We start from the raw sequence: 89,745 nt of genomic DNA on the forward strand, positions 1-89,745 counted from the left end.
TACTTACCGGATGCTTACTCCCCCTCGTTCCCTTTGAGCGATACGCTGATGATGTGGTTTGTCATTGTCAGTCCGAGCATGAAGGGGCGGTGTTACTTGAAGCCCTGCAAACACGGATGAAGGAGTGTCGACTGGAGCTACATCCGGAAAAGACCAAGCTCGTGTATTGCAAGGACAACAGGCGCAGGGAAGATCATCCATGCACCAGGTTTGATTTCTTACATACCTAAACCCAGAAATGCACATCCGTACCCTGAGGACCGCTTCGCGTCACATACCCGAGGCAGGAGCCGTATGCGGTAGTTCCGCACGTACGGATCTGTGCGGGGGGCGGCAGGTAACTACCGTCCCTACCGCGACCTAACACCTCTCGAATTTTACGCATAGATAAACGCTCCACGACGGCCTCTCTGCTTCGAAAAAGAAGTCGATGGTAGTGAATAATGAATCCTGCGTAGCTGCCTGCCTGGAAAGTGTCCGGATGGCCGTGGAATCGGTGTCCGAATGCGCGTGGAATGAGTGTCCGGATCAGCGTGGAATAGGTGTCCGAGTCAGCGTGGAATCCGCACCCTTCCACGGCACCACCCGATCCATCTCGATCAGGAACAACTCCTTGCGGGTCTGCTTGCGCTTACCGGCGTACTCAGCATCGGCAAAGGTCATCTGCTTCATCGGAAATCTCGGCGGGTGGAATCCGGGTATTTTGCCAAAATCAGGAAGCCTTTTTCAGAGTTTCCCTAGGCCAGCAATGGCCTGGGGGCTACCCGACTAATGTAACTTAAATACCTCTAACTCCCCCTCCAAATTACCAGCCAACTTAACTAAATATTTATTTAACTCGGAAATCCTCTCACTACCCAACTCAACTCCTGCCGCGATTTCTCTAATAACATTCGCATTATTTAGCATATCTTCAACAGCTGCGCTCTGCTCTTCTGAAGCAGTTGCAACTTGTGTAATCTGCAACATGACTTGGGATACTGAATTTACAATATCCTCAATTGATCTACTAGCTTCGCCAGCTGCAATAACGCTATTTTTTGACACAAAGACACAGTCGCCCATGACATCAAGAGCAACACATATACTTTTATTTAAAGAAGCAATCATCGCCTGAATTTCATACGTAGAATTATTTGTACGTTGAGCTAAGCTTCGAACTTCATCAGCAACAACAGCAAATCCTTTCCCGGCCTCGCCTGCATGCGCGGCCTCAATTGCGGCATTCAAAGCCAGCAGATTTGTTTGATCGGTGATTTGATCAATAATTTCAATAATTGTACCTATTTTTGAAATATCAGTTTCAATGCATTTAATAGCCACGTATGAATCATTAACCCGTTGTGACAAAGCATTTATAGATGATACGGCTGTGTCAATAGCTTTTTGACCATGAACCGCCAACTGCCGCCCCTCAGATGATATTACTTCAGACTTACTTGCCGCATTTGAAGTTTCAGTTATAGCGAAAGAAATCTGTGATAGCGCACTGACAAATTCATCAATTTTACCTGCCTGATCACATATATCACTTGACGTGCTTTGTGAAATACTTAAAGCCTCGACTGCTGAGTTAAGCAGATCACCTTGTACGTGTTTTGTCGATTCAATCAAGGCACACACCCCAGCAGCCATCGCCATGATTGATGACTGCATTTTACCCACTTCATCATTACTCGGTATAGTGCGGTATGTAAGATCACCTTTTGACATACCATCCATCACATTAACTATCTCATCTATTGAATCGCGAGTCTTTTTCATAAGAAGAAAAATAATAACAAAGAAGAGACAATTAATTGCCACAATAAAAAAATACACATAACCTTTAACACGCTTGGAAATATCAGCAAGCTCCACCCCAAAGCGATCAGAGTTAGTGTGCGACCAACTGACAAGCCGCTTCATTTCCTCAACATGCTCAGAATTTAATCCATCTTTCGAAATGCTATTTGCATACCTCACGAGCTGCCCAAGCTTTATTTCTGAAGCATCAGATAGCTCAAGAATCAATCCCTTCCCCAATAATCTTAAAAGAGCTTTATCGCCATCCCACAAACTGTTTACAGACGTAGTTTGTCTACGCGCCCTCTGCACCTGCTCTACTATAAAATTTACATTTATATTTATTTCTTTTTTCTGCAGTTCATAGTGTACATTGCTCAAGGCAACAACATGCTCCCTTTCATAATAAGAAAACTCTGTCAACTTATGCATTAAGCGCATCCCGAACAGCGCAACAAAAAAAGAAAATCCTGCCATAATAAGAATCAAAAAAAATCGACAGCGCAGCGAACAGTTGATATTCATACCACCCCTTAGCACCATGAATGGAATATTATATCTCAACCAATATTGAAATATATTTATTCTTAGGCAAGATATAAAACAGCACTCTTTCTACAATCTAGAAGAGCGCTGTTAAACGAGCGAAATTATAATACCTCAGAACTTATATGATGCTCCAAGACTCAGAATGAAAGGATCAATCTCAATCTTGGTAGAAACAGGTGCAGCCCCAAGTGTACCAGAAATATCTGTTTTGAAAGGAATATAGCGCACATCTGAATTTAACATCCATGAGTTACCAAAATCATATCTAAGGCCGACCTGAGCAGCAGGCGCCCATTTATCTTTGATATCAAATGAAGTCAAGGCACCATCAGTTTTGTCGAAGAAAAACACTCGACCGACACCTAGTCCGACATATGGATAAAGTCGCTCAAAATTATCAAAATGATACTGAAGTGACAAAATTGCAGGGCCATAATCAACTTCACTGACTCTTCCCAGCGCAGAGATGGATTTTTCACCTTGAAACTTAGCTTTAGCTGGAATCCCGACGAAAAAATCCAGAGCTACATTGTTACTAATAAAATAGGAAATATCAAAAGTAACTGTTGTATCATTACCGATGCTTACAGCAGCATTGGGTACAGTAGCCCCACCTACATTTAGGGAGCCTAGCGTCTCGTCTACATAAACTTTAGACATATTAAAGCTAGCAACCCAGTCGCCCTGATTGTAGCCAGCAGTTTCAGTCGAATAGATTTCACCTGACCACGCACTGGCCCCACCCAACACAAAACTAGTTGCTAATATCGACATAGCGAGTTTTTTTACAATAGTCGGATTCATTATACTTCCATTTTTTGTTATATAAGTGAATTCATAAACAAGTTACTACCTTTCACAGAGGCTGATTTTCGAAAAAAATTAGCCAAAGTCCGTACCAAAAGCGTTACTCAAGTGCCGAAGAATCATTACACGAAAGAATATCAGCATATTTCTCACGCAAACGATTCTTCAGAATCTTACCAGCCCCATTGCGCGGCAGTTCATCAATAAATATAGCGGCGTCTGGAATTTGCCACTTAGCCACCTTACCTTCGAAATAACTAAGCAATTCATCATCCGTTAGCACTGAATTAGGGGCTCTGACTGCAACAAGAAGAGGCCGCTCATCCCATTTTTTGTGCTTTACAGCTATGACTGCAGCATCAACTATCGCGGGATGCGCAATCGCAACACCTTCTAGCTCTACCGTACTAATCCATTCACCACCAGACTTTATAATATCCTTTGCGCGATCACAAATTGTCATAAAGCCATCCTGATCAATAGTGGCCACATCCCCAGTTGAAAACCATCCATTCGAGAGTGTTGTACCAATATTGCTACGAAAATAATCTTTAATAACCCAATGCCCTCGAACCATAAGATTGCCTTTGGTAACACCATCTTCAGATAGTGTGACACCCTCATCATCAACTATCTTTAGTTCGACACCATAAGGTGGACGTCCCTGGCTTTGGCGCAGTGCAAGTTTTTCATCCCATGGCAAATTCACTTGATGCCCGAGTGGCGTGTTTGCCGTACCAAATGGCGAAAGCTCAGTCATACCCCAAGCATGAATAACTTCGACACCATATAGATCGTTAAATTCTTTAATAATAGAAGGAGGGCAGGCCGAGCCTCCTACAACAGTTCGCGTAAGGCTTTCTGCTTTCGAACCACTTTCCGCTAGAGAGGCTAACAACCCCTGCCAAATAACCGGCACTCCAAGAGCAATACTGACACATTCCTGATCAATTAGCTTCGCTAAGCTAGCGCCATCAAGTGCCGGGCCAGGAAGAACTAATTTTGCACCAACCATTGCAGCGGAGTATGGAATCCCCCACGCATTTACATGAAACATCGGAACAACTGGCAAAATTGTATCTCGCGCAGACAAATTGAGCGTATCAGGCATTGCAGTCGTCATTGAATGTAAAACTGTCGAGCGGTGTGAATAAAGTACGCCCTTAGGATTACCCGTAGTACCCGAAGTATAGCAGAGACTAGAAGCCTCTTTTTCATCTACATCGGGCCACACATAGTCATCATCACCTTGTCCAATCAAATCTTCGTAGACAAGTAATCCTGGAATCTTGGCGGATGCCTTTAAATTTGCACATCCCATCAAGACAAAGGCTTTGGCTGTTGTTAATAGCCCATCTAGCCCAGCAATTATCGGCAAGAATGTCTCGTCAAAAAATACTACCTTATCCTCCGCATGATTTATCACATAGGCAATCTGCTCTATGAAAAGCCTAGGATTTATCGTATGACATACCATCCCTGCACCTGAGACACCGAAGTAAATCTCAAGATGGCGGACATTATTCCACGCAATGGTTGCACAATGATCACTTTGCGTGAGCCCCATCTTGCCTAGCGCAGAAGCAAGCTTACGGGCACGCAGCGCCACTCCTGACCAATAAGTTCTTGTTACTTCACCAGAGGTTTCAACAGAAACCACCTCTGTATTACCATGGTATCGTGCAGCATGATCAATAAGTGAACTTATGATCAACGGCTGACGCATCATCTGACCAATCATAGCGCTGCTCCATATCGACAACTAAATTCAATTGAATCAGTAAATTTAGTCAAAAATTAGTTTTCTATTACGTGCAAACTAATTCTACAGTAGCTCTGGCTCTAAATTTTGGCGAGCAAAACCAATACTTGCATCTAATGATGTCATATCAACTTTTCGCATAATTATTTCCGCGGCATTTTCAGCAATCATAATAGTCGGAGCGTTTGTATTCCCTGCGACTAAATTCGGCATAATTGATGCATCAACGACTCTAATGTTTCTTAAACCGCGCACCTGCAAGCATGGATCAACGACTGACGCTGGATCTTTACCCATTCTACAAGTACCTACCGGATGATAAATCGTCTCAGCTCGACTACGAATATCTGCAACTATTTCATCATCGCTAGTAACAGCAGGGCCAGGAACTATTTCCCGTTTAAAATGCTTAGCCATGGATGGGGCATCAAAGATAGCGCGACCGATCTTTATACCAGCAATCATAGTCTTAATATCTTCAGGATCACTAAGGTAGTTGGGGTCAATCAGTGGATCATCCATAGGATTAGCACTTTTAAGTCCAATCCTACCTCGGCTTTTAGGTAAAAGATCACATATGTGTAGCGTATATCCATAACCAACGGCTATTTTACGACCATGATCTTTTAAATAGGTTGGCAAAAAATGGAACTGCAAATTAGGCCGATCACGCTCAGGGGAGCTTTTCACAAAACCACCTGACTCAGCCACATTGCTCGTCAGAAAACCCTTGCGCTTAAAAATATAGGAAAACAAACCCACAAGACCACGAGGGATGAAAGAAAATGCCACACCTATCGGCGCTCTAGAATTTGCGGCGCACATTAAAGTAATATCTAAATGGTCTTGAAGATTTTTTCCAACTTCAGGAAGGTCGTGCACTAGAGCAATTCCATGCTCCTTAAGCTCGGCTGCCGCCCCAACTCCAGAAAGCATTAGAAGTTGAGGTGTGTTAACCGCACCAAGAGAAAGAATCACTTCACCACTATCTGTAGTCTTAACTTGCTGATGCATATTTTTTTGAATATAAGACACCCCTACTGCCTTACGATCTTCGAAAAGTACTTTTGTAGCATGCGCTTCAGTAATTATATCTAGATTAGGTCGATCAATCACATCATGTAAGAATGCACGAGCTGAGCTCCAGCGCTGTCCATGCTTTTGTGTTACTTGATAAAATCCTACTCCCTCTTGGTGCGCACCGTTAAAATCACCGTTGAAGCTAATTTTAGCCTCCATACCGGCCTGAACGAATGATTTGCTAAGCGGGTTGAGATCCTTTAAATCACTAACGGCCAGTTCTCCGTCCGTCCCATGATAGTTTGACTTATCAAAGCGCTGGTTGTGCTCAAGTTTTTTGAATAACGCGAAAGCACGCTTCCATCCCCAATATTCCCCCCCCGCTTGCTCCCAAGCCTGGTAATCCTCCTCATGCCCCCGGATATACACCATCGCATTGATCGAACTTGATCCACCTAGCGTCTTCCCTCGGGGCCAAAATAGACTACGTTCATTGAGGTGTTGTTGTGGTGCAGTTTGAAATGCCCAGTTGAGTTTTTTACTATTTGAAAGTAAAGCAATACCTAGCGGCATATGAATTAGCGGATTTGTATCTCGCGGCCCGGCCTCAAGTAAGCAAACTCGTTTCGACGGGTCGGCTGAAAGGCGATTAGCAAGAACACACCCAGCGGATCCAGCACCAACAATTATATAATCATACATTTTTTGTTATCCTAAAAGATAAATATTGCAATAACACTTCAGCTCAAATACCTTACCGTCATGCTAATTAATCGCTTCACCTTTCCAGTGTAAGGGGGGAACAACAAATGTGTAATTGAGAACCTATCCAGCAGAATGGGCTTCTCGTGAGAAAACGCCTGGAAACCGTAAAACCCATGAGCACTACCAATACCGCTATTATTAACTCCGCCAAATGGAAGATTGGGATGCAAAAATTGGACAACGCTTAAATTTATCCCAACTGACCCAGAACTTGTGCGACCCACAATATCCTGAGCAAACTCTTTGTCTTCAGAGAAAATATAAAGCGCTAGAGGCTTGGCGTTATCGTTTATCTGCTTAATCACATGATCTATATCATCGTATTCAATAATCGGCAGTAATGGGCCAAATATTTCTTCACGCGAAATGTCCATCTCAGGCGTGACTTTGGATATTATAGTTGGCGCTACAAATCTATCCAATGCATCAATCTCGCCCCCTTGTAAAATTTTCGCGCCTTTTGATTTTGCGTCACCTATGAGCTCATAAAGTCTATTAAGGTGCTGATCATTTACAATTCTGCAATAGTCCGGCGATTTCTTCTGCGCCTCAAAATCCTTCCCATAAACCCGCGTCACTTCTTCCATTATGATTTTATGAAAATCATGGGCTATGCTTCTATGCACAAATACATGGTCAGGTGCAATGCACGTCTGTCCATTATTCGAAAATTTGCCCCATACGATGTTACGCGCAGCTTTTTTTAAATTTGCTGTCGGACCAATAATGGTTGGGGATTTTCCGCCTAGCTCCAACGTAACCGAAGCGAGTGTTTTCGCCGCTGCTTCCATTACTAATTTTCCAACTCGTGGACTCCCTGTGAAGAAGATATGGTCAAATGGTAGAGTCAACAGCTCTTGGGAAACAGCGGCGTCGCCCTCCACCACAGTGACTAGATCAACGGAAAAAGCCTCCCGAATGATAGAGCCGATCAATGAAGCAGTGTGCGGTGTCAACTCAGATGGCTTTATAATAACGCTATTACCTGCCGCCAGCGCAGAAACAAGTGGGCCAAAACTAAGGTTGAAGGGATAGTTCCAAGGCGCAATGATTAAACAAACCCCCTTTGGCTCGAAACTAAGCCTTGCTTTGGTGCCAAGTACACTGAGTGCTGCCTTCACTCTTCGTGGCATCATCCAGGTTTTTAGGTTCCGTTTTGCGTGACTGATTTCTTGCAATACCGGAAATATTTCTGTCAGCTTTACCTCACTCGCCGGTTTACGGAAGTCTGCCGCAAGTGCAGCGATAATTTCTGACTCACGACGCTGAATTATTTCTTTCAGTATATTAAGGGCCGCAATACGCTCTGCTAAACTAAATTTTCCACGGCGAGCGCTACTTGCTTTTTTTTGCGCATTAAAGATGTCAATGACTGAATGGCTTTCAGTGCTTGAGTTGGACTCAGCTAGCCTAGTGTGCATAGTCATTTTTATTATTTTCCTGTATTATTCTGAATGACTTAATATTTTTAGCCTAACTTTTCCTGATAGAGTACATAGTCTTCTTTAGTGGCCCCACAATCCGGACAGCACCAGTCATTAGGGATATCCTCAAAGCGAGTACCTGGAGCAAAGCCCTCGACCTCGTCACCCAACGCCTCGTCATATATATGGCCGCAAGTAATACAAATCCATTTAAGGAATGCTGCTCCGCTCTGCGGATTAGTTACCCGCGGCTTATGCCCGTTCAGATGCTGTCCTTCAGTTGCAACGTCAAGCGCTATCTCTGCACTCATCGTCGTATTTGATATTTCAGTGTTTACATCCGAGCTGCTCACTTTTGCCGAAATTGAAAGAGTGTTGTTTGAACTGATATTTTTCTCACCTGTACTTCCCTCAATCAATACGAAATCTAGCTTGTCTCGAACGGCACAGTCGGGACAACACCAATCCTCAGGAATGACGATCCAAGGAGTATTTGGGGCAAACCCTTCATGTTCTTCCCCCTTACTTTCATCATAAACATATTGACAATCTGGACACTGATACCTAGCCATATTCATTACCGTGTTAATGAGTTGCGTACTCTACAGTACGTTAACGCTCGTTATTTTTTTATCTTCTTTACGGAAGACCTACGCACAGCTTGTGATTGACTTCGTCGCTCAACTTTATTACCAGGCGTATTTTCACGCTCATCAGTTATACTGATTTTTTCCGCTGTAAACTCTAGCCCTGCACTCAATATTGAAGGCTCGGATAACGTGTCTTCGATAATATTATTATCTTGCTTAATGACGGGATCGTTTTGCTTTAATTGTGTGATTTCGCACCGTGGATCCGCGAGCATCTTAAAGTCAATTTTGTCTCGAACAGCGCAGTCAGGGCAGGCCCACTCTTCAGGGATTTCACCCCAATTAGTATTAGGCTGAAAACCTTCGTGCGGCTCCCCCTTGCATTCATCATAGATATACTGACAATCTGGACACTGGTACTTCGCCATTACCCCTTCTCCTTTTAGACCGGTGCTCGCAGCCCTTGAGGCTACCGCTTATTTACTGAGCAAGTCTAACTATGAAATTTATTATTATGGACGTCTGCCGATAGATCCATAGAAATGAATCTATCGGAAGAGCTCAATTATATAAATAACTTGCAGAATGCAACAGTTAATCAATCGTCAGACTTCTAGTGCATAAGACTCATTACAACTTAACTTGTTTACGCACGACGAACTCAAACAGATATATTAAAAATCCACCGTTATTTCTGCATGCTCACACCACTATGGTGCTACCGCGGTTGCGCCCCGTTTATCATCCGCACCAACATTATGAGCAAACTTTTTTATGTATTCTGCACGCATTGAATCTTCAATTTGAATCTTGCTCAGGTCGCCATTAGCCCAATTTACCACCTTAGGGTCCATCACCGATCTAAACCATTGAGGAATCATTGCCATCAAAAATGCACCGGGGTAGCCAGTCGGAAGTGCGGGAAGGCCGGGGAAATCACGTAATGACTGGTAAGAGCGAGTTGGGTGCGCGTGGTGATCAGAGTGCCGTTGAAGGTGAAACAGAACCAGATTTGACACGATGTGGTTACTGTTCCACGAGTGATGTGGCTTTTGATGTTCATATCGTCCATCGGCCATTTTTTCACGCAGCAAACCGTAGTGTTCAATGTAGTTCGCGCTTGTTAACTGCCACCACCCGAAAGCCATCTGAATTGGAAGGAATACCAGCATCTTCGGACCAAAGAAGGCAAGCAGGAGGGTGTAGAGAACAACTGTGATGACCATTGGCTGGAGGATCTCATTATCGAAACTCCAAACGCTTTGCCCGCGGCGCGAAAGGCGTTGTTCCTCAAGCCCCCAAGCACGACGAAACGCTCCAGGAATCTCACGGGTTGAGAATTTATATATATTTTCTCCCATACGTGAGGTCGCAGGGTCCATCGGTGTAGCAACATCACGGTGATGGCCTTTATTATGCTCAATAAAGAAGTGGCCGTACCCGACAACCGCCAGCACAATTTTCGCCATCCAACGATCAAAGGCTTCTTTTTTGTGACCCAGTTCGTGACCTGTATTAAGCGCTAGGCCATTCACGATGCCCAGTGACAAGGCAAGTGCGCCGATTTCGAACCAAGACATTGACTGAGTCCCTACCCACCATGCAGACACGATTAGTGCTGCGTAATGCATTGGAACTGTTAGATACGTTAAAACTCGGTAGTAACGTTCTTTCTCCAGTTTCTCCACTACTTCCTCAGGCGGATTATTAAAGTCCTCACCAAACATCGCGTCAAGCAATGGAAGAACCCCGTACCACACAGCTAGAACTAAACCATAAAAGATACCCCAGCCAGTCTCATTGGCCAGCCAGATTCCGATCATCGGAGTAGCCGGCCAAAAAGTTGAAAGTATCCAAAAATATTTCTTTTTATCCACGTATTCTGGAGCAGAATCCAGAACGCTGTTTTTGCCATTCATTTTGTTGTTCTCCTATTGTCCAATAAGTCTCTGCGAGCACCACACAACCTAATTCCTGTCCCAACAGGGAAAATCAGGCCATCTACTCTCACATCTGACATGGTAAAACTGCACTCACCTTAGACCTGCTTCAACTACTCCTTGGTGTAGTTATCTGAATAACATTAGCCATCTCGGCGACGAGATCCGCAGTCAATGTCATCCCTCCAGGCCAAGGCGAGCCAGTGTCCTGGCCTTGAATTAGGCTATGTACCCATTAACTGTTGCAAGGCCTAGACTGAAGACGTGTGCTCATCAAGGAGTGCCGTTATGGATGCCCAATCCTTTCAACATTTACTGGCTCGGCTTGATCGCCTGACGGTCAAACAGAAGTCCATCGTTCAGCATGCTCTCCAAATCAGCGTGCCGAGAGATGACCTTGTAGAGGCCATTCCTGACCTGAAATCCTGCCCTCACTGTGCCGCAGATGCCACGCAGTTGGCCTCATGGGGTCGCAGTGGTGGCTTGCAGCGCTATCGCTGCAAGGCCTGTCGCCGCACGTGCAACGCATTGACCTGTACACCCCTGGCGCGTTTGTGAAAAAAGGACTGCTGGCTGGATTATGCCCAGGCACTTATTGCTGGGTTGACCGTGAGGGCGGCGGCCAAGCACTGCAGCGTCAGCAAGAACACCGCCTTTCGCTGGCGTCATCGCTTTTTGCGCGATTATGGGCTGACGGACATCGTTGCCGAACGCTTTGATGCCGGCGTCCGCCTTGGTGAGGATGTCGATAAGGACATGATCGCGCTACGCATTTCGCCAGACATTCCGATGGCCATCGTCGGCTCATCGTCCTATTTCGATAAGGCTATGTCTGAGTTAACTGTTGCACGCCCGTATACCCCAGCGACTCTCCCAAGAAAATCAATGGGTTGAGCTGCGCTTTGTAGCGTTCAAGTAGGCGCCGCCAGCCCAGATAGTTCGTTAGGTACTTGGTGGCCACACCATGAAAAGGAATCATCCAGCTCTTGAGCCAGCTGGTTATGCATGGGAACTCTGCCGCAAAACCTTGGGCAACGTGCCCGAATTCTGTTGCTGCTGGCCAGCGGTCTCACGCCCAAGCAGGTGAGTGATCGGTTGGAAGTTTCGTCGCCACTCGTATTCAAATGGCGCAAGCGTTATCAGGAAGCTGGCCTCGATGGGCTGAGCGATCTCCCGCGTAGCGGACATCCACGCACGCTCGACGAGGCGAAGATTAAGGAAATCCTCACCCTGACGACCCAGCGTGTACCGCGTGAGGCGACTCACTGGAGCCTGCGCCTGATGGCCAAATACGTGGGCGTTACCGTCTGGCAAGTCGCCCAGGTGTGGGCCGCTGCCGATCTCAAGCCCCACCGGCTGAAGACCTTCAAGATCAGCAACGACCCACACTTTGCTGACAAAGTGGTCGATGTGGTTGGGCTGTACCTGAGCTCGACTGATCCGCTCGGGTGGACAGCTTGGCAGAGGCTCCCCCGATGCGGCTTCCGCAAGTGGAGCGGTGTCTGGTCAATATCCGGTCAATGCAGCCTCGGGGGGGGGGGGCACAGCCAGCCTGAGTCTGGCGACAAAGCAAGCGTCAGTAGGTCACTGATGCCCGGAACTCCGGTCTGCAAGCTCCTGCCTTTCGTCAGTACCGGAAGGACCGGCTGGGCGACAAGCCAAAGCGGCGCCAGCCCCCATGCGAGAGGCCGGCGCGAGCTCCATGCGGCAGTACTGCCGCATGGTCACATCATCACTTCTTGGCCGCCTCTGCGATCGACTCGCGAATCGAGGAATAGGTTTGAGCGAAATTCTGCTGTGCTTCGGCATAGCTCTGCTTTGCGTTTTCCCAGGCCTGTGTGGAAGCGTCCCGCAGTCGTGCGGCGCGGGCTTTCTCCTCTTCGACTCTGACCTTGAGTGCCTCGATGCGCACCTCGATAGCGACGCGCTGCTCGGCAGAGAGCCGAGCAGCATCGGCACTGAGTCCATCGATGGCTTCCTGCCATACCTTCTGGCGCGCATCGAATTCGGCCTGCAGGACTGCCCTGCGGGTGGCAACGTCGGCCTGCACGGTATCGAGATAACGGTCTTTGGTGCCCTGCAACGCCGTCCAGGAATCGTCAAGCGACTGCCTGGCCTGCGCCAGCTCCTGCTCACTGCGGATCTTGGCCTGGGCGGCAGCCGCCTCGGCCTCGGCCCGGTAGACGTCGCGCTTGCCCTTCAGCTCCTGCAGTGCAACCTCAACCTCGGCCCGAGTATTGCCCTTGCGCTTGGCGAGATTCTGCTCAAACACGGCGATGGCGGCGTCCAGTTCGGTCAGGCGTGTCTGTGACCATTCGATGGATTGCCTGGCGAGCGATGGTTCGCTGGCTTGGGCTGCCTGGGTAGATTCTGATGACTGCTGTGCCTGCGCAAGCGCAAGGCCTGCCTGCAACAGCACGGCCAATGCCACGGTGGATAGACGGGGTTTCATGCTCAAGCTCCTTACCAAATCAAATTAGATTCATGCGAAGAGGAAGCTCTCCCTCGCTCAGAGCGACTTAGAGAGCGCGTCGCGGATCTTCTGGATCGTGCGGGAATGCACCTGCTTGGCTTCCTCAAGCCCGCTCTTGACGGCTTCCCAGGACGCGTCGCCGGCATCCTTGACTTCACCAATCCTGGTCTGGAACTTCTCGGCTTCGTCCGACACGCGCTTAATGGCGGCATCGAGTTCGGCGCGGGCCTTTTCCACGGCATCCGCAGTCTGGCCACGCAGTTCCTGAAGCGAGGCCTCCCACGCACTGCGCTGGGCCTTAACACGGGCGAGTACGATACCCCGCGCCGTCTGGGCATGTTCACCAACGGTGGACGTGAACGAATGGAACGCGGCTTCCACCTCGACCCATTCTGCTTCCAGTGCGTCCTGAACAGCCTTGACGCCCTGCTTGGTGGCACCGGTCTCGGCGCGGAGCTTGTCGTAATGAGCCTGGAGCTTGCCTCGTGCCTCACGAAGGCGAGCCAGTGCGTCGTCGGCTTCCCGGCGGATGTCGCCATTCACTTCGCCCAGGGACTTCTCGGCCGCAGCGATACCCGCGTCCAGTTCGTCCAGGCGCTGCTTGGCCCATGCAATGGTTTCGTGGATATGGGTTTGAGTGTTCATAACGTCAATACCTTTCTTGGGTGGGTAAAAAGCCGGAGCGCCAGCGCCATCTTGTGAACACAGTGTCATGTGGCGGGCCTGACGGGGAGAAAGCTGCTGCGGCAGAGGTCGCTGATCATCTTTTCGAGCTGAGCGGTGCCATCGTCCTGCAGGTTCTCCCAGTCCATGCCGCGGACCATGACGCCGCGCAGGAACCTGAAACTGAAAATGGCCGTCACGACCGCATTGATCCGCAGCCGGGCCGCAGCGATGCCGAGATCGCCAGACGAGATGGCCGTCACAGCCTCTACGAGACGCTGCAGCATGGGCTCGATCGCCTGCTTGTGGATCAGGGAGAACGCCTCGTCGTTCTCGTAGGCACAGCGCGCGACGAATGACGTCCATGAGTGCGGTTCTGCGTTGCTCAGAATGATGTGCAGAAGATGAAGGAGTGCCTTCTCGAATGCCTGGGATTCGCTTCCGGAAGCCGGTGCATCGAGAATGTGGATGACCTCCCCGAAACGCTCGCGGGCGTACTCGGCAATCATCTGGGCGGCTGCCATGTAGAGCTCGCTCTTGCCCCCGAAGTGGTAAGGGATGGCTGAAAGCGGCGTCTTCGCCACCTGCGTGATGGCCCGAGTGCTAGCCCCTTCGTAGCCCACCGCGCCGATCACATCGATGGCAGCCTCGATGAGCTGCGCTCGCGTCTTGGCGCTACGGACTTCATGCCCGCTTGGTGCTGTCATGCACGTCTTCCTCGTTTAACGTATTTAAATTATAGTTCGTTCGAACGAATAATCAAATAAAGGCTTTCGGATCGAAGCCCTCCTTGGGAACCATGCGATATGACTCCACTCGTCCCAATGCTGCTCCATAAACTGGCGGTACTCATTACAGCGCTCACGCTCGCCGCCTGTGGCGGTGCAGAGCACGTCGCACAGGTGGAGCCACCGTCGGTGGCGCTGCCCGTGGTCACCGCCAGCAAAGCCGAGGTGGCCCTCGGTGACCTGGCCAGCGGCACGGTCGTGGCCGACGAGCGGGTACAGCTAGCTGTGTAAACCCAGCACGTTGTTCAGTGGAAGCACAGCACGACTGATCGGCGGTTTGTAGTCGAGGCTGGCATGCGGCCTGTGCCAGTTGTAGTGATGCAGCCAGCCTGGTAGATGCGCGGCTCTCTGCTCGGAGCTGTCATAACTCCGGGCGTAGGCCCACTCACGCAGGGTCGTCTGGATGAAGCGCTCGGCCTTGCCGTTGGTCCGCGGTGTATAGGGCCTGGTGCGGATGTGCCGCAATCCAAGTCGGGTGCATAAGCGCTGGAACGCCCGGGAACGGTAGCAGGCTCCGTTGTCCGTCATGACCCGCCGGAAGCCGATGCTCAGGCCGCGGTAGTAGCGCAGGGCCTGCAACAAGGCCTGGCAGGCGCTGCTGCCGCGCTCGTCCGGGTGCAGGCTGATGAAGGCCAGCCGGGACGCATCGTCGATGGCCACATGTACGAACTCCCAGCCGGCACCGTCGGAGCACTGCTGACGGTCGCCGGTAACCCGGTGTCCGGGCTTCCAGAAGCGGCCAAGCTTCTTGATGTCCAGGTGCAAGAGATCGCCGGGATTGGCGTATTCGTAGCGCACCACCACAGGAGCCGGTTCCAGCTCGGCCAAGCGGTGCAAACCAGCCTGCTTGAGACGGCGGGCGACGGTGCTGACGGCGAGGCTGAGCATCTGGGCAATCTGCCGGTAGGTCTTGCGCGAGCGGCGTAGCTCGATTAGTTGTTCGATCATGACGGTTGCCGTGGCATGCGGACATGAGAACGGGCGCGAGGAGCGATCCATCAAGCCGGCTTCGCCCTCTTCACGAAAGCGCCTGAGCCACTTGTAGGCGGTGCGGACACTGACTCCGGCGGCTTGCGCCGCGTCCTCGACCCGCAGGCCGTTGAGCATGCGCTGGACCAGAAAGGCTCGACCGCGAGGGGTAAGACGGGCATGTTTATGCAGGTTCATCCGGGGCTCCTGGAATGCTTGGTGGGTCGCACTTCCAGTTTTCCGGGTAAGCCCCGGATGAACAACCTACTGAGAGATCACAGCTAGCTGCCCGCACGGCCGGCACAGTACGGGCCCCCGGGCTGCATGAAGGCCAGCCAGTAAGGGCCGGCCAGGTTCTGGTGACGATCGATGCGCAACAGGCCGAGGGCGCCGTGCAGCAGGCGCGCGCGGCGTTGCATGCTGCACAGGCACAACAGCGCCAGGCCGATACCGATGTCGCTCGCAACGAACCGCTGGCGCGTGCCGGCGGGGTTTCCCGAACGGATCTTGAGCAGGATCAGTTGCGCGCCCAGGTCGCGGCGGCTGCTGTCGAGCAGGCACGCGCTGCGATGGCGATCGCCGAAGCCAACCGGCGCGACCAGCGCGTGACCAGCCCGATCGATGGTGCCATCATCACGCGCCACGTGCGCGACGGCGACATCGTGCAGCCGGGCGTATTGCTGCTGACCGTGGAGGGGCGCGACCAGTTGCTGTTCCGCTTCTCTGCGCCACAGGCCAGCCTGCATGCCTTCGCTTCCGGCGCCACAGTGCCGGTGCTGATCGACGAGCGTGAGGATCAGCCTGTCACGGGCACGGTGCGCGCCATCGTGCCGTCGGCCGATCCGGCAACCCGGCGCTACACGGTCGAGATCAGCCTGCCTCCGGACAGCGCGCTGCTGGCCGGCATGTTCGGTCGCGTGCGCCTGCCTGCCAATAGCGCGCACAGCGCAACGGCGGTGACGATCCCCGCCGCGGCGCTCACCGAACAAGGCGGGCTGACCGGCGTATTCGTGGTCGGCAAAGACGAACGGCTGGCGTTTCGCTGGCTGCGCCTGACCGAGCGGTTCGGAGACCAGGTGCTGGTCACCAGCGGACTGGCCGCGGGCGAACAAGTGCTGGCTCGGATCGATCCATCGGTCCGCGACGGCGCCCACCTGGTGCCAGTGGTGCCCGCTCAATGAGCGGGTCATCCCTGAACCTCGCCGGCCGGCTCGCGCGCAGCTTCATCACGTCCAAGCTGACCATCGTGTTCGTGCTCGGCGCACTGGCCCTCGGCGCTCTGGCCGTGCTCTTGAATCCTCGCGAGGAGAACCCGCAGATCGTCGTACCCGGTGCCGTGGTGGTCGTCGCACTGCCGGGTGCCACCGCTGAGGAAGTGGATCGGCTGGTGGTTTCGCCACTGCAAGGCATCCTCAGCGAGATGACCGGCGTCGACCACAGCTACGGCAACGCTAGTCCGGGCCTGGGCACTGTGCAGGTGCAGTTCAAAGTCGGCGAGCCGCCGGAGGATTCGCTGGTCAAGCTTTACAACCGGGTGATTACCAGCCGCGCTCGCCTGCCGATGGATGCGGGCGTTCCGCTGATCCAGGCCGTGGATGCCGATGATGTGCCCATCGTCACCGTCACATTGGCATCCGACGCCTACGACGACCACGGCCTCAAGCGCCTGGCTGACGCGGTGGCCGAGCGCTTGCGTAGCACGCCCGGCGCAGCCGGGGTTACGGTGTACGGCGGTCGCGACCGCGAGATCGGCGTGGCGTTCGATCCAGTGCGGATGCAGGCCTTCGCGATTTCGCTGGCGACCGCACAGGCGGCGCTTACGGCGGCCAATTCCGCACTGACGCTGAACGGACCGGTCTCCGGCAGCGAGACACACGAACTGCGCTTTGCCGGTGACCTGGACTCGGCCAGGGCAATCCGCAACTTGGTCGTCAGTGTGCACGACGGGCAGCCGATCAAGCTCGGCGACGTCGCCACCGTCACCGACGGCTCAAATGAGGAGATCACGCAACTCAGCCGGTTTGCCTTCGGCCCAGGCGATGCGCGCGCCGAAGAAGCCATCGGCGAAATGCCGGCGGTGACCATCGCCGTGGCCAAGAAGAAAGGCGAAAGCGCCGTCGCAGTCGCGCGCGCAGTGAAAGACCGGGTGCAGCGCATGCAGGCCAGCTTCATTCCGCAGGCGGTGCACGTAGTGGTGACGCGCGACGACGGTCAGAAGGCCGAGGATGCCGTCAATGGCCTGATGGAACACATCATAATCGCACTGGTCACGGTCAGCTTTGTGATGCTGCTGTTCCTTGGCTGGCGCGAGGCGCTGATCGTCTCGGTGACGGTGCCGGTCATCTTCTCGATCACGCTGGCCGTCGACCTGCTTGGCGGCGTGACCATCAACCGCATCACGCTGTTTGCTCTGATCCTGGCGCTTGGTCTGCTGGTCGATGCCGCGATCGTGGTGATCGAGAACATCCACCGCCACTACCACCACGCCCGAACGCCCGGCTCGAAGGAAGAAGTTACCGTCCTTGCGACCAACGAGATTGGCAGCGCCACCAACCTGGCCACCTTCGCCATCATGCTGGTGTTCCTCTCATTGTTGCTCATATCCGGCATGGCCGGAGACTATTTTTATCCGCTGGCCTTCAACGTGCCGGTGGCGATGCTGGCGTCGATCATGGTGGCCTACATCATCACGCCGTGGGCAGCCAACCGCTGGCTCAAGCGGCCCCAACCTGCCGGCACGGCCGTGGCTGGCAATGAGCAAGGTGATGACCACCACGAGTCCAGGCCGGACTGGCTACAACGTACCTATCTGAAGTATTTCATCCCGCTGCAAGAGCGCCCGCGAGTGCGCCGCTGGCTGGCGATCGGCATTGCGGTAGCGATGGGGCTGTCGCTGGCCCAGGGCGGCTGGCAGTTCGTGCGACCGGCCGGCATTGGCGGGCCGGTGCCCTATCTGGGCGTGGCACTGGGCTTTCTGCCCAAGGATAACCAGAACACCTTCAGCATCGTGCTTCAGGCCGCGCAGGCCAGCCCGGTGGAGGAAACCGACCGACTGGCGCGAGAAATCGGCCGGGTACTGGCCCGGCTTCCCCAGGTGACGAACTACCAGAGCTGGGTCGGCCGAACCGGGGTAACAGACTTTAACGGCCTGATTCAGGGCACCTCCTTGCTGACCGGTGAGGACATTGCCGAGATCCGCGTCAACCTGACCGACAAGCACAACCGCTCCGAGAGCTCCACTGACATCGTCCACGCATTGCGCCCAGACATCGAGGCGATCCGCGCCCGTCATCCCGGCGCGCGCATTCGCCTGGTCGAGGACCCTCCCGGTCCGCCGGTGCGCGCCACGGTGCTGGCGGAGCTCTACGGCACCGATCTGGAGGTGTTGCGGCAACTCTCGCGTCAGGTCGAGGCTGAATTTGTCCAGACCTATGACATGGTGGACATCAGCAACAGCGAGTCGACCGATATGCCGCAGTGGCGGCTGGTGCCCGACCGCGAGAAGGCCGCGCTGTCGGGCGTCTCGACCGCGCAGATCGCCGAGGTGCTGGACATTGCCTACGGCGGCCGAGTGGTCGGCCGCGCGCACCTGGACGGCGAACGCAATCCGGTGTCCATCCGCGCCTACGTACCACGCGCCGCACAGCCCGATCCGGCACGGCTTGAAGGGCTGTACGTGCCTAATGCCGAAGGCCGGCAGATTCCACTGGCTGAAATAGTGCGGCGCGTGCCCGCCGAGGCCGATCGGCCGATCCTGCGAAAGGACAACGAACCGGTCATCTTCATCGGCGGTCAATTGGCGCGCAGCGTGCCCACCTATGCCGTGCTCGATCTGACGCAGCGACTGTCAGGGATGCGCGCACCTGACGGGCAGCCGCTCGCGATCGGCAATCTCGGTCTGCGCGAGACTGTGCCCGACACCATCGACGGCTACCAGTTGCTGTGGGACGGCGAGATGCGGCTGACGCTGAACATCTACCGCGACATGCTCGCCGCCCTCGGCTCGGCGCTGGCGGCGATCTACGTGCTGCTGGTGGCCTACTACCGTTCCTTCCTGATCCCACTGATCGCGATGGCCGCGGTGCCGCTTGGAGCGATCGGCATCCTGCCCGGGCACTGGCTGCTGGGCACGGATTTTTCAGCCACCTCAATAGTCGGTCTCATCGCGCTTTCGGGCGTGGCGGTGCGCAACTCGCTGCTGATCATCGACTTCATCCAAGACAACATCAAGCAGGGCATGGCGCTGGCAGAAGCCGTGCGTCAGGCCGGTGCGGTGCGGCTGCGGCCCATCCTGCTGACCATGCTGGCCATCATTCTCGGCTCAGCCATCATGGTGCCCGACCCTATGTTCGGCGGGCTGGCGATCTCGCTGATCTTCGGCACGCTGGCCTCCACGGTGCTTACCGTCTTCGTTGTGCCCACCCTCTATTACCTCGACGCGTTACGCCGTGAAGGGCTTACGCCGCAAGCAGGCTTGGCCGTCGATAAGGAGAATACCCAATGAATCATGCAGTTTTCCGTCGGACTGCCTGGCTGGGGGCAACGCTGTGCGCTGACGCGCTGTTGGCGACCGAAGCCATGGCGTCGGAATGCCAGTCGGTGCTGGATCAGATCAGCCGGCCGACTGTGAGTCTGCGCGTGGACAACGACCTGTTCGGCGGCAGATCCCAGGATCAGGGTTATACCAACGGCCTGCTGGTGACGCTGGTGTCGCCCAACCTGCTCGATTACCTGGACGACCCCTTCCTGCCAACAGCCGCCAGGTGGATCAACCGTGGCCTGACATGGCTGCAGGTCGACGACTTCGACCAGATCAACATGATTGCCAGCTTCGGGCAAGGCCTGTTCACCCCGGAAGGTCACGGACCTTCGGAGCTGACTCCAGACGATCGCCCGTACGCTGCGGTGTTGTTGTTCAGTGTGGGCTACAACGCCCGCAAGGGCGATCACCTGACAACCAACCAGTTGCGGCTGGGCATGGTGGGACCCTCCGCACGCGGCAATGAGGTACAGAGCAGCGTGCACAAGGTGATCGGCAGCCCTCACTTCAATGGCTGGGATCACCAGTTGCGTGATGAGCCCGTGTTCCAGCTCCTGCATGAGCGCATGCGCCGCCACGATCTGCCGCCGGTGCCTTTCGCACGTGGTAGCGGTCTGTCGCAGGACATGATCATTCACTGGGGCGGCGCGCTGGGCAACTTCGGCACCCATGCCAACTTCGGCGCCGAGTGGCGTATCGGTTGGCGGCTGCCCGACGACTTCGGCAGTTCGCCACTGCGCCCGGCAGGAGAGAACACCGCACCGCCGGTCTCCGGCAACACGTACCGCGGCTGGGCCGGACATTTCTTCGTCGCCGCCGACGTCCGTTGGGTGCTCTACGACCTCACGCTCGAGGCAACACCTGGAAGAACAGCCATAGCGTCGACAAGCGCTCCTCCGTGGCCGACGTCGGCCAGGGCATCGCGGTGACCCGTGGCGACTGGAAGTTTGCGTTCGCGCACCACCTACGCACGCGGGAGTTCCGCGAGCAGAAGGAGTTGCCCGTCTACGGCAGTTTCACCATCAACCGCAGGCTTTGATCTGCATGGGCTGCGCAGATCGTTATTGGTTGGTCATTCATAGCGTAAGGAATCTCTCATGCGGAGTACGGTAATTGGATCGGGCAGGCTCGGAGGGCCGGCCTTTGCCGCAAAGCACAGGGCTGAAGTTTTCCCCCTCCTGAAGCGTGCCGTGTGGCATCTGGGATGCGTGATGGCGGCAATGGCCGTCGCGGGCTGCGCGCCCACCCTGAACATCCGCGCAGTGCCCGAGGAGTTGCCGGTGGCCACCCACTGGCCTGCCAATGCCCTGCCTGCCGAGAGACAAGGCATCCGCCCTGTGGAGTCGCCATGGCGCGACTACGTAGTCGACGAGCAACTGCTCGCGCTGATCGAGAAGGCGCTCGCGAACAACCGCGACCTACGCCTGGCGCTGCTGCGTGTCGAGGAAGCGCGTGCCGCCCACGGTATCCAGCGGTCCGAGCAGTTCCCGATGATCGGTCTGACCGGCGTGGGGGCTCGCGCACGCGTGCCGGACGATCTGATTCTGACCGGAGAACCTGCCATCCATGAGGTGGCTGGCCTAGCGGTCGGCCTGACCAGTTGGGAACTCGACCTGTGGGGCCGGGTGCGTAGCCTCAATGAAGCCGCACTGCAGAACTACCTGGCGACCGACCATGCACAACGCGCCGTAAGGGCCAGCGTGATCACAGCCGTCGCGCAAGCCTACCTGAGCCAGCGCGACTACGATGAGCGCATCGCGCTGGCGAATCAGACCATTGCCAGCCGCGAGGAGTCCTACCGCATTTTCCGCCGCCGCAACGAGATGGGGTCGACCTCCGACCTGGAGCTGACCCAGGTCGAAACGTTGCTGATCCAGGCCCGCACGCTGGGCACGCAGCTTCAGCAGGCCCGTGCGGCGCAGGCCCATGCGCTGACCCAACTGGTGGGCGCGTCCATCGAGCAGCTAACCATCGCCGAGCCTGCGCTGCGCGACGAGGCCATCTTCGCCGCGCTGGATGCTGGCCTGCCCTCCGACCTGCTGACGGCCCGCCCCGACATCATCGCGGCCGAGCGCCAGCTCGCCGCCGCCAACGCCAACATCCGTGCGGCTCGGGCTGCCTTCTTCCCGCGCATTGCGCTGACAGGAAATTTCGGCACATTGAGCGCCGAACTCGCCGGTCTTTTCGAGTCCGGCAGCCGCACCTGGGTGTTCGCACCCACGATCTCCCTGCCGATCTTCGATGGCGGGCGACGCCGCGCTGCGCTGGACTTGGCCGAGGTGCGCAGCGACATCGCCGTGGCCAGCTACGAGAAGACCATTCAGAACGCCTTCCGCGAAGTGGCCGATGCGCTCTCCGCTCGCCAGGCGCTGGCGCAGTTGGTCGAGCAACTGCGCCAGGCCCTTGATGTGCAGGACCGGCGCGCCCGGCTGGCGCAGTTGCGCTATGACAGCGGTGCCGCCGCCTATCTTGAAGTCCTGGACGCGCAGCGCAACCAGCTGGAGGCACAGCAACAATTCGTTCAGGTGCGCCGACAGCTGCTGGCCAGCCAGGTGGCCCTGTATGCCGCGCTCGGCGGTGGCACCGGTTTCGACCGTACTGTCGAGAGTACTGCCGGCAGTCCGTCGAATCCCTCCCTGACCACCAGGCTCCCACATCAAGATTAAGGTCGCGCAATGGCACAAATGTCTTTCCTCAAGCCCCCCGTCTCATCGCATTCATCGTCGTACTCGCCGCAGCACCTATAAGAAACTGGGTAAGCGTAGCGCTCTATACAAAGCCAAGCGCAAGATCGAGAAAGCAAAGGCAAAGGTCGAACACCCATTCAGAGTGATCAAGCGCCAGTTCGGTTATGTGAAGACGTGCTTCCGTGGCCTGGCGAAGAACACGGCACAACTGGTGACACTGTTCGCGCTGTCGAACCTGTGGATGGCGCGCAGACATTTACTGACGAATGCAGGAGAGGTGCGCCTGTAATGCGGGAAATGGCTGCGGCGAGCACCTCGTGGCAGCTAAAAACACATAAATAAGCAGGTCGGTGATCTGATCGTTTTTGATTGATTTGCCGCTTTCAAAATCAGCGGAGGTTGAAGTCAGCCAAAAAAGCATGGCTACTTCAGGGGATCCCTAAGAGGCAGCATTTTTCACCACCGATCATATCGACTACACTTAAGTGTAGTTTAAATATTTACCACCGTAACCTATGGTGAAAATCTCCAGGCAGCTGGCGCTGAGAATAGCATAATGAAAATAAAAATAAATAATGATTTTTCGGTAGCCAAGATCGGGCTGGATCGAATCACGACCCTAGTAAGTGCCAAAGTCTATAACTGCATATATCGGCCCAGATTGAGTATCGCGGATGGAACTGCGTCCAGAGTATACCTTTACAGAGCCCCGCCTGGATATGGAAAAACCGTGGCTCTTGCGTTCGAGTGGCTACGCCACAGAACAACCGGACGTCCAGCAGTGTGGATTTCTTTAAGAGCCAGTTCTTACAGTGAATTTGATATCTGCGCAGAGATTATTGAGCAGCTTGATGCTTTCGAACTGGTAAAATTCAGCCATGCGAGGGAGGGTGTGAGCAAGCCTACGCTCTTGCGAGACCTTGCATCCAGTCTTTGGCAGAGTACCTCGAGTAACGAGATAGAAACGCTAATTTGTTTGGATAATATTAATCAGGGTTTGGGCTTGCCGTTGTTGCACGCGCTTATGGAGTTCATGTTAGAAACACCAAAAAGTATCAGGTTTGCAGTCGCAGGTAATACAATAAAAGGGTTCTCGCGGCTTAAACTTGCAGGCGCTATGCAGGAGCACACCGAGAAAGATTTGGCCTTTAGCGCAGACGAGGCAGTGGCGTTAGCGGAGGCAGAGGCTGTTCTTGGAGTTTCTGAGGTACAGATAGAGGCCTTGGTGCAAGAAGTGGAGGGGTGGCCTGCTCTTATAGGGTTTTTGTTAAAATGTGAGTTGCCGGCCAAGTCTATTTCAACAGTAGTTGAAATAGATAATTACTTTAATGATGAAATATTTGAGGCGCTTCCCGAGCGGTATCGTGTTTTTCTTGTAAATTCTTCATTGCTCGATGTCGTGACGCCTGATGGCTACAATTATGTATTCAAATGCGTCAATGCGGCCTCATGTATTAAATATCTGAGCACGAATTACATGTTGCTTCGCCATGTAGAAAGTGAGCCGGCGCAGTTTACACTACATCCAGTATTGCGTGATTTTCTTCAAGGAATTACTTGGGCTGAAAATCCTGCTAAAAGATCCTACTTGCTTAAGCGCGCTGCTTTCTGGCATTGGCGTAGAGGCGAATACCAGTACGCAATACGAATAGCCCTACGGGCGAATGACTGTCGCTGGGCTGTCGGCATGAGTGAGGGAATAATTTTAGATTTGTCATTTCGTCAGGGCGAAATAGATACGCTGAGACACTGGCTGTCGGAGCTGCCAGTGAAGGACTTGCACAAGAACCCCATAGTACTTATTAGTTACGCGTGGGTATTGTATTTCAGTCAGCAAAGCGCGCGAGCAGAGAAGTTACTTAAAGACCTAATTACCCCACCCGATAAAAAAAACGAATGGCAAGAAAAAGGATGGCCGCAGCTTGTGTTTGCAATAGGTAAAGCAACGAATGATGAAATGATTTTGAGTGAGGAGCTCTGTAATAAGTGGATTAGTTTATTTGGGGATTCAAACGCAGTTGGAAAAGGGGCCGCGCTAACCTGCTTGGCTTTTATTTTTGCCAGTGAGTATAGATTTGCAGAGTTAGAGAAGGTGCTGACTCAGGCCCAAGCCGTGAATAAATTTGCAAAACAAGATTTTGCTTTCGGTTGGCTGTATGTCGCCAAGCTTCAACAAGCGCTAGCAAGCGGGAAAATGAGCTGGGCCAGGCAGCTTATAACTCAAGCACGCACAGACAGTGGCGCGCAGATTATGGAGACCGCGTTTACTTCGAAAATGCTGGACGCTCTAGAGCTTGAGTCAAATTATGAATTGTGCCGCTTGGACACCTCAGAAGAAAAGTTCTCCGAAATTTTAGAGTTTATTGCCAATCACGGGGTGACAGACGTGTTTTTTTCCGTATGCCGTGTTGTGTCAGCTTGGCGGCTTGGAAGGAATGACCTGAATGGTTCCATTGAGATTTTGGAGTGGGCGAAGGCACATGCGGCTGAAAAAAATCTACCAAGATTGGAAGTTATGAGCCAAATTGAGATCTATCAACGCTTGCTCTTTCAAGGCGTAACGTACATAAATAAGTTACAAGCTTTTGAAGATCACAAGATTTTCTTCGGACCGCACTCAGCCCCCCTAAAGGCACGCCTGCTGCTTGTTCAATCACTCGCGTTTTCCCGAGATCAGAACTTTCATCTTGCCGCGCACAGAGCGCTATTGGCTATTCAGCAAGCCCGTAAAATTAGTGCAGGCCAATTGGAAGTCCGTGGCTTATTGTATTTAGCCGGAGCGCAAGCAGGTGGCGGCACATTAAAGAAGGCCCAGCATAACATTGCTTATGCATTGGAGATGGCAAAACAGCTTCAATGCTTTCAAACAGTGCTGGATGAAATACATTTGATTAAGAGGATAATACCGACTTCATGTGAAGTCTTCGCAGCAGTTAATTTAGATCAAGCGATTGGAGCTTTTAGTCTGCCGCAAATGGTGGAGATTAGAAAATCCGCAGAAAATAAAGCTGGTGATTTTTTGACACTGAAGCAGGTCAGTGTCTTGAAACTTGTAAAAGAGGGGTGCTCAAACAAACAAATAGCAACAAAGATGTATGTCACCGAAGATGCTATAAAGTGGCATATGAGGAAAATATTTGCCATCCTTAATGTAAAGAGTCGCACGCAAGCAATAATTGAAGCCGAACGCCAGGGTGTTATCTGAGGTGATCGGCATTAAACAATATAGTGAAAAATATATCAGAGAGAATATTATGGCAATTGTTATTGTTGGCGCTGGTACAGCTGGAGTAAATGCTGCGTTCTGGCTTCGCCAATATGGTTATAAAGGGGAAATTAGACTTTTGAGCAAGGAGTCTGTGGTACCTTATCAGCGGCCTCCCCTATCCAAGTCTTTTCTGACAAGTGAGACTGCAGAATCCGCAATACCACTAAAGCCAGAAAGTTTTTATACGAATAATAATATTAGCATTTCGTTAAATACACAGATTGTATCAATTGACGTGGGGCGTAAGGTAGTTGCTGCTAAAGACGGAGAAGAGTACGCGTATGAAAAATTGATTCTTGCAACAGGTGCTAGCGCGCGTAGATTAACCTGCGAGGGATCTGAACTGTCTGGAGTCTGCTATTTACGCAGTATGGAAGACGCCAAAAATTTACGTAGGAAACTTGTGGAGAGTGCGTCTGTTGTTGTGTTGGGCGGCGGAGTGATCGGGCTTGAAGTCGCCTCAGCTGCGGTGGGCATAGGGAGGAGGGTCACAGTGATAGAAGCCGCCCCGCGTGTAATGGCGCGCGTGGTTACGCCGGCAGCAGCCAACTTAGTCAGAGCCCGCCTGGAGGCTGAAGGAGTTGGGTTCAAGCTGAATGCGAAATTAACGTCCATAAAGGGCAGGAATGGCCATGTTGATCAATGCGTACTTGAAAGTGGAGAAGAAGTTCAGGCGGATCTGATTATAGTTGGAATCGGTGCTATCCCTGAGCTAGAGCTGGCAACTGAGGCGGCCCTTGAAGTGAGTAATGGCGTTGTGGTCGATGATCAGATGCGTACATCGGATACCAGTATATATGCGATCGGCGACTGCGCACTGGCTAGGAATCTTTTTTTTGGAACGATGGTACGTTTAGAAACAATTCATAATGCGGTTACACAAGCTCAAATTGTCGCAAGCAGCATCTGTGGCACGTCAACGCCAGCACCAACCCCACCACGGTTCTGGTCTGATCTTAAAGGGATGACGCTGCAAGGACTTGGTGCTCTAAAGGACTACGATAAACTCGTTGTTGCAATTAATAACGAAACTGTTGAACTAGAAGTCCTTGCGTACAAGCAGGAGCGACTGATTGCAACTGAGACAATAAATCGGCCTAAACGTCAAGGTGCGCTTGGAGGGAGTATAAAATTACCTGATTAGCAATGAGGCTCAGCCACTCGAACCAACCGCAAGGGGAGTGGTGTGGGGGGCAGATAGTGGCTGCGATTAGTAGGCACGAATGCAGCGTGCTCAGATCGAAGCGCCAGTTAGTCGGGTAGCCCCCAGGCCATTGCTGGCCTAGGGCCCCCTAAGAACCGTACGTGCGACTTTCACCGCATACGGCTCAAGCCGTTGTAAGCCCGATCAAGAGCCGATCTATCTGCCTTGAATCCTTCTGGGGACAGATGGATCTTCACAATCCGCTCTGAGCTGGTCAGTTTCCGCTATACGGACTCAGGTCGCGGACATGGGAACCCCATGCTCTTACGCGCTGACCTGCACCCTTTCAGACCCAACCTCATCTTCGCTCATGTGTTCAACGACCACGCAGAAGTCTGCCCGGTTTCCCGTGGAGTAATGTTCCAACCCCTATCCGAGCCATTACAGCCCGGCATTCGCTTTCTCTGCGATCCCATACCCGCACCGCCAACAGCTCACCTTACGGCTCACCTGCCACAAGGGCAGCAATACGGGTCGCGGTAGGGACGGCAGTTACCTGCCGCCCCCCGCACAGATCCGTACGTGCGGAACTACCGCATACGGCTCCTGCCTCGGGTATGTGACGCGAAGCGGTCCTCAGGGTACGGATGTGCATTTCTGGGTTTAGGTATGTAGAGGTCGGCGAGGCGACCGTAGCGTGACCATTGGAGCCTATTGCGCTGACTGCGTCGTATGAGGGCTTGCCGCCATAGACGGCAAACCGCCGAACGAAAACCGCCAAGACGTATCAGGTTCCCCGGCACCGCGTGGTAGTTGAAGTAGCCCCTGACCACCTGGGTAAGCCACTGACCCACGACGTGAACAGACTCGTGGCGTCGGCGTTTCAGCTCATCCCGAATAGCCAGCAGCGTCGCACGCATTCGTTTCTTGACCGTCAGTCGCAGTATTTGAAAACCACCGCTTCTGTTGGTACTGCAACAGTGTGTAAAGCCCAGGAAGTCACGTCTCCGGTTTGCCTAAACCTCGTTTCCTACGATTTCTCGCAGCAAAACGACCAAACTCAATCAGTCGTGTTTTCGAGGCATTGAGGGACAATCCGAACCTGGCCAACCGCTCCTGCAACTGCACCAGAAACTGCTGAGCCTGCCATTGCGTCCTGAAACCCACCACGCTGTCGTCCGCGTAACGCACGACAATCACATCGCCACGGGCATGCCGCTGGCGCCACTGCCTTGCCCATAGATCCAGCACGTAGTGAAGATAGATATTCGCCAGCAACGGCGATATCACTGCACCTTGGGGAGTCCCCTTGGTCGCAGCCACCCTACGTCCATCCTCCATTACACCCGCTTGGAGCCACTTGCAGATAAGTCCGAGCATGCGCCGGTCTGCAATCCGGTGTCCCAGAAACATCAGCATCCATTCATGGTCGATCTCATCAAAGAACGACGTGATATCCGCATCCAATATCCAGTTTACCTTCTGACCCTTCAGCGCGACCGTCAACGCATCCAGCGCATCGTGCTGGCTGCGTCCCGGTCGAAACCCATACGAGAATCCCAGGAAGTCCTCTTCATAGATCGCATTCAGAACGGTAACAACCGCCTGCTGTACGATCTTGTCCTCCAAAGAGGTAATGCCCAACGGGCGCTGCCTGCCATCGGCTTTGGGAATGTAGACCCGCCGCGATGGTATTGCCCGATAGGCTCCGCTGTGGAGCTTTGCGTGCAAATCGGTTACCCGCTGGAGAAGACCTTCCTCATATTCTCGCCACGACATGCCGTCCACGCCCACCGCAGCATCGCGGCGCAGGGCATAAAAGCTCTGCGCCAATAACTGCGGTGTGATGTGGTGCAGCAACGCCGTGAACTGCATGCCCTTCTTCCTTCGGGCTGCTTCACGTACACCTTCAAGTCCCATCGACGCGCAGTTGATCCGGCTCAGTGTCCGGGGCGCGGGAGGCCTGTCGGTGCTTCCCTTGGCTACGTCCCTTTCCTCCACTATCTCCGCAGGGCCAGGCCCTTTGTTCGATGGCTTCTCAGGTACTACGGACGTATCCGACTTCTCAGCGACGTGAACAGCAGGGTTATGGCTTTTGGCCTTTCCTGCTCCGCCCGGCGCTTGCGCACCGGGCACCGCTGAGATCTCCCAGTTTCTGTGCGAAGGACTTCCCGACGTGCACAGGGTCTCCGACCGCGCGGGATCAGAGCATGACTGGCGTAAAACGCCATGCTCCGTGTTGCCTTCTGCTTCGCTTAACAGCATCGGCATCCCGAACTTGTGATTACGCGGCTCAATGGCTGGCCCATCGGTTTCCCCTGTCAACGCTTCACCCTGCACCTCGCGGTGCAACATGCATGACTCGGGGTCTGGTTGATTCGCCATTTCTTACCAGTATCGAACTTTCATCGACTATCCTCCGCCAGCTTTAACTGGCGCACTAAGCGTCCGGCCAACACACCTACCTGACAGCGTCGTCTAAGGCGATGGTGTCCACCTGATTTTAAGTGGACACCATTTTTAGCCTTTTTAAGAGGACGCTCATGCAACAAGAACGCCGCAGCTATTCCAAGTCCTTCAAGGCCCAGGTCATTGCCGAGTGCGCACAGTCTGACACCTCGATTGCGAGTGTCGCACTGAGCCACAACCTCAACGCCAACCTTGTTCATAAATGGATCCGGCTGCATGCGCAGAAAACCATGGCCCTCCAAACCGCCTTCATTCCGGTCAAGGCATCAACTCCGTCGCCGATCCCTCAGGCCATGCCTGCCACGATACGAATCGAAGTGCCTCATTTAAAAGGAGTGGTCGTTGTGAGTTGGCCTACAGAAAATGCAGCAGCGTGTTCCGCGTTCCTGCGAGACCTGCTGCGATGATCCGCATCGACTCCATCTGGCTCGCCACAGAGCCCTTGGACATGCGCGCCGGCACTGAAACCGCGTTGGCGCGAGTGGTGGCGGTGTTCGGTGCGGCGAAGCCGCACTGCGCTTACCTGTTTGCCAATCGCCGCGCCACGCGCATGAAAGTGCTGGTGCACGACGGGTTTGGCATCTGGTTGGCGGCGCGCCGGTTAAACCAAGGCAAGTTTCACTGGCCAGGCATTCGCCATGGTTGCGAGATAGCGTTGGATGCCGAGCAACTTCAGGCCTTGGTGCTTGGACTGCCCTGGCAGCGCGTCGGGGCTAGCGGTGCGATCACCCTGCTTTAAAAGGCTGTCATTTGCTTCTTGGCTTACTGCTATAAGCGGCCTGCCTTGGTAAAATCCACGGCATGATTTCCTCGCCCAACCTCGACCAAATGCCCCCTGACCAACTGCGTGCTTTGGCTGCGCAGCTGTTGTTGCAGGTCGACACGATGGGCAAGAAGATCCACCGCGATCAAACAGTCATCGAGCAGCTCAGTCACGAAATCGCACTGCTTAAACGGCACAAGTTCGCCAAGCGCAGCGAGCAACTGAGCCCTGACCAGGGCAGTCTGCTCGACGACCTGCTCGACACCGACATCGCGGCCATCGAGACTGAGCTCAAAGCGCTAAATCCAGCCGTTGCTTCGACCGAACCACGTCAACAGCCCAAGCGTACAGCGTTACCGGCGCAGTTCCCGCGCACCGTGATTCGTCACGAACCGGAAAACACCCAGTGCGCGTGTGGCTGCCAGCTTCAGCGCATCGGCGAAGACGTCAGCGAGAAGCTCGATTACACGCCAGGCGTATTCACCGTCGAGCAACATGTCCGTGGAAAATGGGTCTGCCGCGAGTGCGAAACGCTGATCCAGGCACCGGTGCCGGCGCAAGTGATCGACAAAGGCATCCCGACTGCGGGCCTGCTGGCTCACGTGATGGTGGCCAAGTTTGCTGACCATTTGCCGCTGTATCGGCAAGAGAAAATCTTCGGCCGCGCCGGCCTGGCAATCGCTCGCTCAACGCTGGCGCAGTGGGTCGGCCAAACCGGCGTGCAGCTCCAGTCCTTGGTCGATGCGCTGCGCGAAACGATACTGGCCCAAGCCGTGATTCACGCCGACGAAACGCCGGTGCAGATGCTCGCGCCGGGCGAGAAGAAAACCCACCGTGCCTACGTCTGGGCCTACTGCACTACGCCGTTCGTGGCCCTCAAAGCCGTGGTTTACGACTTCAGCCCGAGCCGTGCAGGTGAGCATGCGCGCAACTTCCTTGGCCCGTGGAATGGCAAGCTGGTTTGCGACGACTTCGCCGGCTACAAGGCAAGTTTCCAGCAAGGCATCACCGAAATTGGCTGCATGGCCCATGCCCGCCGCAAGTTCTTCGATCTACATGCGACGAACAAAAGCCAACTGGCCGAACAGGCGCTGCACTCGATTGGCGGGTTGTACGAAATCGAACGGCAAGCGCGGGACATGAGCGACGAAGATCGCTGGCGAATACGCCAGGAAAAGGCGGCCCCCCTTCTCGACGCACTGCACACCTGGATGCTCGCCCAGCGCGATCTTGTGCCCGAAGGATCGGCTATCGCCAAAGCACTGGATTACAGCCTCAAGCGCTGGGCTGCACTGGCTCGCTATGTCGATGATGGTGCTGTGCCCATAGATAACAACCCGGTCGAAAATCAGATCCGGCCGTGGGCTCTTGGGCGCTCGAACTGGTTATTCGCCGGCTCGCTGCGCAGTGGCAAACGGGCAGCGGCGATCATGAGTTTGATCCAGTCAGCGCGCATGAATGGGCATGATCCATATGCCTATCTCAAAGATGTGCTGACGCGCCTGCCGACGCATCGGGCAAGTGAGATTGATCAACTGCTGCCGCATCGGTGGGTGCCAGCCTAACTTACGCAAGGTGAGTTGGGCGGACGCTTACCGCTATACAAGCTGCGCAAGCAGACGGTCGAGCCGGTCTTCGGAATCATCAAGCGGGTGATGGGTTGGCGGCAGATGAGCATGCGCGGACTGGCCAAGGCCCAATGTGAATGGAGCTTGGTGACCATGGCCTAGAACATCAAGCGCCTGCATGTGCTGCGTGCAGCGTAAAGGTAGAAAAGTACGCCCCGAGGCCGTTCAAACAGCTGCTCAGGCGTGCTGATTCGTCCCCCGGGGCCGCGACCCAACTCAGATGCCTGAAAGGCACGGCGACGCGTCAAAAAGCACCTTGATCCCGCCGCGGGGGCAAGCCCGACAGGCTCCTAGGCCGGAGACAAAAGCCACGCTGTCTGTCCAGCTGAAGCATTCGGCCACCGCGCGCAGGAATGGCACGCAGGTAATCGACGCGCAGGTCTATGGTGGCATAGAGCGGAGCGCGGAGAAAATGGCCAGTCCGCACGTCGTGTCGAGCAGGGTCACCAGCGGCCCCGGTGCAACGCTCTATGGCCGTCGGCAAGAGTTTCGGAAACGGCATCGTCATCTCCGCCCTGGCGTCAGCCACCGCCACCACGTCGATACCGAAGGCGTTGAACAGCAGATGCTGGCAGCCGAAAAATGCTTTGGCCATGGCAGTTTGGCCCAGCTCCGGCTTCATATGCGATATGCCTACTCCTCTATGTGTACTGCAACTGCGTTCACTCAATATGTCAGAACAGCGTCGACATAGCGACGCTCCGCCACCCGTAAGGCTTGCAGGGCATCAGCGAGTTGCTTTGTAGGGAAGCATTCGCTCTCGGAGCCTGCTTTCAGCACCAGCGCCAGCGCTGTCCAGCATATGGCACAACCTGTCATTAGTTCCGGCAGCTGCAACTCGCTGATGCGTGGATCAGCCGATGCGGCTTCCTCCAGAAATTCTGCGTACATCTTGCGAAAGCCACCGCCGCCCGTGCCGCGCCGCTCGATAACTTGATAAGCAAAACGCGTCGTCCAGCGCCAATCGCCCTCGCTCTCCCAGCGGCCAAGATCGGCCAGCCAGGTATCGAGCGCGGCCAAGCCGGTATTGTGTCCGCCCTCCAGCAGCAAACGCGCGTTATGGCGTATAGCTGCCGCCACCCGCTCGACCGAAAGCCGGGCATCAATGGCGGGAGGCGCGAACAAGTTGCCAGCATGAAGAAAGGGAGGCAGTTCCGCGAAGCGTGCACGCGCTAGGGCGGCACGTGCCACCGGGATGGGCGCTGGGCGCTCAGTATCCGTCACCAGAATGCAACCATCCGTCGGTTGGCGCTGCCAGGCCACGATGGCATGGCCGGGAAAATGCGTGCGGCTGGCAAAGTACGGCAGGTGAAAAATATCGGTCAGCAGCAGGGCCGGGCACCCCTGGTCGAGCAGGCCATCTAGCGCCTGCGCGCCCTCCTCGACCGAGCCGTAACTTGTCCAGGCGAACGGTACGTCAAGCGCCTGAAATACCCGCTCCTCGTATCCCAGCGAGCGTACATGGACCAGAAAGGGTGTCGGCGTACCGGGCAGCGTCAGGTACGTGATGCCTAGCCCCGAGCCTAGCCCAAAACACATGGCCTCGGTCAGTGTCGTGCCATGGAACTCGAGCAAGTCCCGGATAGCCGAACTCCCGCAATGGCGGCCGGGCCGATGAGGAATGGCGAGGGCGGGGGCAATCTCTTCAGTGTGCGATGACATTATCGATTTACCTCTCTTGAAGACCGATGAATGAATTTTGGCACATAACATTCCGTCACAATCTGCGTTGCTTTGAAGGGCTGGCCCGGTCAATTACCCAGAACGTTTCAGGTACGGCCGGCGAGTTCAGCACTCGCGTCAGGCGGCCTGCGCCAGCACCCGGTCACCGAGCACAGTAGCCGAGGCCAGGTACCGGGTCGATCATTTTCACCAATCACAGGGATGCAACAGCGGTGGCCTGGCCGATTCCCCGAGGTGCGTCGGTGATGAATATAACCTTGCCCGACACGCTGCTTCTCAACGCCGAGGCAGGGCCGACCAAAAGCGAAGTCGGCAGCGAACGATTGACTCCGGCGTCAATGGCGAGTGCTTCTGGGATCCAATGGAGTCGAGGTCACGGATTCAGGCATACATTATCCTCACCCAAAACCTCTTGGCAGCGGGCGCTCAAGAGTTGCATTGCGACGTCAAACACGGCGGGGTCTTCCAGATATGCTATGGTTGCGCGAGCAACTTCCTTCTGCCTATTGCCCCATTCGGCGCATTGCCAGGTCTCCAGATCCGGACCAAGGCCCGGGGTCACGTGGTGGAAATAGGTGCCCACCGGACTCATCAGGCCGTTTTCAGCCCGCAGACTCATCATCGCGATGCGTGCGCGTTCCTTCGGGGTTGCGCCCATCAGGGACGGACCGTCAAAAACGCTGTCGATATATTCCGTGATAGCGTTGCGCTGGGCGATGCAGGTGCCATCGTCAAGCTCCAGCAAGGGTACGGTGGCATCCGGATTCTTCGCCTTGAACGCGTCGGAACGGTGCTCGCTGCCCATCGACGGGGACGAATTCAACCTTATCCGTTGCGCCCTTCTCTGCCAAGGCGATGCGGACGCGAAACGGGTTCGTCTCGCGGGGCTGTAACAGCACCCGATAACGCTGCTACGAATCAACATCCCTTACCTGCTGCTGCACCGTATGCTCCATTAGGTATCCAGATCCTTCTGTACCCTCGCCCAGCAACGGCACATCATCAATACGAATGGTCAGGTGCGTGCTGGCCGCCGCCACCTTGCCCTGCTCCAGCAGATCAAGCCGGTTGGCCCAGTCCTGCATCATCCTTCGACGAGGCTCTACATATAGGGCGTGGTTGTAGGTCGCGCTGACTTTATTGGGATCAGCGTGCGAGAGTTGCGCATCCACCCAAATCTTGGGGTAGCCAATCTCGTTGAGCGCCGTGGAGAGCGTGCCACGAATGCCATGACCTGTGAGTAACCCCTCGTAGCCCATGCGCTTGAGCGCTGCATTCAGCGTGTTCTCGCTAATGCGCTTCTTTAGGTCGCCACGGTGGGCCAGCAGGTGGCGTTGGGCTGGTTTGACCAGCTCCAGCAGATAGCGAACGACCTCGATGGCCTGGACAGATAACGGCACGATGTAGGGCGGAATGTCCTGCGGTCGCTTTCCACGCTTGCGCATGCCGTCCTGCAGTTGCTTGACCACCTCGGGTGGAATGGTCCACAAGCCGCGTTCAAGATCGAACTGATCAGGGGTCGCCAAGCGCAGCTCGCCGGTGCGCACGCCGGTCAGCAGCAACAGACGAATCCCAAGTTGCGTGGTGATCGTGCCCCTATAACTGCGCAGCTTGCGCAGCAGCTCGGGCAACTGGTGCAAGCGCAGGAAGGGGTTATGAGCAACGGGGGGTTTGGGGGCTGCAACCACGTCCAGATCGGACGCAGGGTTAGCCTCCAACCCTCCGACTTTTACCATGGCAAAGCGGAACAACTGCCTGAGCCAGGAACGCACCTTCTCCGCAGTTGTGAATGCCCCGCGCTGCTCGATCCTGGCGAGTACGTCCAGCAGATTGGGGCGGCGGATATCGAAGATGGTTACGGTGCCAAGGGCAGGCAACACATCCTTGTCGAAAATGCGCTGGATCTGCGAGAGCGTGCTCTGCCGCCCTTCCTTGAGGTCCAGCCTGCGGTGTGCAAGCCACTGCAGATAAACTGCCTTGAAGCTGTTTTCCGTCGCCAAGCGGACAGCGTGGAGCTTTTGCTTGCGGTCGATCTTGGGGTTTATACCTTTCGCGGCCAAGGCACGGGCCTCATCACGCAACGCACGCGCTTCCCGAAGGCTGACGGCCGGATAGGTGCCCAGGGACATCCGCTTCTGCCTGGCGGCCCAGTAGTACCTGAAGTGCCACGACTTGCCGCCCTTGGCGGATACCGCCAGCGAGAGGCCATCGAAATCACGGAGGGTATAGTCTTTGCCGGTCGGGCGGGCCTGCCGGACGGCGACATCTGTAAGTGCCATGAGCGAACTCCTGAACAAGAGTCAGGACCCGATACTTGCCTCGCCGACCGCACTCCTCCAGCAACAATCCGGAAACCACAGCCCCCGTAAAGGTGGACTCAAAAATGGACTTAAACGCCCTGGCTGGGGGTAGATTCCGGTAGATGTTGCTGGAACGAAATAAGGGCCGTAAGGCCCTTTTTTCAATGACTTACAGACTTTGGTAGACGCCTGTAGATCATAATCTGGAGCGGGAAACGAGACTCGAACTCGCGACCCCGACCTTGGCAAGGTCGTGCTCTACCAACTGAGCTATTCCCGCAAATCTGACGCCGAAGTGGCGTCCCCTAGGGGACTCGAACCCCTGTTACCGCCGTGAAAGGGCGGTGTCCTAGGCCACTAGACGAAGGGGACACAGTTCCGGACTTCACAGTGCCAGGTATTAGCCTGGCTACTTGCTGCTGCTTGGCGGTTGCCTTGTTCGCTGCAAGTGGCGCGCATTTTATGCATGCACCGTAGTAGCGTCAAGCCCCAAGTCGATCTTTTTTCAGGTATTTCCACCAAACCAGCCTGACATGGCGCCAACAGCAACATGAGTAGCGCGGTTAGTGGGAACGGCCTTTTGCGATGAAACCTTTCTTAACGGCCCTGATTGTGGCATAAAGTTCAGCGATAGCTCCTGGAAAAAAGAGAGATATTCCGTGTCCCCCTTACTCATCGGTATCCTGGTCGCAGGCGGCGTTCTTATTCTGCTCAGCATTGGTTTCATCAACCACAGTCTGGAGCAAACCAAGCTTGAGCGTGCACGGCTCACTGCTGAGCTGAATGCACGGCTGAACATTTGCCAGACTACCGGCAGTCAATTGCCTGGTCAGTTCATGAGCCCCGAGCTGAAAAAAATCCTGATCAGCTATGAAGCGCATTTGCTCGGGAAGCTGCTACGCGTAGACCGCAAAAACCAACGGGCACAACAGCAACTCGATGCCAGTCGGAATTTACTCGCGCAAACAGATATCCCGGTCGACAACGCTCCGCTGAAAATTGATAACCCGGTCGCGGCCAAGGAAGTACGCTCGCAGCTGGAAAACCTGCAGCATCTGCTGACCCAAGCGCACCACGACGGAGTACTCGACAAGGCGAGCCTGCAGCAATGGTCGGTGCAGATTCGCCAGCAACTGATCGCCCTCGCATTAGACATGTTCCAGATCATCGCCGAACAAGCCATGCGGGAAAACAAGCCGCGCGTCGCCAAACTGCAATATGAGCGCGCAATCACTTACCTGAACAATCTCAAAAGCCCCGCGTACACTCAAGAGCTTGAGCGCTACAAGCATTTAATGAAGATGGCCGAGATAGCCACCATTCGTGCCGAACAGGCCAACACTGGCGACTCCAGTGAGTTGACTGCCGGCTTGCAGGAATTGGAGCAAAGCGACGCGTCCTGGAAGAAAAAAGCGGTCTACGACGACTGATTCCTCGTCTGCACCGCATCCTACCCAACCTCAGCCAACGGATTCCTGCATGGCCCTGACCCTGTACGGCGCAATACTCTCGCCCTTTGTACGCAAGATTCGCATCCAGCTCGGCGAACAGAATATCGCCCACGCGCATGTGCCGGTGCCACCCATGCAACAGCCCGATTGGTATTATGCGATTAGCCCGCTGGGCCGCATCCCGGCGATACAGGATGGCGAGGTCGCGCTAGCCGACTCGGCGGTAATCGCTCAGTACCTGCACGAAACCTACCCCGGCTCTACGCTATACGGCCACAACAGCGCAGAAGCCGCCCGAGTGCGCTGGCTGGAGAAATACGCCGACTACGAGCTCGCCGCCTACGCCACCTTCACCGTATTCAGCCAGCGCTTTCTGGAGCCGCTCAAGGGCGGCCATACCGACGAGGAAGCGGTTCAGGCCGCATTGCACGACCAGTTGCCGCCACTGTTTGACTATCTGGAGAGAGAGCTGGGTGAACAGCGTTACTTCCTTGGCGAAACCTTCAGCATGGCGGACATTGCCGTCGTCTGCCAACTGATCAACCTGGCCCACGTTGGCGCACTGATCGACGAGCAACGCTGGCCCGGCCTGGCCTCACTGCTTAGCAGAGCAACCGGGCGCAGCACCATCAGCGGGCTATTGCCCGCCGAGCACCAATTGGTCGCCAAATACACAGCCCGGCGTCAGGCGCCAGCCTGACCTCGCTCCAGCAACTGCCGGCCCACCCAGGCACGGGCAAACTGGCTGGCACACCGGCCGTTTCGGTTACCGCGCGATAACGCCCAGCGTAACGCCTCTAGTTGTAGCGCGTCATTCCAGGCCCAGTCGAGCTGATACTGGGCGGCAACTTCCTTCAGCCAGTGCTGCACCACCGCAAGGTAATGCTCTTGGCTAAACGGATAAAACGACACCCACAGCCCGAAGCGGTCGGACAGTGCTATTTTCTCTTCTATTGCCTCCCCCGGATGCAGCTCGCCATCGACCATCTGTGCCGCTTGATTGTCGCTGCGGTGCTCCGGCAACAAGTGCCGGCGATTCGAGGTGGCGTATAACAGCAGATTCTCCGGGGCGGTCTCTACACTGCCGTCAAGTACCGTCTTCAGGGTTTTATACGCACTGTCATCCGCTTCAAACGCCAGGTCGTCGCAAAACAGCAGGAAGCGCCAGGGTAGTCCACGGATTTGTTCGACCAGGGCCGGCAAATGCAGCAAATCGGTTTTGTCGATTTCAATCAACCGCAAGCCTTGGTCGGCATATTCAGCCAGCAAGGCCCGTACCAGCGAAGATTTGCCCGTCCCGCGAGCGCCCCAGAGCAACGCGTTATTGGCCGGCAGGCCGGTGACGAACTGCCGGGTATTGGCCTGCAGCAGGCTCTTCTGTCGATCAACACCAATCAAGTCCTGAAGATGCGCTTCACTGCCGATCAACAGCGGTCGCAGCCAACCACCCGAACCCTCCGCCATCCAGCGTGCGGCTTGGGTGTGCTGCCAATCGATCGTAACCGGCCGCGTTTGATCCGCCTGCTCGAAACGGTCTATAACCGCGAGCACGCGCTGCATAAATTGCTGCGCCGAGATTTCTGACATACTGTTCTCCAAATACACAAAGAATGCCACGCAACTGACATGACCACCAAGCCTGGCCAGCAAGCGTCTCCGAGAGTGCACACTCGGGCAAAGCTGAACTAAGCTCATGGCCAGACTAGAGCAGACGGACACGCATGAATATTCGCTTTACTGACCGCCTTTCCTTCAAGCAAACCCGTCTTGGCGTACTAGCTGCATTTATACTTGGAACCCTCTTGGGGTTAGTTCAGGTCATGGTCGATTATCGCGCAGAAAATGCCGCCATCGACAACGAAATCCGAGCCCAGATCAACGTCAGCCTGGGGCCGGCCTCGCGGATTGCTTACAACATTGACGCCGAATTGGCCCTGGAACTGGTCAACGGCTTGCTCAGAGCCCCTCCGGTAATCCGCGCCGAGATCATCGACAACAATGCCGTTGCACTGGCCAGTGTCAGCCGCCCCATGGCCAGCAGCCCCTACCGACCCGTAAGCGATGCATTATTCGGCCGGCGCCGCACCTATTCCCAGCCGCTACTTGTCAACCACGCGCCCAACGAGTTGCTCGGTCATCTGGTCATCGAAGTAGACACCTTCCACCAGGGTGCCAATTTTCTGCGCAGGGCTGGCCTGACCATGCTCTCGGGTTTCATTCTCAGTCTGGTATTGTCGCTGGTGCTCATGGTGCTTTTTTACGCCATGCTGACCAAACCCCTGGTGCGCTTGATTGACGACTTGCTCAACATGAATACCGAGGGCGACGACCGCAGCCGCCTGCCCTGCCCCGATCACCACGAGCGTGATGAGATCGGCGCACTGGTCGAAGTGATCAACCGTCAACTGCAAAGCATCGATGTGACCATGCGCCAGAAGCTACGCGCCGAGGAACGGCTGCGGCAATACCTGGAAGAGCTGGAAATCATCGTCGAGGCGCGCACCACCGAACTGCAGGAAACCAATGCCCAGTTGCGCCGCTCCAACCAGGATCTGGAAACCTCGCGTGAAGAAGCCCTCGGCATGGCCCGGGCCAGGTCGGCCTTCCTGGCAAGCATGAGCCACGAAATCCGTACCCCGATCAATGGATTGCTGGGCATGATCGGGCTGACGCTGGATAGCCCTCTGAGTAGCGAACAGCGCCAGCAACTGACCATCGCCTACGACTCGGGCAAGGTCCTGGTAACTCTGCTCAACGACATTCTCGACCTATCGAAGTTCGAAGCCGGCAAGTTGCAGCTGGAGGCCATCCCCTTTGACCTCGGCACCTTGCTGGAAGACACCGCCAATCTGTTATCGCAAAATGCCGGCAAGCAGGGCGTGGAGCTCACCTGCCGCATAGATCCGCTGCTGCCAGGCCTGTTGGTCGGCGATCCGACCCGCGTGCGCCAGATCGTCAGTAACCTGCTGTCCAATGCCTTGAAGTTTACCGAGCATGGCTACGTCGCAGTGCAAGTCGAACTGGAACCGCTGGTCAAGGGCGGCCAGCAGGTGCGCATCAGCGTGCGCGATAGTGGCATAGGTATCGCCGAAGAGGCGTTAGAGAACATCTTCTCGCCCTTTACCCAGGCCGACGCGCAGATTTCCCGCCGCTTCGGTGGCACCGGGCTGGGGCTCGCGCTGTGCAAGAGCCTGACCGACGCGATGCAGGGTCAGTTGACGGTAGAGTCCGCGCCAGGCCAGGGCAGCACCTTTAGCGTTACGCTGCCCGCCGTTACCCATCAACAGGCAGCCACATTCGAGTACCCGCCGCCCTGCAGTGTGGTGATCTGGAACCAACAAGGGCGGCTACAGGGGCGAATTCTGTATGAGATGCTGCGCCACTGGCGCCTCAACTGCCAACTGCTCGATTACAACCCCAATCAACTGTCCAGTATGAGCACGCCCGACGCCGATCTCTGGCTACTGGACAGCACACACCTGGCGCACCACCTCAAGCAGCAGCCTGCCCCGCCACGCTTGCTGGTCTGCCCCTATGCGCAACTACTGGATGCCGAGCAGGCGGCCAGCCTGAATATAGCGCACCAGGTGCCGAGCCCGCCGGCCCGAGCGCGGCTGGCCAAGGCCATCGAGCGTGCACTGGGCGGCCAGGATCAGGAAGCAGAAAAGGCCCAGAGCGAGCCGGTGAAAACCGGCAAACGTATTCTTCTGGTCGAGGACAACATCGTCAATCAGATGGTTGCCAAAGGCATGCTGACGCGGCTGGGCCATGAGGTAGAGGTGGCCGAACAGGGGGAAGCGGCATTGGCCAGGCTGGAGACCGGCCACTATGATCTGGTCCTGATGGACTGCAACATGCCGGTCATGGATGGTTACGAGACCAGCCGAAGAATGCGCGCCGACCTGCGCTGGCGCAGCATTCCCATCATTGCACTGACGGCCAACGCGCTGCAGGAAGACCGCCAGCGCTGCGAGGCCGCAGGCATGAACGACTATTTAGCCAAGCCGTTCAAGCGTGAAGACCTGCAAGCCCTGCTCAGCACTTGGCTACCAAGCTAAGGTGCTACTTCAATAGGGCTTCGATATCGCCGGTCAAGTCATCCGGGCTGGTACTGGGTGCATAGCGTTTGAGCACCTGACCATCCGCGTTTACCAGAAACTTGGTGAAATTCCATTTGATCCCTTTGGTGCCGAGCAAGCCTGGTGCTTCTTGCTTGAGGCGAACGAACAGCGGATGCGCCTTGTCACCGTTAACATCCACCTTGCTGAACAGCGGAAAGCTGACACCGTAATTAAGTTCACAGAACTCGGCTATATCGCTCTCACTACCCGGTTCCTGTGCACCAAACTGGTTGCAGGGAAAGCCGACCACGCGCAAACCACGCTCGGCATAATTTTTCCATAAGGCTTCCAAGCCCTTGTACTGGGGCGTAAATCCGCATTTGCTGGCGGTATTGACGATCAAGTAAGCCTTGCCCTGCAGATCGGCCAGGCGAGTTTCCTGGTGGTCGATCGTCGTGCAGGGGATATCCAGTACCGTGTCGGTCATGAGCGTGGCTCCAGGCGCAGGCAGATGGAATTGATGCAGTAACGCAGCCCGGTAGGTGGCGGGCCATCAGGAAATACATGGCCCAGATGCGAGTCACAGCCGGCGCAGGTGACTTCAGTGCGCTGCATGCCGTGACTGTGATCGTCCACCTCGTTGATCAGCTCTTCGGCAATTGGCGCGTAATAACTCGGCCAACCGCAGCCGGCGTCAAACTGCGTCGCCGTATCAAACAGTGCCGTGTCACAGGCTACACAGTGGTAAACACCCGGAGTCGTATTAGCGTAATAGGCGCCGGTAAACGGGCGCTCGGTGCCTTTCATCCGGCACACCTGGAACTGGGCATCATCAAGCTGTTCACGCCAGGCGTCCTCGGTCTTTATGACTTTCTTCATGATTCACTCCTCGGATGGTGTTGTCGGACTTTCCCAGTCAGGGCCGCACAACGTATGATGCTGGTTTTATCCACAATCGGACAGCCCCCAGGGAAAGTACCATGCAGGTTAGCAAGTCGAATAAATTGGCCAATGTCTGTTATGACATCCGCGGACCGGTTCTGCGCCACGCCAAACGCCTAGAAGAAGAAGGCCACCGTATTCTCAAACTGAATATCGGCAACCCTGCGCCCTTCGGTTTCGAAGCGCCGGAAGAAATCCTCCAGGACGTTATTCTCAACCTGCCCACTGCCCAGGGCTACAGCGACTCAAAGGGGCTGTTTGCAGCCCGCAAAGCGGTCATGCATTACACGCAGACCAAGAACATTGCTGGCGTGACGATTGAAGACATCTATCTCGGCAACGGCGTCTCCGAGCTGATCGTGATGTCCATGCAGGGCCTGTTGAACAACGGCGACGAGGTGCTGATTCCCGCACCCGACTACCCACTATGGACTGCCGCCGTGAGTCTGTCCGGTGGCAAGCCGGTGCATTACCTGTGCGACGAGCAGGCCGACTGGTATCCGGATATCGACGATATCCGCAGCAAGATCACCCCGAACACCCGCGCCATGGTCATCATCAACCCGAACAATCCGACCGGGGCGGTCTATTCGCGGGATATGCTCGAGCAACTGGTGCAGGTCGCCCGCGAGCACAACCTGATTCTGTTCGCCGACGAAATCTACGACAAGATTCTCTACGATGGTACCGAGCACGATTCAGTCGCGGCCCTGGCCCCCGACGTGCTGTGCCTGACCTTCAATGGCCTGTCGAAATCCTATCGGGTGGCGGGCTTCCGCTCCGGCTGGATGATCATCAGCGGCCCCAAACACAATGCCCAGAGCTATATCGAAGGTATCGATATCCTCGCTTCCATGCGTCTGTGCGCCAACGTGCCGGCGCAGCATGCAATTCAGACAGCCTTGGGTGGTTATCAAAGCATCAATGACCTGATTCTGCCCGGTGGACGCCTGCTGGAACAGCGTGATGCCGCCTGGGAAATGCTTAACGACATTCCTGGCGTCAGTTGCACCAAGCCCAAGGGCGCGCTCTATCTGTTCCCGAAACTGGATCCAAAGGTCTATCCGATCCATAACGATGAAAAGATGGTGCTCGACCTGCTGCTCCAGGAAAAAATTCTGGTCGTCCAGGGCACCGCCTTTAACTGGCCATGGCCTGACCATTTCCGCATCGTCTCGCTACCACGCAAAGACGACCTGGAAATGGCCATTAGCCGGATCGCCAATTTTCTCAAGACCTACCGTCAGTAGTCAGCCGGGTACCCAGGAGTTGCGGCATGGCCGATCTGCATATCGAGGACTTTTATCAGGACGTCGCTGGCATCCTGCTGGGGCTGTACAACAGCTTCCCGCGCCCGACCACGCTGTTTGTCAGTGACCTGGTTGGCGAACTGGAACCGGATGCCTTTGGCGTACCAGCCCCTCGGCACCTGGCCTGCTTCAGCGCCATGTTATGGCTGGCTGATGAAGGCTTCCTGCGCTATACCGAGGCGATTCGTCAGGAAGCCATTGATCAATGCTGTTTGACCGAGCGCGCTTTTGTACGCCTGGCCACACCGGTCAAGGCGTTTCACGACGACGCCCTACCACCCAGCATAGCCAGACAACGCGCAACCCTGGCCCAGCAACTGCGTGATGCGCGGGCCAGTCAGTCGTCGACCCACCTGGCCAATGTGGTTCAGCACTGCTTCCAAAGTCCAGCCTAGACGCTTTGAACTAGAGCGCTTGCACTACACGATTTGAAATAGACTGGCGATTGAAAGGCGCACGGAAAGACCCAATATAACCACACACAAGATCCGGACGCTCTGCCTATGGGAAGCAGGTGCGGTGCCCGGCAGAGTTTTCATTACTGGAGTTTCACCACATGATGCGCATCTTTTTGTTCCTGGCAACCAACTTGGCGGTGGTACTGATCGCCAGTATTACCCTGAGCCTGCTCGGAGTCGGCAGTATTCACGACGGCCAGGGCGGCATGAACCTGCAAGCGCTATTGATTTTCTGCGCGGTGATCGGCTTTGCGGGCTCCTTTATTTCGTTGCTTATCTCCAAGTGGATGGCCAAACGCAGTACTGGCGCGCGGGTGATTGAAACCCCGGCCAACCGTCAGGAGCAGTGGCTGATGGATACCGTCGCGCAACTGGCCAAACAGGCCAATATCGGTATGCCAGAAGTGGCGATTTTCCCCTCGCGGGCACCCAACGCCTTTGCCACCGGCTGGAACAAGAACGCCGCCCTGGTAGCGGTGTCTGACGGCATGCTGCAGCGCTTCAGCCCGAACGAAGTGAAGGCGGTCATGGCCCACGAGATTGGCCACGTAGCCAACGGCGACATGGTTACCCTGTCGCTGATCCAGGGCGTGGTCAATACCTTCGTGATGTTCTTCGCCCGCATCATCGGTAGTTTCGTTGACCGCGCCGTCTTCAAGAACGACAGCGGCCGTCCCGGCATCGGTTACTTTATCGCGACCATTTTTGCCGAACTGGTGCTGGGTATTCTGGCCAGCATTATCGTCATGTGGTTCTCGCGCCAACGGGAATTCCGTGCGGATGCAGCCGCCGCACAACTGGCCGGTAGCGCCAATATGATCGCCGCGCTCGAGCACCTGCGCGCGGAACAAGGTATTCCGGTAGAGATGCCCGGTGAAATGGTCGCCTTTGGTATCAACGGCAGCCTGAAAAACGGCCTGGCCGGCCTGCTGATGACCCACCCGCCGCTGGAACAACGCATCGCCGCGCTGCGGGCTGGCAACTTCCGCTAAAACAAGCTTTAAGCTGCAAGCTAAAAACAAAACCTGCGAAGCCTAGGCTTCGCAGGTTTTTTTGTGGGGTTTGCTTGTAGCTGACCGCTCCGCGCTAGCTGGCCTGCCAACTGGCAGGGTAGAGCATCTCCTCGCGATAGCCACTGAGCACCCGGCGCAGTCCGGTTAGCTCTTCATCAAGCTGCGAATCGCCGCTATCCAGCAGGAACGGCCTGCCTGCCAAGGTTTTGAGTTTGCTTTTGGTCGCAACCACCAACAGATTCTGCGGGCCGGCGGCGCGCACTATACGCGGTGAGATCTGCTGATTGCCGCGGCCGAGGATGTGGCCCTGACCACCAATGGCAGTGACCAGGATGCGTACTTTTTCTGCATCCTGCAGCAGCTCCCATAATTGCTGCTCGGTCACATCGCGGCCGATCAGTTGGCCACCTCGCATGACGTCCACGCCCAGCAGCGACCCTTCCAACCCCAGGGCCTCCAGCAAGCCCAAGGTGGTCGAGCCTGGGCCCATCACCCAGGTCACCCCTTCGCCCTCCTCCTGCAGCCCGGCAGCGATGTCGTCGAGAACCAGGGTCTCCTGTTCGCGGCCACCCTGTTTCACCTGCTGGACGAAACGTCCCTCTTCCGGAATCGACAGCTCGCCGTAATGGCGGGTGCGCACCTGCCCCTCACGGAACGCTGCTTCGTCAATATCACGCACGTCAGCGGCGCCCAAGCGCACCAGCTCGCCCTTGACCAGCAAGGCCACTAGCTCGCCGGCCGCACGCGGGTTGACCGCGTAGACGCCCGAGTGAATCTTCACCCCAGCCGGGATGCCCAGCACCAATTGCCCAGGCCCTGCGCTATTGCAAATATTCCGCGCGGTGCCATCGCCCCCGGCAAACAACAACAGGTCGACGCCCAGTGCCTGGATCTCCCGCGCCAGGCGTTCGGTATCCTCGGCAGCCGTTTGCTCGCCAACCAGCTCGCCGACCACCTCATGCTCAAAGCCCAGCTCTGCAAGCAACGTAGCGCCCATCAACCCCGGCGCGGCCAGTATCTTTAGCTGCTCGCGCAGCGGTCGCAACACCTCCAGGGCGACCCGCACACGCTGTTGCGCCAGCGGCTCCACACCCATTGCCAGCGCCTGCTCGGCAACACCGTCCGAGCCCTTGAGCGCAGCACGGCCACCCAGGCCTGCGAGGGGGTTGATAATCAGACCCAAACGAAATATCGGCGTCATAAAACCTCTTGGAAAACACATCCGGTGGAGCAAAAGGTGGAGTAAAAACTGTCATCTGGTGGTCACATGCATCACCTATCCTGCGATCAAGCCAGAGCAATAACTACATGGCGCTGAATGCCTGAAAACCGACGGAGAAAACCATGACTGTACATGCCCGCCAGAACCCAGCCGCTTACGCCGATATGCTGCGCCAACCGCCCAACTTCACTGGCGGATGGTTGATCGATGCCCACGGACGGGAAATTGCCATCACCGATGACATGATCCATCAAGCCTGCGCCGAGCTGGATCAACAAGGCTTCGCCGCTGAGGATTCTGGCGAGAATTGATCGCTTTGACGCGCATCACGCCAGCGTAAATCCGGCAGCATCTAGCAGCGCTCGGCTCGCCTCAGGCATCTCACGGGGTAGAGTCAGCGTCAGCAGCGGGTTCTCGCGGCGCAGCGGATAGCTCTTGCGCAACTGGTCAAACCCTAGACGGCAAGCATCCCCCGCGTTTTCGGCGTGGCTGGCATTAAGCAACATACTGCGCATGCGCGCATCATCATCGCGCACATCGTAGACGTAGCGCAGCGCTCGCTCGAGGATGTGGTCAACCGGCGTCTGCCCATCGACTTCCAGGCGTGCCACGCCACACGACGGCGCCAATGGCTCAAGCTGATGCTGCACCGGGCTGCCAAGAAAGGCACACAGCGCCTGATAAATCTGCTCGGTTCCACGCAACTTTCCATCCAGGCTGTAACCCGCTATGTGCGGAGTCGCCAGCGCACAGCTGGCAGCCAAATGCTGGCTTACCAGCGGCTCCTGCTCCCAGACATCCAGCGCCACCTGCAGATCCTTGCGCTCGGCCAGCACCCGTTGCAACGCCTGTGCTTCAATCACCGGACCACGGCTACTGTTGATTAGCCAAGCGCTCTGGCGTAAGCGCTCTAGCCGAGGCTGGTCGAATAAATGCCAGGTCGCATGGGCGCCTTCACGGGTCAACGGCACATGGCAACTGACTACATCCGCTTCCGCCAATAAGGTATTCAGGGTAACGAACCCAGCTTCGCCCCGTTCAGCCCGCAGTGGGTCACATAACAAGGTGCGTATACCCAATCCACGCAACGTGGTTGCCAGGCGGCTGCCCACCTGCCCCACGCCGACGATACCTACCGTTCGGCTTTGCCACTTCAGGCCAGTACGTTCAGCCAGGGTCAGCAGACAACTGAGCACATATTCCACAACGCCTCTGGCATTGCAGCCGGGCGCACTGCTGACATGGATACCCGCCGCCGCAAGCCAGGGCAGGTCAAGATGGTCAGTACCTATGGTGCAGGTACCCACGAAGCGCACCGGCGTACCCTGCAGCAGCTCGGCACCTACCCGCGTCACCGAGCGCACCAACAGGGCATCGGCGTTGCGCAGATCGGCCCGCGTAATCTGCCGGCCAGGCAAGGTGGTAATACGCCCCAGCGAGGCAAAAAAACCATCCAACAGGGGAATATTTTCGTCAGCAACGATGTGCATTTCGGGGGGTTCCGTGACCATTTGTCAGTAAGATCAATATTGCCTCTTGCAGGAAAGATCTGCGACTGCTTTACTCAAACCCGTAAGTCTTAATGTGACCAATGAGTCGCAAAGCTTTTCTAAAAGCAACTCTAATAGCGCTTCGGCACTTGTGCCATTTTGAAGAACCTGCCTGAATCCGCCGTAACGCCTGCAACTACCCATTGCATACGGCTGATTGTTCTTCTCACCCTCTCCCGTGCATAACAACAATGTCCACCACAACGGCCAGCGATCTGCTTGCCGGGGAATAACCGCTTTCCGGCCCGCTGGCCTACTGCCCTGACTTGCGCGACGGCTCAATGCTGCTCGCCCAGACCTGCACAATGACGGGAGACAGGGAATATGGATGCACAGACCGCAGTGATCAACAGCCAGGGGCTGTTCAACGTTCATACCGCGTACTATGCCAGCCCGGCACCCCGCGGCACCATCATACTGGTTAATGGATCGCTGGCGACGACCACGGCCTTCGCTCAGACACTGCGCTTTCTGCAGAGCGATTTCAATGTCGTGTTGTTTGACCAGCCCTATGCCGGACAATCAAAAGCGCACAACCGTCATGATCAGCCCCTGTCAGCGGAGCAGGAGGCGCATCTGCTACTGGACCTGATAACGCATTTTCAGGCGGATCATCTGCTGTCTTTTTCCTGGGGCGGCGCATCGGCATTGCTGGCCTTGGCGCAAAACCCACCGAGTCTACGCAAAGCAGTGATCATGGGCTTTTCGCCCGTAGTCAATCCGGCCATGCGTGCCTATCTGGAGAGCGGGATGCAAGTACTCTCCCAGTGCGACCGGCGCGGCGTGGCCGAACTCGTCAACAACACCATCGGCAAGCACTTGCCTTCACTCTACAAGCGTTTCAACTTCAGGCACATCTGCAGCCTGGACGAGCATGAGTACCTGCAGATGGCCGCCCATGTCAGACAGGTTCTTAGTCTGGACAGCCACTGTTACCTGCAGGACGCCGAGTGCATCGATATTCCGATGCTGTTCGTCAATGGCGAACTGGACGAGTACACCAGTGCCAACGATGCGCTGCAGTTCAGACGCTTGATAGACAACTGTGAATTTGCCCGCATCGCCAATGCCGGTCATTTTCTCGACGCTGAAAACAAACACGCATGGGAGCAGACGCGCGATGCAGTAATGGGTTTTTTGCTCCCCGCCGAGCGCACGGTCAAGGCCTCAACCTTTCAAGGGCGGCACCAGACCCTGCTTGGCGGCACCATTGAACCCTCGCCTGCCTTATTGGCCAGCCCATAACGCTATCTGCTGGGCACGGCGAGCCGGCGTACCACGCCATGCTCGCCGGGCAGTTCAACCCGCAATGAACTCCTCACGCTCAAGCGATCGCCCTGCGCGGTAGACGCCCGTCAGCGCTTGAATGAAACGGGCCGGACGCTCAGGGAGCCCTGCATCCAAATACCGCACTACCTGGTCATGCACTGCACGCTGAAACGGCCCTGGGTCTGTTTCTTCACCACTGAGGTTGTCCAGGCTGACCCGGAACGGATGGGCCGCCGCGACGCAGAACATCCATTCCAGGGCCTGCGGCTTGACCTCTACCTGTTCAAAGGTGCGCTGCTGCTCGGCATCGCGACCATCGGGTGCATACCAATAACCGAAATCCGCCAGTAAACGTCGTTCGGCCCCGGCCACACACCAGTGCGCCACTTCATGCAACGCACTGCGAAAGTAATCGTGGGCAAAGATAATCCGATGCTGAGACTGCTCGGCTGTAGCGGGCAGGTATTCGGGCTCCTGCCCGCCGGCCACCAGGCAAGTGTTGTAATCCAGCGCAAAGCACTCGGCAAAAAGACCAATCAGATCCTGACAATCGTGGGGCATAATTTAGCTGGTTGAGTTCTTGAATTAAATAATAGGATTGAATAGCTGGGCTGTATTGCGTCGATGCACAACGCCGATGGACAACGCCGGGCAAGTTGTTAGGATAGGCCGCTTTTCTCCAGACCGAGCCACTATGACCAGCAGAAGATCCGCCACCTACAAGCACCGCAGTGTAACAGAATTGCGTGTACTGATCTGGCTGGCCCTGCCCATCATCGCGGCGCAAATGGCCCACACCCTGCTGGGGTTTGTCGATACCGCTATGGCTGGCCGGGTCAGCGCACTGGATCTGGCCGCCGTCGCGCTGGGCAACTCTTTTTGGGTCCCGACCTTCCTGTTTCTGACCGGCGTACTGATGATCATCACCTCAAAGGTGGCGGCCAATAACGGTAGCGGGCACAACGAACGCAGCGGTGCGCTGGTGCGCCAGGGCGCCTGGCTCGGCGTGATCATCGGCATACTGTGCTGTGCATTTCTATTCTCGGTCGAACCGATCCTGCACTGGATGGACGTGCCGCCCGACCTGACAGCCATTACCATGGGCTATCTGAAAGGCGTCGCCTTGGGTTTTCCCGCAGTAGCGCTGTACCAGGCCTTGCGCGGCCTGAGCGATGGTTTGTCGCAGACCAAACCGACCATGCTGATCGGCTTTCTTGGCCTGGCGCTGAATGTGCCCGCCAACTACATTCTGGTCTACGGCAAGCTTGGCTTCCCGGCCATGGGCGCAGTCGGCTGCGGTATCGCTACCGCCCTGGTCATGTGGTTTATGCTCGGCTGCATGCTGGTCTACCTCAAGCGCTCGTCGCTATACAACGCCTGCCGGCTGTTCGAACGTTTCGACTGGCCACGCTGGCAAGACCAGCGGCATCTGCTCGGCCTGGGACTACCGATCGGCATCGCACTGTTTGCCGAAACCAGCATGTTCTGCCTGATCGCACTGCTGATCGGCGGGCTCGGCGCGGTAGTGGTCGCGAGTCATCAGGTCGCGCTGAACTTCTCCTCGCTGACCTTTATGGTGCCTTTCAGCCTGGGCCTGGCGATTACCGTACGGGTAGGCCATAACCTCGGGCTGAACGGTGCCCGGGCTGGCTTGTTCGCCGCCAAGATGGGCTTGGGCGTCGCCCTGTTGTTTGCCTTTATTGCCGCCGCGATCATGTATGGCTTCGCCGACTGGATACCCCTGCTGTACACCAATGATCAGGCGGTGATCGGTCTGGCGGCGCAGCTGTTCATTTACGCCGCCATCTATCAATTCTCGGATGCCATCCAGGTGGCCTGCGCCGGTGCCCTGCGCGGCTATCAGGACACCCGCCTGCCGATGCTGCTAACGCTGATCGCCTATTGGCTGATCGGCCTGCCCAGTGGTTACGTACTGGGCCTGACCGATCTTCTCGGGCCAGCGCGGGGCCCGGCCGGATTCTGGCAAGGCCTGATTATCGGACTGAGCGCCGCCGCCGTGTTTCTCGGCTTGCGCCTGGCGTTTGTCGGTGCCAAGCGCAAACGCACGCACCCCTATGGCGTAGCAGGAAAAATCCAGTAACGCCTGTTTCGCCTGACGCAACACCGGCGTGCCATACTCGGATTCCGACCTCCCCAGAGAGACATGATGCGTCCCTTTGTGCTGATATTCGCCTGCTACTTGCTGCTCTCCGGCTGCGAACGTGCGCCCGAGGCCAGCCAACAAATGGACAATTATCTGGAGCGCGTCGGCCGTGTGCTGGATGCACCCTGGACGCAATTCGACAGCCAAAACCTCAGCCACTATCGCGTCGGCCCGCGCCGTCAGCGTATGTTACCCGTGGCCGCACAGCGGATCGGCATGCTTGACCTGCTGGTCGAATCGCGCCGCTGCCAGACCCTGCAGCAGAGCGTCAGCCAGCGCAACAGCAGCCTGGGTAAAGTGATGCCCTGGAGTCACCGACTGGCAGCCGATGGCGAACTGATTCGGGCCCTGGATGACTGTATCGAGGTCATCCATGACGACCCATCGCGTCAGGCACTACTGGCTGACCTGCAGCGCATCGCCACGACTAAGCGCGACGAACTGCATAGCGTATTCTGGAACGCGCTGAATGCTAGCAGTGAATTTGAGTATTACCTGCGCTTTGCCGATACTCCATTACCGGTTTCCAGCAGCGCATTGAGCGATCAATCGGCAATCAACGCCCTGCAACAGCTGACCGCCATCGGGCAAGCATTGCCCGGCCAGCTTCCGCCGCCGCGAGCCGTTCTGGAGGAGCACTTTCAGGCATTACAGCGCAGCCAACGCGGAAGCGAGTTGATCCACAGTCTTGCCCGGCTGACCCATATGCTCGAGCAGGCCACCGCCATGCTCGGCAGCGAGCGCGCGCAAAAACTTTGCCCACTGGGCCAGCCCACGCCGCGCTCGCAGATTCTGCTCAACGTATTTGTGACTTTCTATGCCGGTGAGATACAACCCTACCTGGCTCAGGTTCAGCGCCTGGGCCAGCCTTGGCAGCAAAGCCTTAGCGAGTTAGCACAGGTGCCGGCAATTCCCCAGGACACAAAAGCCTATTTGCAGGCGCTGGTGGGGTCAGAGGACTCGCTCTGGGCGCGCTACCAACAACAATTGGCCGCACACAGCGCAGCCTGGCAGGACGTATTGGGGCGATGCCAATCAAGCCCAGGGCAATCCGGCTGGCAAGATAGGCTCCAGTAGCGACCGCTTCCCGGAACCGCTGGCGTGGGAGTGGCCGAGTTCCATCTCGGCCGACGGTGCTCGGCGCCACCCCGCTGTCGAGATGGAACTCGACAATCCCAGCAACAACCCAACCAGCATTTCATTTCCTGGAAAGAAAACCCGAACGCCCACTCCGCCCCTGGGAGTGGCCGAGTTCCATCTCGGCCAGTAGGGCGTCAAAGGCGCGCGAACAACTCTATTGTTTGCGCAGGAGGTAACGGTACACGCCATCTGTTTCGCTGCGTTCGACCAGTTCGTGGCCAAGAAAGGAGCAGAAGCGCGGAATATCACGTTCGGTAGAGGGGTCGGTGGCCAGCACTTCGAGCAATTCCCCGGCCTGCATGTCACGCACGGCATTGTGCAACAGCATGACCGGTTCGGGGCACATCAGGCCTTGGGCGTCGAGTTGTTTGTCTGGCTGGTTGGCCGTCACGGGCGTTTGTCCTGATATGGGATAAAGAAGTGGCGTAAAAAAGCATTATCCGTAAAAGCACAAGCACTTGCCAGCCGCGCTAACAGAGTCGACACTGTATGACAGAAGCGCCAATCAAGGTGCCATACATCACTTGATAAGCAAGGACTTATTGATGATCAAAGTTATGATCGAACGTATTATTGCCGAAGGCCTCGAACAACCCTACGAAGAAGCTGCGCGTAAAGTCATTCAACAGGCAGTGCAGTCACCCGGTTTTATTTCTGGCGAGTCGTTCCGCGATCTGGAGCGGCCCAACCACCGCGTCGTCATGGTCACCTGGCAGAACCGCCACTCGTGGGAACGCTGGGAAAATTCCCCAGCGCGCTTCGATAGCATCAGCGCTTTTGCTCCAATGCTGGAGGAAGAGGAGCGCATCACCCTGCTTGAGCCGCTATAACTGTTTGGGTAACCAGTTGAGCGGCCCGCAGCCAATTAACTAAGGGTCTGAATCTTGAAGCTACCCGCGTGCAGAATACGCACGTGGCAGGTCACTTCTTCACGGTCGCTATAGAGTTGCTTGCAGGCGACCGTGGCTTTAACACCCGCCTCGTCCAGCGCATCCTGCACATGTTCCATGCATTGCAGCACTTCCTGATAGCGGCGCTTCATCGGCAGCTTGAAGTTAACGATCGCCTCGCGGCACCAACCACGACCCACCCAGCGTGCCAGCAGGGCGCTGGAGCGTGCCGGTTTGTCGACAATATCGCAGACCATCCAGTGCACAGTCTTTTTCGGCTTGAACAGGTAACCATCGGCCTGGACATGTTCTACCTGGCCACTGTCCATCAGGCTCTGGGCCATCGGGCCGTTGTCCACCGCCACCACTTTCATATGCCGATTGACCATCTGCCAGGTCCAGCCACCCGGTGCTGCGCCCAGGTCTACCGCAGTCATGCCCGGTGCCAGACGCGCATCCCAGTCATCCCGTGGAATAAAATGATGCCAGGCCTCTTCCAGCTTCAGGGTTGAACGGCTTGGCGCATCGCGCGGGACTTTCAGGCGCGGAATGCCCATCGGCCAGGGCGCGGCGTTGTTGGCCCAGGACCAACCGACAAACACCCGCGTGCCACTCTCGAAACACAGGTGCAAACGTGGCATCTCGGTTTTAGCCGGGCGCACAAAGCGGGTCTTGGTCAGTGCTGATTCCAACGGTTTGCTGAGCTTTTTAGTCAGCGCGGCCATGGCTTTGCCGTCGTTGGTATCAGCCGTTTCCAGCCACATGCAGGAGGCGATTGGGCCCTTGGAACAGGCGGTGATGATCGGCGCGATGCGATCTTCCACCGGCACGTCTAGCCAACTGCCCAAGGCCCATTGCCGTACAAATATCAGCTGGCGAAAATTCAGCTTGTGCATCAGCCGCTCGGCGTCGCCTTCACCCGGGCAAACAAAGCGCACCAGCGCCGACCCGTCCTTGGTCACGGCGTAACCGGCAATGCCCTTGGCAGAGGACAGCTCCTGCATTTCAGCAGCCGCTTCGCCCTCAAATCCGGGACGGCAGTGCAACAACAATTCCTGCATGGTCTAGCTCCAGCATGATTTACCGGCCGCTACTCTACAGGCTGCGCCCTCCGGGTAGAAGCAGAATGCGACGGGGCGCCGACGGTCTCGGCGCGCAACTGCTGCGTGGCCTCGACCATCGCGGCCAAAGCTGCACGGGTTTCCGGCCAGCCGCGGGTCTTCAGGCCGCAGTCCGGATTGACCCATAGGCGTTCAGCCGGCACTACCCTGGCCGCCTTGCGCAGCAGCCTGACCATCTCCGCCACTTGCGGCACGCGCGGGGAATGGATGTCGTACACCCCCGGCCCTATCGCATTCGGATAGGCGTAGTCAGCGAAGGCTTCAAGCAGCTCCATATCCGAGCGTGACGTTTCAATGGTAATGACATCCGCATCCATCGCTGCAATCGAATCAAGAATATGGTTGAACTCGCTGTAACACATATGGGTATGGATCTGCGTTGTATCCTGCACCCCACTGGCGCTCAGTCGGAAGGCAGCGGCAGCCCAGTCCAGATACGCCGGTTGCGCCGCCGCACGCAGGGGCAAGCCTTCGCGGAAGGCCGGCTCATCGATCTGGATGATGCCAATGCCGGCCGCCTCCAGATCCACCACCTCATCACGGATCGCCAGCGCCAGCTGCCGCGCACTCAGTTCACGGCTCACATCCTCACGCGGGAATGACCACATCAGCATGGTGACCGGGCCAGTGAGCATGCCCTTCATGGGTTTGCTGGTGAGGCTTTGCGCATAGCGCGTCCACTCTACGGTCATCGGCTTTGGTCGGCTGATGTCACCGAAGATGATCGGCGGCTTGACGCAACGCGAACCGTAGCTCTGCACCCAACCAAAACGCGAGAACGCATAACCGCTCAGTTGCTCGCCAAAATACTCGACCATGTCATTGCGCTCGGCCTCGCCGTGCACCAGTACATCCAGGCCCAGCACTTCCTGCTCGCGCACCACCAACTCGATTTCCGCACGCATCGCACTGACGTAATCCGCCTCGGCCAGGCGGCCTTGCTTGAAGGCCTGGCGGCTGGCGCGAATCTCCGTTGTTTGCGGAAATGAACCAATGGTGGTGGTTGGCCAAGCGGGCAGTTTCAATGCCTGCTGTTGTAGCCATTCACGCTGCGGGTAGGCCGAGCTGCGCTGGCTGTGCTGTGTCTCTACTGCGGCCAGACGCTGCGCGACCGCTGGATCATGAATGCGCGCTGATTGCCGGCGCGCCTGTTGAATAGCATCCGAGGCCGCCAGTGCCTGACCCACGGCCGCATCCTCAGGCGTGTTGAGCGCGCGTGCCAGCAGGCTGACCTCGGCGACTTTTTGCGTCGCAAATGCCAGCCAGCCAAGCAGCTCTGCGTCCAGTTGATCCTCGCGCTGTAAATCCACCGGACTATGCAACAACGAACAACTCGGCGCGACCCACAGCCGTTCACCCCAGCGCTCCTTGGCCTGTGCCAACTGCGCCAAGGCCGCGCTCAGATCACAACGCCAGATATTACGGCCATTGACCACCCCCAGTGATAGCACCTTATAGCTCGGCAGCCGGTCAAGAATCAGCGGCAGTTGCTCGGGGGCGCGCACCAGATCCACATGCAGCCCCTCCACCGGCAGATTACAGGCCAGGCCCAGATTGTCTTCCAGCCCACCAAAGAAAGTAGCGACCAGTTTTTTCAGCGGCGCCCGCTGCAGCAGGTTATAAGCACTTTCATAGGCCGCCTTCCAGTCCGCCGGCAAATCCAGCACCAGCGCCGGCTCGTCGATCTGCACCCACTCCACGCCCTGCTCGGCGAGCCGATTGAATATCTGCACATAAACCGGCAACAGCCGTTCCAGCAGCTCTAGCCTGTCGAACTCCTCACCCTTGGCTTTACCCAACCACAGGTAGCTCAACGGGCCGAGCACCACGGGTTTAACCGCATGCCCCAGCGCCTGCGCCTCGGCTACTTCCTCAAACAGCTGCGTCCATTGCAGGCTGAAGCTTTGATCGCGGCTGAATTCAGGCACCAGGTAGTGATAATTAGTATCAAACCACTTGGTCATCTCGCAGGCAAAAGTCTCTTTGCCGCCCTGGCTAACACCGCGGGCCATCTGAAACAGCGTATCTAGCGTCGGTGCAGTGTCTGTAGCAAAGCGCGGCGGCACGGCGCCGACGGCCAGGCTGTGCGTGAGCACCTGGTCATACCAGGCAAAATCGCCGACCGGCAACAGATCCAGCCCGGCGTCCGCCTGCACCTGCCAATGCCGCGCGCGCAATTCGCGGCCCACCTGCAACAGTGCATCTTGTTCGATCTTGCCTGCCCAATAGGCCTCAAGTGCCTTTTTCAGTTCGCGGTCGCGACCGATGCGGGGGAATCCCAGCGAGTGAGCCAAAGCCATAACCTTCTCCACAATATTTCACAATGTTTGATGTCGTGGCGCTATGGTCCGCTGCGGCGGCTACTGAATCAAACTCATCCTTTTAATGCTAAACTTCGATTTCATTCATGTTGCATTTTATTCGTTGAGGCCCGCCGCCATGCTCGAGCTACGTCACCTGCGCACCCTCGCCACCCTGCGTGAAGCCGAAAGCCTGGTGGAGGCAGCCGAGCGCTTGCACCTGACGCAGTCAGCGCTATCGCACCAGCTTAAGGATCTGGAAGAACGCCTGGGTCTGCCGCTGTTCGTACGCAAGAGCAAGCCGGTGCGCTTTACCAGCGCTGGTCTGCGGTTGTTACGTCTTGCCGATAACCTGTTACCGCAGGTGCGCCAGGCCGAGCGTGACCTGCAACGTCTGGCCGGCGGCCAGGCCGGACGCCTGCATATGGCCATTGAGTGCCATAGCTGCTTCCAGTGGTTGATGCCAACCATCGATCAGTTCCGCAACGCCTGGCCGGAAGTAGAAGTCGATTTTGCCTCTGGGTTCTTTTTCGCGCCCCTGCCCGCCCTGGCGCGTGGCGAGCTGGATCTGGTGGTTACTTCAGATCCACAGGAGATCAACGGCATCACTTACGTACCGCTGTTTACCTACGAGGCGGTATTGGCAATCAGCAACCAGCATCCGCTGGTCAGCCGCAACCATATAGAACCGCCGGACTTGGCCGCAGAAACGCTGATCAGCTACCCGGTTGATCGTGAACGCCTGGATATCTTCAAACAGTTTCTCGACCCCGCTGGCGTGGAGCCGCTTGCAGTGCGCAACGCCGAGCTGACGGTAATGATGATGCAACTGGTTGCCTCCGGTCGCGGCGTTTGCTGCCTGCCCAACTGGGCCATTGCCGAGTACCTGCAGCGCGGCTACGTGAGCGCCCGCCCACTCGGCGCCGAGGGCCTGTTCGGCACGCTCTACGCCGCCGTGCGTGAAGATATGCTGGAGATGTCTTACCTGCAGGACTTCCTGCTCACTGCCAAAGATACGTCGTTTGCGACGCTAGATGGCGTCAGCGCCAAAATAAGCCACTAGCCAGTTGATATATATTTCTCGCTTATGCCTGTTCATAAAAAACTGTTTACATCTATTCTGGATTGAGCATTGCTAAAAACTGTGCCAACTCAGGACCGTCCTATCTTCTGTCCTCTGATAACAACAATAACCAGGAGAAGCTCGATGTATAGTCGCGCAGGCAATAAAACACGCTCCATTTTCACGCAAAAAAGAACCTTGATTACCACCATCGCCCTGGCTACCGGCTCATTGGTACTCGCCGGCTGCCTGGGTGGCGGTGGTGGTAGTGATTCAGATGATCCCAGCCGTGCACAACTGACCCTGAGCAACGGGACTGTCAAAGGCATTGTCACGGCCGACATGCTGATCTGGCATGGCCTACCTTATGCCCAGCCACCGGTCGGCGACCTACGCTGGCGTGCGCCTCTGCCGCCACAAAACTGGAGTGGCACCCTGGATGCCACCGAACGTGCTGCCGAATGCGTGCAGGCCGAAACCACCACCCAGTGGCTGCGCACCACCAATATGGTGGGCGATGAGGATTGCCTGATCGTCGATATCTACCGCCCCAACCGCAGTGACTTCCAGGATGAAGCTCTACCTGTGTACGTATGGATTCACGGCGGTTCAAACAATTTTGGTACTGCCAAACAGTACGACGGCCGTGCCCTGGCCAATCACTCCGACGTGGTCGTGGTCGTAGTGCAATATCGGCTCGGACCATTGGGCTGGTTTTTCCACCCGGATGTACAGACCGGCGGCGCGGATGATGCACTGTCAGACTCGGGCAACTTCGGCACGCTGGACACCATTCGCGCATTGGAATGGATCCAGACCAATATTGCCGATTTCGGCGGCGATCCTGACAACGTGACCATCACCGGCGAATCCGCCGGCGCGCATAATGTGCTCAATTTGATGGTCTCGCCGGAGGCCGGCGGCGGGCTCTTCCACCGCGCCATGTCCCAGAGCGGCGCAATGAATACCGTTAGCCCCTCCAGCGCACGCAATTCGGCCAACAGCCATATCGAATGGTTGATTCGCCTGCTGGAAGACCGCAAAACACCCAGTACCCCCATCAGCGAGGCCGATGCCACGCAAATGCGTGAAGAGATGGAAGCCGCCGGTACCCTGGACGAATACCTGCGTGCGGCCGAAGGCCGGGACCTCTACCAGGCGGTAGTCAACTACAACACGCTCGGCGTTTACGGTGCAATCGAGGACGGTACGGTGATTCCCACCGGCGGTTGGATTCCCAGCTTCACTAGCGGCAATTTCAACAATGTGCCGGTGATCCTGGGTGCCAACGAGTACGAGATGAAGTCATTCATGCCGCTGTACGGAGGAGCGGTTAAAGCGGCGCTGCCGAACGTGCCCTCACCCCCGGACAAAAGCTGGCTAGATCTGCTAGCCGTCGCCTTTACAGGCACCCAAACCCTGGACGAAGTGCTACCCACCCAGCAGGATAAAGATACCTACGAGATCACCGGCTACTACGGTGGGCGCGCCTGGCGGGCGAAATACGTAGATGAACTAGCGCGCCTGATCAGCCAACACCAGCCCGCTACCTATGCCTATGATTTCCGCTGGGGCACCCAGTCGGGCCCCTCGCCGTTCAACTTCATCTACGGCGCCGGTCACGCAGGGGACATCTCTTTCTTCCTCGGTGCGGGTGAGGGTCTGTTCGAGCTGCCCTTCACCGATGAAAACCAAGCCGGGCGAGTTGAACTGCAGGAATCGATGATGAGCTATCTGGCCGACTTTGCTCGAGATGGCGACCCCAATGGCAGTGCCAGTTCAGCGCAACCTCAATGGGTTGCCTGGACGCCCGCGCCCGACCAGGACAAAGTCATCGTGTTTGACGCCTCCAACGCCGCAGCTGATGTCAGCATGTCCGCCGAAGAGCTAACGCTGGCAGGCGTCAACGCCGCCTGGACTACCGCGCTGGCAGCCGCCGGCCTGAGCCCGCAGGAAATCGGTACGCTGCCGTTCATCTTCGGCCAAACCGAGAACTACTCCACCCCGTAAAGCCCATCATGCTCGGAGTAAAACGGGACTCAGGTCCCGTTTTTTTATTACGTTGCGCCCCGGCTTGCTGTTAGTCAGGCCTAAACCCAACAAAGCGCCAGCGCATGTCTCAAATTTAACCCAAATAGGCGAATGTGATGCACTAGCTTCGACGTTAGGATTTGTCTCGTACCGAGCCTGATACTGGTTCAACCAGCGGTCTCAACCGACATAAAAACAACCTCGAAGAGAGATCAACAATGAAGTCAACCACCTGTACACTCACCGCCCTTGCCGGGGCAATGCTCTTGTCCACGTCCGTACTGGCGACCAACCCCACTCCGCCTCCAAGCAGCGGTGACGGCACCTTCCCACCGGTATCAAGCTTTGACGGCAGCGGCCCCTTTGCCACCACCAGTGGTAATGAGGGCCCCAGCTGCCGCATCTACCGGCCGCGCACCCTGGGTGAAAACGGCTTGCGCCACCCGATCATCATTTGGGGCAATGGCACCGGCAGCACGCCGACCACCTACAGCAGCCTTCTCGACCACTGGGCCAGCCACGGCTTTGTGGTGGCCGCAGCGCGCACATCCAACGCCGGTTCAGGCGACGACATGATCGACTGCCTGGATTACCTGGTGCAGCAAAATGGCCGCAGCAGCGGCACCTATGCTGGCAACCTGGACGTTAACCGCGTGGGCAGCACCGGTCACTCGCAAGGGGGTGGTGGTTCAATCATGGCAGGGCGTGATAGCCGCGTTACGGTAACGGCGCCGTTCCAGCCCTATACCATCGGCCTGGGTCATCGCTCGTCCTCGCAGAGCCAACAGAATGGTCCGATGTTTCTGATGACCGGCGGGCGCGACACCATCGCCTCACCCACACTGAATGCCGCACCGGTATTCAGCCGCGCCAACGTGCCGGTATTCTGGGGCGAACGCACCACTGCCAGTCACTTTGAACCTGTCGGCAATGGCGGCGACTACCGTGGCCCATCAACTGCGTGGTTCCGCTACCACCTGATGGACGACACCTCGGCAGAAAGCACCTTTTACGGCAGCAACTGTGGCCTGTGCAGCAACTTCCGTTGGGATGTGCAGCGCAAAGGCATCAATTGAGCTGCGTCGAACCGCACTGCTGATCTGAACCGCCGGTTATCTTTCGATAACCGGCTTTTAAAACCGACAATTCATCCAATGATTCACCGCCGGGACACTTCTAATCTTGGTATCGCCCTTGCTACTATAGGCGCCGAGAGAGCCAATACATAAAGTCACACAGGCAGTGAATATGAGCAGTCAACCTACCCCCCTTTCCATGGCGTTATCCCAGCGCAAGTCTGATGAGCGCGCCACTCCGATCACCGCCTTTCGCATGGCCACACGCTGGTGGCTAGAAGGCCGCCGGCTAAACCTGTCATTGCTGGCTGAAGAGCTGGGCATTGGCCGCGCTACGCTGATGCGCTGGGTGGGCAACAAGGATCTGCTGATGGGCGAGATCCTCTGGTCACAGTACAAACTTATTTACGACAAGGCCATTGAGCGCGCCGCTGAAGACGCGTCACTGGATGGGATTGAGTTTCTGGTACAGATCTATACCGATATCAATATCGCGCTGATCAATGCCAAACCCATGCATGACTTCCTGCACGCCGAGCCGCAGTGGGGTCTGCAGCTGCTGACATCGAATATCTCCGGCCTACAAAGCCGGCTGATTGAAACCTGGCGGCAACTGTTCGACGAGCAAATCAAGGCGGGAAAAATCAATCCGGAAATGGATGCCGAGAGCCTGGCCTACTTCATCATTCGGATTGGCGAAGGCGCCATCTATTGCGATCTGATCTGCGGGCGTACGCCCAATCCAGGCCCGGCCAGCCAGGCCTTCCGCCTGTTGGTTAACGGCCACAGCCGCTAGCGTCATGCGTTCGGCCGGTGCGGCTCAGCTACGCCGCACCGGCCAATCGAGGCTGAAATCTGCACCACCCAGCGCTTCGGAACGCCCTACCCGGGCGCGCCCGTCATGCCAATAGATCACCCGCCGCACGATAGACAAACCCAGGCCGTAACCGCCCGAGGCCCGCGTGCGGCTGTCATCCAGACGCAGGAACGGAGTAAAGATGCGTTCGCGCCATTCTTCCTTGATACCCGGGCCGTCATCTTCCACATGGATGCTACAGCGCCCGTAGGTAACCCGCGTGGTGATGCGCACCTGGCTCACCGCATGCCGCTGCGCATTACTCACCAGGTTGGTAATAGCCCGCTGCAAATAAAGCGGCTCCGCCTCAATGCGCTGCGCCCGGCCCAAAGACAGGTCCTGCACCTCAAGCGTCACGTGCTGGTGCAGCGGCTCCAACTCTTTGACTACCCGCATGACCATCGCCGGCACATCGACCTCCTGCATGTTCAGTGCCGGGGCGCCTTGCTCCAGGCGGGCATAGGTCAGAATCTCGTCCACCAGTTTATCCAGCTCGCTGAGATCACCATCCATACCCTGCAAGTAGCGGGTCAGGTCAGCTTCATTGTCAGCGGTTTCGACCATTTCCAGACCAAAGCGCAGACGCGCGATCGGCGTGCGCAGCTCGTGGGAAACCGCGCCAATCATTTCCCGCTGGGTGCGCATCAGACGTTGCAGGTGGCTGGCCATATCATTGAAGGCCTTGGCCAGACGCCCTACCGAATCGGCCGCAGCTTCATCCACCCGGGCATTCAGATTGCCGCGGGTCAGGTGGGTGGCTGCTGCCTCCAGCACCATCAGGCGCTGCTCGAGCTGGCGTACCAACAGGTAGATCAGCAAGCCGGACAGAGTCAGGACCAGTAGCCCGATAATCAGCAACATCTGCGCCGGGTATTCTTTCATCTGATACAGCGGCCCCAGGCTCAACACCCACTCGGTGTCCGGGATCTTCATATACAGCAACACCGAATCGCCCTCCGGCCCGAGGGTCATCAGCGTATCCAGCTCGTCGAGGCGGCGACGCTGGTCAGCATCCAGGTCGGCTTCGTGTATACGGGTAAGAATCAGCGGGTAGCCAAAGCCTTTTTCCCGCCGCAGCTGTTGCAGCCGCGATGGCATATCCGCTTCCGGGGCACGAACCAGCTCATCGGAAATCAGAAACAGCGTGGCGCGACCCAACTGCTCGGTAATCCGGTGAATTTCCGTGGTCAGCACCATCTCGGTGCTTAAATCCACCAGGCTGTATACGCGCACATCGTCGTTGCCGCTGGGCTTGACCAACACCTGGCCGCGGATCAACCGCGCCCAACTGCTGGAATCCAGATTCAAATCATCCAGCGCTTTCAGCTCAAGTGGCACACCAATCAGCCGCTGCCAGGCTGCCATTGCCCGCAGGCGCTCGCTATCGTCCATGGGTTTGAGGTTGTCTGCCATCAGCCGGAAGGTGCCGCTGGCGATACGCTCGCGGTAATCCTCGGCACGCACGTCGTTGATCAGATGGATGCTAAGCAGCGCCAACAGCGACACCGTGACCAGAATCAGCAGCATGCCGCCATAAATGCGCAGGAAGATGGAATTCATTCAGGGCTGAACAGCAACAAACAGGTAGCCCTTGCTACGCACTGTCTTGATGATGCGCGGCAGTTCGGGGTCGTCGCCGATTTTCGGCCGGATACGCGAGATGCGCACGTCGATCGAGCGGTCCTGGCCGTCGTATTCGATGCCGCGCAGGGAATTGAAAATCTCCTCGCGGCTGAGCACGCGTCCGGCATTGTTGGCCAGCAACCAGAGCAGATCAAATTCCGCCCCGGTCAGATCAATCAGTTCATTCTGCAGCCAGGCCTCGCGGCGCGCCTGGTCGATCACCAGTGGTCCGAATGTCAAGCGCGTCACCTCGCGCTCTGCCAGCGGTTCATTGTCCGCACTGCGGCGTAGCAAGGCACGGATACGCGCCAGCAATACCTGTGGGCGCACTGGTTTGTTGACGTAATCGTCAGCGCCCAGCTCCAGCCCTTGAATATGATCTTCATCTTCGCTGCGCGCCGTCAGCATCAGGATTGGCCGCGCATAGCCAGTGGCGCGCAGGCGCTTGCAGATGGACAACCCATCTTCGCCGGGCAGCATCAGATCCAGCACCACCAGATCTGGATTGCTCGCCAAAATTCGCTCCACTGCCCCGCCACCGTCGGTCAACAGCTCAACCTCCAGCCCCTGGGAGACCAGAAAAGCCTCGATCAAGGCAGCCAGTTTAACGTCGTCTTCAACGATCAGTATTCGTCCGCTATCTGCATGCACCACAGCACCAACCCCGAATCACCCGCCAGTAAGACCGGCGATTGTAGCAACAGGCCGAGAAAACACCTACCTACTATCCTGACAAGGGTTATTTTGGGCAGCATACACTATATATAGTGTTTATTTTTTAAGGCCACGCTAAAGGTCAAAAATGGTCTGAAAGCCTGAAAATACGCTATTTAGAGCGTCGCGAACCTGAACCTCGCCAGTAAATAGCCATCAGGAAAACTCCTTATTCAGACTTGCATAACGTCAATTCACACACTATCTTGTGCCACAGATTAAATACATCACTACATGTAGATTATTTTCAGCGGTGCGAGCAACGACCAGTACGGCAGCAGCGGAAAACACTATATGTAGTAACCCTTATCAATCAGGCCATGCCAAGGAGATCGTCATGCAGCCCACCAGCCAACCCAACCCCCACTCTAGCGACAATGCCCCGGGGAGCACGCTGCAAGGCGGTCAGCACGAGCAGGATTTGAACCTCACCGCCCCCGGCCAGATCCGCGTGATCAAGCGCAACGGCACCCTGATGGGTTACACCGACGACAAGATCAAGGTTGCCATCACCAAGGCCTTCCTCGCAGTCGAGGGCGGCCAGGCTGCCGCCTCCAGCCGTATTCACCAGACCGTGAATCAGCTTACCGAAACCATCAGCGCCATCTTCAAACGCCGTATGCCCTCTGGCGGCACGCTGCATATCGAAGAGATTCAGGACCAGGTGGAACTGGCGCTGATGCGCGCCGGTGAGCAGAAGGTTGCCCGCAGCTACGTGCTCTACCGCGAAGAACATTCGCGCCAGCGCCAGGCGCGCCAGCCGGTTGAAGCGCACCCCACGCTAAACGTCACCCAGGCCGATGGCAGCCGCGTACCCCTGGACATCGGCCGCATGCACACCATTATCGACGAGGCCTGCGAAGGTCTGGCCGAGGTGGATGCCAAGCTGATCGAACGCGAAACCCTGAAGAACCTCTACGACGGCGTAACCCAGCAGGACGTCAACACCGCCCTGGTCATGACCGCTCGCACTTTGGTCGAGCGCGAGCCGAACTACAGCCACGTGACCGCCCGCCTGCTGATGGATACCCTGCGCGCCGAAGCCCTGGGCTTTCTCGGCGTCGCCGACAGCGCTACCCACCACGAAATGGCCGAGCTGTATGCCAAGGCCCTGCCCGCCTACATCAATAAAGGCGCGGAGCTGGAGCTAGTCGATTCACGCCTGAAGGAGTTTGACCTGGAGGCACTGGGCGCCGCGCTGGATCATACCCGCGATCAACAGTTCTCCTACCTCGGCCTGCAGACCCTGTACGACCGTTACTTCATTCATAAGGACGGCGTGCGCTTCGAGCTGCCGCAGATTTTCTTTATGCGCGTCGCCATGGGCCTGGCGATTGAAGAGTCCGACCGCAACGCCCGCGCCATCGAGTTCTACAAGCTGCTCTCCAGCTTCGACTATATGGCCTCCACGCCCACACTGTTCAACGCCGGCACCCTGCGCCCGCAGCTGTCCAGCTGCTATCTGACCACCGTACCGGACGAGCTGTCGGGTATTTACCACGCGATTCATGACAACGCCATGCTCTCGAAATTCGCCGGTGGCCTGGGTAACGACTGGACCAACGTGCGCGCACTGGGCTCCTACATCAAGGGCACCAACGGCAAATCCCAAGGCGTCGTGCCCTTCCTCAAGGTGGTCAATGACACCGCCGTTGCGGTAAACCAGGGCGGCAAGCGCAAGGGCGCCGTGTGTGCCTACCTGGAAACCTGGCACCTGGATATCGAAGAATTCCTCGAGCTGCGCAAGAACACCGGTGACGACCGTCGCCGCACCCACGACATGAACACCGCCAACTGGATTCCCGACCTGTTCATGAAGCGCGTATTCGAAGACGGCAAGTGGACGCTGTTCTCCCCATCCGATACGCCAGACCTGCACGACCTGACCGGCAAGGCCTTCGAGGAGCGCTACGAGTATTACGAAGCGCTGATCGAGTACGGCAAGCTCAAACTGCACAAGACCATCCAGGCCCGCGACCTGTGGCGCAAGATGCTCAGCATGCTGTTCGAAACCGGCCACCCGTGGATCACCTTCAAGGACGCCTGTAATCTACGCAGCCCGCAGCAGCACGTCGGCGTGGTACACAGCTCGAACCTGTGCACCGAAATCACCCTGAACACCTCGGCCGATGAAATCGCCGTGTGCAACCTGGGCTCGGTCAACCTGCCGAACCATATCGTGGACGGCAAGCTGGACACCGCCAAGCTCGCGGCCACCATCAAGACCGCCGTGCGCATGCTGGATAACGTCATCGACATCAACTACTACTCGGTGCCGCAGGCAAAGAACTCCAACCTCAAGCACCGCCCCGTGGGCCTGGGCATCATGGGCTTTCAGGATGCGCTCTACCTGCAACACATCGCCTACGGCTCCGATGCCGCCGTCAGCTTTGCCGATCAGTCGATGGAAGCGGTCAGCTACTACGCCATCCAGGCCTCCTGCGACCTGGCCGAAGAGCGCGGCAGCTATGCGACCTTTGAAGGCTCCTTGTGGAACCAGGGCATATTGCCGCTGGACTCGCTGGATATTCTCATCGAACAGCGCGGCGCCAAGTACATCGAAGTCGACCGCAGCCAGACCCTGGACTGGGAGCCCCTGCGCCAGCGCGCCAAGCAAGGCATGCGCAACTCCAACATCATGGCCATCGCGCCGACCGCGACCATCGCCAACATCACCGGCGTCTCCCAGTCGATCGAGCCGACCTATCAGAACCTGTACGTCAAATCGAACCTGTCCGGCGAATTCACCGTGATCAACCCCTACCTGGTACGCGACCTCAAGGCGCGCAACCTCTGGGACCCGGTAATGGTTAACGACCTGAAGTTCTACGACGGCTCGGTACAGCAGATCGACCGCGTGCCGGACGACCTCAAAGCGCTTTATGCCACCGCCTTTGAAGTGGAAACCCGCTGGATAGTCGAAGCCGCCAGCCGCCGCCAGAAGTGGATCGACCAGGCGCAGTCACTCAACCTGTACATCGCCGGCGCCTCCGGCAAGGCACTCGACGTGACCTACCGCATGGCTTGGTACCGGGGCCTGAAAACCACCTACTACCTGCGCGCCCTGGCCGCCACCAGCACCGAGAAATCCACCGTCGACACCGGCAAACTCAACGCCGTCTCCAACGGGGCCCCCGCCCCGGTACCGAAGGCCTGTGCAATCGATGAACCAGACTGCGAGGCCTGCCAATAACAGCTAGGAGCGACCGCCCGTCGCGATAACGGGCCACCCCTCGCCGCGAGGCCGCGGCTCCTACCCAAAAAGGTGCCAACCGCGCCGAACAGGTAGGAGCGACGGCCCCGTCGCGATAACGGGCCACCCATCGCCGCGAGGCCGCAGCTCCCACCCAAAAAGGTGCCAACCGCACCGAACAGGTAGGAGCGACGGCCCCGTCGCGATAACGAGCAACGCTTCGCCGCGAGGCCGCGGCTCTCACATTATTCCCGCCCCTCGCGTCATTCCCGCGAAAGCGGGAATCCATTTTCACCTCGCCGCCGAGCGAGAACACAGGAGCCACCACATGCTCAGCTGGGACGAACTAGACAACGACCAAACCACCACTCCCCCTCTGGGAGTGTCGAGTTCCACCTCGACACAACACGCCGACACCAGCACGCCAGCGTCAGAAGCATCCGCCGCCACCCAAGCCCTGGTCGCCGACGCCCGCCAGGTCGCCAGCAACGACTCGGACGCCATCGCCCGCGCCAAAGCCGCGCTCGACGAACTCGACATCCAGGAAGGCCTGGACGAACTCGAAGGCACCGCATCCCGCGTCAGCGTCGATGCCAAGCAGATGATCAACTGCCGCGCCGACCTCAACCAACTGGTGCCCTTCAAATACGAATGGGCCTGGCAAAAGTACCTCGACGGCTGCTCCAATCACTGGATGCCACAGGAGGTCAACATGACCGCCGACATCGCCCTGTGGAAGACCCCCGAAGGCCTGACCGACGACGAGCGCCGCATCGTCAAGCGCAACCTCGGTTTCTTCTCCACCGCCGACTCCCTGGTCGCCAACAACCTGATACTGGCCGTCTACCGCCTGATCACCAACCCCGAATGCCGCCAGTACATCCTGCGTCAAGCTTTCGAAGAGGCGATCCACACCCACGCCTACCAGTACTGCATCGAATCACTGGGCATGGACGAAGGCGAGATCTTCAATATGTACCACGAGATCCCCAGCGTCGCGAAAAAGGCCGCCTGGGGCCTCAAGTACACGCGCTCGATCTCCGATCCGACCTTCAACACCGGCACCGTCGACACCGACAAGGAGCTGCTGCGCAACCTGATCGCCTACTACTGCGTACTCGAAGGCGTGTTCTTCTACTGCGGCTTCACCCAGATCCTGTCCATGGGCCGCCGCAACAAGATGACCGGCGTCGCCGAACAGTTTCAGTACATCCTGCGTGACGAGTCCATGCACTTGAACTTCGGCATCGACGTGATCAACCAGATCAAGATCGAAAACCCGCACCTGTGGGATGCCAACATGAAAGATGAAGCCACGCAGATGATCCTGCAAGGCACCCAGCTGGAAATCGAATACGCCCGCGACACCATGCCCCGCGGCGTACTCGGCATGAACGCCGCGATGATGGAGGACTACCTCAAATTCATCGCCAACCGCCGCCTGACCCAGATTGGCCTGAAAGAAGAATACCCAGGCACGGTCAACCCCTTCCCATGGATGAGTGAAATCATGGATTTGAAGAAAGAGAAAAACTTCTTTGAAACGCGGGTAATTGAATATCAGACTGGTGGGGCGTTGAGCTGGGACTGACGGACCGGGGGCACGCTCATCCGGTGCCCCCCTAAATCTTCACACAAGCAAATAGCGCATTCCCGGACGTCTGATCCCAGGGCATGATCGTCTGGTAATCATGCTCCAGCACCTGAACCTCAAAGTACGGCTGTAACAGCTCAATCAGCTCGCCGAAACTGACCGCCACCATAGGGTGTTCGTCCTGCCATACCTGACTTTCATCTGCCGTGGTCTTTTCAATGCGCAGCCTTAAAGACTGCCGCTCGCCCTTGCCCAAATAATGCCAACCAGAACTAAAGCTGAACAACGAATCAGCCTGCCTGACGCTGTGCGATACGCAGGAATTGTTAGCGATCTTGTGCTTATCAACCGCGTTAAAGCAGAACAGCCCACCGCTAACCAAGGCAGCATGCGCACTGGCAATACACGCTTGCAGCCGCTCGAGCCCGGCACTGTAATGAATGGAATACAAAAAACAGGTAATCAGATCAACCGGCTGACTCACTGTAAAGCCGCACATATCCTGCAGAGAGAACTGCGCCTCTGGGCAGCGCATCATCGCCCGGTCCAGCATCGGCTGATTAATATCCAGCCCGCTGCTTAGATAGCCCGCATCAAGCAGGTGTCGCACATGCGGTCCGGTGCCACAAGCCAGATCCAGATGCCTGTTTCCAGCACTCCCGAATAACTGTTGCAGCCGCTGAACACACTGGCTTTGAGCCCTGTAGTCGATATCGGCGCACATTAAATCGTAATAACCCGACAGGTCGGTATAAATGGCGTTGCTGGGCATGATGGCTTGACGTTCGAGGTTGCGCGGTGGGATGCGAATCATATATCGGAAAGATGAAAATCGCCCACTACTGCGTGCGAGCTGATCACTCCCTGCCCGGCCAACTAACCCAGCACACATGCCCCAACATCAACGCTCTCTATTCCACACCCAGCCCTGTACTGCAACACGCACCAAGCAAGTACCATAAGGCAAGACCCACACCCCGGAGGCACCATGAACTACACAACATTGCACATTGCCCGTCGCTTCTGCGGACCGCCAAACAGCGCTAATGGTGGTTATGTCTGCGGTCTTGTGGCTAAACACATGGATCAACCCTGCCAAGTCACCCTGCACGCACCGCCGCCACTGGATACCGATCTGCAGTTGCATCCCGACGGCGACGGCCTCCAACTGAAGCTCGGCGAACAACTACTGGCCAGCGCGCGTCCCTACAGCTTCGATCTGGATATCCCGCCGCCGCCCACATTCGAGGAAGCCCAAGAGGCCCAGCAACACTTCGTCGGCATACGCCACCACGACTTGCCCGGTTGCTTCGTCTGCGGCACCAACCGTGATGCAGGCGATGGCCTGCGCATCTTCACCGGCTGTGTCTGTGAGCATGAGGATCAGGTAGCCGCCCTCTGGCAACCCGCTGCGGATCTGGCCGACGCTGACGGAAACGTAGCCAGCGAGTTTCTCTGGGCCGCGCTGGACTGTCCTGGCTTCTTCGCCGTCAAACCAGTCTCCGACATGGCCCTGCTGGGACGCTTTAGCGTCCGTATTGAACAGCCCGTACGCCCCGGCGAAACCCTGATGGTGTCGGCCTGGGCAATCAGTCACGCAGGCCGCAAACACAATGCTGGCAGCGCGTTGTACCGCAGCAACGGTGAACGTGTGGCTTGTGCGGAAGCGACCTGGATCAGTTTGAATCGATAGGGAAAAGGACCACCAGAACCCTGCGGTTAAAGTGTCAGAGCATAAGAGAACCCCCGATGTCCCAAAGTGCAAAACGCCCGAACATGGTGATTACCGTACTGTGCGGCACCCTTACGTCCTTGGTGGTGATTGGCTTTGCCCGTCTGGCTTACGGCGTCATCCTGCCAGCAATGCGCACAGACCTTGGATTGACCTACCAGCAGGCGGGGATTCTCAGTACGGTGACAGCCCTGTGTTATGTCTGCTTCGTCCTGGCTGGTGGTCTGGCCGCTGCCCGCTGGGGAGCCAAGGCCTCGATCATGTTTGGCATGCTCACCGTGGTGGTGGGTTTTGTCGGCCTGGCTTTCGCTGCGAATCTCTGGCTGATAACGCTGTTGATGGGGCTGCTGGGGTTTGGTACCGCCTTTGTGTTTGCGCCGATGGTGGCCCTGCTGGCTACCTGGTTTCCCGAGAAACGCGGTCTGGTGATCGGCTGCATGACCAGCGGTGTGGGTATTGGCGTCCTGGTGTCCGGCTTACTGGTGCCTTTCTTGCTCAGCACATTCGGGGAGCAAGGTTGGCGGGTCAGTTGGGGAATATTTGCCGGCGCAGCGCTGTTTGTGGCGGTGATGATCGGGGTGTTCGTACGCAATCCCCCAGTGGCTGTCGCCAGCGCTGCCGGTCATCTGCCGTCGGATCAGAAGTGGTTAATTTACCGCAATCCCCGAGTACTGATTGTAGCCACTACCTACGGCATCATTGGCCTGAGCTATATCGTTCAGACCGTGTTCATGGTCAGTTTTATGGTCGAAAGCGGCCACAGCGCATCTATCGCAGGACGCTATATGGCCATGATGGGCCTGCTGTCCATCGCAGCCGGCCCGCTTTGGGGTTGGGTGTCGGACTTCTGGGGCCGGGGCAACGCCCTGGCGCTGTCCATATTCCTGGTGATCCTGGCCATGAGCTTGCCGCTAATCGGTCAGACTCTGCCCTATTTCTTTTTCCATTTTCTGGTGATGGGCGTCTCGATCAACGGCTTGTTTGCGATGATCCAGACCAGTGCTACAGATCAGGTAGCACCGCGTTATATCCCCATCGCGTTCAGTTTTGCGACCCTGTTCTTTGCTGTCGGCCAATTCCTCGGCCCAGCCATCGCCGGCTGGCTGATAGAGACTACCGGGGGCTTCACTGCCGCCTTCAGCCTCACCTTGCTGATGCTGTCGGTGGGCTTCGGTTTGACGCTACTGATCCGCCGTTTTCCCAAAGAGTTGGCGGTCGGAGAGCCAGGTGCGATGCCGATCCCCGCGTCTGAAGACCCGACAAGAGCATAATAGTGAACACGGGGCGGGTCTTGTGTTTTGCTATACGGATTTGCCTCCGGTTCGCGCTCGGCCCGCCACATCCCCACCATTTCGCGCCAGGTGGCCGCGATATCCCCCTGGCGTCATGCCGGTCCAGCTGCGAAAGGCGCGGATAAAGGTGCTCTGTTCAGAATAGCCAAGCAATAACGCCACATCAGTCTGGGCCAGGGCCGGGTCGGCCAGGTACTGTCTGGCCAGGGTGTGCCGGGTATGCGCGAGCAGGCCGCGGTAGCTGTAGCCCGCGCTGCGCAACTGGCGGTAAAAGGTCCGCAGCGAGCAGCCCAACGCCAGGGCAACGGCCGCGGCACTGACATCTCCATTTTTCATCGATTCAAGGATCTGCTCCTGCACGCGAGAGAAAAAAGCGCCGGTCTGCGCACCCTCCACCTGCGGCAGTTGGCTGAGGAGCGCCTGCGCTTGCTGTTCAAGCAGGCGCAGCAGATACGGATCCTTGCTGGAAATCGGCAGCGCTAGCAGATGTGCCGGAATGGCCAACTCGATGGCGCTACGGTCGAAATCCACCGGGCAACCCAGCAACACCTGATACACCCCCAGGTCCTGCGGCTTGGGAAATGGCAAGCCTGCACGCATCGGCGTTACTGCGCGGCCAATCAGCACTTGGCACAAACTGACAAAGACCGCGAGACTGAACTCGCTGGCCAGCGGCGTGTTGGCCACAGCCTGAGTCCAGCGCATGTATAGCACGCCATCCTTGAGCCAAGCACGCGAGACCAAGCCGCCCTGCAAGAGCCCCTGGTAGCGATGATAACGCGCCAGCGCCTGACCCAAGGTGCCGCAGGAGGAGACCATATAGCCGACCACACCAAAATGTCTCGGCTGCGCCGATAGGCCCAGCCTGATGCCCAGAGCACTTACCGGATCCCGCTCCCAGACTGACTCCAGTAACTCGCAGAACCTCTGCGCCGAGACGCTGGGTGACTCCAGATCCCGGCTCATCTTATCCAACAGCCCAGACGCAGGCAGATCGCGCTCGCGCACATAGCTCTGAAGCGTCTCGATAAAGCCTGAGGGGATGTAATCGGTTTTGCTCATAAGGAGAACTATCGGGACGCTGGCACAAAATGTCAATCAGGCGCTTACTGCCAATACGCGCGATCAAGTCCAGACATACCATAAGGTTTTGCTGTCCCTGCGCGGAGTAGATCATGGCTTACGTCGTCACCCAGAACTGTATTGGCAACAAACACACCAGTTGCGTAGATGTGTGCCCGGTCGAGGCCTTCCGTGAAGCGCCGGAAATGCTGTTTATCGACCCTGAAGTCTGTATTGACTGCAACGCCTGCGTCTCGGCCTGCCCCGAGGCCGCCATCTTCCCCCGCAGCATGGTGCCAGAGGACCAGCAATCCTTTATTGCCCTAAACGCCGAAGGCGCCAAGATCCATCCAGCCATCCGCGAGAGCATTCAGGCCGGTCAGCATGCCGCCAGCCCGCTGGCACGGCTGCCGGGGCGCTTTGCCATTGTCGGCTCGGGGCCAAGCGGTTTTTATGCCGCCGAGGCACTGATGAAACAGATGCCCGCCGCGCGCATCGACATGTTCGAGCGTCTGCCCACGCCCTTTGGTCTGGTGCGCTACGGCGTAGCGCCGGATCACCCGCGTATCAAATCGGTCACCGCCAGTTTTGAGCGTATTGCCGAGTCACAGAATTTCCGCTTCTTCGGCAACGTACAGATTGGTCGTGACATCTCCAGCACCAATCTGCGCCAACACTACCACGGCGTGATCTACGCCACCGGTGGCTCACAAAGCCGCCCACTGACACTGCCGGGCGCCGATAGCGGGAATGTCTTCGGTTCGTCAAACTTTGTCGGCTGGTACAACGGCCACCCAGACGAAGCCGCGCTGGCCCCTGCCCTGGCCGGACCCACCGCCGTGATCATCGGTATCGGCAACGTCGCACTGGATATTGCCCGTCTGCTGGTACTGCCCAATGATCAGTTGGCCAAGACCGATATCGCCGATGATGCCCTGCAGGCTCTGGCCGCCAGCGGTATCGAGGAAGTGCGTCTGCTGGCCCGTCGTGGTCCAGCCCAAGCCGCCTTTACCCCCAAGGAACTGGAACAGTTGATGGCCATCGCTGGCCTGCAGCTACTGGTCGACCCGGCAGACCTTGAACTGGACGACGCCACTGCGCGCCAACTGGAACAGCCCGAGTATGCCGAAGCACGCCAGAACCTCAGCCTGCTGCGCGACATTGCCAGCCGTCCCCAGGCGGCAGGCAAACGCATTCGCTTTATGTTCTACACCAGCCCGACCGCCTTCAGCGCCGACAACGGCCAGGTCAGCAGCGTCCATGCGCAGCGTACCGAACTGGTCCGCGATGGGCAGGGCCAATGGGTCGCTCGACCCAGCGAGCAGACGCTGGACATGCCCGCCACGCTGGTAGTGCATGCCATCGGTTATCAAGGTTCAGCCATTGATGAGCTGCCCTTTGATAGCGGGCGCGGCGTGATTCAGCATGAGCAGGGGCGCATCACCGGCCAGGCCAACAGCCGCGATTATGTTGCCGGCTGGATCAAGCGTGGTGCCAGCGGCGTGATCGGCAGCAACCGCCAGTGCGCGACCGAAAGCGTACAGCGCCTGTTGGATGATCTGGGAGATAGCCTGCCGACGCTGGCCGGGGAAGAGATCGATACGCTGCTGGCAGCGCGTCAGGTCGACAGCGTCAGCCTCGCTGACTGGCGCCTGCTGGATCAGCACGAGCAGGCTCGCGGCCGTGTCGAAGGTCGCACGCGGCGCAAGATCGTCAATATCACCGAGATGCTCGGGGCTATCCGCGATGCCCGGGGCCGTGAAGCCGAACAGGCCAGGTTACCGGTAAAAACCCATCACCGTGCCTGCACCCTGTGTGAAGCCATGTGCGGCGTGGTCATTGAAACCCAGGGCGAACAGATTCTGTCGATCAGTGGTGATCAGGACGACCCACACAGCCTCGGCCACATCTGCCCCAAGGGCTATGCCCTGCAGGACCTGCATACCGACCCGGACCGCCTGCGCACACCGCTGGAAAAGGTCAACGGCGAGTGGCTACCAATCGACTGGGGCAGCGCGCTGGACAAGGTCGCGGCCAAGATCGTGGATATCCAGCAACGCCATGGTAACGATTCCATCGCCGGGTACTGGGGCAACCCCTCATCACACAACCTTGGGCTGATGCTCGCTTCCGGCTCGCTGCGCAAGGCCATCGACACACGGAATATTTCCTCTGCCGCGTCGCTAGACCAGATGCCGCATCAGTTGGTGTCCTACCTGATGTTTGGCCACAGCCAGCTGTTCACCATTCCCGATATCGACCGTACGCAATACATGTTGATGCTCGGCGCCAACCCGGCGGCTTCCAACGGCAGCCTGATGACCGCAGGCGACATTCTCAAGCGTCTGGAAAACATTCGTGAGCGCGGTGGCAAGGTGGTGCTGGTGGATCCGCGCCGCACCGAGTCCGCGCGCTATGTCGACCAACACCTGTTTATCCGCCCGGGTACCGATGCCTTCTTCCTGCTCGGCCTGATCCGTCACGTGCTCGACAAGGGCCTGACAAAACCCGGCCAGCTACGGGAGCTAGCCGATGACTGGGACGCCCTGGCACCGCTGTTCGACGACCTATCACTGGAGCAAGTCAGCGCCCGCTGCGGGATCGCCGTCAGCGAGATCAAACGCATTGCCGAAGACTTTGCCGCCGCCGAATGCGCTGTATGCTACGGCCGTATGGGCGTTTCCACCCAGAGCTATGGCGCGCTCAATCACTGGCTGATGCTGGTGTTGAACATTCTGACCGGCAACCTCGACCGCCCCGGCGGCATGATGTTTACCACCCCCGCGTTCAACAAGGCGCAGAGCCGGCCGATGGGCAGTTTCAATAGCTACCAGAGTCGCGCACGCGGCCTGCCGGAGTTTGATCGCTACTTCCCCGCCGTAACCATCGCCGAGGAAATGCTCACTCCCGGCGAAGGCCAGGTGCGTGGTTTTGTCTGCGTTGCGGGCAACCCGGTGCTGTCCACACCCAATGGTCGGCAGATGGACGCCGCCCTGGAACAGCTCGAGTTCATGGTCTCGATCGACTTCTATCTGAACGAAACCTCACGGCATGCCGACATCATCCTGCCGCCCACCGGGCCGCTGGAACATGAGCAATACGACATCGTCTTCAACATGCTTGCGGTACGCAACTTGGCGCGCTTCAGCGATCCGATATTCGAGGCGCCGGAAGGCACCCGTTGCGACTGGGACATAGTGCAAGGTCTGGCCGAGCGCATCGAAGCGCTGAAAAACCCCGATGCCGGCCCAGCCCGCAAAATGCCCAGCCCCGAGCAGATTCTCGACCACGGCTTGAAAACCGGCCCCTATGGTCAGGGCTTTAACGAGTACAACAGTGGCGAGCCGGTAAAGCATGACGAGCCCTTGAGCATCGAGGTACTCAAACGCTACCCCCACGGCCTGGATCTGGGGCCGATGCGCGAGTCCTTCCCAGGCTACCTGTTTACCGCGGACAAAAAACTGCACCTGACACCACCGGAACTGGTAAACGACCTGGCCCGCGCTCTGGCCGAGCTGCGTGGCGCTGAACACGGCGAGTTGATGCTGATCGGGCGGCGTGATCTGCGTACCAACAACTCCTGGATGCACAACAGCCAGCGCCTGGTCAAAGGCAACGACCGCTGCGCCCTGCTGGTCAACCCTGCTGATGCCGAGCGCCTGGGCCTGGCCAGTGGCAAACAGGCACGCATCATGTCACGCACTGGCGAGCTGCTGGTCAGCGTCCAGGTCAGTGACGACATCATGCCCGGCGTAGTCTGCCTGCCACACGGCTGGGGCCACGACCGTGAAGGGATCAGCCTGCGCGTCGCGCAGAGCAACCCCGGCATCAACGTCAATGACATCACCGATGATCAGGTCGTCGACGTATTGTCTGGCAATGCGGTGCTCAACGGCATTCCGGTATCGGTAGTGGCCGCTTGAGCCCGTCGGGCTAGTCGGGGTGCAAAACGGGAAGCGAAGACCGGTCATTCGGAGCCGGCCTTCGTGCCCCTTAACGGAGTCAGTCGCCTATCACCTCAGCGGAAAAAACCGAACCGCCTGCGCGGGAATGACAGGGCCTGGCCGGCAAGCCCCGCCCTTGGTAGGAGCGACGGCCCCGTCGCGAAGCAGAACCCACCAACCCCCAAGTCAAAACACCCAAGGAGCCCCTATAACGGCTGCGTGAGCAAGACAAGATTCGCCGCTGGAGCGTCTCCGATTTTGACGTAGCCTATATTGAAGAGCGGACCAAGAGGCTTAGCTTTGGTTTTACCCGCTCGTAGTTTAGAACAACAACTGGGCTCCAACCGCGTAGCCCGACTGATCACCGTCGTCGTGGGCTGCCCGTGCGGTGGCTTCTGCGAAGATGCCAAAGTTGGCGCTGACGGCTAGCTGGGCACCGACTTTGACCCGGGCAAAGTGCTTGTCCGCGCCGGGCAGGCCTTCGGCACCGCGCACCAGGCCATCACCACGGCTCACAAACTGGAAACTATCACTCAGGCCATCACCCACCTCCTCCACCCAGACCAGGCTGGCATAGGGCTGAAGCAACATCCCCTTGCTCAAAGCCACCGCTCCAAAAGCCCGCGCTCCAAGGCTCAGTTCAATGGAGTCGAATTTTTCGCTACCGTAGTCCAACGCAGTGCGCAGATCCCCTTTCTCACTGAAACTGTCTACGGAATAACGCGTGTAGTCTGCGCCCACCATTGGCCCAACTCTGACCTGCCTAAGGTTGAAATCGTATCCGCCGAGCAGGCGAGCGCCATAGAAGCTGGCGTCGGTCTCGCCGTCAAATCGCTGGCTCAACAACACCGGGCCGCCGTCAGCTTGAATATGCAGCGCACGGGTAGATTCAAGATCACTACGGCCCACACTCAGCTCAGCGTTCAACCAGGTCGGCCCTCCGTCATGAAGCTGTGCATAAATACCGGCCTGCCAGGTTTTGTTTTGCAGGTCGCCACCGTAGTCACGTTCGTCCTTGGCGCGCTGATAGCTGAGGCTCACCCCCAGATTCAGGGCCTCAGTAAACTGATAGTCAGCCAATATATAAGCTGCGGCGTGACGCCCGCGTTCGATAGCGCTTTGATCAAAACCACCGCTGGGTTGTACTTCACCTTCAATCCCGACAGCGCCATCAAAACTGCCGACCTCGCGAGCACCGCCCAGCAGGCTGAGCCAACGCCGGTCATGCAACTGAGTCAGGGTTTGATGCTGTCGGACCAGGTTGTCTTGCATATCCCGAGCAAGGCTCGCACCAGACTGGGCTGAATAGCGCAAGTCGGTATTGGTGGCTTCGAGAACCAGGCGTGTAATCAAACGTGAATAATCACGCATGCGTTGGGCAACACGCTCCTCACCCAGCACGCCGATAAGGAATTCCGCATTATCCGTAGCCGGGTTATGCCAGGTACTGCCACCGGGCACCGCAGGATTGGTGGTCTGCTCGTAACCATCGAAATCGCCGATCTCCCAGTTGGTTGATTCGAAATACAGCACGGGAATATCCAGGGCTTCGTTGAAGCTGTCACCGTCACTGCAACAACCGGTGCCTATGGGATAACCCGCATTCAAACCGGGGTTGGTAAACAGGTCGATTCCCAACTCGGAGGCAATACGGAAAACATGCTCACGCAGTGAAGCCAGTTCAGTATTACCGACGCTGTTGGTTCCCGCATGGGCGTACATCATGTCGCCAGTGATCAGGCTGTCGATATTGATCATGCCCGTCAGGTTATCGCGGGCCTGCTGATCCAGCGAAGCCACGTAGGCCCGCGAGCCGCGCAAGCCCTCCTCCTCTGCACCAAAGCCGATAAAGGTCACACCGTCTTCAAAATCAAGGCCACTGAGATTACGTGCAATTTCAGTCAGCACGCCGGCGCCAGAGGCGTTGTCATCAAGCCCTTCCAGGGTTGGACGGTTGAAAACCGTGTCAAAGTGCGAACCTATCACCAGGTTACGGCCAGTAACGCCGGAAGCTGTCGCTATCACGTTCTCGGAACTGCGCTGCGTACCGCCAGCGGTCCACGTGAACGCCTGGCGCGAGGTCGTGTAACCCGGGGCCATCCGTTCCTCCATCAGATTGGCGGCACCGTCGAAATTAGCTGTGCCACGATAACGGCCGGGATAGTCATTAATAAGGGTAAAGGTGGTTTCGGTGCCATATTCGCCATACTGATAAGCAAAAACAGGCAAAGACAGCACACCGCTAGCAATACTGACCAGGACTACGAGGGGCTTTATCACAATGCACTTCCTTGATGTATGAGAGACGCCCAAACCCAGAGCAAGAAGCGAGCCGAGCTGATGGCAGCAAGGCCGACAGGGCGCATGGCTAAACGGGAGCGTCGCAAGTCTGTAAACAATGGCGAGCAGGAGACATTACAAGCCAAAGAATAGGGTGCGTTACCTGATCACCTGCACACCAATAGAGCGCCCTTTAAGGGCTCTATTGCGCAGCATACGAGCCTGACGCTGCTATATATTGCAGAGCCGAAGGTAGCAGAAAAGGTGGCACTAAAAAGTGATCCGCGACAAGAAAACCGACAAGGAAAGGTGACAAATTTATTCTGCAGATTGACCGTTATCTAGGCGGTAGAAGCCGAACCGTTTAACGCAGACGTCAACATCGAATGCCTCGCCAATGGCGACCACAGCAACGCTGTGGATCTTCGCTGGGTCTAGCTCAATGACCGTGCGGTGAGCTTGCAGCTGGGTATAGGGCACGATAAAACGCGTCCATTGCGGCTCCACCGGCAAAGTGCAGCGAAAGGACTGCCAGGGCCTGTCCAATTGACTGGTTTTGACGTTCAGGTTGTAGTCATGCGCCGTACCGCATAGTTCAATAAAGAAGCCCGCGTAGTCTGCACCCGACCAGCTCGACTCAATCTCAAGCTTCATCTGTATGAAACCGCCGTTATTCTCCAGGCTGGTGCGACCAGATAGGTAGGTGCAGGGCGAGCCATGACGGTCACCCGGCTGCAGTTCTGCGATGGAAATGCCACCCATGACCTGGTCGCTGATCGCGATCCAGGGGGTTGGCACATCCTGACCTGCCTGATACACATCGACTAATTGCTCTTCCCGGACAACCGGGCCCTGAGTCTGCAAGTATTCGTTCATAAGCTTGAATCTAATCCAATTTGAGCTTGTCGGTCAGGGCTCTTAGGCATATCGCGCACTCTGTCGGCGGTCGTAGTGTGAATACCCTGCAATTGAACTGGCAAGCTCTCGACAGGAGGGGGAACCGAACCCCATGTTAGACCTCGTTTAGAACAGCTTCGATAAAATTTTTAGGTACTTCTATCGGTACGTGGTGAGCAGCGTCGTCTATAACGACTACCTCGCCATGCTGCACCAACCGCGCAATCTCCTCTGCTAGGTACGGCGGTGTCGCAAGGTCCTGTGCGCCGGATATCACAGTCACCGGACAACCGATCCGAGGCAGAAGCTCTCGGACGTCGCCACGTTTGAAAATGGCAGCACTCAACGCATGGCTCAGCAATGTCGGATCATGACGCATCATGAGCTCCAGCTCTTTCTCGGCATCGAGCGAATGCTGCTCCCGCCACTGCGCCGTCGTCGTAAAGCGTTGCACTTCACCAAATACCTCGCGGCGCCTTTCCGGCCCATCCAGCAAAGCATCTCGTCGCTTTTCCCATTCAGGTAGCCGATTGATCAACTCTGCGCGCGCACTGGTATTAACTAGAATCAATCGCTCGACCAGTTCTGGGTAGCTAGCTGCCAGCCGGATTGCGATCATGCCGCCCTGGCTGTGCCCAACCAGCGTCGCGGGTGCCGCATCATTTTCAATCAGCCAAAGCGCGATATCTTCCGCGATAGCGTCAAGGTCCATTCCCTCCCGCCAGGTGCTGACACCATGCCCTGGCATATCGAAGGCAACACAGCGCCGCTGCGCCGCCAGGGTATGCAGGTGCGGAGCCCAGAAGCTGCGATCCAAAAAAAGGCCGTGCAGGAATACCACGGGTTTGCCCTGCCCCACGTCGTCCCACCCATAAAGGACGCCATTGATACGCATCATGCGACCGGGCGAACTGTTCGCCCGTGCCTGAGAGATCAGCAGTGAATCTTCAAAGATCTGGTACCGACCGATCAAGCCATCGCGAAGCGTAAAGCGAATGGCATAGTCGCTATCGACAATGCTCTCGCTCGGCAAAACCCGATGACGGAAACGACCCAACACCAGAATCTCAGCCTGATCAGAAAACTGCTGTTCAATAGAAAATGTGATCGGGCGAAACCCGTCAGGAAAGCCTAGCAACCACGCGCGAACCGCCTCACGGCCGCGGATGATGCCCGTGGTAACAACCTCTGGATCACCGTCTACATGCCAGATCGCATCCTGATGGATACACGCAAGCGCGCCCTCGATATCCCCAGATGAGAAAGCCTGAAAATACCGTTCTATCAAAGCCGTTGACTCATACATGGATCTCATCCTCTATCGTACGCAGCGCCGCTATACCGTTGATGGACGCGGGGAAACCGGCGTACAGTGACATTTGGATGATTACCTCCACCAACTCCTCACGCGTCACGCCCACATTCATGGCCGCGCGCAGATGCACCTCAAGCTGCGGACGAGCGTTACCCAATGCCACCAGCGCCGCAACGGTGGCCAACTCTCTGCTCTTCAGATCCAGGCCAGGCCGGCTATAGATGTCTCCGAATCCAAATTCGATGATGTAGCGCCCAAGGTCTGGCGCAATATCGACTAATGAAGCAATCACCCGCTCTCCAGCGTCACCGTCAATTTCCGCTAGTCGTGCCTTTCCAACTTCGAACCTATCCTGTGTCATGCTTGGTCTCCTGTGGCTAGGGGGTAATCATCCCGCAGCAAGGCCCTCGACACCGATAGTTAAACTTGGAAGACGGTTTTCCCGAAATGAACAAGGAATTGGACTGGAACAACTTGCGCTACTTTACCGCGGTCATTCGACATGGCGGCTTGAGCGGCGCAGCGCGGCACCTGGGCGTCAGTATTCAGACCGTCGGCCGGCGTATTTCGGCTCTGGAAGAGCTACTGGGCACATCACTTTTCGTGCGTCACGCCAGTGGATACATCCCCACTGAAGATGCAAGGGCGCTGGAGATAGAGGCAGAACGTGTAGAGGTTGCAATAGCCCGGTTTCGGGCGCGCACGGATTCAAACGGTTCGGAAATGACAGGTGTTGTCAGGCTTGCCGCACCTGAAACGATCACCACGCACCTGCTGCTGCCGGCGCTTCAACCCTTTCTTATGCAGCATCCCGCATTGGAGCTTGAACTGCTGACCGGCGTGCCAACGCTAGCCATCGCGCGAGGCGAGGCCGATATTGCACTGCGCGTGGTGCGCCCAGAGCGTGGCGCTCTCACGAGGAAGCGAGTGGGCACTATGTCTTATGGTCTTTACGCCGCGCCTGAGTCAAGCACGGACCTTGCCACCACGCGACTGGTGGGCTGGGCTGCGGGCTACGACCTGCCTGCAGATCGCTGGTTGCAAAGGCTCACGGGGCGTACACCTGATATACGTACCACACAGCTGGAAGCGCAACGCGCAGCCATTAGAGCGGGTGTGGGTATCGGGATTTTGCCCTGCTTTCTTGCACAGGATCTGCTGCGTATTCCTACAGAAGCCAGAATGGAAGAAACACTGTGGCTGGTCGCACATGCGGAGAGCGCGACCAAGCGCATCAGGCACGTTCACGAAGAGATCGTCACGATAATCGAGGCGGCCAAGGATCGTCTGGAGCAATGAGGCGCACCACTGGCTTGAGAGCGATGTAGCGAGCCAATTTTAAGCAGGTAGCTTTGTTTCTCGACCAGGATGCCTTTAGAGCGCCCCTGGTGCGTTGAATTTTCACCGCGCTGATGCCCAGTCCTGCAATGGCGTAAGTTGCTGCTAGTTGTAGCTGATACGATACCAGCAGAGCCCTACGCAATCCGCGAGCGTAACGATCACAAAAGGTCAGTCCAGTAATGTCCCGAGCCGTGAAAATCCAGAGTTTCCGTCTGTTCTTTCCCGCAGCGGCCCTGCTCGCGGCAGCCATCGTGCCGCTGTCGCTCTGGGCCGTACAATCGGGAACAGGCTGGCCACCAGGTCTCTTGGGCGCCGGACATGGTCATGAACTAATGTTCGGCTTTGCCCTGGCGCTGATTGCCGGCTACACCCTGGGACCGCAACCGGCGCGCGTGCTGTTACCCCTCTTCGGGCTCTGGCTGGCGGCACGCATTACCTGGATTCTTGCCCCCGACACAATTCCGGCCATGGCCCTAAGTCCCGCCTTTGCGGTGGCCCTGGCCTGCCTGGTAGTGCCGCGTTTCCAGGCCGCGAAGAAGTGGCGCAATCGTATGCTGGGGCCGCTATTTCTGGTGCTCTTCCTGCTGCCGCTAGTGTGGCTGCTGGTACCATGGCTGGTAAGCGCCAGTGACGGAGCGCTACCGGACCAGCGCCGGCTTATGCATTTTGGCATTCTGGCCCTGTTGTTACTGATGATGTTCATGGGGGGCCGGATTATCGCCCCAGCAGTCGGCGGCACGCTGGAGAAAAAGGGTATCGCCCAGGCGGCACGAGTACAGCCCCGCATCGAGGCCGCGCTGATCCTGACCCTTGCTGGCGCCGCGCTGTTGCTGCTTGCGCCCTCAATGGCGCCGACAGCTGGCGGTCTGCTGTTGGTTGCCGCAGTCCTCCTGCTGGTGCGCATAGTCCGCTGGCGCCTCTGGCTTTGTCCGGAACGGGCGGATTTGATGGGTTTGGGGCTGTGCTACACCTGGGTGGCAGTGGGGGCGGCAGTCACCGGTAGCGCACTGATCCGGGGGCACTCCCCCGCCGCCAGCCTGCACCTGATTACCGTCGGTGCCCTGGGCAGTCTTTCCTGCGCTGTTGCCCTGCGACTCTACTTCCAGAAGGCCTGGCACCAGCCTCCACCGGCCCTGTGGGTCTGGTCAACCCTGGTGCTGGTCTCGCTGTCCGCGATCACCCGCTTCTTGGCGGGCAATACCCCCTTCGCCGCGCCCCTGTTGCTCTGGCTATCTGCCACTTGCTGGTCAGTGGCCTTTCTGAGCCTGGCTACACGCCTCGCCCTGCCCCTAACCTTCGGCGCTGGCGCAAAAACCCGTCGGATTTAAGCACCAACAAATAGTCTTGTCGGGTCAAGCGCAAGTGGGGGTCAGAGCAAGAGAGCAATTGCGTTGTCGGGACTTGAAATTCAAGAGGTATCTGACCCCATTGTTCAGCGGTTAGATTCTCGCCGTTGTTTTTGAAGCCGCTTGCGGTATGAAGAAACTTGCAACGGCTGTTTTATGGTTCTGAAGCGTTGAGGGAGACGCCCTGCAAATTTGGTGAGCTCAGCCACGTACATCTGTTGCAGAAGCCACAGACATTCGAATGTCAGTATTGGGATCATTAGCATCACCCAAAGCGCTATCTTTACTTGCTGGGGCTGGATCATGGAGACGAGTACAAACAGCCCGAGCGAGACGGAAGCGGAGGCCAGGAAGGCAGTAAAGTAGGCACTTTCTTTAGCCAATTGCCTTTGGACTTCATATTGGTTCCGGCGGGTTCGCCTGATTTTCTTAAGTTCGCGCTTGCGCATCAACATAAACAGTTTAGGCACTGCTCTTATGGAATTGGTGAACCAGTACTTCAAGGCTGCGAGTATTAAAGTGCCAATACAGAAGGTAATTACGTCTCTGATACTGGGTAACAGGCTGGTTGCAAAAATGGTCTCAGGCATTCCTTCTCCTAGATCTTGTTGACTAATTTGACAGGTTGAGCATAACCACCAAATCGCGATTGTGCGTCTTTTTTTTCATCCGGAGCAACCACACGGCAGTGATTAAAGAGCCCTGCAGTTGGAAGGAGCCACTGACAGCGCGGTGCAACGTAAGACTGAGCTGAGCGATAGCAACCGAGAATTGTCCTTCTGCCCCAGTTTTGTTCTTGTTCCAGTAATACAGCTTACTTGGGCTTAAAGACGGAACGCCCACGATTAATTTTCCATATAAACATGGGCACTCTCATTTTTAGCATGTAAACAGTTTTATATCTTTTGTAATAAATACCAATTATTCAAGGAATAATAGAGGGCGCTTGCTTGATATTCATGCTCTTCCAATCAATAGAATCAATAGAATCAATAGAATCAATAGGGTCAGTGTCATTGATTCCATTGATTAGAATCAATAGGGTCAGATACCCTCTTGAAACTCAAGCTTCGACAGAGCAATTTTTGCGTCAAAGGGCTGTCCTGATTTCAGTACTCCGTAGATTAGGTGGACTAGTCTGCGCATGCTCGCGCCTACAATCGCTTTGGCTGTCAGCCCTCGAGCCTCAAGACGCTTAGCCATGGCTACCACCACCGGGTTGTAGCGCTTGGCAACCATGCCGGGCATGAACAACGCCTTTCGGGCAGAAGCGTGGCCCGCCTTGGATAGACGGCTGCGAGCGTTGAGGGAGGAGCCAGACTGTTTTTGGCGTGGGGTGACTCCTATAAACGCGGCCAGCGCCTTTGCATTGTGGAATCGCCGGACATCCCCGATATAAGCCAGAAACTGAGCTGCTGCTCTGCGGCCTATCCCGGGAATGCTTTCAATAAGCTCTGCATCCAGCCTGAGTTCAGGATTCCCATTGATGTGATCATCAATTTCTGACTGCACTTTCTTGATCTGGTTGTTCAGCCATTCAATGTGCTCATCAACCATTCGCCTCACATTGGTAGGCGTGCCGTGGTCGAGCGCCTCAAGCCGGTTTTTTTCCTGCTGGCGCATGTCGATCAGTGCTTGTAATCGATCGACGAGCGCCCTGAGTTGCCTCGTCGCGAGACTCGGTGCCACCCAAATATCCAGATCCGCGCGCTGGCCAAATTTGGCGATTAGCCGCGCATCAGCCTTATCGGTTTTATTGCGCGTCAGCTCGCTTTTCGCAAAGCCAGCGATCCTTGCAGGATTGACCACACTAACGGCCCAACCAGTATCAGACAGGGCGATAGCAACGGCTTCGCTATAAGGTCCGGTGGCCTCCAGAACAACCGGAGTGCCAACTAATAGCTCACGCTGTCTTAACCATTCGCTAAGCTCTGCATGACCGGTGCGTGAGTTCCTGAAAACCTTAGTTTTTGCCTTTTCTCCTTTCAGCACACAGACATCGAGCTTGCTTTTGGAAACATCAATGCCAACGGACTGCTCATTCATCGATCACATCCTCGTATCCAGGCTCTCGGCGTGGCACCTGGCCTAAGTTACCCTTCGAATTGGATGAACGAGATAACGAACCGGCGGACTTATCTGACCCGCAGACTGAAACGTCTAATGTCTTGCCAGCCTCAACCGGTTCGGCCGTTCGATCAGAAGTAGCATCCTGATTTTGAGTGGCAGGATCAATATACGAGTGTCATTGATTCCATTGATTAGAAGCGCCAGCGACGCTAGTCGGCAAAGTACCGACCGCTGACCTTGAAGAGTTGATGCCTGACAGGCCGGATGAGCACGCCCATGGCGTGACCTACGAACAGATCGATGCGTTCCTGGTGGGCAAGACTCTGGATGCAGAAGCCGCGCAGAAGATCATAGAACGATACGATGCGACGGAACACAAGCGTCAGCAACCGTTGGCGCAGTGATAGCGTTTTATAAACGCCGAGCCCAAGGAATCATGGAAAGGCCATGACGGAAGGATCCCGTCATGGCCTTTACCCGAAAGGGTTTAGGGAGGAGTACAAGCAGGCAAGGCTACCCGCTCGACCACTGTGAACGTACAGCCGTAGTTGGCATCTGCTACTACAGCCGGATCCAGCACGTCGTCACCCGCAGGCTTGATGCCGTCGTTGACCCAACCCAGCCAGTCACTGATCAGGGCCTGGTACTCGCCGTCCGAGAAGTCACAATGGCCGGGAGCGCGAATGGCACGCTGGACCAGCAGATCCTCGTTACCATTTTCCTCAGCTCGTTCACGGTAAAGCTGCTGGTGACGGAATGGCACGTAGAAATCGCCCAGGGTATGCATGGTCATGACGGGCACATCAAAATCGCCGTTAACCAGCGGAATCCAACGCACGCCGTCGTCGCGCAACGGGTTGGCATCCGGATTGGCACTGACCCTGGAAAGCCCCTCGTTGAATTCGATTTCTTCATCGGTCGGCTCCGCACCAGTGGTCCAGCGGAACACCTGATTCTCGTTACCATACATGCTGGTGGCCAGGATGCCATTGATGTCGCCGTTGGCCCCGCCGGTGCTCAAAACCACGTCCTGAAAGATCGAGGCAAAGCCAATATCAAAAATCGGACGCTCGCCACCAGTCAGGTTCCTGGCAATATCGACCAACCGCTGGCCTTCAACGCCTTTGGGCGAAGTCCAGTTAGGCAGACCGTTGTTGTGGCTGTTGAACAGGGCAGTCACCATCGGACCCGGGTTGGTCAGCAATGACACCTGTCCGTAGTCAGTGAAGGTGCCGACCAGATCCTGGAACTGTGAATACTCTTCATCACCGTAACCGGACAATTGCATCATCACGCGGGTATAGTCGCCCAGCCATTGGAATTGATTCTGTTCGGACTGACAAAAGGGCGCGGCGCCAGCATAATCAACCTTGAACTGGGTACGTTCGATATTTTCCCGATCTACCGCAGCGGCAGCAATATGCCCGCCCAGAGATCCACCCGAGATGAGATACTGGCTGGGCGTATCAAGTCTCAAACTGTGGTCATACTCAACGTAATCCACGAAATTGAGAGCGAGCTTATTGGTATCTTCAAGACCCGCTCGCGCGTCATACCAATTCGCAGAATAGGATGAGGAAGCCCAGGCGTAACCGGCGTCTATGACGGCTTGACGCCACGCCGCAGCAGGCATCGAAAGACCTAACTCCAGGTTCTCGCCGCCATAACCGCGCGTCCACATGATCAGGCCAACACCATCCCAATCATTAGGCACTTCTACCGTGTACAGCGCATCGCCTTGCAAGCCAGGATATGTGCCAGTATAGACCTGCGCGTTTAACAGCGCGGCGGGATCGGTTGTAGGCAAGACCGCCTGGAAAACGCGGCTATCGTGCGCGCGGGTGACTTCCGGAGCTCCTGAGTCTGGAGGCGCATCAGAACTCCCACCGCCTCCCCCACCACCCAAACAACCGCTTAGCATGATAGCTGATAGTGCCATAGGCACAGCCGCTTGATACCAATGATGCGTTGGCAATGTAAACCTCCAATGTTCCATTTTTATGATTTTTATTTTGGGTTTAGACCCAGCGCGTAAAACCTGCGCATGCGGAGAATAAAGGAGTCTCTGGCAAAATGCCTCTATATCAGCAAAATTGATAAGAGCACCTGCGTTGCAGCGATTATTGAACGCTGCAATGGCTTGCTGAGTGTTGCGGGGGGTATTGGCAGGAGCAGTTAAGACACGCTGGGGCTGAATCAATAGGGTCAGTCTCCCAGGTTCAGAATCAATAGGGTCAGATTCATTGATTCCCCGACCCCATTGTTCAAAACGTCTTTAACATAGAACGCCAACTTTAAACCTGAAGCACAACCTCATGCTAAACTGGTCCCGAAATTCGCGAAACACGCAAGAATATATATAACTAAATTAAATTGAAGGGGTAGGAGCGACCATGTTAGGACGCGTAATATTGGCGCTTATAATTCTCTTGCAAAGCCATCTCGTGCTTGCTGAAAGCAACTTCTCGCCATCTAACAGACTAGTTGACAACGGGGTAATCTATGAATTCTTCACGATACCTGTCTATGACGATAATAAAGAGTTTATGTACAACACCGGAAAGATATCAGTCTCACGCACAAACGGCGAGACAATATCAATGGCCAAATACAACCAATCCCCTGGTTGCGGATCAGATTTTCCAGCCATACAGATACAGGAAGTTCCATTAGCCGCGAATGTGGCATCGCCCAAACAAAAAAAGCAAAAATTCATTGTATTCTGTGGCAGTAACGACGGGAGACACAAAACACTCCGATTCTACAATCCACATTTCGGATTTGTCTCTGCCGTGGATTTTTTTGATGGACCTATCGACGTACGCGAAAGCGAATCGAAAATAAATTTAATAATAAACCATAAAGACTATTTTCACTCTATAAACAAGATCGTCTCGTATCCTTTGGTATACGAATTACGTTCGAATGGGCTTAGCATAGAGACATCACTAGATTACTCCGAAAACTCAAAATCAATTTATGCCTCTGTTCTGGAAGGAAATCATAAGAATGATGAGTCCACCATGATCAGAAAACTTATAGCCTCTGCTTTCTCCGAAGACAAAGCAGAATATTGCGACAGATTCTTAAATAACCCTAAAAGAATAGCCAAATTAATTAAAAATGAAATAGAGAAAAAGCTGCATAGATTTAACACCCCAAACTGCGAAGGAAAATGATATGTCACTTACCCAAGATCAGATTTAAGTTAAGAGCTCGAATCAAAATCAATGACACTGACCCTATTGATTCCTGACCCTATTGATTCCTGTCGGTATTCAGGCAGATCTACTCGCACCCAAACGTATTACTGATTTTCTGCTTCAGGCGCCGTACGCATGCTATCTGCCAACGTTTCCTGCCCACGCTCATCCAGCGCGTCTACCACCCCCGCCACATCCGCAGCAG

At 56.6% G+C, this 89,745-nt stretch carries 69 protein-coding genes, 2 tRNA genes and 10 pseudogenes; 40 read left to right on the top strand and 41 right to left on the bottom strand.

Going from position 1 to position 89,745, the window contains the following annotated elements:
• A partial coding sequence (locus K787_RS25850; RefSeq protein WP_040640990.1) for a reverse transcriptase domain-containing protein occupies positions 1-230 on the top strand: 230 nt, incomplete at its 5' end.
• A gap of 337 nt (positions 231-567) precedes the next feature.
• Here K787_RS25850 and K787_RS25070 read toward each other — a convergent pair.
• The 9 genes and pseudogenes from K787_RS25070 to K787_RS0112495 all read right to left on the bottom strand — a co-directional run.
• Positions 568-672: pseudogene (locus tag K787_RS25070) on the bottom strand (IS5/IS1182 family transposase); the annotation flags it as partial.
• Positions 673-768: 96 nt separating this feature from the next.
• On the bottom strand, positions 769-2,310 hold the full coding sequence (locus tag K787_RS0112460; RefSeq protein ID WP_022963139.1) for a methyl-accepting chemotaxis protein: 1,542 nt from the start codon (positions 2,308-2,310) through the stop codon (positions 769-771).
• Positions 2,311-2,445: 135 nt separating this feature from the next.
• Positions 2,446-3,138 carry an OmpW/AlkL family protein gene (locus K787_RS0112465; RefSeq protein ID WP_022963140.1) on the bottom strand — a complete coding sequence of 231 codons (693 nt, stop codon included), beginning with the start codon at positions 3,136-3,138 and terminating at the stop codon, positions 2,446-2,448.
• A gap of 103 nt (positions 3,139-3,241) precedes the next feature.
• Positions 3,242-4,882 (bottom strand): long-chain-fatty-acid--CoA ligase, encoded by a 1,641-nt coding sequence (locus K787_RS0112470; protein ID WP_022963141.1) that lies wholly within the window; start codon positions 4,880-4,882, stop codon positions 3,242-3,244.
• 84 nt (positions 4,883-4,966) lie between these two features.
• Entirely contained in the window at positions 4,967-6,625 is a 1,659-nt protein-coding gene (locus K787_RS0112475) for a GMC family oxidoreductase (RefSeq protein ID WP_022963142.1), read from the bottom strand.
• A 38-nt stretch (positions 6,626-6,663) separates the two neighbouring features.
• Positions 6,664-8,115, bottom strand: a complete 1,452-nt coding sequence (locus K787_RS0112480; RefSeq protein WP_022963143.1) for an aldehyde dehydrogenase family protein — start codon at positions 8,113-8,115, stop codon at positions 6,664-6,666.
• A 41-nt stretch (positions 8,116-8,156) separates the two neighbouring features.
• Entirely contained in the window at positions 8,157-8,684 is a 528-nt protein-coding gene (locus tag K787_RS25855; protein ID WP_022963144.1) for a rubredoxin, read from the bottom strand.
• A gap of 50 nt (positions 8,685-8,734) precedes the next feature.
• The gene (locus K787_RS25860) at positions 8,735-9,130 is read right to left on the bottom strand and encodes a rubredoxin (protein ID WP_028614894.1); all 396 of its coding nucleotides are present in this window, start codon (positions 9,128-9,130) and stop codon (positions 8,735-8,737) included.
• Positions 9,131-9,412: 282 nt separating this feature from the next.
• Positions 9,413-10,621, bottom strand: coding sequence for an alkane 1-monooxygenase (locus tag K787_RS0112495; protein WP_022963145.1), 1,209 nt, complete (start codon positions 10,619-10,621; stop codon positions 9,413-9,415).
• 396 nt (positions 10,622-11,017) lie between these two features.
• Between K787_RS0112495 and K787_RS25560 the strand changes: the two are divergent.
• A pseudogene (locus K787_RS25560) lies at positions 11,018-11,461 on the top strand (transposase); the annotation flags it as partial.
• Between the two features lie 7 nt (positions 11,462-11,468).
• Here K787_RS25560 and K787_RS24745 read toward each other — a convergent pair.
• A pseudogene (locus tag K787_RS24745) lies at positions 11,469-11,639 on the bottom strand (IS1595 family transposase); the annotation flags it as partial.
• On the opposite strand from K787_RS24745, the pseudogene K787_RS24750 reads away from it, so the two are divergent.
• Positions 11,636-12,082: pseudogene (locus K787_RS24750) on the top strand (IS630 family transposase); the annotation flags it as partial. The pseudogenes K787_RS24745 and K787_RS24750 overlap by 4 nt on opposite strands.
• 292 nt (positions 12,083-12,374) lie before the next feature.
• Here the strand turns inward: K787_RS24750 and K787_RS0112515 are convergent.
• The 3 genes from K787_RS0112515 to K787_RS0112525 all read right to left on the bottom strand — a co-directional run bounded on the left by K787_RS0112515 (position 12,375) and on the right by K787_RS0112525 (position 14,485).
• Positions 12,375-13,094, bottom strand: a complete 720-nt coding sequence (locus tag K787_RS0112515; protein ID WP_022963149.1) for a hypothetical protein — start codon at positions 13,092-13,094, stop codon at positions 12,375-12,377.
• Positions 13,095-13,151: 57 nt separating this feature from the next.
• On the bottom strand, positions 13,152-13,760 hold the full coding sequence (locus tag K787_RS0112520; protein ID WP_028614895.1) for a sll1863 family stress response protein: 609 nt from the start codon (positions 13,758-13,760) through the stop codon (positions 13,152-13,154).
• Between the two features lie 65 nt (positions 13,761-13,825).
• Entirely contained in the window at positions 13,826-14,485 is a 660-nt protein-coding gene (locus K787_RS0112525; protein ID WP_022963151.1) for a CerR family C-terminal domain-containing protein, read from the bottom strand.
• Between the two features lie 99 nt (positions 14,486-14,584).
• Between K787_RS0112525 and K787_RS0112530 the strand changes: the two genes are divergently transcribed.
• Positions 14,585-14,797 carry a hypothetical protein gene (locus K787_RS0112530; RefSeq protein ID WP_152486837.1) on the top strand — a complete coding sequence of 71 codons (213 nt, stop codon included), beginning with the start codon at positions 14,585-14,587 and terminating at the stop codon, positions 14,795-14,797.
• Here K787_RS0112530 and K787_RS0112535 read toward each other — a convergent pair.
• On the bottom strand, positions 14,786-15,733 hold the full coding sequence (locus K787_RS0112535; protein ID WP_022963153.1) for an IS481 family transposase: 948 nt from the start codon (positions 15,731-15,733) through the stop codon (positions 14,786-14,788). The genes K787_RS0112530 and K787_RS0112535 overlap by 12 nt on opposite strands.
• A gap of 74 nt (positions 15,734-15,807) precedes the next feature.
• On the opposite strand from K787_RS0112535, the pseudogene K787_RS23020 reads away from it, so the two are divergent.
• The 7 genes and pseudogenes from K787_RS23020 to alkT form a co-directional block, all read left to right on the top strand.
• A pseudogene (locus K787_RS23020) lies at positions 15,808-16,716 on the top strand (efflux RND transporter periplasmic adaptor subunit); the annotation flags it as partial.
• Positions 16,713-20,039 (top strand): efflux RND transporter permease subunit, encoded by a 3,327-nt coding sequence (locus tag K787_RS0112545; protein WP_022963155.1) that lies wholly within the window; start codon positions 16,713-16,715, stop codon positions 20,037-20,039. The pseudogene K787_RS23020 and the gene K787_RS0112545, both read left to right, overlap by 4 nt.
• Positions 20,040-20,113: 74 nt before the next feature.
• Positions 20,114-21,114 (top strand): annotated as a pseudogene (locus K787_RS23025) (lipid A deacylase LpxR family protein).
• A 172-nt stretch (positions 21,115-21,286) separates the two neighbouring features.
• Positions 21,287-22,741, top strand: a complete 1,455-nt coding sequence (locus tag K787_RS0112555) for an efflux transporter outer membrane subunit (RefSeq protein WP_022963156.1) — start codon at positions 21,287-21,289, stop codon at positions 22,739-22,741.
• Positions 22,737-23,051, top strand: a complete 315-nt coding sequence (locus K787_RS24755; protein ID WP_268870410.1) for a transposase — start codon at positions 22,737-22,739, stop codon at positions 23,049-23,051. The genes K787_RS0112555 and K787_RS24755 overlap by 5 nt, the downstream gene beginning before the upstream one ends.
• A gap of 441 nt (positions 23,052-23,492) precedes the next feature.
• On the top strand, positions 23,493-25,967 hold the full coding sequence (locus tag K787_RS0112565; RefSeq protein WP_235801936.1) for a helix-turn-helix transcriptional regulator: 2,475 nt from the start codon (positions 23,493-23,495) through the stop codon (positions 25,965-25,967).
• A gap of 49 nt (positions 25,968-26,016) precedes the next feature.
• The gene (gene alkT / locus K787_RS0112570; RefSeq protein WP_028614897.1) at positions 26,017-27,174 is read left to right on the top strand and encodes a rubredoxin-NAD(+) reductase; all 1,158 of its coding nucleotides are present in this window, start codon (positions 26,017-26,019) and stop codon (positions 27,172-27,174) included.
• 999 nt (positions 27,175-28,173) lie between these two features.
• Here alkT and K787_RS25865 read toward each other — a convergent pair.
• Positions 28,174-29,529 carry a reverse transcriptase domain-containing protein gene (locus K787_RS25865; protein ID WP_368043967.1) on the bottom strand — a complete coding sequence of 452 codons (1,356 nt, stop codon included), beginning with the start codon at positions 29,527-29,529 and terminating at the stop codon, positions 28,174-28,176.
• Positions 29,530-29,717: 188 nt separating this feature from the next.
• Between K787_RS25865 and tnpA the strand changes: the two genes are divergently transcribed.
• From tnpA to K787_RS24770, 4 genes and pseudogenes are all read left to right on the top strand, one after another.
• Positions 29,718-30,050, top strand: a complete 333-nt coding sequence (gene tnpA, locus K787_RS25080) for an IS66-like element accessory protein TnpA (protein WP_022963160.1) — start codon at positions 29,718-29,720, stop codon at positions 30,048-30,050.
• A complete protein-coding gene (gene tnpB / locus K787_RS25565) occupies positions 30,047-30,382 on the top strand; it encodes an IS66 family insertion sequence element accessory protein TnpB (protein WP_022963161.1) in 336 nt (111 codons plus the stop codon). Before tnpA ends, tnpB begins: the two co-directional genes overlap by 4 nt.
• Before the next feature lie 62 nt (positions 30,383-30,444).
• Complete coding sequence (gene tnpC, locus K787_RS0112590) at positions 30,445-31,971, top strand: IS66 family transposase (RefSeq protein ID WP_022963162.1); 1,527 nt, start codon at positions 30,445-30,447, stop codon at positions 31,969-31,971.
• Between the two features lie 33 nt (positions 31,972-32,004).
• Positions 32,005-32,136, top strand: a pseudogene (locus tag K787_RS24770) (transposase); the annotation flags it as partial.
• Between the two features lie 142 nt (positions 32,137-32,278).
• Here the strand turns inward: K787_RS24770 and K787_RS23045 are convergent.
• From K787_RS23045 to K787_RS0112625, 6 genes and pseudogenes are all read right to left on the bottom strand, one after another.
• Positions 32,279-32,656, bottom strand: a complete 378-nt coding sequence (locus tag K787_RS23045) for a hotdog family protein (protein WP_052185370.1) — start codon at positions 32,654-32,656, stop codon at positions 32,279-32,281.
• A 44-nt stretch (positions 32,657-32,700) separates the two neighbouring features.
• Complete coding sequence (locus K787_RS0112605; RefSeq protein ID WP_040640991.1) at positions 32,701-33,696, bottom strand: BtrH N-terminal domain-containing protein; 996 nt, start codon at positions 33,694-33,696, stop codon at positions 32,701-32,703.
• 394 nt (positions 33,697-34,090) lie between these two features.
• The gene (locus K787_RS23050) at positions 34,091-34,540 is read right to left on the bottom strand and encodes a glutathione S-transferase family protein (protein ID WP_201765109.1); all 450 of its coding nucleotides are present in this window, start codon (positions 34,538-34,540) and stop codon (positions 34,091-34,093) included.
• Positions 34,541-34,709: 169 nt separating this feature from the next.
• Positions 34,710-35,996, bottom strand: a pseudogene (locus K787_RS23055) (tyrosine-type recombinase/integrase); the annotation flags it as partial.
• Between the two features lie 225 nt (positions 35,997-36,221).
• Positions 36,222-36,297, bottom strand: a tRNA-Gly gene (locus K787_RS0112620).
• A gap of 16 nt (positions 36,298-36,313) precedes the next feature.
• A tRNA-Glu gene (locus K787_RS0112625) sits at positions 36,314-36,389 on the bottom strand.
• 287 nt (positions 36,390-36,676) lie between these two features.
• Between K787_RS0112625 and K787_RS0112630 the strand changes: the two genes are divergently transcribed.
• Positions 36,677-37,447 carry a hypothetical protein gene (locus K787_RS0112630; protein WP_022963165.1) on the top strand — a complete coding sequence of 257 codons (771 nt, stop codon included), beginning with the start codon at positions 36,677-36,679 and terminating at the stop codon, positions 37,445-37,447.
• A 49-nt stretch (positions 37,448-37,496) separates the two neighbouring features.
• A complete protein-coding gene (locus K787_RS0112635) occupies positions 37,497-38,168 on the top strand; it encodes a glutathione S-transferase family protein (RefSeq protein WP_022963166.1) in 672 nt (223 codons plus the stop codon).
• Here the strand turns inward: K787_RS0112635 and K787_RS0112640 are convergent.
• Positions 38,153-39,055 carry an ATP-binding protein gene (locus K787_RS0112640; RefSeq protein ID WP_022963167.1) on the bottom strand — a complete coding sequence of 301 codons (903 nt, stop codon included), beginning with the start codon at positions 39,053-39,055 and terminating at the stop codon, positions 38,153-38,155. The two genes, K787_RS0112635 and K787_RS0112640, sit on opposite strands and share 16 nt — an antisense overlap.
• A gap of 134 nt (positions 39,056-39,189) precedes the next feature.
• Between K787_RS0112640 and K787_RS0112645 the strand changes: the two genes are divergently transcribed.
• Positions 39,190-41,526, top strand: a complete 2,337-nt coding sequence (locus K787_RS0112645) for an ATP-binding protein (protein WP_022963168.1) — start codon at positions 39,190-39,192, stop codon at positions 41,524-41,526.
• A gap of 4 nt (positions 41,527-41,530) precedes the next feature.
• Here K787_RS0112645 and K787_RS0112650 read toward each other — a convergent pair whose 3' ends face one another.
• The gene (locus tag K787_RS0112650) at positions 41,531-42,016 is read right to left on the bottom strand and encodes a glutathione peroxidase (RefSeq protein ID WP_022963169.1); all 486 of its coding nucleotides are present in this window, start codon (positions 42,014-42,016) and stop codon (positions 41,531-41,533) included.
• Positions 42,013-42,408 carry a peptide-methionine (R)-S-oxide reductase MsrB gene (gene msrB / locus K787_RS0112655; RefSeq protein ID WP_022963170.1) on the bottom strand — a complete coding sequence of 132 codons (396 nt, stop codon included), beginning with the start codon at positions 42,406-42,408 and terminating at the stop codon, positions 42,013-42,015. The genes K787_RS0112650 and msrB overlap by 4 nt, the downstream gene beginning before the upstream one ends.
• A gap of 101 nt (positions 42,409-42,509) precedes the next feature.
• Here msrB and K787_RS0112660 point away from each other — a divergent pair, with 101 nt between their 5' ends.
• From K787_RS0112660 to htpX, 3 genes are all read left to right on the top strand, one after another.
• A complete protein-coding gene (locus K787_RS0112660; RefSeq protein ID WP_022963171.1) occupies positions 42,510-43,721 on the top strand; it encodes a pyridoxal phosphate-dependent aminotransferase in 1,212 nt (403 codons plus the stop codon).
• A 26-nt stretch (positions 43,722-43,747) separates the two neighbouring features.
• Positions 43,748-44,176 (top strand): hypothetical protein, encoded by a 429-nt coding sequence (locus K787_RS0112665; protein WP_022963172.1) that lies wholly within the window; start codon positions 43,748-43,750, stop codon positions 44,174-44,176.
• Between the two features lie 161 nt (positions 44,177-44,337).
• On the top strand, positions 44,338-45,231 hold the full coding sequence (gene htpX, locus K787_RS0112670) for a protease HtpX (protein WP_022963173.1): 894 nt from the start codon (positions 44,338-44,340) through the stop codon (positions 45,229-45,231).
• Between the two features lie 94 nt (positions 45,232-45,325).
• On the opposite strand, the gene K787_RS0112675 is transcribed toward htpX, so the two are convergent.
• Positions 45,326-46,453: an ATP-NAD kinase family protein gene (locus K787_RS0112675; RefSeq protein WP_022963174.1), complete on the bottom strand. Its 1,128-nt coding sequence runs from the start codon at positions 46,451-46,453 to the stop codon at positions 45,326-45,328.
• Between the two features lie 143 nt (positions 46,454-46,596).
• On the opposite strand from K787_RS0112675, the gene K787_RS25315 reads away from it, so the two are divergent.
• Positions 46,597-46,785 carry a PA1571 family protein gene (locus K787_RS25315; RefSeq protein WP_022963175.1) on the top strand — a complete coding sequence of 63 codons (189 nt, stop codon included), beginning with the start codon at positions 46,597-46,599 and terminating at the stop codon, positions 46,783-46,785.
• Positions 46,786-46,800: 15 nt separating this feature from the next.
• Here the strand turns inward: K787_RS25315 and pdxB are convergent, their stop codons facing one another.
• Positions 46,801-47,964, bottom strand: coding sequence for a 4-phosphoerythronate dehydrogenase PdxB (pdxB, locus tag K787_RS0112685; RefSeq protein ID WP_022963176.1), 1,164 nt, complete (start codon positions 47,962-47,964; stop codon positions 46,801-46,803).
• A 384-nt stretch (positions 47,965-48,348) separates the two neighbouring features.
• Between pdxB and K787_RS23060 the strand changes: the two genes are divergently transcribed.
• Complete coding sequence (locus K787_RS23060) at positions 48,349-49,269, top strand: alpha/beta fold hydrolase (protein ID WP_022963177.1); 921 nt, start codon at positions 48,349-48,351, stop codon at positions 49,267-49,269.
• 54 nt (positions 49,270-49,323) lie between these two features.
• Here the strand turns inward: K787_RS23060 and K787_RS0112695 are convergent, their stop codons facing one another.
• Complete coding sequence (locus tag K787_RS0112695) at positions 49,324-49,854, bottom strand: elongation factor P hydroxylase (protein WP_022963178.1); 531 nt, start codon at positions 49,852-49,854, stop codon at positions 49,324-49,326.
• 133 nt (positions 49,855-49,987) lie between these two features.
• Between K787_RS0112695 and K787_RS23065 the strand changes: the two genes are divergently transcribed.
• Both K787_RS23065 and K787_RS0112705 read left to right on the top strand, forming a co-directional pair.
• Complete coding sequence (locus K787_RS23065; protein WP_022963179.1) at positions 49,988-51,394, top strand: MATE family efflux transporter; 1,407 nt, start codon at positions 49,988-49,990, stop codon at positions 51,392-51,394.
• Positions 51,395-51,457: 63 nt separating this feature from the next.
• Positions 51,458-52,534 (top strand): DUF3080 family protein, encoded by a 1,077-nt coding sequence (locus K787_RS0112705; RefSeq protein ID WP_028614899.1) that lies wholly within the window; start codon positions 51,458-51,460, stop codon positions 52,532-52,534.
• Positions 52,535-52,751: 217 nt separating this feature from the next.
• Here the strand turns inward: K787_RS0112705 and tusA are convergent, their stop codons facing one another.
• On the bottom strand, positions 52,752-52,988 hold the full coding sequence (gene tusA / locus K787_RS0112710; protein ID WP_022963181.1) for a sulfurtransferase TusA: 237 nt from the start codon (positions 52,986-52,988) through the stop codon (positions 52,752-52,754).
• A gap of 154 nt (positions 52,989-53,142) precedes the next feature.
• On the opposite strand from tusA, the gene K787_RS0112715 reads away from it, so the two are divergent.
• Positions 53,143-53,427, top strand: coding sequence for an antibiotic biosynthesis monooxygenase family protein (locus tag K787_RS0112715; protein WP_022963182.1), 285 nt, complete (start codon positions 53,143-53,145; stop codon positions 53,425-53,427).
• A gap of 35 nt (positions 53,428-53,462) precedes the next feature.
• Here K787_RS0112715 and rlmM read toward each other — a convergent pair whose 3' ends face one another.
• Together rlmM and metE are read right to left on the bottom strand one after the other, a co-directional pair.
• Positions 53,463-54,548 (bottom strand): 23S rRNA (cytidine(2498)-2'-O)-methyltransferase RlmM, encoded by a 1,086-nt coding sequence (gene rlmM / locus K787_RS0112720; protein ID WP_022963183.1) that lies wholly within the window; start codon positions 54,546-54,548, stop codon positions 53,463-53,465.
• Positions 54,549-54,577: 29 nt separating this feature from the next.
• Positions 54,578-56,908 carry a 5-methyltetrahydropteroyltriglutamate--homocysteine S-methyltransferase gene (metE, locus tag K787_RS23070; RefSeq protein WP_022963184.1) on the bottom strand — a complete coding sequence of 777 codons (2,331 nt, stop codon included), beginning with the start codon at positions 56,906-56,908 and terminating at the stop codon, positions 54,578-54,580.
• 139 nt (positions 56,909-57,047) lie between these two features.
• Here metE and K787_RS0112730 point away from each other — a divergent pair, with 139 nt between their 5' ends.
• The 4 genes from K787_RS0112730 (at position 57,048) to K787_RS0112745 (ending at position 61,874) form a co-directional block, all read left to right on the top strand.
• Positions 57,048-57,971 carry a LysR family transcriptional regulator gene (locus K787_RS0112730; protein ID WP_022963185.1) on the top strand — a complete coding sequence of 308 codons (924 nt, stop codon included), beginning with the start codon at positions 57,048-57,050 and terminating at the stop codon, positions 57,969-57,971.
• 144 nt (positions 57,972-58,115) lie between these two features.
• Complete coding sequence (locus K787_RS0112735; RefSeq protein WP_022963186.1) at positions 58,116-59,981, top strand: carboxylesterase family protein; 1,866 nt, start codon at positions 58,116-58,118, stop codon at positions 59,979-59,981.
• A 239-nt stretch (positions 59,982-60,220) separates the two neighbouring features.
• Positions 60,221-61,078 carry a poly(ethylene terephthalate) hydrolase family protein gene (locus tag K787_RS0112740; RefSeq protein WP_022963187.1) on the top strand — a complete coding sequence of 286 codons (858 nt, stop codon included), beginning with the start codon at positions 60,221-60,223 and terminating at the stop codon, positions 61,076-61,078.
• 172 nt (positions 61,079-61,250) lie between these two features.
• Entirely contained in the window at positions 61,251-61,874 is a 624-nt protein-coding gene (locus tag K787_RS0112745; RefSeq protein WP_152486839.1) for a QsdR family transcriptional regulator, read from the top strand.
• Between the two features lie 24 nt (positions 61,875-61,898).
• On the opposite strand, the gene K787_RS0112750 is transcribed toward K787_RS0112745, so the two are convergent.
• Together K787_RS0112750 and K787_RS0112755 are read right to left on the bottom strand one after the other, a co-directional pair.
• A complete protein-coding gene (locus K787_RS0112750) occupies positions 61,899-63,494 on the bottom strand; it encodes an ATP-binding protein (RefSeq protein WP_022963189.1) in 1,596 nt (531 codons plus the stop codon).
• Entirely contained in the window at positions 63,495-64,208 is a 714-nt protein-coding gene (locus K787_RS0112755; RefSeq protein WP_022963190.1) for a response regulator, read from the bottom strand.
• A 400-nt stretch (positions 64,209-64,608) separates the two neighbouring features.
• Here K787_RS0112755 and K787_RS0112760 point away from each other — a divergent pair, with 400 nt between their 5' ends.
• On the top strand, positions 64,609-67,464 hold the full coding sequence (locus K787_RS0112760) for a ribonucleoside-diphosphate reductase subunit alpha (protein WP_022963191.1): 2,856 nt from the start codon (positions 64,609-64,611) through the stop codon (positions 67,462-67,464).
• A gap of 328 nt (positions 67,465-67,792) precedes the next feature.
• A complete protein-coding gene (locus K787_RS0112765; RefSeq protein ID WP_022963192.1) occupies positions 67,793-69,055 on the top strand; it encodes a ribonucleotide-diphosphate reductase subunit beta in 1,263 nt (420 codons plus the stop codon).
• 31 nt (positions 69,056-69,086) lie between these two features.
• Here the strand turns inward: K787_RS0112765 and K787_RS0112770 are convergent, their stop codons facing one another.
• Positions 69,087-69,830 carry a class I SAM-dependent DNA methyltransferase gene (locus K787_RS0112770; protein WP_028614901.1) on the bottom strand — a complete coding sequence of 248 codons (744 nt, stop codon included), beginning with the start codon at positions 69,828-69,830 and terminating at the stop codon, positions 69,087-69,089.
• Between the two features lie 216 nt (positions 69,831-70,046).
• Between K787_RS0112770 and K787_RS0112775 the strand changes: the two genes are divergently transcribed.
• Together K787_RS0112775 and K787_RS23075 are read left to right on the top strand one after the other, a co-directional pair.
• On the top strand, positions 70,047-70,751 hold the full coding sequence (locus tag K787_RS0112775; RefSeq protein WP_022963194.1) for a hotdog fold domain-containing protein: 705 nt from the start codon (positions 70,047-70,049) through the stop codon (positions 70,749-70,751).
• 56 nt (positions 70,752-70,807) lie between these two features.
• Entirely contained in the window at positions 70,808-72,061 is a 1,254-nt protein-coding gene (locus K787_RS23075) for an MFS transporter (protein ID WP_022963195.1), read from the top strand.
• A gap of 30 nt (positions 72,062-72,091) precedes the next feature.
• On the opposite strand, the gene K787_RS0112785 is transcribed toward K787_RS23075, so the two are convergent.
• A complete protein-coding gene (locus tag K787_RS0112785; RefSeq protein WP_022963196.1) occupies positions 72,092-73,144 on the bottom strand; it encodes an AraC family transcriptional regulator in 1,053 nt (350 codons plus the stop codon).
• A 113-nt stretch (positions 73,145-73,257) separates the two neighbouring features.
• Between K787_RS0112785 and K787_RS25870 the strand changes: the two are divergent.
• Together K787_RS25870 and K787_RS25575 are read left to right on the top strand one after the other, a co-directional pair.
• Positions 73,258-73,416 (top strand): annotated as a pseudogene (locus tag K787_RS25870) (DUF362 domain-containing protein); the annotation flags it as partial.
• A 1,455-nt stretch (positions 73,417-74,871) separates the two neighbouring features.
• The gene (locus K787_RS25575; RefSeq protein ID WP_370736737.1) at positions 74,872-77,067 is read left to right on the top strand and encodes a molybdopterin oxidoreductase family protein; all 2,196 of its coding nucleotides are present in this window, start codon (positions 74,872-74,874) and stop codon (positions 77,065-77,067) included.
• A gap of 342 nt (positions 77,068-77,409) precedes the next feature.
• Here K787_RS25575 and K787_RS0112795 read toward each other — a convergent pair whose 3' ends face one another.
• From K787_RS0112795 to K787_RS0112810, 4 genes are all read right to left on the bottom strand, one after another.
• Positions 77,410-79,368, bottom strand: coding sequence for an autotransporter domain-containing protein (locus K787_RS0112795; RefSeq protein WP_022963198.1), 1,959 nt, complete (start codon positions 79,366-79,368; stop codon positions 77,410-77,412).
• 318 nt (positions 79,369-79,686) lie between these two features.
• A complete protein-coding gene (locus K787_RS23080) occupies positions 79,687-80,244 on the bottom strand; it encodes a CIA30 family protein (RefSeq protein ID WP_022963199.1) in 558 nt (185 codons plus the stop codon).
• A gap of 136 nt (positions 80,245-80,380) precedes the next feature.
• Entirely contained in the window at positions 80,381-81,571 is a 1,191-nt protein-coding gene (locus K787_RS0112805; protein WP_022963200.1) for an alpha/beta fold hydrolase, read from the bottom strand.
• Complete coding sequence (locus tag K787_RS0112810; protein ID WP_022963201.1) at positions 81,564-81,941, bottom strand: carboxymuconolactone decarboxylase family protein; 378 nt, start codon at positions 81,939-81,941, stop codon at positions 81,564-81,566. The genes K787_RS0112805 and K787_RS0112810 overlap by 8 nt, the downstream gene beginning before the upstream one ends.
• A gap of 86 nt (positions 81,942-82,027) precedes the next feature.
• Between K787_RS0112810 and K787_RS0112815 the strand changes: the two genes are divergently transcribed.
• Positions 82,028-82,879 carry a LysR family transcriptional regulator gene (locus K787_RS0112815; RefSeq protein WP_152486840.1) on the top strand — a complete coding sequence of 284 codons (852 nt, stop codon included), beginning with the start codon at positions 82,028-82,030 and terminating at the stop codon, positions 82,877-82,879.
• A 221-nt stretch (positions 82,880-83,100) separates the two neighbouring features.
• Positions 83,101-84,249: an NnrS family protein gene (locus tag K787_RS23085; protein ID WP_022963203.1), complete on the top strand. Its 1,149-nt coding sequence runs from the start codon at positions 83,101-83,103 to the stop codon at positions 84,247-84,249.
• A 104-nt stretch (positions 84,250-84,353) separates the two neighbouring features.
• Here K787_RS23085 and K787_RS0112825 read toward each other — a convergent pair whose 3' ends face one another.
• Positions 84,354-84,857: a hypothetical protein gene (locus K787_RS0112825; protein ID WP_022963204.1), complete on the bottom strand. Its 504-nt coding sequence runs from the start codon at positions 84,855-84,857 to the stop codon at positions 84,354-84,356.
• Positions 84,858-85,311: 454 nt separating this feature from the next.
• On the bottom strand, positions 85,312-86,313 hold the full coding sequence (locus tag K787_RS0112835) for an IS110 family RNA-guided transposase (protein WP_022963206.1): 1,002 nt from the start codon (positions 86,311-86,313) through the stop codon (positions 85,312-85,314).
• Positions 86,314-86,528: 215 nt separating this feature from the next.
• On the opposite strand from K787_RS0112835, the pseudogene nadE reads away from it, so the two are divergent.
• Positions 86,529-86,741 (top strand): annotated as a pseudogene (gene nadE / locus K787_RS24780) (ammonia-dependent NAD(+) synthetase); the annotation flags it as partial.
• Between the two features lie 83 nt (positions 86,742-86,824).
• On the opposite strand, the gene K787_RS0112845 reads toward nadE, so the two are convergent.
• Complete coding sequence (locus K787_RS0112845; RefSeq protein WP_052185371.1) at positions 86,825-88,144, bottom strand: hypothetical protein; 1,320 nt, start codon at positions 88,142-88,144, stop codon at positions 86,825-86,827.
• Between the two features lie 586 nt (positions 88,145-88,730).
• Between K787_RS0112845 and K787_RS0112850 the strand changes: the two genes are divergently transcribed.
• Positions 88,731-89,516, top strand: a complete 786-nt coding sequence (locus K787_RS0112850) for a hypothetical protein (RefSeq protein WP_022963209.1) — start codon at positions 88,731-88,733, stop codon at positions 89,514-89,516.
• The last annotated feature ends 229 nt before the right edge of the window (positions 89,517-89,745 follow it).

The organism is Halopseudomonas pelagia CL-AP6, assembly GCF_000410875.1.
GTDB lineage: Bacteria > Pseudomonadota > Gammaproteobacteria > Pseudomonadales > Pseudomonadaceae > Halopseudomonas > Halopseudomonas pelagia.

What these genes read in the sequence shown, in the direction of transcription:
- K787_RS23080 (WP_022963199.1), bottom strand. Translation starts at nt 80,244, where the DNA reads ATGAACGAATACTTGCAGACTCAGGGCCCGGTTGTCCGGGAAGAGCAA.
- metE (WP_022963184.1), bottom strand. Translation starts at nt 56,908, where the DNA reads ATGGCTTTGGCTCACTCGCTGGGATTCCCCCGCATCGGTCGCGACCGC.
- alkT (WP_028614897.1), top strand. Translation starts at nt 26,017, where the DNA reads ATGGCAATTGTTATTGTTGGCGCTGGTACAGCTGGAGTAAATGCTGCG.
- K787_RS0112470 (WP_022963141.1), bottom strand. Translation starts at nt 4,882, where the DNA reads ATGATTGGTCAGATGATGCGTCAGCCGTTGATCATAAGTTCACTTATT.
- K787_RS0112605 (WP_040640991.1), bottom strand. Translation starts at nt 33,696, where the DNA reads ATGTCATCGCACACTGAAGAGATTGCCCCCGCCCTCGCCATTCCTCAT.
- tnpB (WP_022963161.1), top strand. Translation starts at nt 30,047, where the DNA reads ATGATCCGCATCGACTCCATCTGGCTCGCCACAGAGCCCTTGGACATG.
- msrB (WP_022963170.1), bottom strand. Translation starts at nt 42,408, where the DNA reads ATGAAGAAAGTCATAAAGACCGAGGACGCCTGGCGTGAACAGCTTGAT.
- K787_RS0112775 (WP_022963194.1), top strand. Translation starts at nt 70,047, where the DNA reads ATGAACTACACAACATTGCACATTGCCCGTCGCTTCTGCGGACCGCCA.
- K787_RS25575 (WP_370736737.1), top strand. Translation starts at nt 74,872, where the DNA reads ATGCTCGGGGCTATCCGCGATGCCCGGGGCCGTGAAGCCGAACAGGCC.
- K787_RS23045 (WP_052185370.1), bottom strand. Translation starts at nt 32,656, where the DNA reads ATGAAGCCGGAGCTGGGCCAAACTGCCATGGCCAAAGCATTTTTCGGC.
- K787_RS0112735 (WP_022963186.1), top strand. Translation starts at nt 58,116, where the DNA reads ATGTATAGTCGCGCAGGCAATAAAACACGCTCCATTTTCACGCAAAAA.
- K787_RS0112530 (WP_152486837.1), top strand. Translation starts at nt 14,585, where the DNA reads ATGACTCCACTCGTCCCAATGCTGCTCCATAAACTGGCGGTACTCATT.
- K787_RS0112770 (WP_028614901.1), bottom strand. Translation starts at nt 69,830, where the DNA reads ATGCCCAGCAACGCCATTTATACCGACCTGTCGGGTTATTACGATTTA.
- K787_RS0112660 (WP_022963171.1), top strand. Translation starts at nt 42,510, where the DNA reads ATGCAGGTTAGCAAGTCGAATAAATTGGCCAATGTCTGTTATGACATC.
- K787_RS0112495 (WP_022963145.1), bottom strand. Translation starts at nt 10,621, where the DNA reads ATGAATGGCAAAAACAGCGTTCTGGATTCTGCTCCAGAATACGTGGAT.
- tnpA (WP_022963160.1), top strand. Translation starts at nt 29,718, where the DNA reads ATGCAACAAGAACGCCGCAGCTATTCCAAGTCCTTCAAGGCCCAGGTC.
- K787_RS0112715 (WP_022963182.1), top strand. Translation starts at nt 53,143, where the DNA reads ATGATCAAAGTTATGATCGAACGTATTATTGCCGAAGGCCTCGAACAA.
- K787_RS23065 (WP_022963179.1), top strand. Translation starts at nt 49,988, where the DNA reads ATGACCAGCAGAAGATCCGCCACCTACAAGCACCGCAGTGTAACAGAA.
- K787_RS0112815 (WP_152486840.1), top strand. Translation starts at nt 82,028, where the DNA reads ATGAACAAGGAATTGGACTGGAACAACTTGCGCTACTTTACCGCGGTC.
- K787_RS0112650 (WP_022963169.1), bottom strand. Translation starts at nt 42,016, where the DNA reads ATGACCGACACGGTACTGGATATCCCCTGCACGACGATCGACCACCAG.
- K787_RS0112785 (WP_022963196.1), bottom strand. Translation starts at nt 73,144, where the DNA reads ATGAGCAAAACCGATTACATCCCCTCAGGCTTTATCGAGACGCTTCAG.
- K787_RS0112640 (WP_022963167.1), bottom strand. Translation starts at nt 39,055, where the DNA reads ATGTCAGAAATCTCGGCGCAGCAATTTATGCAGCGCGTGCTCGCGGTT.
- K787_RS0112750 (WP_022963189.1), bottom strand. Translation starts at nt 63,494, where the DNA reads ATGAATTCCATCTTCCTGCGCATTTATGGCGGCATGCTGCTGATTCTG.
- K787_RS25865 (WP_368043967.1), bottom strand. Translation starts at nt 29,529, where the DNA reads ATGTTGCACCGCGAGGTGCAGGGTGAAGCGTTGACAGGGGAAACCGAT.
- K787_RS0112675 (WP_022963174.1), bottom strand. Translation starts at nt 46,453, where the DNA reads ATGACGCCGATATTTCGTTTGGGTCTGATTATCAACCCCCTCGCAGGC.
- K787_RS0112460 (WP_022963139.1), bottom strand. Translation starts at nt 2,310, where the DNA reads ATGAATATCAACTGTTCGCTGCGCTGTCGATTTTTTTTGATTCTTATT.
- K787_RS0112520 (WP_028614895.1), bottom strand. Translation starts at nt 13,760, where the DNA reads ATGAACACTCAAACCCATATCCACGAAACCATTGCATGGGCCAAGCAG.
- tnpC (WP_022963162.1), top strand. Translation starts at nt 30,445, where the DNA reads ATGATTTCCTCGCCCAACCTCGACCAAATGCCCCCTGACCAACTGCGT.
- K787_RS0112480 (WP_022963143.1), bottom strand. Translation starts at nt 8,115, where the DNA reads ATGACTATGCACACTAGGCTAGCTGAGTCCAACTCAAGCACTGAAAGC.
- K787_RS0112535 (WP_022963153.1), bottom strand. Translation starts at nt 15,733, where the DNA reads ATGAACCTGCATAAACATGCCCGTCTTACCCCTCGCGGTCGAGCCTTT.
- K787_RS0112635 (WP_022963166.1), top strand. Translation starts at nt 37,497, where the DNA reads ATGGCCCTGACCCTGTACGGCGCAATACTCTCGCCCTTTGTACGCAAG.
- K787_RS0112825 (WP_022963204.1), bottom strand. Translation starts at nt 84,857, where the DNA reads ATGCCTGAGACCATTTTTGCAACCAGCCTGTTACCCAGTATCAGAGAC.
- htpX (WP_022963173.1), top strand. Translation starts at nt 44,338, where the DNA reads ATGATGCGCATCTTTTTGTTCCTGGCAACCAACTTGGCGGTGGTACTG.
- K787_RS0112810 (WP_022963201.1), bottom strand. Translation starts at nt 81,941, where the DNA reads ATGACACAGGATAGGTTCGAAGTTGGAAAGGCACGACTAGCGGAAATT.
- K787_RS0112475 (WP_022963142.1), bottom strand. Translation starts at nt 6,625, where the DNA reads ATGTATGATTATATAATTGTTGGTGCTGGATCCGCTGGGTGTGTTCTT.
- K787_RS25315 (WP_022963175.1), top strand. Translation starts at nt 46,597, where the DNA reads ATGACTGTACATGCCCGCCAGAACCCAGCCGCTTACGCCGATATGCTG.
- rlmM (WP_022963183.1), bottom strand. Translation starts at nt 54,548, where the DNA reads ATGCAGGAATTGTTGTTGCACTGCCGTCCCGGATTTGAGGGCGAAGCG.
- K787_RS0112545 (WP_022963155.1), top strand. Translation starts at nt 16,713, where the DNA reads ATGAGCGGGTCATCCCTGAACCTCGCCGGCCGGCTCGCGCGCAGCTTC.
- K787_RS0112835 (WP_022963206.1), bottom strand. Translation starts at nt 86,313, where the DNA reads ATGAATGAGCAGTCCGTTGGCATTGATGTTTCCAAAAGCAAGCTCGAT.
- K787_RS23075 (WP_022963195.1), top strand. Translation starts at nt 70,808, where the DNA reads ATGTCCCAAAGTGCAAAACGCCCGAACATGGTGATTACCGTACTGTGC.
- K787_RS0112525 (WP_022963151.1), bottom strand. Translation starts at nt 14,485, where the DNA reads ATGACAGCACCAAGCGGGCATGAAGTCCGTAGCGCCAAGACGCGAGCG.
- pdxB (WP_022963176.1), bottom strand. Translation starts at nt 47,964, where the DNA reads ATGCACATCGTTGCTGACGAAAATATTCCCCTGTTGGATGGTTTTTTT.
- K787_RS0112745 (WP_152486839.1), top strand. Translation starts at nt 61,251, where the DNA reads ATGAGCAGTCAACCTACCCCCCTTTCCATGGCGTTATCCCAGCGCAAG.
- K787_RS0112665 (WP_022963172.1), top strand. Translation starts at nt 43,748, where the DNA reads ATGGCCGATCTGCATATCGAGGACTTTTATCAGGACGTCGCTGGCATC.
- K787_RS0112850 (WP_022963209.1), top strand. Translation starts at nt 88,731, where the DNA reads ATGTTAGGACGCGTAATATTGGCGCTTATAATTCTCTTGCAAAGCCAT.
- K787_RS0112705 (WP_028614899.1), top strand. Translation starts at nt 51,458, where the DNA reads ATGATGCGTCCCTTTGTGCTGATATTCGCCTGCTACTTGCTGCTCTCC.
- K787_RS0112760 (WP_022963191.1), top strand. Translation starts at nt 64,609, where the DNA reads ATGCAGCCCACCAGCCAACCCAACCCCCACTCTAGCGACAATGCCCCG.
- K787_RS25855 (WP_022963144.1), bottom strand. Translation starts at nt 8,684, where the DNA reads ATGGCTAGGTATCAGTGTCCAGATTGTCAATATGTTTATGATGAAAGT.
- K787_RS23085 (WP_022963203.1), top strand. Translation starts at nt 83,101, where the DNA reads ATGTCCCGAGCCGTGAAAATCCAGAGTTTCCGTCTGTTCTTTCCCGCA.
- K787_RS0112465 (WP_022963140.1), bottom strand. Translation starts at nt 3,138, where the DNA reads ATGAATCCGACTATTGTAAAAAAACTCGCTATGTCGATATTAGCAACT.
- K787_RS0112805 (WP_022963200.1), bottom strand. Translation starts at nt 81,571, where the DNA reads ATGTATGAGTCAACGGCTTTGATAGAACGGTATTTTCAGGCTTTCTCA.
- K787_RS0112645 (WP_022963168.1), top strand. Translation starts at nt 39,190, where the DNA reads ATGAATATTCGCTTTACTGACCGCCTTTCCTTCAAGCAAACCCGTCTT.
- K787_RS25860 (WP_028614894.1), bottom strand. Translation starts at nt 9,130, where the DNA reads ATGGCGAAGTACCAGTGTCCAGATTGTCAGTATATCTATGATGAATGC.
- K787_RS0112695 (WP_022963178.1), bottom strand. Translation starts at nt 49,854, where the DNA reads ATGCCCCACGATTGTCAGGATCTGATTGGTCTTTTTGCCGAGTGCTTT.
- K787_RS0112730 (WP_022963185.1), top strand. Translation starts at nt 57,048, where the DNA reads ATGCTCGAGCTACGTCACCTGCGCACCCTCGCCACCCTGCGTGAAGCC.
- K787_RS0112765 (WP_022963192.1), top strand. Translation starts at nt 67,793, where the DNA reads ATGCTCAGCTGGGACGAACTAGACAACGACCAAACCACCACTCCCCCT.
- K787_RS0112740 (WP_022963187.1), top strand. Translation starts at nt 60,221, where the DNA reads ATGAAGTCAACCACCTGTACACTCACCGCCCTTGCCGGGGCAATGCTC.
- K787_RS0112555 (WP_022963156.1), top strand. Translation starts at nt 21,287, where the DNA reads ATGGCGGCAATGGCCGTCGCGGGCTGCGCGCCCACCCTGAACATCCGC.
- K787_RS0112515 (WP_022963149.1), bottom strand. Translation starts at nt 13,094, where the DNA reads ATGAAACCCCGTCTATCCACCGTGGCATTGGCCGTGCTGTTGCAGGCA.
- K787_RS23060 (WP_022963177.1), top strand. Translation starts at nt 48,349, where the DNA reads ATGGATGCACAGACCGCAGTGATCAACAGCCAGGGGCTGTTCAACGTT.